Below are 109359 nucleotides of genomic sequence, written 5' to 3'. Positions count from 1 at the left end.
CCCTGGCCCGAACGCGACCCCGGCATGCTGCAAGCCGCGGCTGCCTGGGCACAGCGCCACGGCGTCACCCGCGCTGCCCAAGACGCCTGGGCCGCCGCAAGCCACGCACGCGCCGCTGCCGCGCGCGGCGCGATGGCCGGCGAGATCGTGCCCCTGAACGGGCTGGCGCATGACACCTACCCGCGCGAGCGCCTCAGCGCCGCGCGCATGCCCGCCGTGGCGGGCGGGGGGCCTGCGCCGTCGGTACCGCCGCCGTTTCGCCCAGAGCCGACGGCGCGGCCCTGCTGCTGCTGGCCACGCACGAAGCCTGTGCACGCCTGGGCCTGCGAGCGCGCGCGCTGTGGCACGGCGCCGCCAGCGTGGGCGGCGCGCCCGAAGTCCCCATGCTCTGCGCCGCCGCCGCGGCCCGCGCCGCGCAGGCGCGCAGCGGCTGGCCGCTGGCGCGGCTCGACGCACTGGAACTGCACGACGCCTTCGCCGCGCAGGGCATCGCTTTCTGCGACGAACTCGGCCTGCCGCCCGGCACCGTCAACCGCCAGGGCGGCGGACTCGCGCGCGGCCACCCCATCGGCGCCTCGGGCGCGATCGCGCTGGTGCGCGTACTGGCGCAGTTGCAGGCCACACCCAGCGCAGCGCCGCGCGGCATGGCCTGCATCGCGGGCGCGGGCGGGCTAGGCACGGCCGCATGGGTGTCCATGCCCAGGGAGGGTGCATGACCCCCTCGGCCCACGACCTGCTGGCGCGCGAACGCCACTCGGTGCGCGCCTTCCTGCCACGCGCCGTGCCGGCGGAACTTCTCGAACATCTGCTGGCCGTGGCGCGCCGCGCACCCAGCGGCGCCAACCTGCAACCCGGCCGCTTCTGGGCCGTGGAAGGCGCCGCACGCGAGCGGCTGTGCAGCGCGCTGGCCCAGGCACGGCGCGATGGCGTGCCCGAGCAGGAGGACTACGGCTACTTCCCCGGCCCATGCCGCTCGCGCTGCGCAAGCGGCAGGTGGCCGCCGCCCAGGCGCTGTACGGCGCCATCGGCGTGGCGCGGGGCGACGAGGCGGGACGTGCCGCGCAGTTCGAGCGCAACTTCCGCTTCTTCGACGCGCCCGTCGCATTGGTCGTGACCATCGACCGGGACTTCGGCGCGGGCGGTTTCATGGACCTCGGCATGTGCCTGCACGCGCTGATGCTGGCGGCGCAGGGACACGGGCTGGCCGGCTGCGCGATCGGGGCGTTGGCGAGCTATCCCGCGGTGGTACGAAGCGCACTGGGGCTCGCGGAGTCAGAGGTGGTGGTGTGCGGAATGGCGCTGGGTTGGGAAGACACGCAGGCGCCAGTGAACCGCACCCGCACGGCGCGCGAGCCGCTGGAGCGGTACTTCGCCGTGCTGCGTTGAGCTTCCAGGCCTTTTCGCGCCTGCGCACCGGCTGCCGCTGGAGCGCAGGCTTGGCTCACTGCGGCCCGATCATTCCCACTCGATCATCAATGAGCCACGTAAGTCCGCGTGGTTAAAGGGATTTGCGGTGATCGAAATAGTGCCTTACCGTCGCCTTTACCGTCTGCATCGGACACCTTTTGCTGGCGCGGGAGATGGGGCGATTGGCGGGGTGACGACGCTGGCAGCACCATCATCAATCGCCTTCTAGGATAGCGCAGATAGCTGCTTGGCGAGCAGGTCTGCCTGCTCGGCAAACTTCCTCGCATCGGCCTTCTGCAACTGCGCCAGATTGCGCAGCTTCCAGCGGATGCCCGGCAGATGTTCGAGGTGCGCAATGCCCAGCAGCGACCACTCCGGCATGCCGGCGGCCAGCGACAGCAAGAAGCGCCGCTCGTCGTCGTTCAAGCCCTGCTGGACTTCGCGCACCATGCGCTCGCGGGCAGCCAGCAGCGCATCGAGCGGCACGGGCTCGGCCGTCATGCCTTGGAAGTTGTGCTCGTAGTCGTGCCGGATGTCTCGCAGCGGCGTGAACAGCACTTCATGGATCGGCCGATTGCTGCTGGACAGATAGACCACGAAGGCACGCCGGATGCCAGGCGTGATGCCCTCATGCGCAAAGAGCTGCATCACGTCGAACAGGTCGCGCGGGTGTTGCCGATCCAGTGCCGCCACCAGCTTCCCGCCGTACACGTCCTCCAGCGACACCACCGGAATCTCCAGATCGGCCATCAACACGTCGCGGGCAACCGGCGTCAGCGAAGCGCGGCGCACCGGCTGAACCGTGCCGCGCATGACGAAGTTGACTTCGACCTTGACCTGAATCGAGCCGCGCCGCACCAGCAACTTCGTCTCTCCTGCTGCTGCCGCTGGTGCGTGTGTTTGGAATCCCCGCTTCTTCAACCGCTCGGCGGCCTGCCGAACGGCCTCGTTGATGCGCGCCAACGCCTCGTCGCGCGGCAGCGTGTGATCGGGAAAAACCAGATCGAGATCGACCGACAGACGCGGCATGTCGCGCACGAACAGATTGATCGCCGTGCCGCCCTTCAACGCGAACGTGTCGTCCACGAACACCAGCGGCGCCACCTGCGTCAGCAGGCGCGCGGTATCAAGATAGGTCTGGTTCATGGCTTGAGCACCAGCAGGCCGTCGGACGACCGGGACACCCAGGGCCGGTCGCTACCCGTCGGAAGCGTGGCCGGATCGAGCTTGGCTGCCCAAGGCAGTGACGCCTCGCGGCCGAGTTGCAGGCATAGCCGAACGGTCTTGACGTTCGTGCAGTGCTGCAACAGCTCGCGCAGCACGTCAGCGCGCAGGCTATAGGCGCTCTCCACCAGTTCACGGGCTTCCTGTAACGGCTGGCGCACGCCGACTTCGCTCAACAGTTCCAGCAAGGCGCGCTCTGGCGCCGACACCTGCGGCGCCCCGCTGCGCTGCTCGAACGGGCCGACGTGCAGCAAGGCATCCGGCTGCTCGTCGAACAGCCGCTTGCGGTGGTACTCGGCCGGGAAGCGTTCGGTGAACCAGTCCGGCAAGCGCGCAGCCTTCCAGCCATACAGGTGCAGCACTGGCTGCTGCGACACGTACTGCCGCACGCCATACCAGTCCAGCGCCGACTTGCCGCCGACGTGCAGCCCCTCGAATTGGCGCTGCAACAGCAGCAGGCTGGGATGGAGCGCCGGGGAATCGTTCGGGCGGCAGAAAACCCCCCGCGCCAAGCGCGTCAGCCACCCTGCCCGGACGTAGTGAACGGCCAGGTCGGCAGAGATGCCCAACGCCGCCAAGTCCTCCGAGGTCAGCGGCGCTCCCGGTGCCAGCCGGGTGTAGAGCGCGTTTAGCTTGCTTGAGTTAGTCGTAGTCATACTACGACTTTTACAACTTTCCCAAGCGGAAGTCAATTTGATATGGCGAACCCAGTCGTAGTTTGGATACGACAACGGCAACATATTCAAAATCTCATCCCTTCGGCGCAGCCGTGCGGGAAGACGATCGGGTGTCGTCTCCCCTGCCCCGCCGGAATCCTCGATCCCCAGCAATGAACGCCTCCAGCATGTGCGGGATCAACGTCGTTGCATCGACGGCCTCGCCATACGTCTGCGCGTGCAGTGCGGCGTAGGCGTCCAGGTCGGCTTTCAGGCTGGCCGGGCAGGTGAAAGTCAGCTTCGTGCTACCGCTGGACGGCAACGGGCCGAGGCGGAGTTTTCGGGCGGTACTCATCGCGCACCTCCAAGCTGATAGAACATGGGTTGGTAAGGACGCAACACGAGGTCGCGCGCCACGATCACCCGAACCGGCAAGCCTGGCCGTGCCGTCAACGTGGGCTGGATGTTCATGTTGCGCCGGGTGATCTCCTGGCCGACCTGATTGATGCTGTCCTGGGCGCTGTCACGCGCGGCGATGACGATGCGGTTGCCGTCCTGGCGGTTCTCCGGCGCGGCCAGTTCGGCGCCGACGCCCAGCAGCGTCGTCAGCACCGCACCGGTAAAGATGCGCTTCCAGTGCCAGTCCACGTCATCCTCCAGTCCGGCGTAGCCCGCCGGATCGGTGCCCACAAGGTTGTCCAGCGTCAGCGAGGACGTGTCGGGCAGGATGATCCGGTTCCACACCACCTGCACGCGGCTCTGCCCATAGCTGACCTGGCTGTTGTAGCGCCCGAGGATGCGCGATCCCTGCGGGATCAGCAGGAACTTGCCCGTGGCCGTGTCATAGACGGGCTCCGTGACGGTGGCGATCACATCGCCCGGAAGATCGGACTTGATGCCTGTGACCAGCGCCCCGGCGATCACCGTACCGGCCATCACCTGATACGGCGACGCCGGCAGCGCCAGGTTGCCGGAATTGCTGGTTTCCGTAGAGCCGGCTTTCAGGAATGCCTCTTTCTGGTCTTGCCGGTTCTGCGTGGCGGTCGGGTCGGCGGGCTGGGCCGCCGTCGAGGCCGGCCCGGCGGCGAGCGGGTCGAAGGCTGCGAGCGCGCTTGCAGCACCCGGCGCCGCCTGCGCCACCCTTGCGGCCTGGCCTTGGCCCTGGCCGCCGGAGCGGAAGAACACCGACGAAGCCGCAGCGGCCTCCGCTTCCTTGCGCAAGGCGTCATTCGGATCGTGGCCGGGGGCCGCGTAAGCGGCTACGACTGGCTGCTGCGAGTTCACGATGGCCGGGCCGAGGTCGCCCGGCAGCGGCGGCCCCAACTCGGGCACCTTCCGCAGCTTCGAGTAGTCGGAAGGCAGGCCATCCAGTCCCTCGGACTTCGATACGCGATCGACGTTGTACAGTTCGGTCTGCTCGCCCACGCCGCGCCGGCGCGGCTGCAATGACCAGATCGTGGCCCCGAGCACGGCGACCGACAGGCCGCCGACGAGGATGGCCAGCGTGCGCCGGTTCAGGCGCGTGACCGGGCGCGGCTGGGCGCGCAGCGCCACCGCCTCGGGCGCGACCTTGCCCGCCTGCGGCGCAAGGTCAGGGGAATCGTCCTGGCTCATGCTCAGTTCCTCCGCGTTCCGTCCGTGCGCTCGATCCGCACCACGTCGCCCTTGTCCCCGCCCAGGCGCAGTTCGGCCGCGCCGAACAGGCGATCCACGATGTAGTACGGCGAGCGGAAACGGTAGTTCACCAGTTGCCCGTCACCTTGCGCGCCGATGACGAACAGCGGCGGCAGTTCGCCCTGGGCGATGCCCGGCGGGAACTGGATATAGACCTTCTCGCCGTCATCGAAAGCGCGCAGCGGCTTCCAGGGCGGATTGCTGCCGCTGATCGCGTAGCGGAAGCGCAGGTTCTCCAGCGACAAGCCAGAGTCCACGGGTGCGGCGGCGCTGGCCGCCTGCGCCTGGCGCTGCAAGGCCAGCATCCGGTCGCGCGGGTATTCCCACGACACGGATGCCATCCACGTCTTTTCCGTAGAGGACAGTTCCAGCAGATAGGTGCGGCGGCTGGTGGTGATGACGAGATTGGTCTTGAGGCCCGAGCGAATCGGCTTGACCAGCACGTTCACGCGCAGTTCGTCACCGCTGCCGCTGGACGTGTCGCCCACGATCCAGCGCACGGTATCGCCGGCGGCCACCGTCACCAGTTCCTCGCCCGGCTGGAGCGAAACCACGGTCACGCGGCCCACGGCCGCATAGACCTGATACAGCGCCCCATCCGTGAAGGGCCACACCTGAATCGCGTTGACGTAGCCCTCGCGCGTGGGCGCGACGCGGGCCTCGGCATTGGCCCGCGCGACGCGCACCTTCTCGTCGGCCGGCTCCGGCGTGGGCTTGGCGTCCTCGGCTTCGGGCAGCGGCTTCAACTGCGCCGGCATCGGTAGCACCTCGGGCACGGCCACCACCTCTATCGGCGCCGGCGGCTCGGGCAGCGGCTGGGCCTGCACCGGCTCATCGAGCGAGATCACGGGCGGCGGTTTGCCCTGCGTGGCGCAGCCCGCAAGGGCAGCGAGCATCAACGGCAAAGCGTAAAAGCGGAAAGACAGGTTCATGGTTTTGCTCCTTCGGAAGAATCCAGTTCGCGGCTCCACGACAGGCCGTTGACGTAAATGCCGAGAGGGTTCTTCCGCTTATGTTGAGCTGGACATAGGCGGAACTATGTCCGGTGCCGAACTATGTCCTGATGTCTCCTGGTTCCGGCGAGTGCCGAAGACAGCCAGTGGACATAGAACGGACTCAGCGATCGGTCGACGCATGGCATCATTTCTAGGATCTCATTCTTGTCGCTGCACACGACCCCAGCTTTGGGCCCGAAGGGGGACATTGGTCGAATCAGCTTAAAGGTCGCTTATGCAGCGGTTGCTGACGACCGAGAAGGCCAAACGAACGTGCTTTATCGGCCGGTTAGCAGACGCTCAACTGGGGCTGGGCTACCGCCATCTAGCGTCGGTAAATTTCAGGGCAAGGTCTGTGCTAAGAACGCGAGAGCGAAGCTGCAGCCGCCTCTTCGGCCCCATACGCAGTTCCATCCAACAACCGCTCGTACAGATCCATTGCTCGGCTACGAAGCGGATCCGTGGATCTTTGGAGTGCGATGGCGATGGATACAAAGCTCTCGCCGTATGGCATCCGCACGCGCGACTCGCCTTGCACGAACATGAGTTCCGTGCAGCGTTCCGCTAGCTCAAGGACCAATTCCTCGAAGCCTGGGCTGAGAAGCAACTCCTGCAGATCGCGCGTGAAGTTCCTATTGAGACAAACACGCAGCACCGCAGGATTGCTTGCAACGGCGTCCAAAAACTCTTTGGTAAATGCGTCCGCCACCGATGGTTCCCAATGAGACACAGCGCCGGCGATTGCCGACGCCTCATGCCCAACGGCCTGTTGCGCAAACCGCATCAACACATGGTGTGCCCCTGGACGCAAAGAAGCCTCGCGCCAGGCGGCTGACGCTGTGAACAGAGCGCCTAGACGCTCTGCCGTGCCCGACCCTACCAAGATCTGCTCCAACTGCACTGATGCAATCTCGTCTTCAGGGTTAAGGAGCACTGTCGCCATCAGCAATTCGCCGGCAGCTTGCCGGTTCCCAGCATCGTCGCTAACTAGCCAACGATCTCGTATCACCTTCATCATCTCGCCGGTAACCAGATCACGGTTGTGCCAAAGGAAGTCCGAGAGATACTTGTCCGAGAATGCGTCTGGAAATCTATCCCAGATCGATTTCACGAGTCGCGTCGCACGTGGGCGATCCGCCCAAAACAATGGTGCACCACGGAACATCAACAAGGCGGTCCAGATAGCCGGATCTTCGGCACGATCGACATGCCGTTCCAAGGCCGACAACCACCCATCCCAGTCTGGCTCCGCGCGCCCCAGCAAACCAGCAGCGATCGCCGCCAGCAAAGTGAAGTTGTCTTGCGGAAGGATGCGCATGCCTCCTGGAATTCGGCGGAACACAATAGCATTCGTCTCGGCTTTGCGATTGCTATTCATTTCACGATTGCGCTGTTCCAAGTTGAGTCTTGCCGCAATCCGCTCATTGGTGCGCAGTGAGTCGTTGACGATCCACGACTCCAGTAACGCGACATCCTCGTCAATCAAACCTTCATCACGTTTCGCCAGATCCTGAAGAGCCCAAGCCACGTCCTTTCGCCACCCCTCGGTGACAAAACCTTCGCTATGCCATTTCCAGACAAGGGCACGAACACGCTGCGCATCGACGTTCGGATCCTCGGCAAGGACACGAAGCAGTTCGCCTGCGGTGACCTGCTCCCCATAGGGCGTACCAGTTGAAGGTTAGTAGAGTCCGTTTTCAGAGGAAGAACGGACATGAAGAAGAGCAGATTCACCGACGAGCAGATCATCGGATTTCTCAAGCAGGCCGAGGGCGGCATGCCGGTCAAGGAACTGTGCCGCCTGGGCGGCTTCAGCGATGCGACCTTCTACAAGTGGCGTGCCAAGTTCGGTGGCATGCAGGCCAGCGAGGCCACGCGGCTGCGCGAGATCGAGGGCGAGAACGCCAAGCTCAAGAAACTGCTGGCCGAGGCCCATCTACACATCGAAGCGCTGAAGGTGGGCTTCGGGGTAAAGCGCTGACCCCGCAGGCCAGGCGCGAGGCCGCTGCCAGGATGGTTCAAGAACTGTCCATCAGCGAGCGCCGCGCCTGTCGCTATGCGGGGTTGTCCAGAACCAGCTACCGGGAGCCGCCCAGCATGAACGAGTCCACAGCCAGCCTGAGCACGCGCATCGTCGAGTTGGCGCATGAGCGCCGGCGCTTCGGCTACCGGCGCATCCATGACCTGTTGGCCCTGGAAGGCCATCAGGTGAACCACAAGCGCGTGTGGCGCCTGTACAAGCTGGCCAACCTGTCGGTGCGCAAGCGCCGCAAGGTCAAGCGTCCCACGGGCGAGCGTCAGCCCTTGGTGAGCAGCCGCCATGTCAATGACACCTGGAGCACGGACTTCGTGATGGACGCACTGACCAATGGCCGGCGCATCAAGTGCCTGACGGTGGTCGATGACTTCAGCCGCGAGTGCGTGGACATCGCGGTGGATCACGGCATGGGCGGCGAGTACGTCGTGCGCTTGCTGGACCAGGCCGCGCAGTTCCGAGGCTATCCACTGGCCATCCGCACCGATCAGGGGCCGGAGTTCACCAGCCGGGCTTTCATTGCGTGGGCAGCGGCACGAGGCGTGCGGCACCTGCTCAACGATGCAGGCTGTCCGACCCAGAACGCCTACATCGAGAGCTTCAACGGCAAATTCAGGGATGAGTGCTTGAACGAGCAATGGTTCGAGACGCTGGTGCAGGCTCGCCAGGAGGTGGCCCGATGGCGGCGTGACTACAACGAGGTGCGGCCCCACAGTTCACTGGGGCGCATCTCGCCGGCCAGCTTTGCTGCCTTGCATCGCCAGCGCGCTGGCGATGCAAGGCAATCACCGGAGATCAAGTAGTCTCCACAACCTTGGACTCGCTAACTCGGGACTGGCACGTCTAACGGGGGCAGGTCACGCTTCCCTTGCCGGGCACGGAAGCCTACGAAGCACTGCCGCAGTTCCCGAAGCGCAGCCCCCTTCCCTTCCGGCGCACCATCCGCCGCCATGAACTGCGGCTGATCGTTCCCCTCGCCGAAACGACGATCTACGAAATGGAGCGCCGCGGCGAGTTTCCGCGCCGCTTCAACCTGACGCCGCGCTGCGTGGTGTGGGACTTGGCCGAAGTGGAGGCATGGGTCGAAGAACGAAAACAGGCACCTCGCAGCCACATCACCAAGCCGGATGTCCACCTACGAAAAACCCGCCCTGTTCGGGCGGGTTAGAGCGAAGCATGAAGCCGAGCGGCAGCTTTCAGCCAACCAGGGCTTGCAGTTCCTTGGACGCCGTGCGCGGCAAGCGCCGCCCCTCCTTCGCCACATTGACCTGCAAAGCCACCCGCGCCACCTCCAGCACGTCCTTGGCCAGCGCATAGCTGCCCTTGGCCTGCAACCAAGCCAGCACGTCCGCCAGATGCCAGATCGACGCACTGCCTTCATGCACCGGCGCCGGAAAGCTCCCCGGATGGGCCAGCATCAGCTTGCGCATGTTCTGCCGCGACACGCCCACGATGTCGGCCACGTCGGTCAGCCCGACCAGATCCGGTGCCACCTCGATCAGCTTGGCCGAAGGCGCGGCACGGCGCACGTCGGCCAGCGCGCTGCGCACCGCTTCATCCGCATCGACCGCCTCGCGCGTGAACTCCAGCGCCAGGCGCCCCGGCTGCCCGATGCCGACAAGGGCATCGTCGCACCCGGCTTCGCCCAGGCGCTCCACCAGCGCCTCCGTGTCGCGGTCGTCGTCGGCGAGCTGGTATTTCAGGGTGAAGGTGTATTCCATCGCGCTACTCCTTGGCACCATCGTCAGCCTCGTGCTGCTTGCGGTGCGTGGTGCAGTTGTCCACGACGCGCCGCAAGGCGCGAGCATGGTTGCCGGGGTTCTTCGGTGTGCTCCACACGCTGGTGATGCAGAACTCGCCGCAGCGGCATTCCTCATCGTTGTACGGGCAATAAATCCGCCCCCAGGCATGGCTGCCGCCGACTTCGACGCGCCAGCCCTGCCCTTCGGCGTGCCTGAGAGCTTCCTCGACCTCTTTCTTGGGATGAGGAGAACGAGCCATCAGTGACCTCCAGTATGAGGATGGCCGGCAAGGTTGTCAAGTGACAACCTTGCCGAGACAGGATCAGGCCACATATCGCCGATCAGCGAGAAGTTCAGATTCCCTCGTTTTCGATCACTCAAAGTGATCGCTTCCTCGAAAAAACAAACCTGGCGCAACCCTGCAAAGACCGATTCAAGGCAACCCATGATGCGGCCCTCCTACGCGATCGCGCTCAGCGCCGGCACGACCACGTTCTCCGGCATCAGCTTCGGCCCATAGGTCTGTCCACCGCCCCAGGCATCGACCAAGTTGGCCCACTCTTGCAGCATGTGGCGCCGCTGCTCGGCGTATTCGGCCTTGTTGTAGACCGAGCGCGAGGAACGCCCCTCCTCGTGCGCCAGGCACTTCTCGATCCAGTCGCGGTTGAAGCCGATTTCGTTCAGCAGCGTCGAGCCAGTGCGGCGCAGGTCGTGGACGGTGAACGGCTGTAGCGGCAGACCTTTGGCCTTGGCGCCTTCTGCCACGAGCATCGTGATGCGATTCAAGGTCGCATTGGACATGCACCGCTCTGCATCGTAGCGAGAAGGGAAAACGAACTTTGAGCCAGCCGCGCAGGCGTGCAGCGTCACGAAGATGTCGAGCGCCTGGCACGACAGATAGACCACGTGCGGATTGCGACCCTTCATCCGTTGCTTCGGAATCGTCCAGGTCTTGCGCTCGAAATCGACCTCATCCCATGTAGCCTGGATCAGTTCGCTCTTGCGCACCAGCGTCAGCAGGATCAAGCGCAGCGCCAGCTTGATGGTCGGATAGGTCGCCACGGACTCCAACTGCTGCACCATCAAACGGATTTCCAGCGGCGACAGGGCACGATCCTTCGGCACGAAGGTGGCGATCGAGGACGGCCCCACGCTGTCGGCCGGGTTGACCACCTTTTCACCGTGGGCGATGGCGTAGACGTAGACCTGCTTCACGATGTCCCGGATCTGCACCGCTGTGGCTGGCGCCCCGCGCTCCTTGACCTTGTTGCACAGAATCCGAAGGTCTTCGGCCTGGATTTCGGTCAGCAGGCGATTCTGGAAAACCGGCAGGATGTCCCTGTCGATGATGTGCTTGCGCACGGCGCGGGTGCTGTCGGCCCATCTCGTATGGGCGAGGTACGTCTCCATCGCCGCGCCGAAGGTCTTGATGGCGCGAACCCGGCGCTTGTCGCGTTGCTTCTCCAGCGCGGGCGATATGCCCTGAAGAACGGCTTTGCGCGCCTCCAGAAGCAGTTCACGCGCCATCGCCAGCGAAATGCCGCTTGCCCCGTAGCGGCCGATCGTCAAGGTCTCGCGGCGGCCGTTGAGGCGGTAGTCGTAGCGGAAGGTGACGGTATTTGCGGGCGATACCGTCACGTACATCCCGTCCCGGTCAGAAACCTTATAAGTCAACGACTTAGGCTTCAGATTGCGCAGTGCTGTGTCGGTCAGCATCGAGGTATTTTTCCTGTTTTGCGACGGCTTTTACCGTCAAGGACCAGGAGACCCACTGATGCCCGGAAAGCCGCATGAAATAAGCTTTCCCGAGAAGGCTTTTACCGTCAAAGACGGTAAAAGTCTGAATAGTGAACGAGAGTGTCTTAATTCGGCCTCAGTTCTTACCGTCAGCTCTACCGTCAACCGTTTTTGCTGGCCGGCAATAGCCACCGATAGCTGCCGCGACGTATTCCCTTCTAAATCAATACGTTACGACGGTTTTTCGGATAGCTGGCGATAGTCCCCGAAGGACGTAAATTCACTCCCACTCGATTGTCAATAGCCCCGTGGAAACCGTTGTGTAGCAAGGCTTCCAGCCCGATGAGGGGCTTCTGATACCGCCAGCGATACCGACAAATCGACGTGCCTTGGCAAGTTCATCCCGCTGCCTCTATGAAGGCTCATGTTGTCCCATCGACCTGGCCATCCCTTCATCCCCCTTCTCTCACCCTCAGTTGGGCCCCTCCAGCAGGCCTCGCAGCCTCTTGAGCCGGGGAGTTGACGGTATCAGAAGCGACTTTCGGCCCCTGCCTGACGGTATCGGCGACGGCATTTTCAGAGGGGCTGACGGTATCGGCGCCGGGGCTACCGACCGCTTCTACACGGTAGCAGGCGCTGAAGCCCCTCGAACACCGCCTCTGATACCGTCAAACCAGTCCCGTGTCGTGCCATACAGTGCCACCAAAGCCCACTGTCAAGCTACCACACGGGCGTCTAGATAGACCGTATCCGTGTGACGTCGGCACCTTGCCTGCACCGCCACGGTAGACCTGACGGTATCAGAGGCTTGGAACATCCGGTACCTCGACGGTATCGGCGCTGACGGGCCCCGGACACCTTCTTTGATACCGTCAAACCAGTCCCACGCTGTCTAATGAAGTCTCACCAAAGCCCACTGGCACACGGCACAACGGGTCACTCACCGCCACCGACCTGACGTCAAAACGCTCGATCTACAGAATCGTTGTACTTTACCCCAGCAAGGTTTCCGTGGCCATAACTGGAAAAGCCAAAACATGACCCAATCCCTCCTCTTTACTGAAGCCGAATGGAATGCCGAAATGCCACGTGTCGTCCGAGAGATGACCGCTTATCTCCGGCAATATCGAGTCGCGGTTTTTGAGGACCATGAGAGTCACGGAGCCGGCTGGGGAAGCGGTTCCTACTTGCGATTTGACGGCCAGGTTTCCATACTCACCAACCAACATGTCGCGTGCATCAGAAGCGACAACAGGATATTGGCATATCAATTCGAAGATCAAGACGATATTCGGCGGGTCGTCGGCGACCACTGCGAATATCCAGCGCCGCTCGATCTTGCACTCCTGCCTGTCTCCATGGATGCCTGGTCGACCTCTCCACACGGGTCAAAGGCCATTGAAATCGACCAAATCTCCATCTGCCATGCTCCGGTAGAAACCGAACTGCTCACGTTCACCGGTTTTTCAGGCAGCAATGTGGCCTTCCACTTCAACACGCTCCTTGCAAACGGAACTTGCTATACCGCACGGGAGGTTGAACTCCCGCAAGATAACCGCTTCTCCCCCGGTTTCATTTCGGTATCGACTACCGACCTGATCTGGCATCCACCGTAATTGGTGACAAGAACCTGCCGCTCCCCCCGGGACTCAGTGGATCAACGGTGTGGAATACAGGATTTGTCGAGGCAAGAATGCGCGGAATCGCCTGGACACCGGATTTCGCGAAAGTCACCGGCGTCGTCTGGGGCTGGCCTTCGAACCATGGCTGCCTGGTTGCCACCAGGGCAGAATACGTGCGAAGTTTTCTTCTTGGCGCCCAAGGTCAGTTAGAGGTCAAAACTTGAGCGCAAGCAACTCCAATCTTGAGGTGAAGCAACTGGATGGCTTGGGGCACCCATCATCTGCTGGTTTTGGCGAACCGATCGCACATGGGCCGTAAAGCACATCCGTGGCACGCCCGCTCCGACGAAGCGTAAGAAGGGGCGACTACACCTGCGAGAACTGCCTCTCTCCTTTCGTAGATGCGCGCGACACTTTCCGCATCCAACAGCAAAACACGGTGCGATTTGACCTTTCCAAGGCGCCCGGACTTGGGGATGGAAACGAACGCATAGGGCTCAACGACCTCTCCCGTCTGCGCCTCAATCGCAAGCCGCTGCGCCGACAGCTGGATGACGTCGGACAGGTACGGGCGATCCTGCCGCCGGATCTTCAGCTCCACCAGCACCAGCGAACCTCCCGGCAGCCGATATCCGCGATCGACCTTTGCCACCAATCGAATAGGGGCCTTAATGCGAAAGAGCTTCTCCATGTAGACCAGCTCGGCCCCGGCCAACGCCCTGGGCCTCGACGCCCGCTCGGCCGCCCCGCTCTTCCTGGCCCATCGCCAGATCAGTACCAGCAGCAACGCCACGCCCAATGCCACAAAGCTCAGGTTTTCCATGATTTACCTCCGGTCAGCGTGTTGCGGCACCCTGCGACCACGATGCGCAGCACCGCACGCACGCATGCCGCCATCACAGGGGAACGATCCAGAACCCTGCAAACAGTCGGCGAAGTCCGGTAGTACGCTGCCACCGCCCACTGTCCCCAGCGTCGTCGCGTGAGCACCACATCGCGGTAGGTGCGAAGCACCTGCGTTTCCGCTGCGTCGGGGCCGAAAACGCAGGTCGCCACGAAGCAACGGCGGTCCGCGGTGGCTGCCACACCCTCTTCGAAATACCGTTGATGCACAGCCTGCCCACGGGCCATACCCTTGCGCTGTTCGGCCGTCGTGCGTTCGCCGTACAGATGCGCGAGTTGCACCCGTTTCTCGCAGAACCCCATCTTGGCCAAATCCGTGGCGCTTACCTCGCCACGCCGGCCTGATCTACGTTGTGCCATGACCACCTCACTCGGAAAATCCAGGTTCGAAAACCGCGTTGGTCACTGCGGCCGATCCTGCCGGTGCCGTGTCAATCCGCGTCGCAATCGGTACGCCCCCTGCCCCGACCGAGGTGAAAACCCCGTACTGGGCGAGCAGCCCGTCATATGCCAGCACACGCAACCGGTTGACCCGTTTCGCCCCCTGGGGAAAGCGCACAAGTTCGTCATACAGCCGAGGGTTGTCCGCGCGCGCCAGCTCGAACACCAGCCGAATCGGCTTCGGCTCCTGTTGCGTCTTCCCGTTCATGCGACTTCCCCTGCCCCACGGTCCCGGCTGGTGGCCAGCGTGGTGGCTGCGTAGTTCTGCCCCGCGACCTGGAATCCCCGGACGTTGGCGAACATCGGCTCCTTGACCTCGTGGATACGGTGCTTCGGGAAAGCCGCCTTCACCGCCTTCTTGAACAGGAAAGCTCCGCCGCCGACCAGGATGATGTTCTGCAGGCTCTCCGGCGTCTCGATCCACTGCCGCATGGTCGAGACCGCCTGTTGGGCCACGCTCTCGGCCAACGGCAGGTGCTTCTTCATGTCGTAGGACTTCTGGAAGATCACCGGCGCCTTGCCCGTGCGCAACGCGAGGTCGATCGCATCGTAGTCGCGGTACGGGGTGCCGATGTCCTTGGATACCTCATCGGCCAGCAGCCGCAGGACGTCGGACATGCCGCGGTTGATCGAATTCGACTGCTTCTGCACCAGGCGCATGCCGCGCGTGACCAGCCAGTCGAAGGTGCGCGAGCCGGGATCGATCACCAGGCTCTGCTCGTTGCCGATGCTCGCCATCTTCTCGTGCTCGGCGGCATAGTGGACCAGCGCCCCCTGGGGCTGGGCCACGGCCATCGCCTTGGCGACCGTCACGGTCTTGCCGTTGCCGACCGGATGACTGCCCGTCATGGCCTTTTCGAGCGCCGTCTTCTTGAGGGTGAACAACGCCACCGGTAGGCCGACGATCAGCAGGTCGATGTGCGGCACCTTCATGAGGCTCAGCGCGCCGCGCAACAGCGCCATGTACTCGGGCGAGTCGATGTAGTCGTCGTGCAGCTGCTTGGCGCGAAAAGTGTCGGCCGCCAGGCCCACATCGGGGCCAACCTCGTAGAACAGCGGCCCGACCGGGATGCAGACGGTCTTGCGCCGTTCGCTGGCCGGCCAGTGCGGCGTCTCGCCGCTGGACGGATAAGCCACGGAGGGGAAGCTGGCGCAGCGGATGTCGGCCCCTGCGACGCCAGTGACGAATTTGGTGTTGCCGGATCCGACATCCACGGCTCGGACGATCAATTCCATAAGAGTGCTCCTGGTGAAGAAAGTTGTCAGCCAGCATCGGCAAACCGACGCGGCCACGCCACGCGCAATCCGCACGGAATGGACCGGGTTTCGGCATCGGCGGCTCTCGGCTGTCACTCCACAGGGATCGCGGCGACACCGCACTGACATCCACCGCCGGTTTTTTCCGCTGCAAATCGTGCGCGTGTCACCACGGTCTCACCACTTCGACACTCGTCAACCCCGCCCGCGCCGCGCCAACGCACGCCGTCGCGTTACCCCCTCCAGCGTCTTGAGACCCTCATCCGGGACCAGAGGCAGAGCATTCCCTTGTCAAGCCCGCGCGCAGACACGCTCTGCGGGCGTTTGGGACGCTAGATCGCCCCTATCACGCCGTCGCGTTGCCGCAAGCGCCAGGGCGAACCGACGTCCCATGTCGTCGCACTACCGCACGGCCGTTGACGCGCAACCCGCTTTCGTCATCCACTACAGACTCCCGAGGGCCACCCTTGGCCCGCTCCTTGATGGAGCAAAAGGCGTCGCAGTCGTTACCTGCCCTTCAAGCCCCAGCCACGAGCCGGGGTGGCCGTCGCCCCCGAGGCGACCGCCCCGAGGTTTCCTTTCGTAGTGAACAGGCCTCTGACCATCGCCAGCCATGCGGCTGGGCGCTCCCCGAAGCGCGTCAAGACCGTCGATCTCCCGGACCGGCACCCGATGCCGACTCCCGATCCCGCCATCACCGAGCACGCGTGTTTCACGCCGCCAGCAGTTGTGTTTGCCCTCATGGGCTCCCTGCTGGTCCCCGCTCAGACGCTCGACACCGCCCTGGACTTTCGGTCAGGGGTGGCCCCATGCGAGCGGATGGCGCTACGCACACCAGGACTGATCCCCCAAGCGGGCGCGAGGCCAGACCTTCGCGCCGACGCGGCAGCACGCCCTTAGAGGCGGTTGCGCGTCAACCCCCTCCGTGGTCGCAGAAATGCGCGGGCGGAGTTGGATCACGTTTTCATTTTTAAGACCGACCGAGCCGGCGCGTGCAAGCGCACCCGGCACAACCCTTGGGGAGGCGGCGCGACACCGTGGTCGCGCGTCGCCGGCAATCGCCAGACCACGCGCCGCAGCGGATGACGGAATCCGTCCGCTGCGGCGAGCCCTTCGATTCCAGCCGGCGAGCCGTTCGGGCGGTGGGCCGATCCTTTGATGGAGAACTGCTATGCCCCGCATCTCACGCCCAGGCACCGTCGACCCGGTAAGCCCTGGCCGCATCCGAGGCTCTGACCCGCCCCGCCGCCAGGACTGGGTGGGAAAGTCACCGAAGGAAGTGCTGGCACGCTACCAGCCTGGCAGGGCCGATCCGATGAAAGTGCTCGACGTGCTCATCACGCTGTTCAACAGCCAGCACACGGCCCGGGAGAAAACCGTCTCACACAAGACACGCCACGAGCGGGCACGCTTCCTGCGGCAGTTCTTCCGCGACCTCCAGCGTAAGGCCGGGTTCCGCACACCGCCCGACCCGCGCAACCTGGGCCAGAAGCATGTGCATGCGATGGTGCAGGTGTGGCAGCGCGAGCAGTTGGCACCGGCGACCATCCAGACTTACCTGAGCTTCCTGCGCGGACTCGCGTCCTGGCTCGACAAGCCCGGCTTCGTGCGTGGCCCCGCCCACTACGGCCTGAGCCTGGAGGAATACGAGCGGCACGAATACGCGCAGCGCGACAAGGGCTGGGCCGCGCAAGGGGTGGACGTAGAAGCGAAGCTGGCCGAGGTGGCCGTGTTCGACGCACGCGTGGCCGCCTCGCTGCGCCTCATGCACACCTTGGCGCTGCGTCGCAAGGAATCCGTGATGTTCCGGCCCTACGAACACGTCATGCCCTTCGAGCAGACCGGGCTACCAATGGACAAGTGCAAGGCGGATGAGTATGTGTGGGTGAAAGGAAAAGGCGGGCGCGTTCGGTGGGTGGCGTTGGAGACGCCCGAACAGCGGTCGGCGGTGGCGCTGGCGCGCTCACTGGTCACGAGCCGCGATGCACACATGGGCCACCCGGCCCACAGCCTCGAGCGCAACCTGCGCCGGTTGGACTACGCCTTGGAGAAATTCGGGATCACGCGGCGGCAGGCTGGCGTCACAGGGCATGGCCTGCGGCATGGCAACCTGAACGACTTCTACGAGAGCCAGTCAGGCAGTGCCTCGCCAGTGCGCGGCGGGGGACCGGTGCCGGCGGACGTGGATCGTGCCGCCAGACTGGCGGTGGCCGAACGAGCCGGCCATTCGAGGATGCGCGCCTCGGGCGCGTACATCGGCGCGGTCCTGCCGCGCCAGCCGAGCACGTGATGCGCCGCGAGGGCGGTGGTTCAGGCGAGCAGGTCGGCTTCGGTCTTGCCGCTGGCCAGCGCGGCAACAAGCCATTGCGGCTTGCGACCGTAGCCCGACCAGGTATGGCCTGCATCGTCCCGGTACTTGATGCGCCCCGTCCTTGTAGGCTTGGATTCGTCCTTCACGGTCGCCTTCCCGCTGGCTTTGCGCCCTCCTCGCTTGGCGGGCGCGTCAAACAGATCGACCGGCGTGATGCCGTAGACCGGGATGGCCTTCCTGATGCGGGCCACGACTTCCGCTTTCTCGGCAAGCCTGACCTCGTCGGCCTGCTGTTGCAGCTTGGCGATCTGCTGGTTGATTTCGAGGATAGTGAGTTTTCGGGCCATAGAACCTTGTCGTCACGAAGGGCAATCTGCGAGGCATAGAGAGCAGCCGTCCCATGCCTCCTACCAAGTAATAGTAACCTGCCAGCGCCAAGGCCCATTCTCGGCACGCCGCCGATACCGGCGTCCATCCCTACAGCGCGGGCGAAACCTCGAACGCCTCGTCGGGATAGATGGCCTCGCCGCGCGGCCTGACGCCACCGGCTTCGACTTCATCTTCGGAAACGCCGTAGCGCGACAGCGCGGCGCACCGCGCCAGGGCTTCCGTGGTTTCAGCTACCTGCCCGATATGCACCGCTTCGCCGCCGCGTTCCACGCGCACATTCCATTGCTTCATGCTCATGCCATTTACTCCGTCATCGCTGTTTCTTGGGGTTGTTGAGATTCCTCGGCGTCCTCGGCATGGAAGCCGAACCGAGCCCAGGTGCGGGGATCGACCTCTATCGGGCCGGTACGCTTCGAGTCCAGATTGATGACCACGCCATGCGCCGACAGCCGTCCTTTCGAGAATAGTTCGTAGAGCATCTGCGCCGCGAACCGCACGGCCACATCGTTGACGAACAGCCCCTGGGACGCCAGCGACATGCGGACCGAGCAGGACGGCTGGTTGTCCTCGGGTGTCGTGTCGTCCAGCAGTTCCGGGAACAGTTCGGTGACGCAAGGCAGGCGCGGGCACCGGCCCGCCCTGCGCTCCGCACGCCTGCCCAGCGGCTGCCCCAGGACAACCTGTGCGGTCGCCTCGGTATTGCCGAGGTCGAGCCAGTACGGACAGCCCGCGTAGGCATCAAATGTCAGTTCGTGCAGGGTGCGCCGCGCCGCCCGGCTGTCCACGCAACTAATCATCAGGTCGCAGGATTGGCGCAGGCTGCGGCTCTCCTGGTAGGCCTCGTAGCGCAGAGGCTGCGCCTGCCAGTCCAGGCCGTAGAACTGATTGAGCCGGTGGATGGTGACGATGGCCTTGTGGCGACCCACGTCAACGGCGCTGTAAAGTTGCCGCCCCACGTTGGCCTCGCTCACGCGGTCGGCGTCGAAGGCCGTGACGTGCAGGCCGTGGGGGTGGCCGAGGGCGCGCATGGCGATGTCCAGCCGTGCCAGACAGGCCGCCATCTGCGCGCCGTTGCCGCCCACACCCACCAGATGCACAGTGACGCGGCGGTCGATGAGATTGGGGTCGATCAGGTGTTCCATGGAAGTCCTCTCGTATGCCACCGTTTCAGTATCCGGTGCATCAGGCCCGGCTCAAGGCCGGGGTCGAGGTCCGCATCGACCGCTTTCCCAGGCACGGCCTGCCAAGGATGGGGCAGCGCCTTGTACCGCCCATTGAGCACCAGCCGGAACTCGGCCAGCGGCCTGGGCCGATGGAGGCATCCGAACACGCCAGCGACCTTGATGCCCTGGTCGTCGCGATCGTCGTCCGCCAACCAGAACGGCAGGCCGCACCCGTGGGTGTGCAGATCGACCGCGACCGTTTCGTCGTCCGCCATCGCGGGACGCCGGTACTCGATACGGCCCGGCGAGGCGTACAGCGGCTCGCACAGAGCCAGCCGCAGGCTGCGCGTGGACCGCTGGTAGATCAGCACACCGGCGACTTCGTCAGGCAGCCCCTTGCGGCCCGCGTCCACGAACGCCTCGATGAGCCGGATGGGCAGCACGCCGAAGGCGAACCGCAGCCGTTCATCCAGCGGGCCATAGGGCAGCGGCAGGCCGATGGCCGGTGTGAGCCGCTGAACGCAATCCAGCCAATCCAGGCGCACCTGCACGAACAGGCCATTGGCGGCAACGATCAGGCGCTGGCCGTTGGCCATCTCCGACAGTTCTCCAAAGCGGGGCGCGGTCACGACCGGGCAACTGGCCTGCAAGGCAACATCGCGCGGGTCCATCATGGTTTCTCCTTCATACCGAGTAGCGCCCCGAGGGTGCTCTTGGCGGGCACCAGCACGCGCTCCGGGAATCGCTCGAATCGGCCGTCGAGCAGTTCGCGCCAGAAGGCATAGGCGCCGCCCCGGTGTTTGACCAGCTTGGCCGGGACGTTGGGGTGGGTGAAGTAGGAACGGAAAAAGGCGTCGTTCCAGGTCTGGATCTTGTCGATGGTCGTGCCTTCGGGCCGGGGCACATTGCCCTGGCAAATCTGGCCCTGCCCGTCGACGTTGAAATACGGAGCCTGGTAGAGCGCTGTCTGCGGCGTCGGACGCTCGCGGCCCTTGACGGCCCACACCCGCCAAACGCGGGTGGATGCGGCGAAGATCAAACCCGGATGCGGCACCGATTCGCCACGCTCCCTGCCGCCGAACAGGTCGGCGTGGCTGTCGGCGACCCGGAAGGTGACATGCCGCCGCGCCGGAGGCTCCCACCAGAGAATCAAGTCACCGTCCATATAGAGCACGTTGGCAGGCAGGAAGCCGCCGTGGGCGACGCGTTTGAGCAACGCCCGCGACAGTTCGATGGCCTTGCGCGGCGTCATCGGCTGGCCCGCGCCGATGACGGCCTCGCCATCCACGTGATGCACGTCATGCAGCGTGGCCAGCGCGCCGCCGGATGCGCCTCGGTAGATCAGCACAGCGGCGTCGAGCGCCAGCACGCCGTCCGATGGCGCGTGGATATGGAATTCCGCTTCGTTCATGGTCGATGGCCTCCTGAACACAGTCTCAGCCCGCGAGTTGGTGAATCAAGCGGTCGATCAGGCCGATGGCCCGGAAGCGCGGACGCATCGCCCGCACCCATGCGCCGAGTGCGCCGGGGTCGTTCAGCGCGATGGTGAATTCGCCCATGCGCTCACAGAACTCACTCTGGTGGGCCAGTTGCAGCAAGTCGTCGTAGATGCGCGTGGTCAGGTCGCCGTCCTCCCAGGACAGGACGGCACCGAACCCCACGTACTCGCCTTCGATCTCGGGGCGGAACGTGTCATCGCATTGCAGCCGCGACAGCGACAGCGCATCGGCGGCGATCTGGCGCAGGCCGGGGTCGGTCAGGGTCTTGACGGCACGGCGCAGGCTGCAGCGGCCGGGGCGCTTCTTCGCCGTCCGCCCCATCCATTGCCGTGCCCATTCAGGATAGGTATCGTCCAATTCGGCGCGGGTCAGCATGTCGCGGCGCATGGCCTCGCGTTCTTCCTCGTCACCGCCGCAGTTCATGTCCAGGGCGATTTCCTCGTTTTCCTCGCCGCACCAGTAGATCATGCTGGCCACGTCGCAGGCGATGTCGGGCGTGAACAGCGGATACACCTGGGCGCAGCCCTCTCGCAATGCCTGCAGGACCGTGCGGCCCAGGCCCGGCAGGGCTGCCTCCAAGGCTTGCAGCCGCTGCCCGACCGGCCATGCCTGCTCGCTGGTTTCCCCCCAATAGACCTCAACGGCGGTATAGACGCGGGGTTTGTCGGAAGCCCGGCCCACGCTGTAGCCGCCGATGGGGAAGCCGTCCGCGTCGAGCACGTGCATCCCGAAACCGGGCCGCAGGCAATGCAGCGGTCCGATCTCGCAGCGGATGCGGGCGGCGATGGCCTGCTCGCACGCCCGCAGGGAATCGTCCCAGGACTCGGGAATATCCGCTTCGCCGAACACGCCCGCGTCGATCAGGAAGCGAGCGATGCGCGTGTTCGCCGCCGCCAGCACGCCCGGCACCACGGTACGCGGCACCGCGCCCGACAGGCGGGGCAGCGTCAGCGGCATGGCGGACGCTGGAGACGGCTGGTGGACGGCGTTCATGGCAGCGGCGCGAGCATGTCGCTGGTGATGGTGACGGCGGCGCGGGCATTCGCATGCCGGGCGTTGTCCAGTTCCGCGAAACCGCTCCACGCCTGTGCGCAGGCCTGGGATACCCGCCGCGTCAGGGCAAGGTCAAGCCGGGGGTCGGAACCGCTGCGGCCTTCGGCCTCGTCCTGCACGCGTTGGCGCAGCGCGGCGAGCCGCCCGCCGCTGCGCGTGGCCCCCTTGACGCCGACCGCCTTGCGGAAGGTGTAATCCTGCCGCCCGTTGACGACTTCCCCACCGTCGATTTCGGCGCTGATGAGTTCGGGGTACTGCGCGCTGTAGAGGTTGCGCACTTCGCCGGGCGCGAGGCCGGGCACGTCCGGCAGCATGATGCCTTGGTAGGTGAACGTCCGCACGATGGGACTGACTTCAATCGACATGGTGTCGCTCTCCTTGTGTCGGTGGGTAGCGGCGGTCCCCACGACCGCCTTACGGATCAGTTTCTCAGTGCGTCCGCCGCTTTCAACCCGCCATTGCGCCTTCAGCCGAACAGGTCGAAGGAGTCGCCGCTGGCCGCAGCGGGGGCGGCGACAAACCCGGATGCCGGGGTGTCGCCGCCATCGTCATCGTCATCGGTGGATGCGAGCGCAGGCGCGGGACTGGAAGCGGCGGGCGCAGGCTTGGGCGCAACCTTTGCGGCGCTGGCTTTGGCCGTCGCCTCGCTGGCCTTCTTCACGGATGCGGCCTTCGCCGCCTCGATCACTTCCTTGGTCGCCTCGACCTGCTGCGCGAGGCTCTGGCGCGTCTCGCGGTAGCCGCACAAGGCGTCGATGAAGCCGGTATCGAACTCCTGCGGCGTGGCCGTCAGGCTCAATGGCTGCGCGAGCGCCGGTTCGGCTGCGTCGGCGCGGGGCTTGGGGATGACATTGACCGTCAGCCGCCCGGACTTCTCGTCGGCGCTCACCGTCATCGTCAGCGTGGCGTTCAGCGCCAGCGCATACAGTTCCTCGAACATCGTCATCTGGGGTCTCCTTGAAGGGTTCAGGGGCATGCGTCCATGCTAGGCCCCGGTACTGCCGCGTCCAGGGCCTGCATCGTCACGCGGGTTCGGCTTCCAGCGCCTCCTGCTCGGCCTGCGCGAGGCTGGCGCGATGGCCCTCGGGCCGGGCCGCGCCGCCCAAGGACTGCCGGGGGTAGCGCATCACGGCGGGCACCGTGCCCTGGTAGGCGAAGCTGTTGACGCCGAGCAGTGCCGCGATGAACTCCGGCTTGCGCGCCGCCCGCACGACCTTGAAGCGCGAGCCCATCGCCTTCTTCAAACCGACTTCCCCGGCGAGGCTTTCCAGTTCGCTCATCGTGAACAGATCGAGAAATTCCTTGTCCCACTTGAAGTAGTCCGCCTCCTCCACTTCCAGGTAGTTCAGCAGCGCCAGCAAGTCGCGCTCGGTCACGCCGAAGGCGGCGGACGCGGCGACGGCCTGCACCAACGGGTCCAGGTGCTCGGGCGCGAGCTGGTCGGCCCGCGACAGGTGCGACGCCAGCCCCCAGCCGGATTCGCTGGTCCACCCGCCCGCAATCCGATTCATCGCCACGCCGTACTCGATCACCCGTGCATCTCCGGCATGGCCGTAGCGCGCCAGCGCGATCAGCACGCGCTGGTTGCGCTGCGGCTGCTTCATCAGCGCGCGGGCGGTCCACTTGCGCCACTCGGACAGGCGGTGCGAGACGACACGCTGCGGGGTCTGGTTGGAGGCCTTGGCGGCGGGCTTGGCGCGGGTCGGTTTGGCGGTACGGGACGTTCCGGGCTTCATGGCCGCATCGGCGGCGAGCGTGTCCTCCTGCAATGCCTCGCGCTGCGCCTTGCGCCACAGGGCGACTTTCTGGCTATTGCAGGCCGCGTCGAAACAGAGCGAAGCCGTCACCTGCCCATAGCTGCCCGGCATCGCCGAGACGGCGCAGCCGAAGGACTGGCATCCCTGGCAGGCGGCGTACTGCGATTCGCCCACCCCGAGATCGCCATCCGCTCCCACCGGCAGCGGCGCGAAGCCGTCGGACGCCTTCACGATGCGGATCACCGGGTACTCGTCGCGCAGCGCGTCGGCCCGGGCCTGAACGGCCTGCTGCGTCAGTTCCTCGAAATGGCTCGGATGCTGGCAATAGCCCTCGCCCAGGGATTCCACGAACAGGCCGGCCTGCCGGGCCGAGTTGTGCGGGCAAGACACGCAGGGCGCGGTGTCGAAAATCGCGTCGGCCAGCTTGCGGGCGAATTTCCCGAGTTGGGCCTTTAGCACCGCGACCGTCACCTTGTGCGTGACGATGCCGGCAAGCACGCTGTCCTGCTTGTCGGGCGCGATGCCCGCCAGCAGTTCGGCGTGGCCGATCTGGATGCGCCGCTCGGTCAGCGCCTTGAGCACCTCGGGGGTGCAGGTCAGCAGCGCCAGCCGGCGATCCAGCACATCGGGCGACCAGCCCATGGCGCGGGCGGTTTCCTCGCGGTCGCCGTGGTTGCGGTGTAGCTGGCGCTGCGCGGCGCGGGCTTCCTCGGCCGCCGACATCGAGGCGCGGTGGTAGTTTTCGCTGACCGCCATCGCCTCGGCATCGGCATCGCCAACCGCCTTGAAGGTGATCGGCATGTCGTAGTCGTCACCGAACACGTTCTTGGCGGCGCGCCAGCGGCGCTCGCCAGCGATGATCTCGTAGAGATCGCTACCGGGAATGGGCCGAACCACGATGGGCTCGATCACGCCGAGGGCACGGATGCTTTCCTCGAGTTCGGCCATTTCGGCCGGGTCGAAGTATTCGCGGGGGTTCTTGCCTTGAACGATCTGGCGGATCTTCAAGGTGGGCTGAATGGGCAGTGTCATGGTTTCTCCTGGCTGGCTGCATCGGTTGCGATGCAGTCATAGTCCCGCCGCACCGCACGCTTTCAAGGGCGTTACGCAGCGGGACAAGCTCTCGGAAACATCGGTCAGTCCGGCGAGCGAACCGCCGCCGTCCAAGCCTCCAGCGCCAGCACTTGCTCTGCACGCGCCGCATCGTCGCGCGAGCGGAAGATCACGTCGCCTTGCTCATTCAAGCCCTGTCTTCGCCTGTCGCAGACGATCCGCCATTTCTTGTCGGGATAGTTATTGCTCACGCAACCGCAGGCCCCGTTAGGATAGCGGACCCCCACCACGTACCAGCCGCCGTGCCGCCACCGCGTATAGGCGAACAAGCTCTTGGCGTCCAAAAGGTGCAGCACCTGCACAAAGGCGTCGGCTGCTGTGCATTCGCTTTGCGCCTGAATGGCCTGGGCGATGCCTTGGAACACGTCATCCGCACACGGCAGCAAGGCCGCCGTGTCCCGCGTCACCCGCTCCACGATGGCATCGAGGATGAGACTGTCGAGGGGGCGATTGTTGTCGATCTGCCGCTGGCAGAGGTCGCGCATGGCCAGGGCCGAGGCCATCGCGGTCAGGTAGGTCGTCATCGTCGGGTCTCCTTGAAACGATGCGGCCATGCTTTCATGCGGCATGCGGGCTTCAAGGCTATCGACTCAGCGGGCGGGCCGCACCGTTGCGCACCAGCGCGCCCAGTCCTCCATCAGGGCGCGGCAGTCCTCGAAGCGGTCGGGATGGGCGTAGTTGGCGATCGGCGCTTCCTGCCCTGCGGTCTTGTGCCCCAGGCACCGGGCCACGGCCGCCCTGGTTTCAAGGTACTGCGTCCGGGCCTGCGCCCAGTCCCGGAAGGCCGTGCGTGCCCCATATAGCGCAGTGACGGGCCACTCGAGGCGGTCGAGCAGTTTCTTGAACGCCAGATGCCGGCCCCTCTCCTTCCCGATACCCGGAAACACCCAGGTCGGATCGCAGCCGCGAACCTGTTCGAGCACCGCGATGGCCGCGTCGCCCAGGGGCACGTGATGCACCTTGCCGCTCTTGAACCTTTCGGCCGGAATCGTCCAGACCCGCGCCTGGAAATCGAACTCGCACCATGCGGCCTGGCAGGCTTCTTCCAGACGACTGACGGTGAGCACCATGAATTCCAACACTCGCGCGACGACGCCCTGCTCCTGCCGCACGCCGAGCACGAAAGCGCCGATTTCCTGATAAGGCAGATCGTTGGCCCGCAACGTCGGCCTGATCCGCAAGCGCCGGAGCGCGGCGTAACGCCGGGGCGTTTGCAGGTGGGAGCCGCCACCGGCGGCACCATCACATCCCGTTCTGGTCACCATCTTCAACTCCTTCCCGATGCGTCGGACGCGACCGGCCCGAACTCGCGGTTTCATGAAAACACGCGTGACGCGGCGCTCAACCCCGTGCGTCCCGGTGAGACACCTCGGACACGGACAGCGGCGATACGAACGCGCTCCCCAGCATCTCCCGATCCACGCACGGCCGCCACGCGCAATGGCGGCTGATTGGGTGGGATTTCGCCTGCGGCCCCCTCGATACCTCGCTCCACCCTGCGCCTTGGGGACAATGGGGGGGCCTGTCCTGCCTCCCGGTTTTCTCCTGCCCATGTCCGTCCACCACACCATCCTCCAGCTGCTCGACGCCGCCCACGGCAGCCTCGCCGAGATCGAGCTGGCGCGGCCCGACCTGCCCCCGGAGCAAGAGAGCCGATGGCTCTGGATCGAGGGCAACACGGTCACGTCGCTGGAAGTGGTCAGCAGCGGCCAGCCGTCGAAACGCATCTTCGATCGCGCCGTACTGACGGTCGATGGCACCCGCGGCGAACTGCTATGGCCCAGCGGGCGGTGCGAGGTGTTGGCGGTCGATCCAAGCCGTACGCTGCGCCCCCCGTTCCGGCAGCTGACCCACCAGCACCTAAACTGAACGCAGGTGAAAGTCCGCGGCGGCATCCGCGCTGCGGGATGCCGGGGTAATGGGAGAGCGATGGCGACCGGCCTCAGCCGGTCATTCGGAAGCGGCGCGGAAAGCAGCCTGAACCGCGCGGACCAAAGAGGGGTGCAGCACACCCAGCTTGGGCGTCTGCCCGTGGGGGGCGGCGGGTGGCACCGAGAACCATTCGGCGCTATAGGGCAGATCCAGGGCGCGCTTGAGGTTGAACTTGGTGTCGTAGCTCAACCCTGCGGCCGCATATGCGGCCGGGTTGCGCTCGCGCAGGATGGAAAACTCGCCCTGATACAGCGTCGTCGTGCGCTGGCTGGTGCCATAAGCGACCCGCACCGTGAACTGCGACGCGTCGTCGTCGAACACAGCCAGAATCAACGCGGGCCGAGGCTTCGGCCGGGGATGAACGTCATCGGGGAAATGACACCAGACGATCTCGCCAGCGGTGGGTTCGCCCCACCACGGATGGATCACGCCGTCTCCATGTCGAACAGGCTCGACCGTACCGAACGCTTTTCTCCCTGCGGAACCCGCTTCTTGATCTGGCGGATTTGGGCGACCGTCAGCGGACCGTCGTCGGCCTCGTACTGCGGCAGCACCCGCACGGCCAGTTCATGCAGCGCGCGGTGGATCGCCTGCGTCTCGTCGACGCCGAGGTGCTCGGCCAGACGCTTGGCGGTCTCCCGCGTGACGCCGGTGGCGCTGTCCACCGAGCGGTAGCGGAAGGCGATCTGGTTCACAGTGTTGCGGGAAGGCATGGGAGACTCCTTTTGGATATCAATAAGATATCCAGTTTGCGGGCGGACGTCAAGCCGGCCTGACGGCTTGCGGTGGCTCATGCCGACCGTCGTTGCACGCGCTCCTGCATCAGCGCGGCATAGCGGGCCTGGACCGCTTCACCGTCCAGGCAGTCAGCGGCGATCCCGACCACTTGCGCGATGCGCCGGCGCACCGACGCGAGATGCCGCGCCTCCGCGAGTGTCGGCAGGCACGTCGGCCAACCCGCCTCGTAGAGCAGATGCGCGGGAATCTCCATTTCGACGGCCTGCCGCTGCGCGGCCCGCTCCTTCGCTTCGACAAGCTGCGACCCCAGTTCGGCGGTGAGCAGTTCCGGCGCGACATCGCCCAGCCAGTGGCCCGGCTGGACCGAAAAGGTGCTGCCCGCTTCGAGTTCGACCAGTTCGCGGTAGACCGCCGCATTGTCCTCGCAGCGCGCCGACGCCCGCAGGTCGCCACGTGAGGCGAGCACGCAGAAGGCGCAGGACACGCGGGTGCTGCCGTAGATCCGGTACGCCTCGTGCAGTACCCCGCCGCACCGGGCGATGTAGTCGAGCACGTCCTGTCGCGGCCAGTGGAGGATGGCGTTCCAGGCGAGCCCCACAACCCGCACTCGCGTCAGCCCGGCGTCCTGCTTGGCCACCGGCCGGCGTGCCCGCGCCGCGCTCTCGTCCCGACGCAACCCGACCGCCGAAACCACCGGCCCGCCGGGGTGGCGTGCACGGATCGCGCGGGCGATGATTTGGGACTTCATCTCACTGGTGCAAAACCTCTGAGCCGCCGAACTCCAGGGCATGATCAGTTTCACGCACGACAGGGTTCGATAGCGTTCGACGTTGGCCGCCCAGCGCGACAGCCAACGGTCCACCATGTCGCCTGCCGGGCGGCGCACCGTCACGAGTTCCCAGCCGAGACGCTCGGCCAGCCGCTCGCACACCGGCGCCGAGTCGCGCCACTCGATGCGCCCGAGATCTGCGTGGATCAGCGCGCGCACGCCGGTATGGCCGATGGCGTCTAGATGCTCCCTGACACGGTAGGCCAGGGCCTGGCTGTCCTTGCCGCCGCTCACGCCCACGTAGACCGGCGCATGGCCCGCCAGCGCCAGATCGATCATCGGGTCGAGCGCGATGCCGAAGCGCGCCGGCACCGCGACACCGGACAAGGCCGGCGCCTTCGGCACTGCCAGCGCCAGCCCGGGCAGTTCGATCTGCTGCACGATCAAGCCCCTGCCGACTGCGCGCAAAGCGTGGCGGCGAGCGCCGACCGACTGCGGCCGACGAAGCGCTGCAGGGACTGCCGCAGCCGCTTTTCTTCCTCGGGGAAGCGCGTCAGGTTCGGGTCCAGCGCTTCGCCGCCCCACCAGATGGCGGCGTATTCCGAGGCGACGCCGTTGTAGCCGCAGTCCGGGCCGTCCTCGTCGAACGCAGCGCACAGCCGGCGGATCGCCTCACGGTGTGACAGCCTGCGCACCGACACCAGGACGGCCGGGTTCCAGACCACCCAGACGTTGCCGCCGAAGCTGCGCACCGCATCGTGGCGCGTGCACGCAAAGAACCAATCCCAGGCTTCGCCGGTGGTGCATCGGCCGTCCTCGCCGTCGATCCGGTCAGTCCAGCACGCCATCGGTGCCAGCCGGGCCTCCAGCACGCAGCCGCCCGTCTCGTACATGCCGTACTCGTAGGCCACGGTGATCGCCTCGCTGAGGCAGACACCCGTGCCGGTGTAGCTGCGCGAAGCCGAGCGCCGGAATCCATCGCGCAGGATGCTACGTGCGCTCGCGGCGCGGGTGCCGTGGTACAGCGGCCCGATTGGGGAAGATGTCGGGGTGTTCATGTGTCCAGGTTCCCATCGAACCCCGCATGCACAAGAGCAGGTTTTTCAGCTACTCTGCTCCCAGAACGTACACGCGCATGTGGGAAGCCTGCCCTCCGCCTCCACGGCAGCGTGGAACGCCGACGCCAGGACACCCGCCCCGGCCCAGTCGGCGACGCACTTGATCAATGCGCCCTTCCACCTGGGCACCCTGGGCCACAATGCGAACATGTGCAATGTCCACCTCGTCGAAATGTCCCGCCTCCTGCGTCCGGCTGGCCCAGGCTTGCGCTGCTGCTACTGCGAGACCGTCATTCAAGGCGAAGCGGTTCATGTGGAAGGGAACCTGGACGACGGATCGCCGGGGCTCTACCACTTCGCCTACCATCCGGACTGCGCCTGGGACATGGAACACGACGCCGAGGTGATCGACGCCCGCGATGGCTGCTTCGACTACGGCGCACCGCTCAGTGTCAGTGCCACTGACGATGCCGTGCAGCCGTGCCTGAGCCAGGAAGGCGTGCGGTGACCGACTGGAAGCTCAAGCGGACCGCGCAATGTCGCAAGTGCCCGTGGCGTGTGGACGTCGATCCCCACGACATTCCGAATGGCTACTGCGCCACCAAGCACGCGGCGTTGGCATCGACTATCGCCACACCTGGCGAGTTGCCGACGCCGGGCGCACCACTGCGCGTCATGGCCTGCCACGAAACTGAGGACGCGCATTGCATCGGGTGGCTGAACCACCAGTTGGGGCGGGGCAACAACATCGCGCTGCGTCTGAGCATGCGGTCCTGCGCCAACGCCGATCAACTGCGGCTGCACGGCGCGCAGCACGAGACGTTCGAGGCCACGCTACCGCACGACGCAGACGTCACGCCCTGAGACCGGCTCCGATCACAGCGCGCACGCGCGCCTTGGCGGCATCCTTGCGCTCCCAGTAGCACGTCGGCAGCAAGTCCCACTCTTCCAGCACGCCGGCGAGAACGGCGACCAGCGAACGGTTGTTGATCTGCTCCAGGTCGGCGAGCATCAGCACGATGGCGTCCAGCGATGGTTCGGCCGGCAGACGGGTTTCCTCGACCAAGCTCGCGTCATCGGGCAGCGCGTCGATCCAGGCATAGTCGTTGTCCGCATAGGCATCGCGGTAGCAGCGCTGGTAGTCGATGCCCAGCATGCCGCACAGCGTCAGCGCCACGAGATGCACGTTGCGGTCGGTTGTGCCGTCGCAACCGTAGCCCTGGACGAAAGGACGAACTGTCCACTGAACGAAACCCCAGGCGTGTTCGGGATAGCCGTCTTCCTCGCCCCATACGATCTTCTTGACGTAGCCGCCGGGCAGCGAGGCTGCTTCGCGCTGTAGCCACTGCAGCCACTCGACGTCTCGATCCACCACGCCTCCCGCCCCTCCCCTGCGTCGGCGGGCGATGATCTCTTGCCGCACCAGCGGCGGCGTCAGCTTGAACTCGGCCATTCATGCTCTCCCGTCTCAGCGGATCCACCGCAAGCATCGGCCGCCGGCGGCTGCGCTTCCCGCCTGCCGGCGAAAGGCCGCTGCCTGGCGCCCACCGACGCCGCCGCCCGTGCATCCATCACCTCCCGCGCGCGGAAGCCCACCGGCAACCGCACCTTCGGATCGGCGAACACCCACAGGTGGAACTGGTTCGTGGAGTCCACCAACCGCGACTCGGCGGGATAGACCTCGAAGCCTTCGTGCTCGTCGCCGACGATCTGGTTCTTGATCGCCTGCAGCTCGCGCCAGTCGTGGATCGCCTCGAGGTCGCAGCGCTTGATGGACAGCCAGACCATGTCGCCGGCGTCCGGTCCGAAGGGTGCGGGGATCATCTGCACGTTGACCTGGTAGCGCTCGTTCACGTAGACCGTCTGGCTGTGCAGTTGCTCCACCTGCTCCCGTGCGGCCTCGTGCGTGATGCCGAAGCGTGCCGCCCGGGCGTCTGCATCGAAGGCGCTGTCGGGCAGGTGTGCCGCGAAGAACGGGCCCATCGCCGGAAGCGGCAAGGCTCCGGCTGGGGGCGGCGGGATCGTGCCTTCGGCGAGCCGATGTGCCAGGGCGGCGGCCCAGGCCTCCCATTCGCTCCCCTGCGCGGGATCGTGCTCGGCGTTGGCCCAGCCCGGCCTCGTCAAGGTGAACCCGTGCTTGCCGGCGTGCTCCTCGCTTCGGGCCTCACTGCCTTGACGGACCTCGTAACCGTCGGCGCGCAATTGGCGGCGGACTTCCTCGGAGAATTCGATGGAGTTCATGGTAGTGTCGGTACGGTTGATCGCTTGACCTTGGCGGTCTCGACCAGCATCTCGCGCCGCGCGCAGGGTTCAAGCCCGTCGCCCGGCGACTGGCAAGCCCACCCACGCCACAGTCCCGTCCGTCATTCCTCGAACAGACTGAGCTGCTGCACCACGCTCAGCGGCACGGACGGCCTGCGGTGTGTCTGCCGCGCCGGATCGGTGGCCGGTACCGGTGCCAGGGCTGGCGCGGGCGCATCTTCGACCACGACCGGCGCTGGATCGCGCAGGCGCCGGGCATGAAGACGGGCACGCCAGCCGCCCAGCATGTGCGCCGGCGTGTACCAGCGGCTCCAGACCTCGCCCGACAGCGAATTGCCGTGCAGCACGGTCGCTGGGATGTGCAGTAACGATGCCTGCAGGTAGGTCATGTGAACGCAGCGGGCGTCGATATCGATGCAAGAGGCATGCATCGCATTCTGGTAGTTGAGCCCCGCCTGCCGCAACGCGTCGGCCATCGCAATGACCATCCCACCCGCGCCGCAGGCGGGCTCCATGACGTCGATGAATCCCTTTTCGCGCGCCTGCGCGCCGTCGCCGATCAGCAGCATCGCCATCATCCGGGAGACGTGGTAAGGCGTGAAAACCTGCCCAGCCCGCTCATTGCCCAGTTCGAGCTGCATGTAGATGCGACCGAGCACGTCGTCCAGTTGACCGACGATGCCGCACGCCTCCATGGCCAGGGTCAGATGGCCCAGCATCTGCGGGAAGCGCTCGAAATCCGGCGTCGAGTACTTCTTGGCGATCTCCAGGTAGCGTGCCTCCCGGGGCTCGGCCTGCCGGCGGTCCACGGCGTTGCTGATGGACAGGGCCGCCAGCTCCACGAAGTCCGAAAACACCTCGTGCTGACCCCAGCGGTGCGCGGTGGTCTGGATCAGTTTCACCAGCGCCTGCGCCTGGTCGGCACCGAACGGTCCGCGCGGCGCCGAAATTGTCTTATGTGCCACAGGCGTTCCCTTGCACTCGCCCCTGCGAGTCGTCAGGAACAGCTTCGCGCCGGATCGGGCCGGGTCAACGGCGCCGAGCCGGCGCCCATCGCCGCGCCGGCTCGGCTACGGGGCGACCTCCGCCGACTCCCGCGCGCGCTGCTCCATTGCCAGCCAGGCCGGCGGCTTCGCCCGGTGAAAGCGCACCTGAACCCAGTAGCGACGCGCACGGGCACGCACCGCCTCGCGGTGGTAGCGGTGGCCGCCGGTGGCTTCGCGTCGTTCGAGTTCGCCCTCGTTTGCCCAGCGCTGGATCGTCGCCGCCGACACACCGGCTTCCAGCGCAGCGTCGCCGAGCCGGAGCCAGTCGCCGGACGGCGTGCTGGCCTGCGGGGCCGGGCGGCGCAGCGCCTCGCGCAGGCGCTCCAGCATCGGCGCGCTGAGGTACTGGCGCTGCCGATCCCAGCGGGCCTGCGACACCCGCACCGTCCCGTCGCGCTTGCGCGCCTTCACCCAGGCCAGCGGCACGCCGAGCAGTTCGGCGGCTTCCTCCACCGTGTACCCCTCTTGGGAGTCCCGGCGCTTAATCGCCGCCTGCACCGTCGCCAGCGGGATGCCTTCGGCCCGGCGCCAGACCAACCCGTCGAGCAGCGCGCGCAGCCGCTCCACGCTCACGCCGACGCGCCGAGCGGCCTCCTCCTCGGTGAAGCCGAGCGTCTCGCGCAACTGCGCGCACTGCTGGCGCGGCACGTATGCGATGCCGCGCATCGCGCCCTCGGTGCCCACCTTGGAGCGCAACCGGCCGCCGGCGATGTGTTGGCGCAGCTCCCGCTCGGTGAACAGGTACTGGCGACAGGCCGTGCTGACCGCGATCCAGGACTTCTCGCCATCGCCGCTCGGGCAGTGGCGCGCTATCCAGCGCGTGGCGTCGGTGCGTGTCACGCGCAGCACCCCCGCGACCGGAGAAGCCGCCAGCACCCCGTTGGCGATGGCCCGCCGCACATGCTGCGGGCCGCGCCCGGCATGGGCCGCCGTCTCGGCCACCGTCAGCCCCGGCGACCAGGGCATCGTCAGGTGGCGCTTGGCACCCTGGGTCAGCGCGGGGTAGCGCGCGAGGTAGTCGTCGAAGTCCGCGGGCGCGCCCTGCTCGCCCCAGATCTCCGCGCAGGCGCGGCAGCCGGGCGGATGCCGACGCTGCTGCCAGAGCCGGTAGGTGATGCGCAGGTTGTCAAGCAAGGGCTTGCCGTGCCAAGGCATCGGGCGCCCAGCGCGGCGGTCGGCCACGAGCCGGTCCGCCACCTGCGGGTCGATGTACCAGGTGCCGTACTGCGTCGACGGCCCCCTGGCGCCGAAGGGGTTGCAGCGCACCGCACCGGGCACGTAGCCCATGCGGGCGAACTCGGACAGCTTGTCGCTGCGGATGCCCAGCGGCTGGCGCAGTGTGGTCAGCCGCACATGGCCCGCGGGCGGCACGGACCGCTGCGCCTTCCAGGCCGCCCAGGCGTCGTGCGGGATGACCAGCAGCCGACCGGTCTTGTGCGCGGCCAGCGTGCCCTTGCGGATCGCCTGATGGATGACGGCAGTGGAGCCGGCCTCGCGGCCCGCGTCGGCGACCGTGATGCCGCCGAGCACGTCGCTACTCTGCAGCCCGATCAGGTTCGTGCGGACCTGCACCGCCGTGGCGCTGCGTTGGGCCCTGGTGTCCCCGGTGCGTTCGCGCAGCCGGGCAGTAAGCACCTGGGCGATCTCGGGGATACCGATCTGGCCCACGAGGCTGGCCAGCAGCGCGAGTTCTGGCGCCTGCCATTCGTAGCCGCCCTGTCCGCCCTTGCGCGGCGCCGGCCAGTCGTCTTCCATGGGCGGGCGGCCATGCCAGAGCGCGAACAAGGTCGGGAAGTCGTGGGGCTGCGCCAGCCGCGCACAAGCGCCAGTGCGCCGCAGCGCCTCGACCGCGTCGGCCGGCACGCCGAGCACCGCGGCCAGTTCGTGCCGCGCCGCGCGCCAGCCGTGTGCCAGCACGAAATCCTGCCAGCGGGGCGCGGCCCTGGTGTCGTCGTTCGCGGCCATCACCGCGTCTCCAGTTCGTCCTGCAGCGCGCTGGCGCCGGCCATCATCTGCTGGCTCGACAGCCCGGCGATGGCCCCGAGCAGGCCCACGAGCGGGTCGGACAGCGCGCGCAGGCGTTCGGTAGGGATCGCGCGCATCGCCCGGTCCCACTGGCTGAAGGTGGCCGGCAGCGTGCGGCGCACCGGCCGGGCCTTGGGCGCGACCTGGCGCAGGGCGTCGGCCATCGGCATCCTGACCTTCTCGACGCCGCGTCGCGAGAAACAGAAGAACTCGCCCGGTGCCAGCGCGTTGAGGTCGTTGAACTCGATGCGCGAGGCGCGGAACTGGGGCGCGAGCGCCGCCCAGGCGGTCGGGTCCTCCTGGCAGCCGATCAGCGTCAGGTTCTTGTTGCTGAAGATGGAGCGGTGCAGCGTGCCGGTGTAGCGCAAGGCGGTGATGAACAGGTCCAGTGCGCGCTTGCGGCCCCGGCCCGCGAACTCGTTGATGATCTCGGCGGCCTCGCCCACGTCCTCCCGGCGCTTCTTGGTGGCGCTGAACAACTGGCCTTCGTCGATCATCACGAACAGCGGCTTGCGCCAGCGCTCGGCGGCGTCGAGGATGGCGCGGCCGTGGGGCAGGAACTCGGTGGCGTCGCGCGCGCAAACCACCACGATGGGCTGCTCCCGGGTCTCCAGCAGCGTGCCCAGGTGGGCGGCGTCGCGCACGGCGGCGCCATAGAGGGACTCCATTTCGCTCTCGGGGTCGATCAGCACGCTGACCCAGCCCTGGGCCGCGAGCTGCTCGGCCATGAGCAGGCCGGCGTTGGTCTTGCCCATGCCGCGCGGACCGACCGCGACGGCCAGCAGACCGGTGGTGGCGTATTCGGCGAGGTCGATGGGCGCGCCGCCGAGTTCGAGCTGGGCGGTGAGCATTTCGTCGCGTTGGATGACGGCGTGTTGCATCAGGCATCCTCCTGGGGTTGCAGCAGGGTGTCGCGCAGCACGAGCACCTGCTTGGGGTTGAGGGAAAACACGACCGCGAAATCGTCGATGAGCTGTTCGGTGACGGTGGCCAATAGGCCGGCCCTGCGCGCCTGGGCGATCAGCTTGCGCTGCGCGGCCCAGCCGTGGCCGCCGGCCGGCGCCGGTGATGCGAGGCCGCCGATCGCGGTGTGCAGCTGCTCCATGCTGTAGGGCGTGGCGTCGGGGCCGAGGTCGCAGGCCAATCGCTCGTTGAGCAGGGCCAGCAGTTGCTGCGCCGGCATGAAGCCGTGGATCTTGCGGATCAGCGCGCGCTCGGCCTCGGTGAAGTCGCGCGCGGGCTTGGCCACGGCAGCAGCCCGCTCGGCGGCTGGCGGCACGGGCAAGCCCAGGCGGCGTGCCTCGGGGCGGCGCCGGCACGAGCCGCACAGTTCAAGTGCCGAATCGTCGTCGTCCTCTGCGCCGAGCAGGCAGGTGCACAGGCGGCAGCGGACGGCGGTTGCGGGAGGTGCCGGTGAGACTGGGGCCACGCCGGTCGGAATGCCGGAAACGCGGTGGCGAGCCGTGGCGAAACCGTTGTGTGCGGTATGGAGGGCTGTAGCAGAAGGCATGGGTGGGCTCCTTTGGGAACACCTTACGGGCCGCTTCGGCGTCATCAAGGACTGACACGGGGGACCGCCCTTTAGGTGCTGTGGCAGCGCGGCCACGCGCAAGGGACAATTCCCCTTAAACCCGACGACGCCCCTACCGATGGATGCCCTCCGGCAGGGCCGGCGTCACATCAAGGTAGGCCAAGGCAATCGGCCAGGGAGGCGAGGAGTTCGATGAAATACCCAGAGAAGGCAGCGAATGGCGATGCGGGAGAGTTCTTCTTCGCCTACAAGGTGGCAAGCGTGCTCAAGTGGCCGTGCCGATTGCTGGACATCGACATCGGCATCGACGCCCAGGTCGAGATCCTCAACGAGGATGGAACGAGCACAGGCAGCTTCGTCGCCTTCCAGGTGAAGGCCACCAACGTGGAAGAGCAAAGCTGCCGGTATGTCAGCGAAAGACAACTGGCCTACTGGCGCGAGTTGGACCTGCCCGTCTTCGTGGTGCTCGTGGATCTGTCGAAGGAACGGATGTACCTGCACCATGTCCGTCTGGACAAGGCCTATCCCCCTACGAAAAAGGGGGCGGTCCGGATCGATTTCGACGTTGCCAAGGACCGTTTCGACAAGAAAAGCGCGAAACTCATCACGGCCGCAGCGAACGAGGCGGCACTTGCCCACATCGAAAAATATCTGAGCGAAGTCCGCGAAGGCATCCAGTCCATACGCGGCGAGATAGCTCGGACCGAAGCGTACGGGAACCCCAGCGAGCTGATCGAAACCATGCAGGAGCGAACATCCCTGCAAGAGAAGTTGGCACAAGCCCAAGCGCTGGCCGGCGCGCTTGGCATCGGTTCGGACCGATGCAAGGACGCCGAGCAGGAGCTTGACGAAGCCTTGCAGTCGCTCAGGGACCACATGGTCGAGTGCAACATGCACAGGGACTGGGATGACGATGGAGAAATCGCCAGGTTCGTTGCCGAAGGGCGCTAGCGGTGGCGGCCCAACGCCCGACGTTCTCTCGCTACACGACCAATGCCGGGTTGAGCAGATCGATGCCCGCACCTTTGCACTTGATCCAAGGACCGCCCGGATGTTCGAGGCCGTCCCAGGCTGCCAGGGCCGACCGCGCGTCCTTCTGATACTCGTAGCAGTAGCGCCGCTCGTAGCCTTCGAACGTCAAACCTACCACCAGCCCCGTGGTGAAGTTGAACCTGCGCAAGCCGCAGACCACGGCGCCGACAAACCGGAGTTCACGGCAGCCGTGGGCCAGCAGGAATGCCTTTAGGTCCTGCGGTATCGTACGCACCGGCCTCCGGTCGCGTACCTTGAGATTTACCGAAGACGTCATCCGCGTTGTTCGCTCGTACCGTCCCGGGCCGCCGCGGTGACCGTATGCCTGTCCCCCAGTTCGCGGTCGTGCTCGCGCCAATCGGGGTCGATCTTGGATATCTCCCCGTCCAGCACATAGCCGAGGGCATCGACTGCCTGCGAGCTGTCATAGATCAGCGCCACCGCATCGATGAGGCCTCGCCCGTACCCTTTTAGCAGCAACACGGCGGATTGGCGTGTCTCTGCGCCGCGGGCAACATCCTTGCCCAGCCCCTTGGCGTAGTCCTTGACCTGCCGTGCCAGTTGCTCAAGCGCCTGTTTCTCGTCCATGTACTTTCCTTCCTGCGACCGGCTACCGGATACCGGATACCGGATACCTGCTCGGCAAATTCCCCGTAACCGCAGTCTATTTTTCACCCGCCTCGGGTAACCTCACCAATGCATGCCGTGCCACGGCTTATGCAAACCTTGCACCCACCCCGACCAGCCCATGTACCTCGCACGGAGATGTCATCCGTGCAAGTCCGTCCCGTCCCGGACCACTACGTCGGCTGGACGCCCTCCCCAGCGCTCACGGTCGTGCCCGCGCCAGTCGGGATCGATCCTGGCCGTTTCCTCGTCCAGCATACGATTGATGGCGTCTGCCGCGCGAGGACTGTCGTAGATCGTCGCCACCGCGTCGGCGACGCCGCGCCCATACTTCTGCAGCAACAACGCCGCCAGCCGTGGCGTCTCCGCGCCACGGGCGACGTCCTTCGCCCTCCCCTCAGCGTACGCCTTGACCTGTCGTGCCAGCTGCCGGGCGGCTTGTTCCTCATCCATGATTCGTCCTTTCTCTGCATGCCGTGTGTGCCATACAGACTAGCATGTCGGCCCTCTCTATCTCCGAGGTGAATGGCACCGCCGACATACTGCCTCAGGCTGCCTCTCGCACAGGTACTGCCCTCTTCCCCTGCACGAGCCGGAACGGGGGCAGTCCGGCCAGCAGCCGCCGCCCCCAGGCCGTAGTGCCCAGCCGCGGATCCAGGACGGTCACCGTGCCGTGATCCTGCGGCGTGCGCAGTAGCCGGCCCACGGCCTGGGCGAGCCGGATGCCCGCCTCGGGCAGGCTGCGTTCGTCGAAGGCCGAACGCCCCTGGTCCTCGATCCACTCCCTCCGCGCCTGTTCGACCGGATCGTCGGGCACCCCGAAGGCCAACTTGGCGATGATCACATGGGTGCAGTACCGGCCCGGCAGATCGACGCCCTCGGACAGGCTCGCGAGGCCGAACAGCACCGAACGCAGACCCTGGTCGATCCGGGCCTTGTGCCGCTCGAGCAGCTGCCGCTTGGACAGGCTGCCTTGGACCAGGATCTCCGAGCGCAGCGCCTCGGGCAGGGCCTGCGCCACCTGGTGCATCTGGCGGGCGGACGCGAACAGCACCAGTGCGCCCGGCTGGGCCGCAAGCAGGGTGGGCAACTGCCTCGCCACCTCCTCAGTATGTGCTGCCGCGTCGCGCGGGTGCGTGCGCATGGCCGGCAGGTGCAGCTCGGCCTGGGTCTCGTAGGAAAAAGGCGACAGCAGCGCCAGCAGGTGCACGCCGGGCAAGGCGTTCAGACCGGACTCCTCCAGGAACATGTCGAAGCTGCCGCAACCACGCAAGGTCGCCGAGGTCAGCACCGCCGCGCCGGCCCGGTCCCACAGCAGCCGGCGCAGGCGCGGGCCGGCGCCGATGGGCGACGCGCACACCCGCAAATCGGCATCCCTCGCACCACGCCCGAGGCGTTCGACCCAGCGGGCCGTCGGCGGCTCCGCATCGCCGCAGGGCCGCAGCATCCCATCCCAGGTGGCGATGAGCTGCTCCACGTGGCCCAGGTAGCTGCCGAGCGCCGCGACGTGCGGCTGCGCGGCGCCCGCATCCCGCTGCGCCCGCGCCAGCGCGGCGTCGCGCGCGGCGGCCAGGGCATCGTGCAGGCCGGCGGCCGCCTCGCGCAGGGCCGCCCCCTGGTCCGCCACCCCGGGCGGCAGCGTACCATGCGCGAAACGGTGGACAGTCTCGTCTCCCTGGAAACGGCAATGCCTAACCAGTTCCTCATGCAACGCGGCCAGGGCGGCGCAGACGCGTTCGCCCTGCCCGCCCACGGCCGCCGCCAGGCCGCGATCGAGCCGCAGGCCATGCCCGGCATCTTCGGCCACGGCCGCGGCGTCCTCGACCCAGCGTCCCGCCGCGCGCACCGCATGCCGCGAGGCGTCCCGGCCCGCGGCCTTGGCGGGCAGCCCGTGGACTTCGTCCAGCACGAACAGCGTCTCGGCGGGATCGGGCAGCAGCACGCCCGGCTCCATGTCCAGCGCGGACAGCACGAGGTCGTGATTGGCGACCAGCACCTCGGCCTCCTGCAGGTGCTGCCGCGCCGTCTGGAAGGGACAGCGCGCGTACTCCGGGCAGCGGGAGCCCAGGCAGCCCTGGCGATCGGTGCTCAGCCGCTGCCACAGGCCGTCGGGGATGGCGGCGGGCCAGTCGTCGCGGTCGCCCGACCAGGTGCCGCGCTGGAACGCCTGGGCCAAGCGGCCCTCCAGGCGCACCGGGTGGTCCTCCGTGGAATGCGGCCCCTCCACGCCATCACCGACCACGGTCCGCTGCGCCTCCGGCGCGAGCAGCTTGGCCGGGCAGACGTAGCGACGGCGCCCCTTGGCCAGCGCGCAGCGGAAGCCGATCGGCAGGTGCGCCTGCAGCGCCGGCAGATCCTTGGCCATGAGCTGGTCCTGCAAGGCGACGGTCGAGGATGACACGACGAGCTTGCGCCCGCGCGCGTGCGCCAGCGCGATCGCGGGCAACAGGTAGCCCACGGTCTTACCGATGCCGGTGCCGGCCTCGATCACGGCGATGCGCTGGCCGGCATCCGCCGGGGCCGGCTCCTGGCCGATCAAGGCCAGCGTGTGCGCCACCTCGGCCATCATCGCCAACTGCACCCGCCGCGTGGCGAAGCCGGGCATGTGCTCGCGCAGGGCGCGCAGGCAGTGCTGCATGAGGGATTTTTCGTCGTCGCTGAGCATGCACCCAGCTTCTCGCGGCGCGCGACGCCTTCAAGGGGAGGCTCCCGGCGCAATCTCCCCGCCCGCCTACGATGGCCGGGACTCCCCGTGGAGGGAGAACGAGAAATGACTCACACGGTCTCGAAGTAGGCGGTCATTTCGTTGGAAAGCCTTCACCCGGCCACAGTCATATGGCTGCCATCCGCGAAGCACATGACAAATAACGTACCGGAACTCCCAACTAGGCCGTCCCCGCTGAACGCTCACTGGGATCCTTTGCTTTTGCCGCGTTGGCCATTGCTGCATCAAGATCGCGTTTGCACTGGTCTATCGCGTCACGCAGCGACTGTTGGTGTTCTTCTCGACGGCGCTCCTGAGCACCGCTTCCTTCACTACGCTCGGCGTCACGCTCTAACTCGCTCAAGTATTCAGCTTCGGCGGACGCCAGTGCGGCTTTCGCTTGTTCAACAGTTTGCACCATGGCTATTCCTATAGGTGTTTTGCGCTATCTATTAAAACCCATTCGGGATTTTGCATAACTCTGAAAAAAAGTCGTTAGTACACGGTGGAAGCTACCAGTAGCTAGAGCTTTGCTGCCCCGGACCGAACGGCGGTCTCCAAGACTGCCGCAGTCTGCACCTGTCCATCCTTGCTCAACCGCTCGATCAGAACGTCCGATTGCGGCCGGGAACGCAGGTCCGCACGAAAATCAAGGAACGCCGTACTGAAGGCCTGCTGCTGGCTCTGGAATAGCGTCGCTAGAAACTCGTCCGGCTTTCTCAGCCCAATGCCCAGCTTCGTGAGTTCCCTCTTACGAGAATCCTTGGTGCTGCGCGTCACCAGCGCAACCACCTGAGGTTGCGCGTAGGCGCCAGCCGCAATCAAGTGGTATGCGCAAGCCGCGACGTGAATGTCCTTGGCCGAGCGTACCGCATGCGCGACCCCCAACCGCCTAGAGGAGGTGTGGCCTCAAGGGGAGCATCAACGTCATCGGGTGTATCGGAGACTCCCGGAAGCCGTAGTGCTCATAGAACTGCTTCGCCCGATTGTTCAACGCATGCACGAGCAGCGCCCGGACGCCGGCGTTTTCCGCGACAGACTGCACGCGGGAGACGGCGTCTTGAAGCAAGGCTGCGCCAAGTTGGATACCCTGGGCGCGAACGTCCACCGCGAGTCTTGCGAGCACCATCACCGGCACCGGATCGGGCATATTGCGCCGGACTGCACTCGTCGCGTCCTGGTGCGAGACCGCCCCTGCCGCCAAAGCGTAGTAGCCGAGCACGCACTGTTCATCATCCGCCACGACGAACGTGCGGCTCGCCCCGCTCTGGTGGTTGGCCAGCGCGCGCCGTTTGAGCCAATCGTCCAGCGAGGACTCGCCGCAGTTGAAGGCATCGAGCCGATGCGTGGCGCTGAGCGACTGTGGTGCAGAAAGTCGCATGCTCACGCTTTGTCCGTACTCCACGGGGCCTTGACGGCCAGCAGGCGCTCAAGACCCGAATTGCTGCCTTGCGGCGCATCGAGCTGCGCGGTGAACTGCCGGAATTTGTCGTCGTCCAGACTGAAAAAAACCTGGTCCAGCACGACAGTTTTCGCCCGCTCGCATGCCGCTTCCAACATGAAATCCGAACGATTCTTGCCCAGCAGGTGTGCAGCATGGTCGATCAAGTCGCGCTGCTCGGGCAGGGCTCGCAGATTGATAGAGGCGTCACGCATGGGCTTTTCCTTTAACGTATGTACAACAGATACACATCATAAATCGCCGTGTTGCTGTTGTCAACACAGAGCGGGATCGCCGACCGAGCGAGGCCCTTCTGCCTGTAGCAGCAACGCCGGCGCTTGTGGCCTGCAGCGAGGGGCCGAACAGATCGTCCTGTGCGGAACAAGGTGGTGTTATCGGGCTGGGGCATTTGCAAAAACTCCCAGAAATCAGACTCTGAGCTCTAATCTCGCAAGATTGGTCACCCGCTCGATACGGGCGCAAACCCAGTGTTCATGCGAGATGGCGGGGTTTTGCAGGGCCGACTAAATAACGCCGCCTGCCCGCGGCCACTCCCCCCTTCATATCGACTAGGAAGCCCATGGCCGCCCGCCGCACCCCACTATCGACCGCTGCGGACCGCCCCCCCCCCCTGGGCTCCCCCCCAAAAAATGGCGTCCTCAAGTCGGAACGATACCCGCCTCCGAGGCTATGTGCCGGAACTTGGCGATTTCCTGCTGTATATAGATATCAAACTGATTACCCGGAAGTGTTGAGATCTCGGCTCCAATCACGTTAAAACGGGTTCGTAGATCGGGAGAATTCAACCCTTCAATTGACATTGCAATCAGCCGGTCCAGCGCCTGGGCAGGAACTGCCGCCTGCGTGAGAACACCAAACCACGGATCGAACTCATATTGGGATACGCCAGCTTCGGCGACCGTCGGGATGCTCGGGAAGGCCTGTGCACGCGTGCCCGTGCTTGTCGCAAGCACCTGTAATCTGCCACTTTCCACAAGCGCAAGCGCATTCGGCGCCGGGATGAATGAAAAATGACAATCGCCCGCGACAATTGCCGACGCCGCTTCCGGCACCCCTCTATACGGTATATGTGTGGCTTTGGCTTTCACCAGTGCGAGCAAGTGCTCCGCGGCAAAATGATTTGCGCTACCAGTGCCGGGCGAGGAGAAATTCAGTGCACCTGGCTCCTTTTTCAACCTGTCTAGCAGCATCTGCAACGTTGAAACACCTAGCTTCGGACTCACCACTAGGAGACTTGGCACGTTAGCGATACGAGTGATGGCTGCGAGATCACGTGCTGGATCAAAGCCCAGATTGCGGGTCACAGCCGGCGCAGCGGCATGGGATGCAGACACCACGAGCAAGCTGTGCCCGTCGGCCGGTGCTTGTAGCAAGCTCTTGACAGCAAGCAAACCTCCTGCTCCAGGCTTGTTGTCGACTATGCAAGTCTGCCCCGATGCCTTGGAGAGTTTGTCAGCCAGGCCTCGAGCCAAAACATCGGAAGGACTACCCGGAGTAAATCCGACGAATATACGTATCGGACCAGATGGAAAACCCTTGGCCCATGACAGTATTGGCGTCATGCTTATCGCGGCCATCCCTCCTATAAATCGTCGCCGTGTACACCCTGCTTTGGTGGAATTAAGATATGACATTTATTACCTCTATTAAAATTGTGTTTTTGGTAAGTCATACTGTTCAGATAAGGGGAAATCCTTTCTCTGATTGTCATTGCTTTTTTTGAGACGATTTCTTGAAAGACACTATATAGGTTGCAACATCAAAAGCAGTTGTTCTCCATTTTGCGTGTTTGCTACATTTTTAAGGCGTGTAGTAGTTGCCTGAGGTTCTCCTTCCCTTCTGCGGGAAGCGGGGCCTGCGGCGGCAGTGGATCTCCAACCTCATATCCTTGAATTGAAAGACCCGCTTTAACGCAAGCTGCCAAGTTGAATCGATTGAACGACTCATTTAGCGCCCATAATTTCTTCTGAAGCGTAATGGCCCGACGCCAATCTTGCTCCTTACAGTACTCATACAGCTGTACGCATTGTTCTGGCAGCAGGCAGGCAGGCCCCGCCATCCACCCACGGCCACCAATCAGCATCACAGCAGCCGGTATATGCGACGACGCAGCGAACACCTCAATATTGCCTTTGCAGTGCTCCATTATGGATAACAGACGTCCCGTATTCGAGGAAGCGTCCTTGATATAACGTATCCGATCGTGTGTCGCGAGGCGCCCAATCAAATCGAGCGATAAGTCGGTTTTTTGAAAATTTGGGTTGGTATAGATGACGATGGGCAGATCTACTGCCTCAGCGATTGCCAGAAAGTAACCTTCGACCTCTTTGACTGTTAGCGGGAAATAAGAATCGATTGTCGCGATAAGGCCGTCGACACCCAGTTTTTGATAGGCACGAGCTTGGTCGACAGCACTTGCCGTGGTTGTCGAAGACACGCCCGCAATGACAGGCACACGCTTGTGTGAGGCCTGAACGACCGTCTGAACAACTGCTTCCTTCTGTGTCTGACTGAGGTAAGCGAACTCACCGGTTGATCCAAGAGCGGCGAGACCATGCACACCTTTGTGGATCAGATCATCACAGAGCGTCGTCAATACCTCAGTGCGTACTGTCCCGTCCGTATTCATGGGAGAGACTATGTATGGGAAAACGCCTTCAAACTGTGGCACGGACATGGGCCGCTCCTCCTTTGTGGTTGATCAGGTCGGCGAGCCGCACGTTCATATCTGCCACCATCTCTGGTGACACCTTTGTTCCGGTGCTAATCAGTTTTCGTGCCAACATGTGATCTGTCGCTTGATTTACCGATTCGACAGCAAACAACTGGCCGCCGCGGAAGCTGAATACCGAGAATCTCTTTTGCTCTGGCGAGCCGCGCAAGACGCGCTGATCCGCTACCCCGGGAAGACCGGCAATTTGCAGTTTGTCGTCGCCCTGATCGCTCCAGAACCAAGGCAGTACCGTATAAGGCTGAGCGTCGCCCGTAAGCCGTTTGGCAAGGTTGCGTGCGTGATCGTGCGCATTCTGTATGCTCTCCAGGCGAATAGGGCAGGAAGCATGAGGCGTCGGAAACCGTGCACAGTCGCCGATCGCGGAAATATAGGGATCGTTCGATGCCAAGTACTCATCGACCACAATCCCATTGTCGACTGCTAACCCCGCGGCCTGTGCCATAGCGGTGTGGGGAATGACGCCGAGACCCGCCACCACCAGATCTGCTTCGATCGTCTCGCCTGTACTGAGGGACACCCCCGATACCATGCTGCCATTCCGAACCACATCAATGATCCTGGCACCTAGGTGGAAAAGAACCCCGGCTTCTTGATGGCGACGTTGGAAGTAGCCTGAGATCTCCTCGGAAGCCGTTCGAGCCATGACACGATCCGCAAGATCGATGACATGCACCACCTTTGCTTCGCTTGCCGCTAACGCCGCTACCTCGAGTCCTATGAATCCAGCCCCGATGATCACCACTGTGTTTGCGTCTATTAGACGAGCGCGGAGCGTTTCTGCGTCAGCAAGGCTCTTCAGATATACCACCCCTTTGTCGCCCCCTGGTATGTCGAGCGAGCGATTGAGCGTTCCAAGCGCCAGTGCAAGGTGGTCATATGGCAGCAATGCACCGGACTCCAGCTGCACTTCGCGGCTGGCAGGCCGGATTTCTCGGGCAACGTCGACGACCAAACTAATCCCATGGTCTGCGAAAGCGTTCTCACCGCGTAACAGCAGTCCATCTCTCCTGCCATTTTTCAGAAAACCTTTTGATAGTGGCGGCCTATGATATGGGAGCGCGTTTTCCCCATTCACCAGCGTGAGATTCCCTTGAAAGCCATTTTCTCGCAATGCAAATGCCAACTGACATCCGGCGTGCCCTGCCCCAAGTATCACAATATTTTTCATGATGACAGCCTATCTATTTTGATTCTTCTGCTGTTAGTACTGCGTGTCAGGCACCTGCAGCACCAAACTCTGTATCCCGCTGTCCAGATGAATCTGGCAGCATAGCCGGCTGGTGGGCTTGCGCTCCGCGGCCACGAGGTCCAGCATTTCCAGCTCTTGGTCCGAAGGTGCTGGTAGCTTGGCTATGTCTGCGTCCTCGACGTAGACATGGCAAGTGCCGCAAGAAAGAGCACCTGCACACTCGGCTTCAATGCCGGCCACCCCGTTCAGTCGAGCGACTTGCATTGCAGTAGTGCACTCCTGGACGGCAAATTCGCGTATCTCGCCAGTGGGCAAGATAAAGGTGAGGCTTGTCATGTCGATCTCCACTTAGCTAAAGCTAAGAATGCTCTTCTTGCTCCATGAATTCTCCTTGCAGCGGCTTCGCTGCTAGCTGGTCAGCAAGGAGAATATCGCGGGCCTCATCAATATCCAGGTTATGCTCAGCGATGAGTTCCCGGCATCCGTCGATCATGTGATTTATGTCGTCCATCATTTTGATGCGCTTATAGATGTCTTCTGCATGCAAGCCCATACTCTCCCCGATGATTTCCATCACGTTGATGATCTCGAAGGAAACGTCCTTCTCGTAATGACAGAGTTCCCGATGGCAAGCATGGAACACCGTCGCCAAGGTGGTTACGCCAGCATCTGCTGCAGCCCGAAACTCTTTCTCGCGAAGTTGGTCTTTAAATTTGGGCGTGACTGTCAAATAATTGACCATCAGCCCTACTCGCGGCACGTCCAATTCAACGAGTTTGATACCAGGAATGGCCTGCAAGATGTTCTTCACCGCCCGAGTCACGCCCGGCAGGCCCGGACGTTCGTTCAAGGCAACCGTCTTATTGACTGTTTTCTTGAAGTGAGGACGTAGCAACTCCAGGCGCTCTTCGAGATACTCATAGAACGGCTGCAGATGAAATGAGGTGTCCTGTGTCATCTTCTCGTAGTTCGGGATGATGATCTCGTCGAACTGCGATTGGCAACTTGGACACCAGGAGACCTTCCTCTGCGCACCAATAGCCTGAATCTGGGTGAGTGTGCTGAGACCAGCCCGACCAGAGGTTTCACCATCACCGGCGCGGAACTGATTAACTCCGCAACATGCAGAGGTACCGCCAATGACCTGGTAAGTCACGCCAATACGCTCCAGAACATCAAGACACAAAACCAGAATGTGAGGAGTCTTGTGAATGTTGCATCCGGTGTACAGGGCGACATCTGGTGTACTGGTCATGACGCGTACACCGGTTGCAGGCTGGAGCCGGTCAATCTCGGCTTTCGGCAGTTGCAACCTGGACACGATTCTCACGGTTTTCGCCATTGCCCGGAAAGATTTCATGGCGTTTGATTTAACTGCAGCTCCTCCAATGCGCTGCAATCGGGCATAATTGGCAAGGCGAACCAGCATGCGCGGATCCACGCCGTAATCACATGCTTCGACACATAAACCACTGCTCGAACAGGCGGCACCCCATCGGACTGCTTCATCCGTACCTTCGCCCCCGCGAAGCAGATCAATCATTCCATGGAGCACGCCGGTTGGTTCTGCCGAAGCGATACCGACTGGCTCAGTCATGGGACAAGCGGTGAAACATTTTCCACACGCAGTACACGCGCTCGCGATCTCATCCATGCGCTCTTTAAGAGCTTCAACGAAATCCATTGCAATGGTCCTTTTAGTCCGGTGTACAACGCATTTTCCAACCACCATCCTCGGCAGAATGAAGTCTGCGCAGAATGACAACTCGTTACTCTCGAGTAAAGCAAGCCTATAGCGAGTTTTCTTGATCGGGTGAATTCATGCGAGATCTGGCGCCGTTCAAGTTGTATTGGCGCGAGTAGTCTCTGCCCCATGGTCGACGACCATGGTTATAATCAGGGCGTCGATCCCTGTTATTGACGTTGGTTAAAATCTTGGAGCAGATATAACGGGACTGGCATAACGCCAGCCCTTCTTCGCCAGGAAGACGGCTAAGAAACGCATAGTACGCGTGCAGTCCTACAGACCGGACTAATTGCCCAGAATCGCACGCTCGGTAGTATGAATGTGTTTGCGAATAGCGGCCTTCAAAGCGGCCACATCGCGCTTGCCCAGTGCGGATAGGATTGCCTGATGCTCCCCATGCCGCATCTGGATTGCTTCGGGGTTGGCACCGCGCTCCGCCAAATATGGGACGACGAGCAACTGGATTTGCAACTGGGCATAGAACCTGCTTAGCGTCGGATTGCCGGCAAGATCGACTAGCGCCGAGTGAAATTCGGTATTGAACCGCACGAATTCCGCAGTTGTCCCCGCCTCTCCAAGTCTGCTGACTAGGTGCGTCAGTTCCTTGAGTGAATCGTCCGCCAAATTGGCCACCGCATATTCCGTCGCGAAGATCTCCAAGGAGAGACGCAGGGCAAAAAGTTGGCGCGCTTGCGCGGGGTCGACACTGTTGACGACGGTCCCGCTGCGTCCGGCAACGGAGAGAAACCCTTCGTGCTGCAGCCGGTTGATCGCCTCCCGAACCGGAGTGCGGCCAAGCTGTAATGTCTCGGCCAGCAGATAAACTGAAGTCCGCTCCCCAGGCCTCAGGTTGCGGTTCAACACCAAGTCGATAATGCCGTTGTAGGCCAATTCGACGGCGGATCTCTCCTTGACTGCAGTTTTCGACATGCGGACCGTGTTTGACAAGCACCTCATCCAACGCGCATTCAGTAGTCACCGCGAAAGTGGCTACACGACTTGAGCGTTGGTACCCCTCAACCGGAAGCAGGGTTGGGCCGAAATGTGCCCTGGTCGCTGACCGTAATTCTTCTCGCGCCGCGCTGAGGATGAACGGCGTGACTCTGGGGATTTTATCACTGCGGCTGAACGGCCAACCAGCCACGCTCGTGCCCGCGATGCTCCGAGCCAGGGAGTGAATTGTGCTGAAGGTCGAGGTGTCGATGATGGACTTCAAGTTCATGCCTAACTCTCCAATGCGTTCTATGCTAAATCGCAAAAACTGACATGTCAATCTTATGTGTCAATCTCTCATGTCAGTTATTGAGTGAGAGCGAACAGAGGCTTGGCAGTTAGATTTCCCTTGACATTTCCCCGTCCGCGGACTCTTGGTGCCGAGAGCTCCTGGCCGCCGCGCCTCCTAGCCATCCGGTGCAGCTACGACTTATGTGGTGATCGCGCGATGCGTCCCGTCGACGGCGCCATGCGGGTGAGGCAGCACATCGCCAAGCCCGAGTCATACTTGGGCCGTGGCGCGCAGCCTGTGCAGTCCGTGCAGGGGGACGAGGAGCTCGAGCAGGACTTCCTGGCGCTGAGCCCCGCCGACATCGGCCTGTGCGACGCGGTGATCGCCAACTCGCCCTTCACGCGCGGTCAGTACATCGCCCACGTTAGGCACATGTGGCGCTCCCTGCGGCCCGGTGGCATGCTGGTGAGCCCGATGCCGCCCGTCTGGCGCACGGGCCGCACGCGGGCGCAGCGCGCGTTCTGGGATTTCGTCGAGCGCCTCGGCACCCACGTCGAGGCGTTGTTGCCTGGAGCGTTTAGTGCGTCTGGCACGGATGCGGCCACTGTGCGCATCCGCGTGGTCAAGCCAGCCTAGGAGTTGGGCGACCGCAGCCGGGCATCGCGGCGCACGGTGGCGATGGGCTTTTCACCCGGTGCTGCGATTCCCGCGTCGGTGCAGCGCCACGAAAGATACGCCGCTAAAGGTCCTGTGCGATATGCCGCCTCTCGTGTCGTTCGGGGAGTTCCCCAAAACTCCTGAAAGCACCGAAAGAATAGGAAGACCATGAGCCGAAGAAGCCAGCATGTTGGTCATCCGGCCCCGCCGGAAGGGAGGCAGGCACCGCATGCCACGGAGATGCAGTGCCTGCTACTGTGTCGGCGATGCTGAGCGCTATTGGCGTAGGTCGCGATTGCGCGTCTCCGGCAGGAGGAACGCGCCAATGACGGCTGTCAGACCCGCAAAGGCCACCGTATACCAGAGCCCCCCAAAAATATTGCCGGTGGCGATGACCACTGCAGTGGCAACGAAAGGCGCGAAGCCGCCAATCCAACCATTGCCCAGTTGCAAGGCCAGCGAGACGCCGCTGTAGCGGATGTGCACGGGAAACAGTTCGACCAGCAAGGCTCCCAGCGGCCCGTAGACCATTGTGGCCAGGAAGATCAGTGCGAACAGCACGGCCACCACCATGGGGCCGTTGGGCTGCACCGGCGCCTTGGCGGGCGGCAGCCCCTTCTCCGCCAGAGCGGCCAGCAACCTGGCTTCGGTGGGGTCTTGCAGGTTCTCACCATTGATCTGGATGCTCAACGGGTCCGTGCTCGCCTGGACGGTGTATGGCACGGCCTGGGCCGTCAGCACCGCCTTCGTTCGCGTGCAGGGCGTCGTGGCCTGCGGCTTGAACAACTGTCCGATCACCGACTGGTCCTCGCGGCAGTCGTTGCCGCTGATCGTCACCATCGTCGTGGTACGAAACTCGGCAAGCGCCGGATTTCCGTAGGTGGCCAGCGCTTGGAACAGCGGCATGAAGCACACGGCAGAGAGCGCGCACCCGGTGAGAACGATCCACTTGCGCCCAATCTTGTCGGACAGCCAGCCGAAGAACAGGAAGAACGGCGTGCCCAGTATGAGCGCGCTGAGCAGGTAGAGATCGGCCTGTGCGTGCGTCATCTTCAGCGTTGTCGTCATGAAGTACAGGCTGTAGAAATGGCCCGTGTACCAGATGACGGCCTGCCCTGCGACGATGCCGAAGATGGCCACCAGCACGATGCGCAGGTTCTTGCCGTTGCCCAGCGTCTCTGCAATGGGATTCTTGGACGTGCGCCCCTGTTTCTTCATCTCTTCGAAGACCGGCGACTCGTGCAGCTTCAGGCGGATGTAGAGCGACAGCAGCAAGAGCGCGATCGAGCCAATGAATGGCACCCGCCAGCCCCAGCTAGCGAACGCCTCTTCCGACATGGACGTCTTGCACAGGACGATCACGATCAGGGAGAGGAACAGCCCCAGCGTTCCGGTGATCTGGATCCAGCTCGTCGTGAAGCCTCGCTTGTTCGGGCTGGAATGCTCGGCGACATAGGTGACCGCGCCTCCGAACTCGCCGCCCACGGCCAGCCCCTGCAGCAAGCGCAGCGTCACCAGCAGCGCCGGCGCAATCCAGCCCACGGCGGCGTAGGTCGGCAGCAAGCCAATGCCCGCCGTGGCAAAGCCCATCACCAGCATCGTGATAAGGAAGGTCTTCTTGCGCCCGACCACGTCGCCAAGGCGGCCGAAGACGATGGCGCCGAAGGGGCGCAACACGAAGCCCGCACCGAAGGTGGCCAGGGCCGCGAGCAAGGCAGCGGTCTCATTGCCCTTCGGGAAGAACAGCGTGCTGAAAAACGCGGCGAGCGAGCCGTAGATGAAGAAGTCATACCACTCGAACACCGTGCCGAGCGCCGCGGCAAAGACGACGCGCTTGGTCCCCTGTTGATGGGCGCGGTCCGAGGGGAGGTTGGATGCCAGAGATTGAGCTTGCATGGCGGCCTCCGATCAGATGGTCGGCTGAGCCAGGAAGTCGGCCAGCACACGGTTGAAGGCCTGGGGCTGCTCCAGCATCGGAAAATGCCCCGCGTCAGCAATGATCTCCAGCCGACTGTTGGGGATGCCCTTTGCCAGCACCTCGGATTCGCACGGCGGCGTAATGATGTCTTCGTTGCCCACCAGGATCAGCGTGGGCACCTGAATCTCGCCCAGGCGTGCGCGGCTGTCCGTGGCGTTGAGCGAGACGATGGCCTGCCGCGCGACGAAGGCCGGAGTCTGGGCTACTTGCGCCTTGGCAAAGGCCAGCAGTTGCGCGCTCGTGGCACTGCCGAAGGAGCGGTCGATGACGTTCTGGCTGGCGGCCACCACACCCAGTTCCTCGATCGCCTTGAGCACGTTGTCCACGTTGACGTCTTCACCCAGTCCGTGCGGGGTGGTGTCGACCAGCACCAGCGCGCGCACACTGTTGGGGTGGGTGAGTGCGAATTGCTGGGCGATGGCGCCACCCATCGACAGGCCGACAAGCACGGCATCCTGGATGTCCAGGGCCTGGTAGACCTTCAGGACGTCATCGGCGAATGCCTCGATGGTGTAGGCGCGTCCCTCGGGTCGAGGCGAAACGCCGTGTCCGGGCAGATTGATGCGGATCACGCGATGGCTGGCCGAGAACGGCTCGACCTGCTCGCGCCAGAACTCGGCTGTGGTCGTGAAGCCATGGACGAACACCAGTGGTGCTCCCCGGCCCGACACCTGGACCACGGTGTCTCCAATACTCAGCGTCTCGATACTTGTCATTTGTCTCACTCCACCTTTGGTTTGGTTTTGGTAAAGACTGGAGGTCCTCTGAAGGCTTCTTCTGCAGTCCCTTTGAGCCTGGCGAATGTCCGGGCCCATGCCTTTAAAGCAAACCCTGTGCCAAGACCGTTCATTCAGGGAGATGGATTCATAACCTGTTGTTTTATTTGGGAGTCCTCTTACCCCTACGCAAACGGACTGCGATGAGGAGCCCGTATCAACAAGAAAGCGTCTCTATTAAGAGACCGCATGGTCTATGATAAGAGACACTTTAGATTCGTTGCCCGACTGGCAGCGGCAACTCAGAAAGGGACTTCAATGGCACTTTCAGAACGGCTTCTCGATCCATTCGAAGAAGCAGAGTTTTTGAAACTGGTGCTCGACCACGTTTCAGATAGCCTGGTCGTTGTGGATACAACAGGGATCATCATCCTTATCAATGAACCCTATTGCCGGGTTCTTGGCGGGGGTCCCGAGGAGTTCGTGGGACGCCACATCGTCGACGTGATCGGCCCGGCCACAAAACTGCATTTGGTGGCCCAAGGAAAGCAAACCCAGGTCGGCTACCCGCTGGAAGTGCGAGGACACAAGCTGGTGACAAAACAGGTGCCGGTGCGGCGCAATGGAGAAATCATTGGCGCCGTTGGTTTTGCGCTTTTTTCGGATGTAAGCCTGCTCAAGTCAACTTACGGGCGCGTTTTCAAGACTGAACTCTCGTTGCCCCACGGTGGCAAGCTGTGGCGATCCCGGTTCACGTTGAACGATGTCATCGGCCATGGGGAACGCATGGATGCCTATCGCGCCTCCCTTGAACTGGTTGCGCAGTACGAGTTGCCAGTGCTCGTTTCCGGCGAGACAGGTACTGGGAAAGAGCTGGCGGCGCATGTGGTTCACGCCTTGTCAGACCGTTCCACTGGCCCCTTTGTATGGGTCAACTGCGCATCCATCCCCAGCGGACTGATCGAGGCCGAATTATTTGGCTACGACGGTGGCGCATTCACGGGTGCCCGTCAGCATGGCAAACCTGGAAAATTCGAGCTGGCAACGGATGGCGTCCTGTTCCTGGACGAAATCGGCGATATGCCGCTGTCGCTCCAGGCCAGCCTGCTGCGTGTACTGCAGACCAATGAGATTGTCCGAGTGGGGGGGACAGCCCCGGTGACCATCAATGCGAGAGTCATTTGTGCAACCAACCGGTCGCTTCCGCAGCAGATCAAAGAAGGCCGCTTCCGCGAAGACCTGTATCACCGTTTGAACGTTCTGACAGTCGATGTGCCCGCGTTGCGTGAACGGAGCGACATCACGCCTCTTGCCGACCAATTACTGGAACGCATTGCCTCCCGTCTCGGGAAACCCCGTCCAAAGCTGACGGCAAGCGACCGCGAACGCTTGGCCCACTATTCGTGGCCCGGCAACGTCAGAGAACTGGAGAATGTCCTAACGCGGCTGCTCGTGACCGGCAAGCTTCTCCTTGTTGAAAATGAAACCTACGTGGATCGAGCAAATTCTGGAGCCGCCGCTTCATCATTGAAGCGACGCATTCAACATCTAGCCAGATCGGAGATCCAGTCCGCACTGGTGCAGGCCAAAGGGAACAAGCGCCGGGCGGCGGAACTGCTGGGTATCAGTCGAGCGCACCTGTATCGCATGATAGATGCTCATGGAATCACGAACGATATTCGCCCCTGCACATCGCGTAAGTAAAGCTTGGGGATATAGCTCCAGCACCACGGAAAAGGTCCTGTCAAGCCGGGCGTCCTCGTGAGCAAGCGAGCAGCCTTTCACAGCGCTGGGCCCCGCTGACCTACCATGGAGGGGCTTGACGCTTCCATCGTGGAAGCCCCTCCTGGCCGTGGCCAGGCGCCGCAGGCGTTACCTGCCTCGCACCGAGTGCATCCGCGCTCGCTCATCCCCCCGGGAACACCGTTCCCCAGGGGGCGGTGTTCCCGTTTTCTTGGAGAACACCATGCAATCACCCAGCACCACCGGCGCGCAGGACGCGCCGGCCCAGGACGCCGTCGATCTCGAAAGACTGCTCGGCGACCGCGATGCGCAGTTCGTGATCGAAGGCCTGTACCGGCTACGCGAGACCAAGGTCGAAGCGCTGAACGTCGTCCGGGCCGAGGGAATTGGCCCCAACGGCCGCAGCTTCGAGCCCTGGGACTTCGGCATTCCACAGATCGACAGGCTCCTGGCCCGCTTCGGCGCGGAGCCCGTCGAGGCCTTGACGGGCACACCGGAGGAACGCTGACATGGGACCAACCCCGTACCAGTACCTGCCGCTGTGGGCCAGGGTCACGATCGAGCGCCTGGACTCCTGCGCCGATCTGCGCACCGAACCCATGCTCGACGAACTGCTGGAAGCCTACGCGAAGACCTACGGCGAGACCGTCGATGGGCAGACGCGCGAGTCGGCCCGCCACATCTGCCGCCGCCGGTTCGCTGGCTCCTACACCGAGCCGGTCCGACCTGACGAGATCCCGCCGGGCGCTCTGCGCTTGGTCCGACTCGCCCGCGAGGGCGTCCTGTGCGCCGGCGATCTGGTCGCCACGCGCCGGCTGGGTGCCTGCGAGGTCACGCGCGTCCACACGCAGCAGTCGATCGAGGTCAAGTCCCAATCCTCGGGCCAGCACTACCTGCTCAGCGGGCTCGACTTCGGGCCCGACGCGCGCATCGCCACGGAGCAGCCCGTGAGCGATGCTCCGTAGCCCAGCCATCCGGCCGCGATGCCACCCCTTCGCGGGCAGGCGTCGCCTTCATCCCGCCATCCGGCCCCTTCCGTCTGCTTCGACGGTATCGAGCAAGCGGCGATCCTCGCCGCCGTTCGGACGCTGCGCCTGCCGCGTGCCAGGACAGCCTGGGGGACGGCGCCAGCCGCTGGATCCGGCAGTACCCGTCTTCGGGGCCGCCCACAGCGGCCCCGATTCCGCACAGCACGCCCTGCCCCGCGGTCGCATCCTGGCCAATCAATCTTCGGAGATTCCATCATGTCGATAGAGAACACACCGGCGGCCGTCAAGCCGCCCTTGAACGAACTCGCCCGTGCGGTCGTCGCGCTTCCCTTGGACGCCACGTTCTATGAGAGCCCGCATTTCGTGGCGATCGTATGGGATGGCGACGGGCACGCCGCCATCCCTTCCATCCTGGACACCGGAAGCGCCGGACTACCCTACCTTCCGGCCTACCGGCTCATCGACCACCTGTGCGGCGACCGCGCGATGCGCACGGTGGACGGCACCCTGCGGGTGCGGCAGCGCATCGTCACGCCCGAGTCCTACCTGGGTCTGTGGCGCACCGCCATGCAGTGCGCGCTCGCGCCAGAGGAACTGGCCACGCAGCACGGGCTGAAGATCGTGATCACGCTGGGCGCTGCCCTCGCCCCCGCCCGGCTCGCCTCACGCGTCTGGAGCAGCTCGCCATTCAAGGACTTCCACGACTTGGAAGCCACCTACGAGGCGCGCTTCGTGCTCGGCCCCACGGCAAGCGGCGCATCGGGATTCGAACTCGCGCTGGACCTGCGCGAGCTCCAGGCCGCCCGCGACGCGTTCTACGGCCAAGCCATGGTCATGGACCGCCGCGACGCCGAAGGCCGTGTCTCGGCATCCCTGCTGCCTATTAGAGGAACCGGGCCTAGCATCCTGCCCGATGCCAGCCGCCAACCCGCACTGTTCGAGGAGAACGCAGCATGAGCTACCGCATCGAATACCAGTGGGTGGCGTTCCGCGTGGCAGGTCTGCCGCTCGGGCTGTCCGAGGACCGTTTCATCGTCGCCGTCGAAGGCGGCGACAACAACCTGTACGAAGCGAATAGCGGCCGCCGGGCACGCTCGTGGGAAGCCTGCATGGCTGGCACCCGCGCACAGGTGATGAAGCAAGCAGTGTACTTTGCCGGCACCTGCGAAGGCGGGGACCTCAAGCCACACGGACGTGATTGCACGCCTGAGAGTTACATCCGCCGCATCCGCCGCCTGCTTGACGACACGAAGGACACGGCACGGGAGGGCCGCTGGAGCCCCCGGCTGCGCGTCCCACGCGACCATCCCGCGGTGGCCGAGTTGTGCGAGCGCGGCCTGAAGCCGCGCGAGGAACAGCGGTACGGCACCACCTGCGCCGTGCTCGACGATGTGCCGGCCGAGCATCTGGGGGCCTACTTCGAGCTGGTCGAAAGGTATGCCGGCACCCTGCATGCCTGGAGCTGGTTCGAGGTGTACGGCCTGCGCGCCTCCTGAACATCGGATCGTCCCGTACGAGCCCGCCTCACACCCGTGGGCAGGCCAGCAACTCAACCCGTGTCGGTGCCGTCAGGCGCGGTCGGTCGCACGCCACACACAAGGCCCGTCCGAACTCGGCGCTTGCACGGGCGAGGGACCGTGCCGTCGCAGCAAACCCGCGCCGACGGTGCACAATGGATCTGTCTTCGCTTCCATCGGGAAGCTCCCCGGCTCCTGCCGGGCGCCGCAGGCGTTACCTGCCCACTGTCCATCGCGCGCACCGCGCGCCTGTCCCGCCGGGAACATCGGTTCCCGCTGGGGGCCGGTGCTCCCTGCTTCCATGCAAGGAGAACCCCATGAAATCCCCCATTCGTGGCCACATGCTGGCCCGCCCGCGCTGACGGGAGGTAGGCATACCCGATACCTCCACACCTGCCTGCCCTGTCTGCCAGGGCGAAGGCATCCTGCTCGGATCGCTGGGCGCGAGCACCTGGTTCCGCTGCCGCCAATGCGGCATCGAATTCCACCACACCCAGCCATACCGTCGACGTCCCTCAGCGCACGAGACCCCAAGGAGCACGCCATGGAACGTCCCCCTGACCCATCCCTGCAATCGCACATGGAACCGTTGGTGGCGATCTCGATCGCCCACCTGCGTCCCTCGACACGCCAGCGGCTGGCCGACGACGGATTGTCCGTCACTGCCTATCCGAACGACTACGGCGGTTTCGTCTACGTCGATCCGAGGGGAGAACACACGCCGCAGGAGACCGAACTGGCCGCCCTCATCGCCATCGCCCGGCGCGCCGGCATCGTATGGATCAATTTCGACTGCGACGCGCTCGCCGTGGACGGCGTCCCAGTCTTCGACGACAAGGAGCCCTCATGAGCCGCCACATCGCCCGACTGCAACACGAGGGTCAACCAGCGATCGTGGTCGCCGGCTACGACCATCCCCTGGGCAGGCTATTCCTGTACGTCGTCCGCGGCGACAGCGAAATGCCCAGCGAGGAACACCCGCTCATCTACGATAGCTTGCTTGAACTCAGGTTGGATTGGACGGACATCAACACCGTCACCGACAAGCTCGCCGCCCTCGGCATCGAGGTACCCGCCAGCATGATCGAGCAGGTTTACTTGGATCAGTGTTTCAATGCCGGCAACCGGCTCGTCGAACACCACGCCGACCGGCCACCGACGGTGTTGTACGCCGGGTAACACAGGATCCACTGGCGGTTCGCCAGCGGCCCACCAAGGCGTCGCGATACCGCGGCGCCACCACAGCGGCCCGCCGTCCACCGGTGAGCCTTTTCATGACCCGAGGGGCACATGTCCCTTGGGGCGCGTGTGCCCTCTTTCACCAGAGAGTAAGCACATGAACGATGTGACAGTCCAGGAAGGTAGCTTGCCTTCCCATGAACATCTGCGCGCCGAGACCCGCTCGGCGCTGTTCGAGCTTCTGGCGGCGGCCGGTCTGCACCGCGCCACCGTCAGCTACTGCGGTACGGGAGATTCCGGTGGTCCCGAGGGCGTCTCCTTCGAGCGGCCCGATGGGACGGCGCTGGAGCCCATGCCCTGCCTGTTGTTGCGGCAGTTTGCCGACAACTACGTGGATGGCCAGTGGCGCCAGCACCTCATCGAGGCCGAGCACCGCCTGGACGATGCGCTCACCGACCTGGCGATGGCGCTGGTCGAAGAATTGCACGGTGGCTGGGAAGATGGCGACGGCGCTTCCGGCGAGGTGATTTTCGACGTGCAGGACGCGCAGGTGATCGTCCAGCACCACGCATACTTCACCGATTCGGAAAGCACGGTGACCGTCCTATGAAGGCCCGCGTCTCTCTCGGCTGCTGGCCGGGCCTGCGCCATGAAGCGGCAGCCGCACGGTTGCATCAGCCGCCGACCGAACCGCTATTCGGCTTACTGCGTACCGACCACGTCCAGTTGGTGCCGCAAAACCTCGGCCGCCTGGACGAAGACCTCGCCGACGCCTTGCTCACGGCCCACCCTGGCACCCGCTTCCGGTTACACGCGAACGTGCATGTGCTGGATAAGCGTCGCATCTCCGACCTCAGCGGCTTCGATCGGCATGCGGACTGGTTCGCACGGGCTGCCCGTGTGAGCCGGCATTTGCGGGCGCCGGCCTACACCGCGCATGCGGGACGGCGCGCGGAATCGAGCCTTCTGGATATGCTCGACAACACTCGGCGCTGCGCCGACCTGTTTGGCTGCCCCGTGGGTGTCGAGGGTCACTACCCGTCACGAGGCGATACCTGGCTGGTGTCGAATTGGCAAGAGTACCGCGCCGTGTTTGAGTCCGGGGTGCCGTATGCGCTCGACCTGTCACATCTGAACATCGTGGCGCATCACAGCCGATGCCTGGAGCGCGCGCTTGTGACCGAGATGCTGGCGTGCGAGCGTTGCCTGGAGGTGCACGTCAGCGCCAATGACGGCATGGGCGACCAGCACGCGATCTGCGATACACCGCCCTGATGGCTGTCCCTGCTCCAGCACACGCATCAGGACGCGATCGTGTTTTCCGAGGGGAACCACCGGCTGGTGCAAAGGAGGCGGCATGGCTGATACCGAAGCTGACTATCTGCTGCACCAGGACGGCCACATCCATCCCAACGCGCTATGCGAGAGCATGGAACAGCGCTACCGCGCGGTGAAGGCCGAGCGTGGGCGGATGTGGCGCGGCCATGCCGCGCTCCTCCTCGCCCGGGCGTTCCGCATGCATCCGTGGCTGGCCGAGTTCCGCCTGTGCATCACGGTGTCGTACGAGTACGACGACAGCGGCGGGTACTACCGCACGATGTCCCTGCGGGCCGAGGCGGCCGAACGATTGCCATCGGTTCCGCTACCCAGGGAAGCGTTCCCTGGCGGTGAGTGGGATGGCGACATGGCACAGGCTCACGTCGAGTCGATGCTCGATGACGACAGCTACAACCTCTACGAAGCGCTGGCGTCCGATCCTGCGAGCAACGATGACCTGGCGCTGCACCTGGAGCGTGCGCGCATCGCGCCCTTGCTGGAGCGGGAATGCATCGGCGGCGCCACCCTCCTTGCGGCGCTCCTGCCGGAATTCGATCCGGTTTCGCAACAGGCACCGTCAGTCTGACGCTGATCGCCTGATCCACACCGGTCCGCTGCCTCGGATCGGTGCTTCTTTTTCCGATACCGAATCTTTCATTCGAGAGGTCTTTGCGATGAACCCTGTTTATACGCACCTGTCTGCCTGCCTGCATGTGACGGCCGCCATCTTTGTTGCCGGCATCCTGCGCGAGGGGCTGCAGCCCAGGATCGGGCCGCTTTCAGCTCAGATTGAAACCGTGGCGGCGGTCTTCATGTTCCCGTCCTGGACGGCCATGCACGACAGCCACTGGCTCTACGGAGAGGCGTGGCCCCACCCCGGCGAGGCTGCGCTACTGTGCGTCGACGTGCGCGGGCTTGCCCTGCACCAAGATGCCGGATACGAGGTTTCCAGCCTTGAGGCCATAGCGCCGCACCGCATCTCCGTGCTGGCGTCCGGCGATCTGGGCTGGGATCTGGGCCGGCCCTTGTTCCTGCAGCGCGGGGGCAGGCTCTGACGTCGCCACCGCAAATCGCCCGCCAGGGTGGACCTTTGCGCGGGCGGAACATGATCTCCGCGGCACGGACTTCGCTGGTTCGGGCAGACTGGCCCTGCATTCCGGGCCTTGGCCCGCACTCGCCATCCGGCGATCCCGAGTCCGCTCGGGCGTAGCGGTCGTTACCCGCTCAGCGCAGCTCCGCTGCACCGTCTTGCGCCGCCACCTGGCGGACCGTTTCTCAACCCGTAAAGGACACCTTCCAGAAGCTGGACCACTTGGTGTGGACGACAGTGTGGCAATGGGCCAAGCGCAGGCATCCGAAGAAGTCATCGCCCTGGGTGTACGACAAGTACTACCGGATCATCGATGGCCGACGCTGGATGTTCACCTACGACACCGGGGCAGTGTTCCCGGATGGCAACCTGCCGATGACGATCGAGGCGGTCGAGCGCCGCGTCGCGTTGCATGCGCAAGACCAGCGGCGGCGGGAGGATCTGCAGCTGGAGTTGGCCCGGCCGTTCGAGCATAAGCGCAAGCTCACCGAACTGCTGGTGCGCCAGCGCGAACTGCTCAAGCAGTTGGAGCTCGACAAGGACGAGGTCGGCACCAGCCGCACCGACACCGACGCGGGACGCTAAGCCGCGTAATGTTCGCCCCTACCGCCGCAAGGTGGTAGGGGTTTTTCGCTCCCATCCGCAGTCGCCCGAACAAGCACGAGCAGACGAAGCCGTGCCAAGCTAAGTGCTAGTCGATCTAGAGCACCATCAATATTTACGATGAGCGATCGTCCGGCAGCATGACGTCTGACAGGCAGTCGATTAAGCGATAGGCTGAACAGTCGCGAGGCATGTCTGGTTTCCAGAAGATGCCGATTCTGCGCCTGCTCCAGGTCTCCTGGATTGGCGTAAGTGCGATGGCTAATGTACGGCGCAAGGAAGCCACCAGGCTGTAGGGAGCAACACCGACCCCGACACCAGCTTCCACCATTCGGCAAAGGGTCGAAAGGTTATTTACAGCAATCCTGCCTTTAAGGTCACGGCCAAGCTCCAAAGCTTTCGAGTCTAAATAGCTTTGCAATGCAGAGCTGGCGCTGAATGGCAGAAAGTCGTAGTTCAGCAGCTCTGCGAACTGCACTTCCTTTCGTGTGGTGACTAAATGAGTTCGTGTCGTCACGGCGACCAGCTGGTCGATGAACATTTGACGGCATGCAAGGTCAGCGTGCGCATCGCTCAGTGCCGCTACGCCTAGATCAGCCTTTCCTTGTTGGATCATCTTCAAAGCATCGGCACTCGACGCCTCCTCCAACACGACATTGATGCGTGGATTGGTTTTCAGAAAGGCAATCAATGCCGTATCTAGCAAGCGAGCCCTGGCCACGAAGTTCGTCACGACGCGAACCTCCCCCTGAAGCCCCTGTTTTAGATGCGATAGCTCGAGTTGCAGCACGTCGACCTGAGCTAGCAATGCATGCGCATGGCGGACGAGCACAGAGCCGGCTGCTGTCAGAGTGACCCCCCGCGGTTCCCGATGAAACATGGCGGCTCCAAGGCTGGTCTCAAGAACCTTGAGCCGCTCGCTTGCTGAGGCGGTCGCCAAATGACTGGCGGCAGCGCCCGCGGTGATGCTGCCCGACTGTGCTATCGCGGCAACCAGCTTAAGGTCCTGCAAATCTAGTTTCATGGCGCTCTTCTATCGCTTTCGGGAAATCCGATGGCCTTGAAAGAAATTTCCAGATTGTGGATCTACCGTCCCGAGTACACCATAACGCAAATCAACCGTGACAACTAGAACTCCATAAGGGGAGGTTTTATGCCGAAGAAAGCGTCACTTTATTTGACAGCCTGTTTCTTAATTTTTGGAAGCGGCTTCGCCCCTTGGGTAGCAGCGCAGGAATATCCGGCCAAGCCGGTACGCCTTGTCGTTCCGTTTCCGCCTGGCGGTGGAGCGGACACAACGTCTCGGTTGATAGGGCAACGGCTTTCTACGGAGCTGGGTCAGCCGGTCATCATCGAAAACAGGCCAGGCGCTGGCGGCGTGATCGGGTCAGACTATGCTGGCAGGTCGGCCGCTGACGGCTACACCTTGTTGGTTGGTCCTGCAAACCACGTGATCGCGCCGAACTTCTACAGAACGAACGTCGATCCAATCGAAGGCTTCGAAGCGATCACGCAAATGATCAGCGCGCTGATCGTGTTGGCGGCTTCTGGCGACCGCGCCGAATCTTCGTTTGCGGATTTCGCCGAGACGGTGCGCAAAGATCCTGCCGTAGGAGTCATCGCCAGTTCGGGCGTGGGGACCGTGTTCCATCTGTCTGGTGCGAGGCTAGCAAGCGCTTCCGGCATTCCTCTTCAGCACATCGCATACAAAGGTGGCGGGCCGGCCGTAACCGACCTGGTCGCTGGGCATGTGCCGATCATGATCGACACCTATTTCACGTTTCAGCCTTTTGTGAAGTCGAGAAAGGTGAAACTCTGGGCGACCTTGGGCGCTCAGCGATCGCCGCTTCTGCCCGATGTACCGACGTTGACCGAACTGGGTTATCCCGGCGTGGTAGCCGAGAACTGGTATGGCCTGTTCGCGCCCGCAGGTACGCCCAAGACCATCGTTGATCTGCTGGCATTCAAAGTTCGGCGTGTTTTGCAAGATCCGCAGATCGTGAAACGCTTGGCGGACCAGGGAGCCGTTCCGGTTGCGAGTACGCCTGCCGAGTTCAGGCAATTCATAAAGTCAGAAAGTGCCAAGTGGTCCGAGGTCATCAAGGCCAATGGAATTAAAGGGGAGTGATCAGATGGATACGTCGATGAAGAACACCTGCGAGCTTTCCAAGGATGAGCTGGCCGAGAAAGCGCTTGCGCAAATGGAAAAGCATTTTTCGGATGGGCCGCAATGGACCCTACGCCAGCGTCTTGCTTTGCTCTGTCGCATGGTTCACGCCGCGGGACACGACTCTGGCATGTCTGGGCAGATTTCCGTTCGAGGTCCTCAAGCTAACACCTACTACACACAGCGATTCGGCATCGGCATGGACGAGGCAACGGCCAGCAATCTGTTGCTGATCGACGATGATCTCAACGTTCTCGAAGGCGACGGAATGGCCAATGCGGCCAATAGGTTCCATATCTGGATATACAAACAGAAGCCGAATGTGAATTGCATTGTGCACACCCACCCCTTTCACATCGTAGCGCTATCAACGCTCGAAGTCCCGCTCGAGGTAACCTGCATGGATTCGGCCGTACTCTATGACAACTGCGCGTTCCTTCCACATTGGCCAGGGATTCCTGTAGGCAACGAAGAGGGGGAACTCATTGCAGAAGCGCTGGGGGATAAAAAGGCGATACTTTTGGCGCACCATGGTCAGCTGGTTGCGACATCGTCCATGGATGAAGCCTATGTACTGGCACATCACATCGAGAGGACCGCGAGACTTCAGCTCGCGGCAATGGCGTCGGGGACCATCAAGCCTATTGATCCAGAGTTGGGCAGGCAAGCCCGGGATTGGATCCTGACTCCCAAGCGATCCAAACGGACGTTCGAATACTACGCACGAAAGGCTCTCGCCATCGATCCGCACTGCATTGATTGACAGCAAGGGGGACACGCGGTGGGCATGCGTTTGACCATTTCGCTGGGAATCAGCTCGCTCGCGGTGTGGCTGCTGGGCCCGATGATCAAGGCTTCGAGCTTTACGACCCTTTTTCTGGCCATGGCCGACATAGCGATCTGCACCGCATCCGTCGTTCTGCTGCTGCCTGCGGAGCCGGCCAACCCGCAGGAAGGTCAGGCCCCAAGCAGCGCGTAAGCACAAAGCGCCGCTCAGTCCAGGCCATACCGTAGCGACAATCACCGCGAAGGCGGGCGCTGGCTTGTCGGTCGGCGCAGCCGGCCTATGCAGAATCATGGCACCGAACGGCACGCGACCTCCCCGGACGAAATCACGCTCTGCGGGACTCAGCACACGGTCACAGTGGATCAACGGCACACCCTGCACGGTGACGTTGCGCCGGTGCTCCTGTGGCAGAAGCTCGATCATCGCATCCCGGGCCAGCACCTCCATCGTTTTGATCTCGAACAGGGTGATCTGCCGTCCTTTCTCCGGCTTGTGCGAATAGAAGCCGGCCTCCCGGCCGATCATGTATCTGTCGCCCACGATTCCCTTTCCAGCGACGAGGGTGATTTCGTCGAACGACTCCATAGGAAGGAAGGCGCGGGGAGTGATGTGCAAGAAGCGCACGACGCCCTTCCATGCCGGCGCGACATCGTGATCGCCGGGCAGGATATGCGGAGAGGTCGAATGGAGCATAGGAATCCTTTTGCGAACCGGCCGAAAGGCAGGTCAAGCCCCGACAAAGACACTTGTGTCCTATAGGAGTCATATCGAGCGGCACGGGCGTTGACAAGCAGGGGCGCAGTGGCCGCAGCACAAAAGCCTCGCGAACTCGCGAGCGGCGAGCTCGTGCTCGCGATACCGAAACCGCTTGTGGCCCAGCTTGAGCAGGCTCTCTGCGGATCCGCGGGCCGTGTTTCCGGTCTGGAGCAACCACTACCTGGCCGCGGTGCTCCCGCCCTTTGTCGCCGCAACCATGCTGCTGCACCAAGTGTTCCCCCTGGCGCTGGACCCGTCGTGGCTTGTGCTGGACGAGCACGGCAGGCCGGCCTGCGTTTACCATCGAGCGCCAGTGCGGACCGGGTCTCGGGTAGGCGATTGCCGGCGGTGCCAAAGATTGAGAGTGCTTCAGCGCACAATATGCAATCGGGAGTGCACCGAGCGCTTCCCTGCCCGCTCCGTCGTATTCACCCTGCGAATCCTATAGAATGCGGTTAATTCTCATTTGCCCTTGAGCCCAACTTCCTGTCGGCCATCCGGGCGCAGGAAGGGTATCGTGGGCACCGCAGAGTTCGCGCTTCAGCAACAACACGTCGAAAATCTCTATAGTGACCATCACAGTTGGCTGCAGGGTTGGTTGCGCCGCAGGCTGGGCGACGCCAGCGATGCGGCAGACCTCGCCCAGGACACCTTTGTTCGATTGATCGTTCGCCCCCGGTCCTTCGACAGCGACCCGGAAGCGCGAGCCTACCTGCGCACCATCGCCAACGGACTGTGCATCGACCTCTGGCGGCATCGCGAGCTTGAACGTGCTTGGCTGGAAACCCTTGCTATCCGGCCCGAGGCGTTTGCGCCCTCGGCCGAAGAGCAGGTCGCGGTGCTGCAGGCACTGTACGAGGTAGACCGCATGCTGTGCCATCTGCCATCCAAGGCCGCCCGCGCCTTCGTCCTGGCCACGGCCTGCGGCATGACGCATCAGGAAGTCGCGCGCGAACTTGGCGTGTCCTCGCGCATGGTAGGTCACTACATCACCCGGGCCATGCTGCACTGCATGCAGCTCGAAGCGCGCAGCCTGGCGCAGGGCGCCACCGCCTTGCCATGAGCGCCTCTCCCTTCGATCTGCCGCAACAGGCCAACTTCGCCGTGCCCTCGCACGAGGCCATGAAACAGGCCGCCGCATGGTTCTCGCTGCTGCAATCCGGCAGCGCCACCGACGCCGACAAGGCGTGCTGGCGGGACTGGCTGGCTGCCAACGAGGAAAGCCGTACCGCCTGGGCCTTAGTTGAGCATGTCAGCCACCGCTTTCAGCCTCTGCAGGGTGACGCCTCGTCGCGGCTGGCCGCCGACACTCTGCAGACGGTCGGCGCCCGACTGTCCAGACGTCGCGTCATTCTGAGCGTGGCCGCTATGGCTGGTACTGGTGCGATGCTCGGCTGGACGATGTGGGGTCAGCCTGGCGTCATGGGCACCCTGTTGGCCTGGGGCGCGGACTATCGCACCGCCACCGGCAAACGGCGCGAAGTTCGCCTTGCCGATGGCACGCAATTGTGGATCGGCAGCGCCACCGCGCTCGACCAGGACTACCGCGCCGGCCTACGCCGGCTGCACCTTCGCAGCGGCGAAATCCTCGTACAGACCGCCATCGACACGACGGGCCGCCCTTTTGTCGTCGATACCGCGCACGGGCGCATGCGCGCCTTGGGCACCCGATTCAACGTGCGGCTAGGCGAAGACGGCCGCACCCAACTGGCAGTGTACGAAGGTGCGGTCCAGGTCGCCCTGGCCGCCGGTACCGAAAGCGGCACCGTCAGCGCCGGCCAGCAGGTCAGCTTCACCGCCGAAAACCTGGACGCACTGGCGGCAGCCGACCCGGCGCGCGAAGCCTGGTCTCGCGGCGTCCTGCTGGCGCAGGACATCCCGCTGGGCGAGGTGATCGCTGAACTCGCCCGCTACCGTCGCGGGCACATGGCCGTGGCGCCCGAGGTAGCCCAGCTTGCCGTGCTCGGCAGCTACCCGCTGGACGACGTGGACCGCACGCTCGCCATGCTCCAGCGCACGCTGCCCATTCAGGTGCGCCGCCCGCTGCCTTGGTGGACCACCATCGAGGCGCGCCCCGAGTAGCGGCTTCTATTCGGCACGGATCGGCCAGGTCAGAGCCCGCGGCGTTTCTTTCGGTCGATAGTGAGCAACAGATCTTGGACGGAAGTGGTTGGCTGCCCAATGCAAAGGCGCGTACTCTTACCAAAAATCTATTGATGAAACAAGGGTGCGAAAATGACCGTTACCGCCACCTTGTCGAGCAAGTTCCAGATATCCATCCCCAAAGCCGTGTGCAAAGAAAAGCACTGCCGAGCCGGGCAGGAATTCCTGTTCACTCCCAAGGGCAAGGGCGTGCTGGTCATGCCGGTGCCCGAACTGGATGAACTGGCCAGCATCGCACCGACGGCTATCGCGACCGCAAGGACCGCTACTGATGGCGCCGCCGCTGCGGGTGGTCGACACCTCGGCCTGGATCGAATGGTTCACCGGCGGCGTGCTGGGCAAGCAACTGGGCCAGCAGTTCCCGGAAAAAGCGCAGTGCATCATGCCGACCATCGTGTAGCTCGAACTGTCGAAGTGGCTGGTGCGTGAACTCGGCGAAGAACAGGCCGACCAGGTGATCGCGTATACCCAGAAGTGCGTCGTCGTGCCCCTGGATACTGCCATCTCCCTTCTGGCGTCAGACTTGCATCGCAAATACAAGCTGGCCACCGCCGATGCCATCGTCTACGCGACGGCGCGCCACCAGGGGGCGGAATTGCTCACTTGCGATGCCCACTTCAAGAGGCTGCCGGCGGTGGCGCTGTTTGCCAAGACGGCTTGAAGTCGGAGATGCGCGTCGAACATGGCCATTGCATCCTATGCGCGTCTGTTGCTCGAACACTGAAGTGTCACCGTTGACGACATTCCGACATCCAGCAAGGAAAAGTCGGGTTTCCTCGCGTCATTCGGTGCGACCAAGGTCCTGAGCGAGAAAAAAGAAGCTCGATGACGCCGCGTATCTTGAGCAACGCGCCCAGGTTCTCGGCAGGGGAGAGATTCACGATACCTCGCTGCCGTTGGTGCGCAACAACCGCCTTTCAGGGATTGTGTCGAAGGCGGCCCGACAGCTTCAGTCATCGGCAAGTCAGCCCCACGATTTCCGGCTGATCTGGTTCACTGCCATGGGTATGCAGGCCGAAGCGAAGTACCAGCAGTTCATCGACCCTGTACGGCACAACGAAAATCTTCGAGATGAACCAGTCCTTCCACAGGACGTGCTACTTCTTCAGGAATAGTGGCTTTCATCGCCATGCTGCGGTCCTCGACGAAGCTGTGGCCGCCCACCTCTCGGGAACGTCGATCACCGCGATGCTGTGCCTGAACCCCCTTGTCACCCAACCATGCGGGGCTCAAGTCGTCGGCCGTGGTAAGTACATTTGGAAATGGCATCGAAGACCCTGTGGCACGGGAGCCGAGGGGGAGGCGTTCGTCCTGGACGCCGATATCGACCGCAATGACGAATCCGCTCTGCTGGCCTACTTGCAGCAGAAGTACGCCACGGCACCGTTGATGAAGTTCGACATGGGCTACCTCTCCGTGGCGGCCCGGTCGCCGGACTGAAGATGTTGCCGCTCCGCAGCGGCCAGGCGTAGATGCACTTTTTACGGAAATCTGCCAAAGCCATTTCCACTTTTTTCCGCCTCATCCGGTTTACTGGATAAGGATTGACGCGTCGCCATGGCGCCGCCTGCTGTCAAAGCAGGCGGTGCTCATGCAGCCACTGCCGCATGCCCCCTTGCACCGGCCCACCAGGCTGAGCACAGAGAGGCGTTTGCCATGCACAAGCTACGCCCAGCTCGCAGCACATCTGGTCGGCCATAGGCCAAGTCGGGATGCAAAGCGTGGGTGGTGATGAGTCCCGGTCCACCGCTTGAATCAATCAATCGAACCGAGGAAAAAGAGGGTCAGCATGTCTCGTCACCAAACTCATCATCGTTCCACATCCGCGCAGCCACTGCGGTTCGTCCTGCGCCTCATGGTGCTGGCCGTACATCTGGCCATGGTCGGCGGGATTGTTTTCGGTGCTGGCTGGGCCGACCAGGCGCACGCGCAACAGGCGGCGCCTGCTGCGGGCGGCCAAGCCGGCGCAACAACCGGCCAGCGTACTTACGACATCCCGGCCGGACCATTGAACACGGTGCTGGTGCGCTTCCTCGCCGAATCCGGCGTGTTGCTTTCCGGCAGCACCGAACTCGCGCGAGGCAAGAACAGTCCGGGCGTTAAAGGCCGCTATACCCCCCGCACCGCGCTCGCAGCCCTACTGGCTGGCACCGGTCTTGAGGCAAAGGCGGATGCGCAAGGGTACTATGAGCTACGTACTGCAGCAGTGGTCAGTGCGCCGTCCACCAGCGCCGACCCACCCACGCTCCCCCCATCTGGGTCATCGGCGAAGCCGAGTCGGGTGAGGGTCCAGTCAAGGGCTACGCAGCGGAACGCAGCACGGCAGGCACAAAAACCGACACGCCCATCCTTGAAACCCCGCAGTCGGTGACCGTGATCGGCGCCGAAGAAATGGAAACCCGCAACACGCGCGACCTCTCCGAGGTGCTGAACTATACGGCGGGTGTGATCCCTCGCACCGAGGCGGCCGACCGCACGGGCGACGGCTTCATCATCCGCGGCTTCGAAGCCGCCGCCGGCAGCATCTACCGCGACGGCATGCCGCTGACCGTCAATTTCTACGACGGCCAGCAGGAGCCCTACGGCCTGGAGCGCGTCGAAGTGCTCAAGGGGGCCGCCTCGCTGCTCTACGGCGCCACGGCGCCGGGCGGCATCGTCAATCTGGTCACCAAGCGCCCCACGCGCACGCCCCTGCGCGAGCTCAATGTCGAGTACGGCTCCTTCGATCGCAAGCAGGTGTCGGGCGACTTCGGCGGACCCATCGGCGGCAGCGACACCGAGCCTTCGGCCTGGTCCTATCGCGCCACCTTCCTCAAGCGCGAGAGCGACGCGTTCGTCGACCATGTGCCCGACGACCGCGACTTCTTTGCCGGCGCGTTGCGCTGGCAGCCTTCCGCCGCCACGTCCCTGACGATCCGGGCGGAGTACCTGAACCGCGACACGATCTACGTCAACGGCCTGCCCGCCGAAGGCACCGTGTGGCCGAACCCCAACGGCAAGATCGCGCGCAGCTATTTCCCCGGCATCCCGGGCTGGAACCGCTACGACAGCACCAGCCGGTCGGTGGGCTACGACTTCGAGCATGCCTTTAACGCCACGCTCAAGCTTCGGCACGTGGGCAACTACACGAAGACCAAGACCGCCATGTACGACGGCGGCCCCACCGGCCTGTCCGCCGACCAGTCCAGCGGCCAGCGCAACTTCGCCCTGAGCCGCGACGACGCTTCGCGCCGGCTCACCACCAGCACCTACCTGGAGGCGAAGTTCGATACCGGGCCGGCCGCGCACACGCTGCTCGCCGGCGTGGACACGAGCAATTCGAGATGGGGCACCGACTTCTTCAACTACGACGTGACGGGCGGCGCGCCGCAGAGCTATTTCGATCCCGCCTACGATCTCTCGGTCGACCGCTCGACGGCTCGTCGCAATTACTACTACGACGACACCCGGCAGGAGAGCGTGGGCATGTATCTCCAGGACCAGGTCAAGATCAACGACCGTCTGGTGCTGCTCGGCGGCCTGCGCCACGAGCGCTTCCGCACGCGCACGACGCCGCAGGACGGCGTCACGCCGCCGACGCGTGAAAGCGTGTCGGCCAACACCGGCCGCCTCGGCGTGGTCTACCTGTTCGACAACGGCGTGGCGCCCTTTGCCAGCTACAGCCAGTCCTACCAGCCCGAGGCCGGCAAGGACAGGCTGGGCAATTCCTTCAAGCCCACCGAAGGCGAACAGTTCGAGGTCGGCGTGCGCTGGCAGCCCAAGGGCAGCGACACCCTGCTTTCGGCCGCCCTCTACCAATTGACCCGCACCAACATCACCGTCCCCGACCCGCTCGACTGGACGGCCTACGCCCAGATCGGCGAAGTCCGAGCGCGCGGTCTCGAGCTCGAGGCGCGCGCGGCGGTCACGCGCAACACACGGGTCATCGCCAACTACACCTACACCAGCGCCGAAACCACCAAGACCAGCCCCTGGACCCCCGAACTGGCCGGCCAGCGCAACGGCGGCGTGCCCAAGCATGCGGCCTCCCTCTGGGTCGATCATGACTTCGGCAGCCTCGGCCTGCCCGAGCTGCGCGTCGGCGCGGGGGTGCGCTACATCGGCGAGACCCCGGCGCTGTTCCGCAACGACCTGACCGTGGCAAGCTATACGCTGGTCGACGCGATGGCGAGCTACACGTACGGGCCGTGGCGCTTCGCCGTGAACGCGAACAACCTGTTCGACAAGAACTACGCAACGTGCACGTACAACTGCTTCTACGGCGAAGAGCGGCGCATCGTGGGCTCGGTATCCTACCGCTGGTAAAGACAGCCCGCCCGGCCTTTCTCCCGGCCCGTGCCGGCCAGCCGGGCAAGTCGACGAACAACGCTGCCCAGTGTCCGCGCATGGCGGAGCGCGCCAGCCAGGCCTCCCGGATCGTCTGGACGCGCTGCCGCTACTTGTGTGTCAGACGGATCGGCGCGCGGTCCGGGCGCGCCATCACATCGATGAGGCCCACCTACGCCACGTTCCTGTCCGGCGCCAATTGCCGGGCTTTCTCCAGCGCGATCTCGCCGCCCCAGGACCAGCCGGCCACGATGCAGCGGCCGTGCGGCGCATGCTCGCGGACGTGTACGCGGCGTAGCGGAAAGCCAGCGCCGGCCCATTATCGCATGGCTGATGAAGGCGTGCGCCTTGGAACGCGTCGCCCAGGCTGGCGACGATTGCCTCGTACTTGCCAGCCACCTGCCGCTCGGGCACGGAGACGACTTCCGATACCAAGGTTCATGGACTTTGTCGCATTGCATATCTAGGTGTGAATCGTCAAGAGGTTGTATCCATCGAGATTGAGTCTGGAGATGGGTACAGCGCAGCCGATGCCTTGGTGCGGGCGATGCCAGTTGTAGTGGTGTAGCCAGGATTTCATGGCATCGGCTCGTTGCTGTGAGTTCTGGTAGGTGTAGGCGTAGGCCCACTCGCGCAAGGCCGACTGGATGAATCGTTCTGCCTTGCCGTTGGTCTGTGGCCGATAGGGCCGGGTGAAGCGATGCTTGATGCTCAGTTCACGGCAGGCGGCAGAGAAGGCCCGGCTACGGAAGGCCGAACCGTTGTCGGTCAGCAGTCTGCGCACGGTCACGCCCAGGCGTTGGTAGTAGGCCACCGCGTTCTTGAGGAACTGGACTGCGCTGGGGAAACGTTCGTCGGGATGGATGTCGGTAAAGGCCACGCGGGCGTGGTCATCGATGGCGACGAACACGAAGTCCCAGCCGGCGCCGTCCACGCCATCGCGGCGGTTACCTGTGACCCGGTGGCTGGGTCGCACGATGCGCCCGAGCTTCTTGATGTCGAGGTGTAGCAGCTCACCCGGGGCAGGATGCTCGTAGCGCACGACCGGCTCGGCCGGATCCAGATCGGCCAGACGCGAGAGCCCGGCACGGGCCAGCACGCGACTGACGGTGCTGGCTGACACGCCCAGGGCTTGGGCGATACGGGATTGGGTCAGGCGTTTGCGACGCAACTCGATGACGGCCAACGCCTTGGCCGGCGCAATCGCCCTGGGCGAGACCGCGGGACGCGAGGACGCATCGGCCAGCCCTGGCTCGCCCTGGGCCAGGAACCGCCCCAGCCACTTGCGCACCGTGGGCGCAGTTACCCCATAGGCCTGAGCCGCTTGAGAGACGCTGAACTGCTTGGCAATCAGCTGATGGACCATTTCGAGTCGACGCAGGAAAGTCAATCGGGCATGCTTATGCGTGTTCATCCGGCTGGGCTCCTGAGAATCCTGGGTGTTGTGGTGACTTCCAGTTTCTCAAACCCAGTTCGGATGAACCATGCATACAACCTATTGAATCTTCACATCTAGGCGCACAGGCGAAGGCCTGATGACTGCCCTCTCCCTCGTGCGCCGCACGAAGCATGCACAACCTGCCTACCCATCAGAACGAAACCATCTCGGCCGGATTGATCAGACTCTTCAGGCCAAGCGCGCCCTTGACCATCGGGATCGCCACCGCTCCCAGGTAATGACCGAGAGGAATGTTGTCATGCTCGATGCGCGTGAGCATGGCGAAGTCGTCGTTGCGGCCAGTGATGTCTTCGTTGCCCACCAAGATCAGCGTGGGCATCGACCTCGAGATACTGCTCGGCGGCCGCGATGCACAGTTCGTGATCGAAGGCCTGTACCGGCTACGCGAGACCAAGGTCGAAGCGCTGAACGTCGTCCGGGCCGAGGGAATTGGCCCCAACGGCCGCAGCTTCGAGCCCTGGGACTTCGGCATTCCACAGATCGACAGCCTCCTGGCCCACCTCGGCGCGGAGCCCGTCGAGGCCTTGCCGGGCACACCGGAGGAACGCTGACATGGGACCAACCCCGTACCAGTACCTGCCGCCGTGGGCCAGGGTCACGATCGAGCGCTTGGACTCCTACACCGAGCCGGTCCGACCCGACGAGATCCCGCCAGGCACGCTGCGCCTGATCCGGCTCGCCCGCGAGGGGCGTCCTGTGCGCCGCCCCAGCGGCGGCAACGTCACCGAACTGGCACGCGTGCTGGGCGTCAGCCGCTCCACCCCGCATCGGCGCATCCAGAAGCTGGCACTGGGGCGGCGCAACAGCCGCTGGATGGGCGCCTGAAGCCGGTTCAGCATGCCTTTTCTCAGGTGCTGACCGCATCCATGCTGTGCGCCAGCGCGGTGTAGATCGCCGGCACCAGGCTTTGCGAGGCATTGAAGCGCATGAAGCAGCCAGCGCCTTGCGAGAGGGAAAATGCATTGCCGGGCGCCAGCACCATGCGATGTATCTGCAGCGCATGTTGCGACAAGATAGCGGCATCGACCCCGTCCGGCAACTGGCACCACAGGAACATCCCGGCCTGCGGCTGGTGCCAGGGCTGGATGCCCAGACGCCGCAGACGCTCGATGGTCAGCCCCATCGCATCGGCCAGCCTTGCACGCAAGGCATTCATGTGGCGCTGGTAGGTGCCGCCAGCCAGCAGCGTGTGCAGCAACTCGGCCGAAAAGTGGCCGGATTCAAATGCCGTGGCCAACTTCAGGTCCACCAGTTGCCCGATCCAGTCCGCCCGCGTGGCGATGTGGCCTACCCGCACCGAGGCCGACAGCGTCTTCGAGAAACTGCCAACGTACACCACCCGCTGCAGGCCATCCAGCGCCGCCAGGCGCGGCGCCGGATGGTGCTCGAAATCGGCGAGCACATCGTCCTCAATGATGGTCAGTTCGTGCTGCGCCGCCAGCACCAGCACCTGGTGTGCCACCGCGGCGCTGAGGCTGGCGCCGGTCGGGTTGTGCAGCGCGGCATTGGTCAGGTACAGGCGCGGGCGGTGCTGCGCCAGGCATTGCGCCAGCGCCGCCACGTCCGGGCCCTGCGGGGTGTAGGGCACGCTGACGACCTCGGCGCGGTGCGCGCGCAGCATCGCCTGGAAGCTGAAGTAGCACGGATCGTCCACCAGCACGGTATCGCCCGGCTGCAGCAGAAAACGGCACAACAGGTCGACCGCCTGCGTGCCGGATTCGGTCAGCATCAACTGCGCCGGCGCGGCGCGGATGCCGCGCTCGGCCAGCCGGTGCGAGAGCAACTGGCGCAATTGTGGCGAGCCCTGTGGTGTACCGTAGCCGGTCAACGGCGCCAGCGCGCGGCGCGAGAGCGTGCGCAGGGCGCGGCGGATGTCCTGCTCGGGCATCCACGTCTCGGGCAGCCAGCCGCACCCGGGCTTGAGGCTGGCGGCATCGGCCAGCAGCGACTGGCGCGTCACCCACACCGGATCGCTGTGCGGCGCCAGGCCTGGCTGCACTTCGGCCACGCTGAACGGCGTGAGCTGGCGCCCGACGTAGAAGCCCGAGCCGGGCCGCGACTCAATCAGCCCTTGCGCCACCAATCGGGCATAGGCCTCCACCACCGTTGAGCGCGCCACCCCCAACGCCTCGGCCTGCGCCCGAACCGACGGCAGGCGCTTGCCCGCGCACAGGCTGCGGCTTTCGATGCGCTGGCGCACATCGCGCATAACCTGCTCGACGCGGGTGGGCACGGTAGTCCCCTCGGCAGCAGGCGGAGTCTCGGCAGGTGATGGCGCTTGGGACATGGAAAATAGATGGCGAAAAGGATGGCATCGTGCACACAACAACCGTACCGATCGTTGAGCAGTACGGTTTTGTTGAATTGTACTGAAATCGTACCTTCCACTCACGCATGGCGATTCCTATCATGAGGCGTTTTCCACCTTTGACGGACAAGCCGCATGTCTAGCGCCACTGTATCCACCACCTCTTCTGCAACCGCCCCCACCACGCCGCTCAGCGACTCCCAATGCCTGAAGATCGGCCTGGCCGAAATGCTCAAGGGTGGCGTCATCATGGACGTCTGCACCGCCGAGCAGGCCCGCATCGCCGAGGTTGCCGGCGCCTGCGCGGTGATGGCGCTGGAGCGTGTGCCGGCGCAGATCCGGGCGCAAGGCGGCGTGGCGCGCATGGCCAATCCGCGCCTGATCCAGGACATCATGGCCACCGTCTCCATCCCCGTGATGGCCAAGGCCCGCATCGGCCACTTCGCCGAAGCGCAGGTGCTGCAGCAGCTCGGCGTGGATTTCATCGACGAAAGTGAAGTGCTCACGCCTGCCGACGAAGTCCACCACATCGACAAGCAGGCGTTCGAGACGGCTTTCGTCTGCGGCGCGCGCAACCTGGGCGAGGCGCTGCGCCGCATCGCCGAAGGTGCGGCGATGATCCGCACAAAGGGCGAAGCTGGCACCGGCGACGTTGTACACGCCGTCAAGCACATGCGCCAGATCTTGGCCGACATCCGCGCCCTCACCGCACTGCGCGGCGATGAGCTGTACGTCGCCGCGCGGGACTTGCGTGTGCCGCTGGAACTGGTGCGCCAGGTGGCCGAGAGCGGCTCGCTGCCGGTGCCCAACTTCTCGGCCGGAGGCATCGCTACGCCGGCCGATGCCGCGCTGCTGCGTCAACTCGGCGCGCAGGCCATATTCGTGGGCTCCGGCATCTTCATGAACAACGGGCAAGAATTCGCCACGCCGGCGCAGGCCGAGCAACGCGCTCGCGCCATCGTGCGCGCCTGCACGCATTACGAAGAAGCCGCGATCCTGACTGAATGTAGCGCCGATTGCGACAGCACCATGCAGGGGCTGGCCGTCTCCACGCTGGAGCCCACCGCCCTGCTGCAAGCGCGCGGCGACTGAGACAATCGATGGCATCCCCCACCATCGGTGTACTGGCACTGCAAGGCGCCTACGCCGCCCACCAACGGATGCTGCATGGCATGGGCGTGGCCACGCGCGAGGTGCGCCAGCCGCAGGATTTGGCCGGCCTGGATGGCCTGGTCCTGCCGGGCGGCGAATCGACCACGCAGTTGCACTTCCTGCAGCAAGGCGATTTCTGGCCCGCGTTGCAGCAGTTTCTTACCACGCGCCCCTGCCTAGGCACCTGCGCCGGCCTGATCCTGCTGGCGTGCAGCGTGCAACCAACCCAACCCAGCCTGGGCGTGCTGGACGTCACCGTGCAACGCAACGCCTACGGCCGCCAACGCGATTCGCGCATCCGCCAGGCCGACACCACCCTGCCCGGCGGCCCGATGGAACTGGTGCTGATCCGCGCCCCGCGCATCGTGGACGCCGGCGCAGCCGTGCAAGTGCTGGCGCAGTGCGATGGCGACCCGGTGCTGGTGCGCCAGGGCCACGCCATCGGCTGCAGCTTCCATACCGAACTGTGCAACGACACGCGAGTGCACCAATTGCTGGTGAATGCTTGCCGCAACGAACTGTAGCAAAGCCAAGGAGAGCATGGCAGGCAGACGGTGCAGATTAAATGCGTTGCCCAGGTCGAACGCGGCGATGTTGAGGTTGGACGCCAGGTTGGCCCTTTGTGGGCCGGCCTGCTGCAGCACCTGCATCTGCATCGGTGCGACTGTCAGGAAAGGCCCTGGGAGATCCCACCGACTTCGGCGAGTGATCCCGGCGACCCAGTAACACCCTCAGCACCCGACGCCATCCCGCGCCGGGTGTTTCCCCTGCGGATGCCATGTCCGCACGGACTGGCTCCGCACTATTCGACCTGGAGCCAGTACATACCAAACAACTACTACGACGCCACTGACGCCCTGACCGGCGCGCCGAACGTCAGTGCATTGGCCAGTCTGCTTAACGGCACAATCGTCTTCGAGACCAATCGCCACCGGTCTAACTTGCGGTAGCCAGCCTATGCCGCTATGCCATCGCTACCAGCGATGGCACCAGCTACGGAGACGCTTGTCGTATCGCAGCTGGATAGCGTGGCGTTCGGCTTGGGCCGTTCCGATCTTGATGGAAGCGCTGGCTGGATTCGAACCAGTCTGTACGGAGTCGCAATCCGCTGCACAGCCTCTCTGCCGCCTCAGTTATGTCCTATGCCAATATAGTATATTGTCCTATCATTGACTGCACAAGACCACCCGTCGGCTAGCTCATTGGTGACCTGGCTTGAATCCCGGCGTCCGGCCAGGCTGGTGCGTTCCCAATTCCGCGTGCTCAACGGCAAACGGTGTGTGGTCGGTGACAGGTGGTGATTTTCGATGAACGATGGACAGGAGAAACGGATGAAGAAGTATCGGCTTGCAGTCGATGTGGACGAAGTGCTTGCGGACACCCATGCCGCTCTGGCGGCCTGGTATCGGGACACCCATGGCTATTGCTGGTCGGCTGAACAGTTGGCGAGGACACCGCTGCCGTCACTGGTGAGCGCCGAACATGCGCGGGGACTGGAAGAAATGCTGCATGAAGGCGAAATCTTCCGGCATCTCAACGTCATGCCCGGCAGCCAACTTGCGCTGGATCGGCTGATGGGCAGATTCGAAATCTTCATCGTCACGGCGGCGATGGAGTATCCAGCCTCGTGCGCCGCCAAGTATGCTTGGCTGCAGGAGCACTTTCCGTTCATCCACCCATTGAACATCGTTTTCTGTGGGGACAAGAGCATCGTGTCCGCCGACCTGCTGGTCGACGACTGCGCTCGTCATTTCACCCATTTCGGCGGCCAGGGGGTTCTGTTCGACGCGTCCCACAATCGTACGGTGAATTGGCCGATACGGGTCGAAGGGTGGACCCAGGCGCTCAGCTTCCTGGAGGCGTGGGGGCGCCCGTCGTCTAATGACCCGGGTGGGGACGACTGGCGGCCGATCTAGGCAGGTTTCCCGCCCCCGCCCCGGGAACGTCAATTTTTTTAGGGTCAAAAGCTAATATGGGAACGGCAAGTGTCCGTCGACGGACATGAGCGTCTGGATCGAACCGCCCTGTCCGCTGCGTCACCCGTGAGCTTCGAGGGGCTGTGCCGGGACGATCGCCTGTCAGCGTACGTGGCCAATGCCGACGGGCTTGTGGCAACTCGTGCTTGTCCGCCGAAGCATGACTGAACGCATTCAGACCTACGCGAGACCAAGGTCGAAGCGCTACACGTCGTCCGGGCCGAGGGCATTGGCCTCAACGGCCGCAGCTTCGAGCCATGGGACTTCGGCATTCCACAGATCGACGGTCTCCTGGCCCGCTTCGGCGCGGATCCCGTCAAGGCCTTGCCGGACGCACCGGAGGAACGCTGACATGGGACCAACCCCGTACCACTACCTGCCGCTGTGGGCCAGGGTCACGATCGAGCGCCTGGACTCCTACACCGAGCCGGTCCGACCCGACGAGATCCCGCCAGGCACGCTGCGCCTGGTCCGGCTCACCCGCGAGGGCGTCCTGTGCGCCGGCGACCTAGTCGCCACGCGCCGGCTGGGTGCCTGCGAAGTCATGCGCGTCCACACGCAGCAGTCGATGGAGGTCAAGTCCCAATCCTCGGGCCAGCACTACCTGCTCAGCGAGCTCGACTTCGGGGCCGACGCGCGCATCGCCACGGAACAGCCCGTGAGCGATGCTCCGTAGCCCAGCCATCCAGCCGCGATCCGCCCCCTTGGGGCTGGCTGGCGGGCCGCACATCACGGCAAGCCGAGAGCTTGGTGTGGTGGCCCGGCCCTTGGCCGGACGCTCACCCATGCTGACGACTTACCTGCTGCGGCGCGAGGGCGAAGTGTCGGAAGTGCTGTCGCGATTCATGGAACGGGTGCAGGCCATCGACCTGCCCGAAGGCACAAGGCCCGCGCTGCCGCTAGAACCCGATCCCCAGGAGGAAATCGAGTTATGAAGGGAATGACACCTTTGCTGTTGGCAGCGGTTCTCACGGCCTGTGGTCAATCCGAAACACCGACGCAGGCCAACGTGCCGACTGTTGACGAACTGGCCGCCGACCCGGTGCGCTTGAAGGAACTACGCCAGCAATGCAAGACCGACCACGCAACGCTGGGCGACGTGTTGTGCAACCGTGTGACCGAGACCACGCGACAGCGATTCTACGGCGATGGCAAGACGCCCCACACGCCATCAGAGACACTGCAGAAGTTCTGAAAAGCCCCGACGCTACACGATAGGCTCGATGACGGCATGGGGGGCCCTGTCTGGTGCCGTGGCGGCCCGTGATTGAGCAACGGCTGGGGCACCCTGTCGCCGCGACAATGCGTGGCGACAGGGTGCTGTGGGAGATCGGACGGCATCGCGGGATCTCTCGCTGATCGCTTCCGTAGGCGGTATCGATATCAGGGCCGCTCCAGAATCCTCGGCCCAGGCCCCTGCTCGCCCAGTACGTCCAGCGGATTGCGCAGCGGACACTCATCGAGCGACAGGCAGCCGCAGCCAATGCAACTGTCCAGCTCGTCGCGCAGGCGCGTGAGTTTCTGGATGCGCTCGTCGAGACTCGTGCGCCAACGTGACGACAGCTCCTGCCACTGCACGGCGCTGAGTTTGCTGCCCGGCGGGTAGCGCCCCAGCGCTTCCTTGATTTCCTCCAAGGGAATGCCGGTGCGCTGCGCCACTTTGATAACGGCGATGTGGCGCAGCACCACCGACGGAAAGCGGCGCTGGTTGCCGGCGTTGCGGGTGCTGGCGATCAGGCCTTTCGATTCGTAGAAATGGATGGTGGAGACCGGCACGCCCGCGCGATGGGCCACTTCGCCCACCGTCATCAGCCTTGAAAAATCCATTGGTTTCTTCGCGTTCATGTGCTTGACCTAAACTTAACTTGAGGTTTTATAGTTCACAGCGTTTCATTTGGCAACCGCGGTTGCCGATCTCCCTGCAACCCATGCGGTCGTCGTGCCTTTGCGCGTGTGTGGCCGCTTCTTTCATCAGGAGTGAACGCGCATGCGCCCCTTCATCGACAACGCTTTGGACAGCCGCTGGCTGTGGATCACCGCCCGCATCCTGCTGGCGGTGGTGTTTCTTTCATCCGGCCTGGCCAAGCTGATCGACTTCCAGGGCGGGCTCGCGGAAATGCGCGCGGCGGGGCTGGAGCCGGACTGGCTGTTCAACATCGCCACCATCGTGGTGCTGCTTGGCGGCTCGGTGCTGCTGTTGCTCGATCGCGCGCTTGGGTTGGGGGCCGGCGCGCTGGCGCTATTCCTGCTGCTGACCATCGTAGTGGTGCATCGTTTCTGGGCACTGCCGGAGGCGCACGCCAAGGAGGCGATGTTCTGGGCGCTGGAGCACACCACGGTGATCGGCGGCCTGATCGCAGCGGCGATTGCCAGCCGCCTGCGTCGCCGGCTGGAGGGGCGGGCATGAGCGCGCGCATGATTTCACGCAGTCTGGTGTTGGTGTGCACCGTGTGGCTGGCGGCCTGCACGTCGGGCGCGGACGAAGGGGGCGGCTGGCCGGCCACCAAGGTGGCGCTGGCCACGGTCGAGCGTGCCGAGGCGCCGCGCGCCTTCCACGGCGTCGGCGAACTGGAGGCGGCGCAGCAGGTGGAACTGGCGGCGGAAACCGCCGGGCGCATCACCCGCATCGCCTTCGCATCCGGGCAGCGGGTCAAGCAGGGCGAATTGCTGGTGCAGCTCAACGATGCGCCCGAGCAGGCCGAGCGCCTGCGGCTGCGCGCGCAGTTGCGCAATGCCGAGAGCGTGCTGGCGCGCACCCGTCAGTTGCGCGCCGACCAGGTGACCACGCAGGAGCAGCTCGACAACGCCCAGGCGGCACATGACATGGCGCAGGGCGAACTGCGCAGGATCGAGGCGGTGATCGCGCAGAAGGCGATCCGCGCGCCGTTCACCGGGACGATGGGTATTCGTCGTGTGCACGAGGGGCAGACCCTCCAGGCCGGCGATGCCATCGCCAGCCTGGTCGATGCCGGCACGATCAACGTGAACTTCGCATTGGACGAGCAGACGGTCGCGCAACTGCAGCCGGGCCAGCCGGTCGAGGTCCGCGTCGATGCCTGGCCGCAGCGCCGCTTTGCTGCACAGGTCACGGCGGTCGATCCGCTGATCGCCAGCTCGCGCACGGTGCAGGTGCAGGCCGCCCTTCCGAACGCGGAAGGACTGTTGCAGGCCGGCATGTTCGCCAACGTGCGCGTGCTGCCCCGGCAGCCCACGCCGGTGCTGGCTGTGCCGGAAACCGCGGTGAGCTACAGCGCCTACGGACAGACGGTGTTCGTGGCCGAGCCGAACGAGTACCAGGGCCTGAGCGTGCGCCGTGTCGCGGTGACGACCGGCGAGCGCTGGGAGGGCCGGGTGGAGATCGTCTCCGGTTTGAAGGAAGGCGATCAAGTGGTGGTGTCCGGCCAGCTCAAGCTCAGTGACGGCATGCCCGTCGAGCCGGTGGCGCACGACACGCTGCATGGCGGAGGCGCTGCGCCCGAACCTGAGGCGGATGCGGCGCAGGGCCAGACGCAGGAGCAGGCATCATGACCTTCACCGACGTGTTCGTGCGCCGTCCGGTGCTGGCGCTGGTGGTCAGCAGCCTGATCGTGCTGCTGGGCCTGTTCGCGCTGGGCAAGCTGCCGATCCGGCAGTATCCGACGCTGGAAACCTCAACCATCACGGTCAGTACCGAATACCCCGGCGCCTCCGCCGAGCTGATGCAGGGCTTCGTGACCCAGCCGATCGCGCAGGCGGTGTCCTCGGTCGAGGGCATCGACTACCTGTCGTCCTCGTCCGTGCAGGGCCGCAGCACGGTCACGTTGCGGATGGAACTGAACCGCGACTCGACCCAGGCGCTGACCGAGACCATGGCGAAGGTCAACCAGGTTCGCTACCGCCTGCCCGAACGGGCTTACGACCCGGTGATCGAGCTGTCGGCCGGCGATTCGACGGCAGTGGCCTACGTTGGCTTTTCCACTGGAAGCCTGTCCACGCCAGAACTGACCGACTACCTGTCGCGCGTGGTCGAGCCGCTGTTTTCCGGTATCCCCGGTGTGGCCAAGGTGCAGACCTTCGGCGGCCAGCGGCTGGCGATGCGCCTGTGGCTGGATGCCGACCGTCTGGCCGGGCGCGGCCTGACCGCCACGGATGTGGCCGAGGCGGTACGCCGCAACAACTACCAGGCCGCGCCGGGCCAGGTGCGCGGGCAGTACGTGATCTCCAATGTGCGGGTCAACTCCGACCTGACCAGCGTGGAGGAATTCCGCGATCTGGTGATTCGCAACGACGGCAATGGTCTGGTGCGCCTGCGCGACGTGGGCACGGTGGAGCTGGGCGCAGCGGCCACCGACACCAGCGCCACGATGGATGGCGAGCCCGCCGTCCACCTGGGGTTGTTCCCGACGCCCGCGGGCAATCCGCTGGTCATCGTCGATGGCATCCGCCAGTTGCTCCCGGAGATCGAGAAGACGCTGCCGCCGGGTGTCAGGATGGATCTGGCCTACGAGACGGCCCGCTTCATCGAGGCCTCGATCGACGAAGTGCTGCGCACGCTGCTGGAGGCCGTGCTGATCGTGGTGCTGGTGATCTGGCTGTGCCTGGGGTCGCTGCGCAGCGTCATCATCCCGGTGGTCACGATTCCGTTGTCGATGCTGGGTGCCGCCGGGCTGATGCTGGCCTTCGGCTTCAGCATCAACCTGCTGACCTTGCTGGCGATGGTGCTGGCGATCGGGCTGGTCGTGGACGACGCCATCGTGGTGGTGGAAAACGTGCATCGCCATATCGAGGAAGGCAAGACACCCGTGGCGGCGGCGCTGATCGGTGCGCGCGAGATTGCTGGGCCGGTGATCGCGATGACACTGACGCTGGCGGCCGTCTACGCGCCGATCGGTCTGATGAGTGGACTGACCGGTGCGCTGTTCCGCGAGTTCGCGCTGACGCTGGCCGGAGCCGTGATTGTCTCGGGCGTGGTGGCGCTGACGCTTTCGCCGGTGATGAGTTCTCTGCTGCTGAAATCCAGTCATCAGGACGGCGGACAGGGACGCATGGCACGGCTGGCCGAGGCGGTCTTTGGCGGTCTGGCGCGTCGCTACGGCAAAGTGCTGCGCTTCTCGCTGCGGCAGCGTTGGCTGAGCGGCGGCTTCGCTCTGCTGGTCTGCCTGAGCCTGCCTTTTCTCTACCAGATGCCGCAGCGAGAACTGGCTCCCCCGGAAGACCAGGCGGCGGTGCTGGCGGCCATCAAATCGCCGCAGCACACCAGCCTGGACTATGCCGAACGATTTGGCGAGGAATTGCACCGGGTGATGGCATCCATCCCTGAGACGACCGGCACCTGGATCATCAATGGCACCGATGGCCCCGCCGCCAGTTTCGGGGGGATCAACCTGTCCGAGTGGGGAGTGCGCGAGCGCAAGGAGCCGGAGATCGTCGCCGAGCTGCAGGGTGCCGCGGGCGGCATCGCGGGCAGCAGCATCTTCGCCTTCCAGGTCGCGCCGTTGCCGGGCGGCAGTGGTGGCCTGCCGGTGCAACTAGTGCTGCGCAGCGTGCAGGACTACCCGATACTGTACGAAGCGATGGAGGGCCTGAAGCAGCGTGCCCGCGAAAGTGGCCTGTTCGTCGTGGTCGACAGCGACCTGGAGTACGACAGCCCCGTGGTGCAGGTCACGATCGACCGGGCCAAGGCCGGCAGCCTGGGCATCGCCCTGCAGGACATTGGCGACTCGCTTGGCGTACTGGTCGGCGAGAACTACATCAACCGTTTCGCACTGTTCGGCCGTTCCTACGATGTCATCCCGCAGAGCGTGCGCGACCAGCGGTTGACGCCGCAGGCGCTGGCCCGCCAGTTCGTGCGTACCGGCGATGGCACCCTGGTGCCGCTGTCCACGGTGGTGCGGCTGGACCTGGGCGTGGAGCCCAACCGGCTCAACCAGTTCGACCAGCAGAATGCCGCCACCCTGCAGGCCATACCCGCACCTGGCGTATCGCTGGGCCAGGCCGTGGGATTTCTGGAACAGGCGGTGGCCGACCTGCCGCCCGGCTTCAGCCATGACTGGCAGTCCGAATCGCGCCAGTATGTGCAGGAAGGAAGCGCGCTGGTCTTCGCTTTCCTCGCGGCCCTGGTGGTGATCTACCTGGTGCTGGCCGCACAGTACGAGAGCCTGATCGACCCATTGATCATCCTGATCGCTGTGCCGCTGTCGATCTGCGGCGCGCTGCTGCCGCTGGCGCTGGGCTGGGCCACGCTCAACATCTACACGCAGATCGGATTGGTGACCTTGATTGGCCTCATCAGCAAGCACGGCATCCTGATGGTGGAATTCGCCAATGAGCTGCAAGTGAAGGAGCGCCTGGGCCGGACCGAGGCCATCGTCCGCGCCGCGCAGATCCGCCTGCGCCCGGTTCTGATGACCACCGGCGCGATGGCCTTCGGCGTGGTGCCGCTGCTGTTCGCCAGCGGGGCTGGCGCCAACAGCCGCTTCGGCCTGGGCGTGGTGATCGTCTGCGGCATGCTGGTGGGTACGCTGTTCACCCTGTTCGTGCTGCCGACGATCTACACCTGGCTGGCGCGAGACCACCGGGTTCAAAGCGCCCGTAGCCGCCAACTGGCCGAGATCGAACAAGCCGAAGGAGCGGCGGCATGAGGACAAGCCATATGAAAGTTCGCCTTATGGGGGCAACAGCGCTGGCTGTAGCGCTGTCGGGTTGCGCAGTGGGACCGAAGTACGTCAAACCCGATACGCCAGCCATCGCGCTGGCCAGCCCGCAAGCAGCGGAATTTGCGGTGGGCACGGCCGAGGCCATGCTCACCGACTGGTGGACCTTTTTCGAGGACGATGGCCTCAACCACTGGATCGACGCCGCGCTGGCGCACAACCACGACATCCGCCAGGCCCGGGCCAACCTGCTGGCCGCGCGTGCGATCTTCAACGAGCGCCGGCTGGACCGCCTGCCGGGCGTGACCAGCAGTGCAGGTTATGCTCGTGGCATCCAGCAGCAGGCCAGCAATAGCGGCGCGCGCACCCTGTCCGAATCTTGGCAGGCCGGCTTCGATGTGCAGTGGGAGATCGACTTGTTCGGTCGCCTGGACCGGCTGCAGCAGGCCGCCGTGGCACGCGCCGAGGCCAGCGAGGCCGAACTGGCACTGACCCGCCTGAGCATCGCCGCCGAGGTCGCGCGCACCTGGTTCGAGGCGCAGGCCCAGCGGCGCCAACTGGATGTTGCGCGGCAGGAAGTGGACAACTGGCGCGAGACGGTCAGGCTTGCGCAAGCCAGCCAGAACGCTGGTGCCGGGCTGCCAGAAGACGTGGAAAACGCCCGCGCCAACCTTCTGCGCAGCGAGGCGGCGCTCCCGCCGCTGACCGCCGCGCTGCAACAGGCGCGCCACCGCCTTGCGGTGCTGGCCGGCCAGCGCCCTGGCGAGGCCGGCTTGCCCGACCCCACCGACGCCCGCTTCGCGCCACTGGCCCGGCAATTGCCGCTGGGCGACGTCAACCGCCTGATCCTGGTGCGGCCGGACGTGGTGCAGGCCGAGCGCCTGCTGGCAGCCAGCGTCGCCGACGCCGGCGCCGCCACTGCCGAGCTGTATCCGCGCATCGACCTGGGCGGCTTCCTCGGCTTCTTCGCTCTGCGCGACGGCGATCTCGGCAGCGCCGCCTCGCGCGCCTTCCAGATCGCGCCGACAGTGTCGTGGCCCGCGCTGCGGCTGGGGAACGCTCGCGCCCGCCTGCGCGGCGCCGAGGCCGCGTCGGAAGGCGCGCTGGCCCGCTACGAACAGGCACTGCTGACCGCGCAGGAGGACGTCGAGAACGCCGTGACCGCGTTCGCCGAGCAGCAGCGCCAGCTCGCCGCGCTGTTGCAGTCGGCCAGCCACGCTCAGGCCGCGTTCGCCATTGCCGACACGCGCTACCGCGCCGGTTCCGGCAGCTACCAGGCCGTGCTGGAAAACCAGCGCACGCTGTTCCAGTTGCGCCGGCAGATCGCGCAGGAAGAAGCGGCCTCGCAGATGCAGGTGGTGGCGCTGTACAAGGCGCTGGGATGGGGGACGGGCGTTACCAATCAGGCCGTTGAGGTGGATGACCGCTGAGGCAGGCATGTCGCGTAGCACCTTCGTCGCCGTCCACACGGTTCGGCAGTGTTTCAGCGAACCCCACTTCCTGCATCGAAGGAGTATTCCGCGATGCAGGTCATGCGCAACGGCCACGCCTGTTCAGCCGTGCTCGGCCAGCGCCTGCCGCCATTGCCGCAACTGCTGCACCGTCGCGGTGACGCCGCCGCAGACGACCACCAGCACGTCCTCGGCATCGCCCAGCGCGGCATGGTTGGCGTAGGCCAGCGCCAGGCTGGCGCCGCAGGCTGGCTCGACCAGCAGGCGGTGGTCGTCCAGGAAACGCGCGCAGGCAGTGACGGCGGCAAGATCGGTGACGGTGGCGCTGCGGGTGGGGTGCTGCCGGGCCAGCGCGAATGCCTGTTCGCAGACCTGTCTGGCGGCCAGCGAGGTGGCGATGCTGGTGACTGCCTCCAGCGCGATGCGTTCGCCCTGCGCCAGCGATTGCGCGAAGGCATCCGCGCCATGCGTTTCCGCCGCGATGACGGGCACGTCGCCCCAGCCGTTGCGGCGCAGCCCTTCGACCACGCCCGCATACAGGCCGCCGCCGCCGACCGACAGCACCACCGCGCCCGGCGTCAGTCCGTTCTGCGCCACCTCATCGACCAGGCTGGCATGGCCTTGCCATAGAAGCGGGTCGTCGAACGGGTGCAGGAAGGCGTCGTCCTTCCCCAGCAGCGACTGCGCCAGCGCGTTGGCCTCGTGCCAGGCCTTGCCGTGCACGATGAGGTCGGCGTGTTCCGCGCGGATCAGGGCGCGGGCGCGCTCGGTGGTGGTTTCGGGCACCACCACGGTCACCGGAATGCCGAGGCGGCGCCCGGCATAGGCCACGGCGATGCCCGCATTGCCGCCGGACGAGGACACGAAGCGCCGTTTGCCGCGTTGGGCATGCGCCTCGCAGGCCAGGCCGATGCCGCGGATCTTGAACGAGCCAGGCGGCTGCAGGTTCTCCAGCTTGAGCCAGACGCGGCGGCCCGCGGCCTGGCTGAGGGGGTGGGATTCGATGCAGGGGGTGGCGATGTGCAGAGGCATGTGGCGGCATTCAATGGCGGGTGTTGGTGTCGTGTGTCATTCGCCGAATTCCCGGCGGGTGCGTGGCGCGTCTGGCAGTTGCGTATCCAGCGAGGCGCGGTAGCGGACGCAGCCGCGCATGAACTGCGGCCAGTCGGGCACTTCGGGTTGGCGCCCGGCCTGCTCGGGCAGCAAGGCCCACAGGTGCGGGTGGTACCAACACAGGTCGTGGCCGGAGCAGTCGCGATGGGCTCGGATGCCGGCGCGCAGTTGCTTCACCTCGGCGATCAACTGCTCGTGGCTCATGTGTTCGAGGTCGGCATCGGGCGTTGTCGTCATGTTGTGCGCCTCGTTCAGGGCTGGACGGCCAAGCCCTGCCAGTAGCGGTAGAGGCCGGCGATGTCGGACGAGCACAGCAGTGGCATGGCATGCTGGATCTGTGCGAGCGGCCAGTCCCACCACTGCATCTCCAGCAGCATGGCGATCGTGTCGTCGTCGAAACGCTTGCGGATCGCCTTGGCTGGATTGCCGACGACGATGTCGTAGGGTTCAACATCGCGCGTGACCACTGCCCGGCTGCCGACCACGGCGCCATGGCCGATGCGTACGCCAGGCATGACCATGGCCTCCGCGCCGATCCAGACGTCGCTGCCGACGACGGTATCGCCCGCCTTCTGAAAGGCGTCGCGCGCCGTGGCGAAGGCCGACTCCTCCTGCATGTAGAAGAAGGGGAACGAGGATGCCCAGTCGTACCGGTGGCCCTGGTTGCCGGCCATGATGAAGGATACGCCTGTGCCGATCGAACAGAAGCTGCCTATGACCAGACGGTCGACGTCGTCACGGTCGGGCAGCAGGTAGCGCGCGCAATCGTCGAACGCGTGGCCATGGTAGTAGCCGGAGTAGTAGCTGTAGCGGCCCACCTGGATGTTGCGGTTGGTCACCTGCTCGGTCAGCATCTTGCCCTTGAAAGGGCTGTCGAAAGCGTTGTTCATGGAAGTCTCGTTGAAAAGGTGGTGCAGCCCAGGGGTCCCTTGGCCACGTGTGCAGCATGCGGCATCGCCGTGCCGAACAGCCGCGACCGATCAGGCCCAAGGGGTGAATCGGAGTCAACGTTCATGCCTGCCCCTTACGCCACGCCCGCAGCCGGTTGCGCACGTTGGCGTAGGGCGAGGCGGTGTTGAACTGGATCATGCGGCCCTGGGTCCACTTGCCGTACCAGGGGCGCCCATACAGCGCGGCGTCGTCGCTGGCTTCGATGCGGGCGACGATGGCGGCCTTGGCGGCGGTCAGCCGGTCCAGCAACTGCGGCCAGGGCAGGACCTCGTAGTCGCGGTAGAACTTCTGCGCCAGCCTGCCCAGTTCGTTCCATTTGAAGCCGGTCTCCGGGAAGTCGATGGACTGGCCGTCGGCATCGCGCTGTAGCCATTTGAGCACCAACTCGTTCCAGCCCAGTAGGTAGGCGACGAGGTTAGCGGGGCTCATCTGGGTGCCCTTGGCGTGGCCTTCCATGCCGGGCGTGTACACCTGCTCCGGTGGGATGGCGTGCAGCGCCTCCTTCAACTTGCCGAACTGCGTGTCGATGGTGTGCAGCAGTTCAGCCTTGCTCTGTGGGACTGCCATGTGTGGCCTCCTGGGTGGGGTGCGTGGCAAACGTGTTCTCCGCGACGGTGATGACCCGTTCACAGGCGATGAGCACGTTCAGCGAATCGGCGATGAAGCAAAGGCGGTGAGATTTCTTACGGGATGCAGGCATGGTACGGGCATATCGGCGGCTGCTTGTGCATCAGCGCGTGGCAGCAAGCGCGGTACGGTTCTGGTCTGCCGCATCCCTGTCCTGTGCCGTCACTGAAGTCAGCCGAGTCAGTCGCGGCGCACACCATTGGTGCAAGTCGTCCATCAAAGAATAGACCACCGGCACGAATACCAGGCTGAGCGGGGTCGAGGTGACCAAGCCGCCGATCACCGCAATGGCCATCGGCGCGCGAAAGCCCGCATCGGCACCGCTGGCGAACACGGCGGGCACCATGCCCGCGGCCATGGCGATGGTGGTCATGACGATGGGCCGGGCACGCTCGGCGCCCGATTGCAGCAGCGCCTGCGCACGCGGCATGCCGTGGCGGTGCTTGTCGATCACGAAGTCCACCAGCAGGATCGAGTTCTTGGTGACGATGCCCATCAGCATCAGGATGCCGATCACGGCAGGCAGGTCGAGCGCGGCGCCGTACAACAACAATCCGCCGATGGCACCGCCCAGCGACAGCGGCAAGGCCGTGAGGATGGTGATCGGCTGCAGAAAGTCGCGGAACAGCAGCACCAGCACCGCGAACACCATCAGCACGCCAAAGCCCATGGCGGTGGCGAACTTGTCGAACATCTCGGCCATGTATTTGGCATCGCCGTACGCGACCTGGCGCACCCCGGCCGGCAGATCGCGCAGGGCGGGCAGGGCTTCGATGGCCGCCAGGGCCTCCCCCAGTGTGGTGCCGGCCACCAGATCGGCATCCACCGACACGCGGCGCTGGCGGTCGAAGCGTTCGATGCGCGAGGGGCCATCGGCGTATCGCAGGTCGGCCACGGCATGCAGCGGCACGGTGCCGCCGTCTTCGGTGGCGACGCGCAGCCGGCGCAGGGTGTGGAGATCGTCGCGGGCCGATTCGGCCAGCGCCACGCGCACCGGCACCTGCCGGTCGGCGAAGTTGAAGCGGGTCGAGTTCGCGTCGAGGTCGCCGACGGTGGCAATGCGCAGGGTGTCGCCGATGGCCAGCGGCGCGACGTTGGCGCGGGCGGCCTCATCCACGCGCGGCTCGACGCGCAGCTCCGGGCGCGGCAACGGCTCATTGACCTGCACGTTGGCGATACCGGGGACATCGCGCATCTGGCGGCGCAGTGCATGGGCGGCCTCGGCCAGCGTATCCGGGTCATCGCCCACCAGGATCACGGAAAGCTCGCGCGCGGCGGTTTCACCCCGCACGGCCACACGCAGGTCGGCAACGTCCGCCAGTTGCTGGCGCAAGGTCTGCTCGAAGGCCTTCTGGTCCAGCTTGCGTTCGCCAGGCGGCACCAGCTTGATCAGCAGCGAGCCTTGCGCCACATCGTCACCGCCTGCAGTGGCAAAGATCGCGGCCACTTCCGGGCGCTGTGCGATGCGGTCGGCCAGCATTTGCAGGCGGGCATCGGTCTCGGCCAGCGGCGTGCCAGGTGGCAGGGTGACGTCGAGCTGCGCCAGGCTGCGGTCATTGACGGGGAGAAAGCCCGAAGGCAGCAGTGGCACCAGTGCCAGCGATGCTGCCAGGAACGCCGCACCGGCCAGCAACGTGGCGCGGCGATGATGCAAGGCCCAGTCCAGCAGACGAAGGTAGCGGGCCATGAGGCCGCCGGACGCAGCGGCCTGATGCACCGCCTCTCCGGCTTTGGGGGAAAGAAGATAGGCCGCCAGCAACGGCGTGCCCAGTCGCGCCACCAGCATCGAAGCCAGCACCGCGACCGACACGGTGACGCCGAACTGACTGAAATACTGGCCGATGGTGCCACCGATGAAGCTGACCGGCAGAAACACCGCGACGATGGTGGCGGTGATCGCGATCACCGCGAAGCCGATGGAGTCGGCCCCGTCGATGGCGGCCTGGAACGGACGCTTGCCCTTGTCCAGGTGGCGCTCGATGTTCTCGATCTCGACGATGGCATCGTCCACCAGGATGCCGATCACCAGGGTCAATCCCAGCAAGGTGATGCTGTTGAGGGTGTAGCCCAGCCAAGCCATGACCACGAAGGTCGGCAGGATCGACAGCGGCAAGGCGATGGCGGCCACCAGCGTGGCGCGCCAACTGCGCAGGAACAGGAACACCACCAGCACGGTCAGCAGTGCGCCTTCGATCAGCGTAGTCATCGCGGCGCGATAGCTGGAGCGGGTGTAGTCCACGGTGTTGGACACCTGCTCGATGCGCACATCGGGGTGTGAGCGTTGCAGCGCACTGATCGCCGCTTCCACGCCTGCTGCGACCACGGTATCACTGGAGCCCCGCGTGCGGAACACCGCAAAGCCAACCACTTCTTCACCATCGAGGCGGGCGCGGGTACGGGGTTCGGCGCCACCGTCGCTGACCTGCGCCAAATCCGACAGCCGCGCCCAGCGTCCATCCGGCAATGCAATCGGGCGTTCGGCTAGGGTTTCCACGCTGAGCGCGCTGCCCAGGGCACGGATGGCGCGCTCGCGCCCATCGAGCGTGGCGCGGCCACCGGGCACGTCGATGTTGGACTGCGCCAGTTGCGTATTGACCTGTCCTGCCGTGATGCCCAGCGCGTCCAGCCGGTCCGGCAACAGTTCGACGCGCACCTCGCGCCCGATGCCGCCCAGGCGCTGCACCTGTTGCACGCCCGGTGCGGCCAGCAAGGCGCGACTGACGGTGTCGTCGATGAACCAGGACAGTTCCGGCAGGCTCTTGGCCGGGGCGCGCACCGCGTAGTGGAACAGCGCGCCGCCTTCGACATCCACGCGCGCGATCACCGGCTCCAGGATGCCTTGCGGCAGGTCGGAACGTATCTGTGCTACCGCATCGCGCACGTCGTTGGTGGCGCGGTCCGGGTCGATGCCGAGCTGGAACTCCACCGTCGTCAGCGACAGCCCGTCGCTCATCGAGGAACTGAGGTGGCGGATGCCAGCCAGCCCGGCCACGACGGCCTCGACCCGGCGCGTGATCGCGTTTTCCAGTTCGCTGGGTGCGGCGCCCGGCTGCGCGATGGACACGGTGACGATCGGAAACGTCACCTGCGGGTTGGCATTGACCGGCAGCTTGACGAAGGCCATCCATCCGGCGATGGACAACACCAGGAACAGTACGATGGTCGGGATCGGGCGGCGGATCGCCCAGGAAGACACCTGGAGGCTCATGGCGTGTTTCCATCCTCGCGGTCATTCGCAACAGTGACCACATCGCCATCACGCACGAAGGCGATGGCCTCCTGCACCACACGCTCGCCCGGCTTGAGCCCGGCGACGATTTCAAGCAGATCGCCATGGCGGCGGCCTGGCGTGACGGCGCGCTGCGACACGCGCCCTTGCGCATCCACCAGCATCACGCTGGACTGGCGTTCTGCATTGGTCGTCACGGCGCGTGCGGGGACGGCCACCGGCAGAGTCTGCGCAGGCAGGGTAAAGCGGGCCTCGGCGTGACTGCCTGCACGCCATCTTTCCTGCCGGGCGTTGGTCGCGTCGAGCATCACGCGCACCCGACCCAGACGCGTGCGTGGATCGAGTTCGGGTGTGATCAAGCGCACCGTGCCGTCGAGGTCATCCTCACCATCGGCCAGGCGCACCGTCGCCGCCATGCCGATGGCAAGCTGAGCGAGATCGGTAGCGGTCGCTTCGGCATCGAGTTCGATTTCACCCTCGCCAATCAACCGGAACAACGGCTCGGCGCCAGCCAGTGCCCCCACGCGGGCCGTGCGCATGGACACCACGCCATCGACGGGCGCAAGGATGTCGGCCCTGGCGCGCTGGCTGCGTTGCTCGGCCACCTGCGCCTGGGCCTGCTGTACGTCGGCACGGGCGGCTTGCAGACTGGCGGCGGCAGAAGCGGCACGCGCACGTTGCTCGTCACCCTGTTGTGCGCTGACCGCGCCCGAGCGCGTCAAGGGCTCTATGCGTGCCAAGGTGGCACGGGCTTCTGCGTCCAGTGCTTGCTGCTCGCGCAATGCCGCCTGCGCTCGCGACAAAGCGGCCTCGGCCTGCTGCAGTTGTGCTTGCACGTTGGTGGTCTCCAGACGTGCCAGCAATTGGCCTCGACGTACACGCTCACCCACGTCAACATGCACCTGCGCCACGCGCTGGTCCTGCAACGCCGTGCCGATTGCGATGTCTTCCCGCGCCACCAGCGTGCCGCTCAGGCGCAGCGTGGGTGTGACCGTGGCCGGGCCTGCCACGCCCGCGGTGACGCGCATGGGTGGATCGTCCGCTGGTGCGTCGGAAGCGTCGGGCCACGCCCACATGACGGTCAGTGCGAGCGCCACCAGCGCGGCCGACACGATCAGCCATGCACGTAGTGGCAAGCGAAAAGAAGTGAAAGATGCAGCGGTGTGGCGATTCATCAGCGTTGTCCGGCGGTAGGAAGTTCGGAAGCGGACGAATGGACCGGGCTGTCCAGTCCACGCAGGCCCGGCAGCCAAGTGGCGGTAGCGAGCAGGATCACGGCGACCACCGCCATCGCGGCGAGCACCGGGCGGCTGCCAGTCAGGTCGATGGCGCCACCGGCCAGCAACACCGCCAAGGGCGTCGCGACCAGTGCCGCAGCGGTGGATGCACCCAGTACCCGACTGCGGATGGCCACGGGCGCACGCCGCAGCAGCACAGTGGTCAGCAAGGGGTTGAGCGGGCCGGAGCCCAGTCCGGCCAAGACACCGGCCACCAGCCGCAGGCCTTCGCCATGAGCCAAGGTGAGCAGGAAGAACGCCAGCACCTCCAGCGTCAGGCAAGCAAGCACGATGCGGCGCAATCCCAGACGCGCACCAAAGCGGGCAAAGGCCAGTGCGCCGACAATTGCACCGCTACCAGCTGCGGCCAGGAACCAGCCCAGTGAGCTGGCCGCCAACCCGGCCTCGCGGATGCGCACCGGCATCACGACCGCATCGAGCGCACCGAACAGGCCGACCACGGTGGTGCCGAGCAGCAGCAAGCTGCGCAGCGAGGGATCGCCCAGCAGGAAACGCGCGCCAGCCAGCACGTCGGCGGATCGGCTGGTGTCCTGGCTGATGCGGCGCACGCGTCGGCCCGGCAGGGACAACCGATCCAGCACCGCTGCCATCAGCGAGCATCCGGCCGTCAGAAGCAAGGTCCGTTCCGGTCCGAACAGCGCAATGCCCAGGCCCGCCGCAGCCGGGGCCACGATGTTGGCCAGGCTGCCGACCAGCTTGTTCAACGCCGTTGCGCGCTCCAGCGGCATGCGGGCCAGCCGCGCCAACTCGGGGTAACGCGACTCCTGCGCGGTCATCCCCGGCCCATCGAACAGCGCGCCCAAGGCGATCAGGGCCAGCAAGGTCGCCAGGCCCAGCCGTTCGTGGCCTGCCAGCCAAACGATCAGCGCCATGCTGGCAGCGCTGGCCAGATCCGCACTGACCGCCACCGGCCGTGCGCCGAAGCGGTCGATCAGCGTGCCGCCGAAGAACGAACCAAGAATGAGCGGCAGCATGCCGGCAGCAGCGGCCACCCCGGTCCAGGCGGCACTGCCGGTCATGCCCAGCACCAGCCAGGGCAGCGCGACCGCCGCCACGCTGTTGCCGAACAGCGAACTGCCGCTGGCGGCGATCACGCCCAAGATCGGCGCGCGACGACGCTTGGGGAGCAGGCTCATGGCGCAGACTCTTTGCGGGCTTCTGGCGTCAGAAGCTGTAGTTCAGCATCACGGTGCCGGTGACGCCGGTTTTCTCTTCGACCAGCGGACTGTCCTTGGCACGATCACTGAACTGCATGACGTTGACGGCGGCAAACAGCGACCAGTGCTTATTGAAGTCGTGCGTCCAGTCGGCCGTCAGCGAATAGGCGTAGATGCCGGATTTGGGCGTGAACTCCGCGAAGCGGCTGCGCTGGCTTTGGGCCTGAGAGACGCCGAAGTAGGTCTGGTTGTAGTCGCGGTCGGCCGCATGCACGTTCATGCCCACGGTGACTGTGTCCTGGGCACCATCGAAAACGGTGCTTTCCAGCCCCAGCCGGTAACGGTTGCCGCGCTTGTCTTGCCCCGCCACGCGGAACTCGGCCTCGGCATTGACGGCCAGCCAAGACGTGAGCTGCTGCGCCGCCAGCACGTTGATGACTGCGCTGCTCTTGATTTCGCCCATACCCGCGAGCGTCTTCGAGCCGGGTCGCCTGTCGCTGTCCTTCTCGGTGCGGCCGAAGTCATAGCTCAGTGCCGAACTGACGTAAAAGCCGGATTCGGTCATGTATTCGGCACCCAAACCGCGCACGCTGTCGGCAAAGAAGATGCCGCGATACACCGCCACTGTCGGCACCGGCAGCACCTTGGTGTCCTTGGCTCCCAGGTAGCGCGGCATCACGCCTGCACCCAGGCCGACGATGACCTCGGTTTTTTCGCCGAACAGGCTTGGCGTGGCAGGAACATCCTGCGCGTGGGCGGCCATGGTTGCCATGCAGCCCGCCGTTGCCAGCGCGGTCGCCAGCAGTTTGCGGATGCGTGTGGGACGTAGAGAGAAAGAGAAAAACGAGCTCATGGAGGGTTCCTTCGGTTTTGACAGACAAAGCGGGGCCTACGGCCGCCTGTCAGTCAGGTGCCGGAGGAAGAATCGAGCAGTCGAGGGAAAGCGCCGGGAGGCGATTCAGTCGCTTAACCGGCAGGCGGCTCCAGGAAGCGGCGCACCATGCGCAGCAGCACAGGGGTATGTGTGCTGGCCTTGAAGTCCGGGTCCATCAGCGCACGGCCGACAGCGCCATCGGCCAAGGCAATCAGCCAGGTGGCCGCAAGCTCCGGTTGGATTGCGGAGTCGATCTGGCCCTTGGCGATCCCGCGCTGCAACAGCGCCGCCAAGTCGGCCTTGATCCGGGCTTCGTTCTCGGCAAACAGGCTGCCGATTTCTGAATTGCTCATCGTCTCGGCCGCGATCTCGACGCTGATGCGGGCATAGACTGGATCGGCCGATTGTTCCAGCAACTCAATCGCCAAGTTTTCGATGGCGGTGATTGCATCATCTTCATCGGCCAGGCGAGCGAAGCGCGCATTCATTTCGTTGCGATCGTCCTCGGCAATGGCGGCGATCAAGGCCGACTTGTTCGGGTAGTAGTGGAACAGGTTGCCTGGGCTCATCCCGGCGGCAGCGCAAATCTCGTTGGTCGAGGTGCCATGGAAACCCTTGCGGGCGAAGCAGGCCACGGCGGCATCGAGGATGTGGCGGCGCTTGGCCTCCTGTTTTTCGGGGTCGATCTTGCGCATTGCATTACTCCTTGGTGTTCGGGACCAGTACTGACTTTGCCCGTCTCTGGCCGACCAGTCGGCCGCCGACATAGGTCATGCTCGCAGCGAGGATCAACACATAGCCCAGTAGCTCGGCACTTTCTTCTATCGCGTTCTTGAACAGCTTCATGTACTGCGCGTCGAGCAGTCCTTGCCAGAGCAGTCCCATTCCCAGCAGGCGTGAATAGACCAGCACGACGACCAGTCCGGTCAGCATGCCGACACCGGCCCGCGAGACCAGCAGCCTCGCCATGCCGCACAAAGTGCCGCGCCAATCATGCATGGCATGCACCAGGCAGGCACTGGCCACGCCCGCGACCATTCCCTGCCACACCCCGTCGCCGATGCCATCCAGCAAGGCATCGTTCTCGCGGATCAACATGCAGGCAAACAGACCCGCGGCGAGCACGGCAAAGCGCCGGTCGGATGGCGAACGCCACCCCAGCCAGACAAAGGCAAAGACGATGGTTGCAAGCAATACGGATTGCGTCAGTTCCAACAGAGAACGCTCACCGACCTCATTGCCCAGCCAACGCAGGTCCGCGAGCAACAGCATTGGGGGCAGGCTGACCAATGCGGCGTACAGGGTGGCGCATGCCAGTGCGGCCAGGACGATCCGTCCCGGCGTCGGTGCATGCGCTGACAGAATCGAACGCCATCCCGGCAACGTTGTCGGCGACCGCGCCATCCCGACCAGAAGATCGACCGCCGTCTGACTGGCGTGGATCGGCTGCAACGCGTCGGGGGTCGTCCTTCGGGCGGAATCACTCATCACTGCAAAGGCCCTGCATTTGGTTTTCATTTGTTAGACTAAGTAGTCTATCTATTATTAAGGGCAGCCCAGAACGTGTCAAGCGATTCCGTCATCAAGGATTTCCTCATGCACTACTCCCTCCCTTTTTCGTCGCGTGGCATGTTTCGCCGCACCGCTGTCTTCATCGCTGTGACGCTGTTGAGCGGCTGCGTTACCTTGGGGCCAATACCCGATGCTGCGCAGCCCTTGGCGGCCGATTGGCGTCATCGCGGTGTGCTGACCACCACACCAGGCGCAGCCCCGGCGACGTGGTGGAGTGCCTTCAACGATCCGGTGCTCGATGCGCTGGTGGCGCAGACGCTGGTGTCGAATCTGAACTTGGCGCAAGCCGGACATCGTTTTCGCGCGGCTCGCGCCCTGGTCCGACCTGCCGCCGCACAGCAACGCCCTCAGATCGTGGCCGGTGCCAGCAGACAACGGCAGCAACGGCTTTCGGGCCCGGGCAACATCGATCTCCAACGTAGCGAGCTATCTCCAGACGGCCTGTTGCTGCGCGAGGAAGGACGCAGCAGTGGAGATTGGCAGGCTGGGTTCGATGCGGCGTGGGAAATCAATCTGTTCGGACGGGCCTCTGCCGGGGTGGCGGCGGCACGGGCGGCGGCAGAAGGTGCCGAAGCCGAAGCAGAGATGGCGCGTGTATCGGTGGTCGCCGAGGTGGTACGCAGCTATGTCGAACTGCGAGCTGCAAGCTGCGCAGCAATCCGAACCCGGATTGGCCGCCGAACCCTGCCGTGACCCTACAGGCCCGGCTTTACAGCCCCAGGCTTTATGGCGAACCGACTGTCAATCCAGGACTGAAAGACTATGTCCGCAAGTGGTTCGGTGCAGACTGCCCGACGCCCTTCGAGGTGGATCTGACCCAAGGCGCGGTTGGTACCATCGAACGCGTGCTCGGCTCCTACTTGGTGGCTGGCGACAAGGTGGCGGTCGAGAATCCATGCTTTCTGAGCAGCATCAATCTGCTGCGTACGGCCGGGCTGCAGCCACTTGGAGTTTCCGTCGACGCCGAAGGCATGTGCCCCGATGCGCTGGAGGCGGCACTCGCGAAGGGAGCCAGTGCCGTGATCCTGACGCTGCGGGCGCACAACCTTACGGGGTACAGCATGAGCGAGAAGCGCGCACGCGTGCTAATGCGCCTACTGGCCAAACACCCGCACTTGCTGTTGATTGTGGACGACCATTTTGCATTGCTTTCTAACACGGCCTATTACTCGGTTGCGAGCGCTGCGCGAGTTGCGTGTACCTGAAGCCGCACGCCCGGCCCTGAACGCGCTCAGCCAGCCGGACGGCGCGCTGCGACGCGAAGGTGTCGGCGTTCTAGGCTACCTCCGGTATGGACCAGCATCTCCACAACTTGCGGCACTCGCCACGGGCGACCCACAGGATGAAGTGCGTCGCGCTGCCCTCGCCGCCACACTTGACGAGCGAACCGCTACAGGCTGCCGTACGAATGCAAGCCCGACAGGAACATATTCACGCCCAGGAAGGCAAAACTCGTCACGATCAGGCCAGCGAGCGCCCAGTAGGCGGCCGCATCTCCCCTGAGCCCCTTAATCAGGCGCATATGCAGCCAGGCGGCGTAGTTCAACCACACGATCAAGGCCCAGGTTTCCTTGGGATCCCATTGCCAGTATGCGCCCCAGGCATCGGCCGCCCATAACGCGCCCAGGACGGTGGCCACGGTAAAAAAGGCGAACCCGAGCGCGATAGCGCGGTACATGATGTCTTCCAGCACCTCTAGCGAGGGCAGCCGGCGCGAGATGGGCCCGCGCAGCGTCAGCACGGCCCCGACGAGCAAGGCGCCGACCCCGAAGTACAGCATCCAGACAGGCGAGAAGCCCCGCGAGCCGAAGATCAGCGGTTCGGCGCAAAGCACCGCGCCCAGGCCGAAGACCGGAATCAGGGGCTTGCGCGAACGGGTCTGCCCGTGCCGCTTAACCAGGTAGGCGAACGCCACCGTGCCCGCCAGCGAGAACGTGCCGTAGCCGACGAAATTGGCCGGCACGTGCAGCTTCATCCACCAGCTCTGGAGCGCGGGCACCAGCGGCTGGATCTGATGGGCGTCGCGCGTGAGCGAATACCAGAGCAGGAACACGACCATGGAGGCGACCGCCAGCATCGCGAATCCGCCCAGCGCCCGCGTCGCGTAGCGGAACTCGTAGTAAAGATAGAGCAACGCCGTGACCAGCGCGAAGAAGACGAAGACTTCGTACAGATTGCTGACCGGAATGTGCCCTACGTCCGGCCCCAGCAGATGCCCCTCGCGCCAGCGGACCAACAGGCCGGTCAGGCCCGCCCACACGCCGCCCCACGTCAGCGCGGTGCCCAGCCAGGCGAGCGCGGGCCGCGCCAGGCCGGCCCAATAGCAGATGGTGCCCAGCACGAACAGGCAGCTCATCCAGAGAATCGCCGATTGTGATGCCAGCAGGTACCTGAGCAGGAATACGCTCTCGGCCTGGCCGAGATCGCCCTGCTCCAGCCCCCCACCTCCCGAGTACAGCCAGACGGCCAGCAACGCGCTGGCCCCGCAGGCCAGCGCAAGCCGACGCAAGGGGCGCCACAACCATCCCAGCCAGGCCAGCGCCGGGACGGCGCCCACCAGCATCGCCTTTTCGTAGCCGTTGAGCGCCTGCCCATAGGCCACCAGCGCATACACGGCGAACGTCGCGCAAACGATGAAGAACCCCGCATCGGCGAGGGTCAGCCGCCTGAGGGGGCGGACGTCACCGACCAGGGCGCCGGGTGCGGACAGGTCGGGATGCGGCGAGACGGACCCTGCTGCGAGTAGAGACATCGGACGATCTCCAGGAAAACATCCGCCCGCGGGCAGCCCGCCAGGCTGGACGACACAAGGAATTTGTCATAGGACAAACAATTCTACGGGCATCGACACTGCGACGTACAGGGATGCGGCGATGCGCCGCCGCGCCCGGCCATCCCTACCAGATTCGGGAGAACTGTGCTAGGCGCTGCCGCAGGGCAGCGGCAGCGCGCCGGCCTCCATCGGCTCGGGACGCGCCCGTTCCATCTGCCTGCAGGCCACGTTCACCCTGGACATGGCCTGGGCGATTTCATCGATGTCCAGGGCTGCGTACCCGAACAGCAGATGGCGGGGATTGGCGTCGTCGACCTCGCTGGACGCAGTATGGGACAGCGGATACAACCTCACGCCATACCCCAGCGCAGCGGTGGAGATCAGGTTGGCGTCCGGGCTGTCCGCGGGCAGCTCGAAGGCAAGGTGCATGCCCGAGTTCTGGCCGCTTACCGTGCCCTCCCCGCCCCACACGGCCCCGATCCCGCGCAGCAATTCGTCTCGCTGTTCTTGGTAGCGCCGCCGCAGGTACTGCAGATGACGCGCGAAACAGCACTCATCGAAGTAGCGGGCCAGGACGGCCTGGGTCAGCCAGGGGCTGCCGTTGTTGAGCAAGGCCTTGCGCTCGACGAAAGCGTCCACCAACGCGGGCGGACAGACCATGTAGCCCAGCCGCAGGCCGGGCCCCAGCGTCTTGGAAAACGTGCCCAGGTAGATGACCTGCGCCGGGCTTATCGCGGCCAGGGGTAGCGGCAGGACGGAGTCGTAGCAGAAATCCCCGTCGTAGTCGTCCTCGATGACCAGCGCACCGCTGCGACCAGCCCATTCGAGCAATTGGCGGCGCCTAGCCATCGACATGGTGTAGCCCAGGGGATACTGGTGCGACGGCGTGACGTAGGCGAGCCGGACCGGCCCCTCGGGCAGCAGCGACGTGCGCAGGCCCTCCTCGTCGACCGGGATGGGGACGGCCACGGCGCCGTGCCGCCGCACCAGGTTCCTGAAGCCGGTGTAACAGGGGGACTCGAACACCGCCGCGCCATCGCGGTCCAGGAAGTGCGAGGCGATCAGGCTCAGCGCCTCCTGGCTGCCGGCCGTGATCAGCACCTGTTCCGGTTCGACCTTCAGCGCCTTGGAGGCCGATAGGTAGTCGGCGATCTGGACCCGCAGGCCCCACAGCCCCGCGGGCGGTGCGTATTCCGCCATCGCACAGCTGACGTGGCGCAGCAGTTGGTTCGACAGCGTGATGAACTGGCGTCGGGGAAACGCGTGGAGTGAGGGCCTGCCGACCTTGAAGTCATAGCGCGGGGGAATCGCCGGCGTCTCTCCCCAGACCCCGCTCGATAGCGCGGAATTGGCGGCGGCCGCGTACACGGCCGGGCGGTCGAGCACGAAATCCGGGGTCTTCGGATTGACCAGCAGGGCTCGGTCCAAGGTAACGAAGTACCCCCGGCTGGGCCTGCTCTCGATGAGGTTGGAATCGATCAGAAGCTCATAAGCCCCGAGCACCGTGTTTTTCGATACCTGCAGTAGCGAGGACAGGCGATTAATCGCCGGCAACCGGTCTCCCTCCTGCAATCGTCCGGCGCGGATCAAGGATGCAATCTGGTCCGCAATCTGCTGCTTGACAGGTTTCGCGTTCAACCTGGATAGGGAAAGCGGTAGTGACATGATGGGCAACCACCGGATGAAAACGATATCGCCCCTCGGGGCGACGAGGACCAAACCCGTTCCTCGCACTATCACGGTAGTCTCCCGCGCGCGAACCAACTTTGTCCTAGGTCAAACAGAAACAATGAAACCGTAACCATCACATGCCCGGGACCCATACCTTATCCACCGGCAACGATGGTGACACAGTGCATAGGCCGGCGTTCCGGCAAGAATCTTTAGGGAGAGATCGATATGCACACCAAGCTATTGAGCGCGACTTTGCTACTCGTCTCGGCCGGCACCGCCTGGGGTGCGCCGAGCGAGGAACACCTCATCAAGGCAAACCAGCTTTTCCAACAGAACTGCGCCGTCTGTCACGGCGCCGATCGCGGCGGCTACATCGCACCCGGCCTGACCAGCAACCGGCTGGTGCAGAGCGAAGCGGCGCTGCGCGGCACCATCATGACCGGCATACCCGACACCCTGATGCCGCCCTTCGTGGGCCGGCTCTCGGACGAGGAAATCCGGTCCATCGCCCATCTCATCAAAACGCAGGGCGCCTCCGACCCAAAATGGGGGCTGGAGCAGATCCGCGCCAGCGTGGAAGTGCTGGTGGACGAATCCACCCTCCCCAACAAGCCGACCTACGCCATCGACACGGTGTACGACCTGATGGTGGTGATGGCGCGCGGGCGCTATGGCCGCGGCGACGAGGGTAACAACGCGCGCACCGTCTTCCTGGACGGCAAGACCAACAAGATAGTCGGCGAAATCGCCACGCCAGTCGCGCCCCACATCATGGACTTCAGCCCGGTCGCCGAGCGCTGGGCATGGCTCAAGAGCGACGATGGCACGGTCTACAAGATCGACCTGTACACCCTGCAGATCGTGCGCAAGGCCAAGGTCGGCCTGACTGGCCCCGGCATCGCGCTGTCCAACGACGGCAAGTGGCTGGCCATCAGTTCGTTCGTGCCCAAGAGCGTGGCCATCCTGAAGGCCGACACCCTGGAGCCCGTGAAATACATGGACCTTGAAGGCGAGGATCCGGACGGGAAATTCGTGAAGTCGGCGGGCGGCCCGGTCATTGGCAGCCGCATCAACAACAAGTTCGCGCTCACGCTGCGCCAGGCCGGCCAGATCTGGATCATCGACCCGGACAAGCCCGACATGCCCGTGACCAAGCTGACCAAGGTCGGCCGAATGCTGCACGACACCTTCCTGACGCCGGACGGCCGCTACTCCATGGTCGCGTCCTATGACGACAACAAGATCATCGCGATCGACCTCAAGGACGACAAGGTCGTGCGCGACATTCCGACCGGCTGCCAGCCCCACGTCGGTTCAGGCGCAGTGACGGAGGTCAACGGCCGGTTCCTCGCGTTCGGCACCAATATCGGCACTTGCGACAAGGGTTCGGTAGTCACGGTGTGGGACACCAAGGACTTCTCGGTCGTCAAGCAGATCCCGGTCGCCGGCGCCACCGAATCGCCCGCCGCCCATCCCAACGCACCGTATGTCGCAGTTGACATCGTGGACAAGGACAAGCGCGCCGCCTGGATACAGCTGATCGACAAGAACACGCTGGAAGTCACGAAAACGCTGGACGTTGGTGGACATGCCTTCTTCCCTGACTACAACCGCACCGGCAACTACCTCTACGTGAGCTCGGGCTACTGGGGCGATCGGCTCAAGATCTACGACAGCAAGACGCTCAAGCTGGTGGCCGAACACAAGATGGAAAGCCCGTCGGGCATCTTCTCGCGTGCACGCACCCGCTGGCTGACCATCGGCCTGTCCGAAACCCGCAAATTCTGACTGGAGGACCACGGACATGAAATCGCTTCTCAGCATACTCGTGGCGTTGATGCTCTCGCAGGCCGCGGCGCTGGCGCTGGCCGCCGACGGCAAGCCCGCGGTCATCGACGGCGGCAATCCCGACACGCTCTCGCCCCACGTCTCCACCATGCTACCCCTATGCGCGTCATGCCATGGCGCCGACGGGATCAGCGCGGTGGGCCTGTATCCCAACCTGGCCGGGCAGAAAGTGGAATACCTGGTCAAGCAGCTGCAGGCCTTCAAGTCCCGCGAGCGCAACGACCCGGTCATGAGTTCCATGGCCGAGCCCCTGAGCCCTGAGGCCATCCAGGAACTGGCCCAGTACTTCTCCAGCCGCAAATGAAAGCCGGGGCAGCCGCCCCCGCGAGGAACCCCAAAACGGAGATCCGCCGCTCGGCACGAGCCCTCACGAACCCCAAGCCAATTTTTCAGGAACGACGATGACAACGATCTCTCTGCTTGTCCATGATGGTTTCGCGGACCTCGATGTGTTCATTCCCCTGGACGTCCTTAACCGCGTCAATGCAAAAGACTGGAATGTCAACATCGTCGGGACCGCCCCGGTACATCGCTCGAAGCTCGGCGTGGCGGTGGAAACCAATGCCGGCCTGGATGCGATCGCCTCCTCGGATGTGGTGTTGATAGCCGGTGGCCTGGGCTCGCGCAACTGCCTGCAGTCACCGGAGTTCATGAATGCCCTGCGATTCGCGCCAGACCGCCAGCTCATCGGTTCTCAGTGTTCTGGTGTCCTGATTCTGGCCAAGACTGGCATGTTGCAGGGACATAGCGCGACGACGACGAAATCGGCTAAGGGCGAGCTGCAAAGCATGGGCATCGAGGTCCTTGACCAGCCCTTCGTTTCACATGGAAACGTCGCGACAGCAGGGGGTTGCCTCGCTGCGCTCTACCTTGCATCGTGGGTTCTGTACCGGCTGGCCGGAGTCAGCGAAGCGCGCCGTGCGCTGGATCAGATGCTGCCAGACGGCGAAAGCGACTTCTTCCTCGACAAGATCGAGGCCGTGGTGCTTCGGGAAGGATGCGACCCGGAACTTTAGCGCCGTGGCCCATGTGGTGTGCTCACCAGCTAACGGCGGGTGCCGTTGGAGGTAGCAGAACTCCTGTCATCGAAACCAGCAGCCGCAGTTCGGACCGGCCACCCAACCAATGGAGTTGAGTATGAAAGATCTTGGCGTGCGTGTATTGATGCTCCTACTTTCCATTTCTGGGGCAGTCGCCAACGTAGCGTTCGCGGCGGGCTACCCTGAAAGACCGATTACCCTGATCGTGGGTTTTCCCGCAGGAACGGCATCGGATGTCGCCGCGCGCGTCGTAGCGCAAAGTATGGCAACGCATTTGCGAACGGCCATCGTTGTGGAGAACAAGCCAGGCGTGTCGGGCAGCCTCGCGATGTCGCAGTTCTTGAAGGCCAAGCCAGATGGCTACTCGATCATCCTCTCCGCGAGTGCACCCGTGGCGATCAATCCTCATCTGTACAAAAGCCTGGGCTACACGTCCCCGGACAGCTTTGTTCATGTCGGGCAATGCGCCTGGGTGCCGCTCGTTCTTTTGAGCGGTCAAAAACGTGACCTCCGGTCCGTGCAAGACTTCGTGCGTACTGTGAAGTCGGAACCCGGAACACTGATGTATGCCTCAAGTGGCTCCGGCACGTTGAGCCACTTGCTCATGATGTTGCTAGCCCACAGGATCGGGGCGACGACCCTTGAGCACATCCCCTATAGCGGCAACCACAAAGGTCTGATCGATCTGATGGCCGGAAACGTGGACGTCATGTTCGAGACACTGTCAGCTGCGCGGCCGCACATCGAATCAGGAAAACTCAGGGCTTTAGGCGTCAGTGCCCCAGAGAGGGTTTCGTTCGCGCCCTCCATCCCGACCATTGAGGAACAAGGAATACCTAACCTGCGCCAAGGTGCGTGGCTGGGAATTTCCGCACCGAAGGGGACCCCCCAGGCCGTCATTGAGAAACTGCACATGGCATTGAATGCCGCCCTCTCCGACCCCAAGGTGCTCAAGAGCCTGGAGGCACAAGGGCTGGTTGCCGTGAAGAGCCGCAGTCCGGAAGACTTCTCTCGTATGGTCTCGAACGACTACAGACAGTGGGGCGAGGTTGTCCAAGCCGCCGGGGTCAAAGTCGAGTGAGTGTCGAGCAGCAGTTGCACACCATGTGACGCAGCTTCCTGTGCGAGGTTACACATCTCGAGGCATGCGATAAGGAGAATGAATGATGCCGAAAACCATTGTCGAACGCTTGGCCGACTTCACTGTTAGCAGCCACTTCGAAAACCTGCCTGGTGAGGTGACCCGGGAGTGCAAGCGCATCGTGCTTGATTCCATCGGCTGCGCGGTCGCAGCTACCGGACTTGATCACGGACGCATGGGGATTGCCTTTGCTCGCCGCGTTGGTGCTGGCACCCAAGAGTCCACCGTCATCGGTACCTCAGATCGCCTGTCCGTGTTTGGCGCGGCTTTTGCCAATGCCGAACTCATCACGACGTTGGATATGGACTGCGTGGTGCCGCCGGGGCACGTAACCCCCTACGTCCTGCCTGGCATACTGGCAGTCGGCGAATCCCTTGGGGCTTCCGGGAAGGAGGTGATCACGGCAGTGGCGATCTCCCACGAAATGAGTCTGCGCTTCGGCAAGGCCATGGACACTCTGCGCGATACCAAGGACGGCAAAGCCAATCCACCGAAGGTATTCGGCTTCACGAGCAGCATCTTCGGCGGAACCGCGGCGATCGGGAGGCTGATGAAGAGCAGCAGGGAGATCATCGCAAACTCCCTCGGTATCGCCGGCAGCATTTCGCCGGTGAACTCACAGGTCGCGTGGTCCCAGCACGCACCGAGTTCCACGATAAAGGGAACAGCCGCCGGCGTGCTGGCACACCAAATCCTGACCGCAGCGCAGCTCGGCGAACTGGGACATCGGGGAGACCTACGGGTGCTCGATGATTCCGAGTTCGGCTACGCCCGATTCATCGGCACGTCCAAGTGGGAACCGGAGCATCTCGTTAACGGACTGGGCCAGGAATGGCTGTTTCCTTCCATGACTTCGTACAAGTCGTATGCGCATTGCCGCGTCATGCACGGATCTATGGACTGCGTGATCGAGATCGTCGATCAACATGACATCAGGCCCGAGGAAATCGAGGCGATCAAAGTCTACGTCGAAGGCTTCACGGAACAGCCGGTGTGGCTCAATCGCAAGATCGAGCGTGTGCACGACGCCGTGTTCAGCATGGCGCACGGTATTGCAATGAGTGCTCATCGACCAGCGCACGGGCGTGCGTGGCTTGACTCGCAGCTCGTATTTAGCCGGTCTGTCATGGCCCTGATGGACAAAGTGACTACGGAGGTACATCCGGACTACGCCCAGTTACTTGCCGCGAGTGGAAGCAGCCGCCCGGCATGGGTGGAATTGCGCGCACGTGGACAGACGTTCGTTCGCCGAAAGCTTTATCCGAAGGGCAGCCGGTCGCCAGAGCCGGGAACTTACATGACCGATGATGAGCTGATAGGAAAATTCCGCCGCAACACGGAAGGCGTGTTGTCACCTTCCAGTATCGACGGCCTGATTGACGCGATCCTGAACTTGGACGGCGTGGCAGATGTGGCAAGAACCCTTCCCATGGCAGGCGATGTATGTGCACCTTTACAGATTGCGGCACATGTGCCCTAAACAGCGAGGAGACTGCCCCGTGCAAGCGCGCGGCTGTCGGCTGTGAAGGTCTCAGTCGTTAGCCAGCAAGGGACACTCAGTGTTTACCCTGTATTGTCATTGACTCAGACAAATTATCATGAGAGGAAGCGCATCCACAAATCTATGGGACCAGCATGGCTTACAAGTGCGATCTGGTCGACTTGCAGCTGATCGTTCATATCGTTGAATCGAGGAGCCTAACGGCTGGCGCCGAACGCACTTTCTTATCCCCGCCGGCCGCCAGTGCACGTCTAAAAAAATCCAAGATGCTTTCGGCATCCAGTTGTTCAGACGTTGCAGCGATGGGCTGGCGCCAACCGCCTCCGCCTTCTCCTTCCTTGAACATGCCCGTGCCATCCTTGCGGCTTACGATCGACTAGTCCAAGAAATTGACATTGGTAGAAATCAGCCGATGCAGTCCATCAAGGTTTGGGCTTCAACGATCAGCGTCAACGAATTGTCAACCTTTGTCGAACGGTTCATTCTTCAGCATCCCGGCCTCGATTGTACTTTGGCGGAATCCTCCGCGCGTGAAATCACTAATGCGATTAAAACCGCGAAAGCCGATATTGGTGTTCTCAGCGGCCCAATTCGCGAAGATGCCTTGGTTTACATCCCTCTCAAGTTGGAACATCTGGTCTTATTAGTCCCACCTCAACATCCGCTGATGGATTACTCTTCAGTGGCTTTTGAGCGAGCTTTGCAATACGAATTTGTTGGGCTCGGCGAGCGAAATCCGTTGCAGCAGTTCATCACGCGAACCGCCGAAGCTTCCCATCAGCGGCTCAAGGTGCGCGCACACACACACAATTTTGATGCCCTGTGCAGCCTCGTCCATTCAGGGGCTGGAATAGCCGTTCTTCCCCTCGATGAGGCAGAGCCCCGCGCTGCTCGAGGCTACGGAAGCGTCATCAAAGTTACAGACGGTTGGGCGGTGCGCGAGCTGCAGGCAGTTGTCCAGCGCGACCGAGATACGGAGCCTCTCATTGCAGAGTTCCTGAGCGCGCTCACAGCCGGATACAGATGCATGCAAGTGGCTACGGATGGTCCAACAGAAAACGAACTCCGCGATGCCGGGCCTTTGCCGACAAGCCAGCGCTCAGCCGCTTCGCAGGCAGCCTACGATGGGCAGGCTGACCAAGGAGCCCGATAACCCCCCGATAAGGCGGCGCTTTCGGGTGGCGACCACGCACAACATCATCCATCTGGCTCCTGCAGCCGCATACTGGCGTGGCTTCCCGTGGACATCGTGTCCGCAAAGCCTTCATCGGCAGCTTCGGCTGCCCTGAAGTCCAGCCTCGCTGGCGTCGCAGTCGTCACCTGCCCTCGAGTTCCTCGGCTTCGGCTGGGGCGGCCGCCTTGTCGGTCGTGAGTTCCTGTCGGCGCGTGCGCCGGCGCTAGACGCATGGTATGCAGCTTCGCGCTGTCTGCCATCGAGCGAAGGCTTGCACCGCAAGGTCGCAGGCCTTCACCCATTGCGGGCCATCCTGGCCTGCGCTGAACCGCTCCGCCATCGGCGGAGCATTCCCGAACGGGGACCCCAAGTCCCCGCCAGGGTTGGGCGTTCCCCTTTCTTTCCGAAGGAGAACCCCATGTTCGCTGTCCCTGTGACGAGAGAGTCGCGCCGCGTGCCGGTGCTGTTGGGCGGGTCCGGGCTTGCCCGACCCATGCCCGCGCCGCGCCGCGTGCTGCCGGCGCTGCTTCTGCCGAAGCGCTACCCCTGCGGGTGCGACGGCCGTTCGTGCGCAGCATGCGCCACCGAAGGTTGACCGCCATGACGGTCGATCTCTACCGGCGGCGCATCGCCGCGACCGTTGTCGACCTGGCCCGGAGCGATCCGGTCCTGGTCAAGGAGGTGATCGCCCGTCTGCGCATGACAGGCGAGATCGAGTCCGACGATTTGGTCTACCTCGACCGGATCGCCGACCGCTGGATTGCAATTTCCAAGGCCAACGCCCAGCGAAGCGCCTCAGCGCTCGCGCGTCAGACGCGCGGGTAGCAAGGCTCCCTTCTCCTGGGCCAACGCCTCGGCGATCCGGTCCAGCAGATCCGGACGTTCCTCGGCCAGCGTGTCGGCCCATCGGGCCAGCGCCTGGTCAAGATCGTCCTGTGTTCGCGCCCCACCGACGTCGATGCCGATTCGTCGGAGTTCATCGATTTCGGTGGACGTGAACCGGAGAGAAAGGCCTGCACGAAGCATGTGTGGGTCTCCAAGGCGTGTGGGTAGCCAGCTTAGCAAAGTGACGCACCGCCACAACCCCTGGGAGTCTGACGTCTCCCCATGGGGATGGCGCGTGCTTCCCGCAACCAAGGAGAAAGACCATGACCGCGAATGCGTCCCGTGCCCGGCCACGGCGCACGGCTATCAGCGTCGAGGAAGAACGCGCCTGGGTATCGTTCTACCAGCGCGCCCGCAAAGACCCGGCGATTGCCGCCGAAGTGCTGCAGCAGTTGGATGCCGACGGTGAGATGAAGCGCGAGCACCTCGCGCTGTATCTGTGCTGCCGCGAATCGCTGCGCCTGCACAAGGCCCGC

122 protein-coding genes, 1 tRNA gene and 6 pseudogenes (2 of these 129 only partly in view) are annotated in these 109359 nt (G+C 64.4%); 58 read left to right on the top strand and 71 right to left on the bottom strand.

Features of this window, described 5'->3' with window-relative positions; translation table 11 throughout:
• Both AAG689_RS07535 and AAG689_RS07530 read left to right on the top strand, forming a co-directional pair.
• Nucleotides 1–716: pseudogene (locus tag AAG689_RS07535) on the top strand (acetyl-CoA C-acyltransferase); it begins 432 nt to the left of the window's first position.
• A pseudogene (locus tag AAG689_RS07530) lies at nucleotides 713–1386 on the top strand (nitroreductase). Before AAG689_RS07535 ends, AAG689_RS07530 begins: the two co-directional pseudogenes overlap by 4 nt.
• A 246-nt stretch (nucleotides 1387–1632) precedes the next feature.
• On the opposite strand, the gene AAG689_RS07525 reads toward AAG689_RS07530, so the two are convergent.
• From AAG689_RS07525 to AAG689_RS07495, 7 genes and pseudogenes are all read right to left on the bottom strand, one after another.
• Nucleotides 1633–2553 (bottom strand): nucleotidyl transferase AbiEii/AbiGii toxin family protein, encoded by a 921-nt coding sequence (locus AAG689_RS07525; RefSeq protein WP_406625422.1) that lies wholly within the window; start codon nucleotides 2551–2553, stop codon nucleotides 1633–1635.
• Complete coding sequence (locus AAG689_RS07520) at nucleotides 2550–3287, bottom strand: type IV toxin-antitoxin system AbiEi family antitoxin domain-containing protein (RefSeq protein WP_406625421.1); 738 nt, start codon at nucleotides 3285–3287, stop codon at nucleotides 2550–2552. The genes AAG689_RS07525 and AAG689_RS07520 overlap by 4 nt, the downstream gene beginning before the upstream one ends.
• Nucleotides 3288–3381: 94 nt before the next feature.
• Nucleotides 3382–3642, bottom strand: coding sequence for a DUF2274 domain-containing protein (locus AAG689_RS07515; protein ID WP_406625420.1), 261 nt, complete (start codon nucleotides 3640–3642; stop codon nucleotides 3382–3384).
• Entirely contained in the window at nucleotides 3639–4901 is a 1263-nt protein-coding gene (locus AAG689_RS07510) for a TrbI/VirB10 family protein (RefSeq protein WP_406625419.1), read from the bottom strand. The genes AAG689_RS07515 and AAG689_RS07510 overlap by 4 nt, the downstream gene beginning before the upstream one ends.
• A 2-nt stretch (nucleotides 4902–4903) precedes the next feature.
• Nucleotides 4904–5893: a P-type conjugative transfer protein TrbG gene (gene trbG / locus AAG689_RS07505; protein WP_406625418.1), complete on the bottom strand. Its 990-nt coding sequence runs from the start codon at nucleotides 5891–5893 to the stop codon at nucleotides 4904–4906.
• Nucleotides 5890–5970: pseudogene (locus tag AAG689_RS07500) on the bottom strand (conjugal transfer protein TrbF); the annotation flags it as partial. The pseudogene AAG689_RS07500 and the gene trbG, both read right to left, overlap by 4 nt.
• Before the next feature lie 344 nt (nucleotides 5971–6314).
• The gene (locus AAG689_RS07495) at nucleotides 6315–7484 is read right to left on the bottom strand and encodes a hypothetical protein (protein WP_406625417.1); all 1170 of its coding nucleotides are present in this window, start codon (nucleotides 7482–7484) and stop codon (nucleotides 6315–6317) included.
• Between the two features lie 186 nt (nucleotides 7485–7670).
• Between AAG689_RS07495 and AAG689_RS07490 the strand changes: the two genes are divergently transcribed.
• A protein-coding gene (locus AAG689_RS07490) for an IS3 family transposase (protein WP_406622737.1) occupies nucleotides 7671–8794 on the top strand; the annotation gives its coding sequence in 2 pieces (ribosomal slippage) (nucleotides 7671–7926 and nucleotides 7926–8794; 1125 coding nt in all).
• Nucleotides 8795–8859: 65 nt separating this feature from the next.
• Entirely contained in the window at nucleotides 8860–9159 is a 300-nt protein-coding gene (locus AAG689_RS07485) for a helix-turn-helix transcriptional regulator (RefSeq protein WP_406625416.1), read from the top strand.
• A gap of 28 nt (nucleotides 9160–9187) precedes the next feature.
• Here AAG689_RS07485 and AAG689_RS07480 read toward each other — a convergent pair whose 3' ends face one another.
• The 4 genes from AAG689_RS07480 to AAG689_RS07465 are packed head-to-tail and all read right to left on the bottom strand — an operon-like array spanning nucleotide 9188 to nucleotide 11449.
• Complete coding sequence (locus AAG689_RS07480; RefSeq protein ID WP_406625415.1) at nucleotides 9188–9712, bottom strand: helix-turn-helix transcriptional regulator; 525 nt, start codon at nucleotides 9710–9712, stop codon at nucleotides 9188–9190.
• A 4-nt stretch (nucleotides 9713–9716) separates the two neighbouring features.
• A complete protein-coding gene (locus tag AAG689_RS07475; protein ID WP_406625414.1) occupies nucleotides 9717–9992 on the bottom strand; it encodes a hypothetical protein in 276 nt (91 codons plus the stop codon).
• Complete coding sequence (locus AAG689_RS07470) at nucleotides 9992–10180, bottom strand: hypothetical protein (RefSeq protein ID WP_406625413.1); 189 nt, start codon at nucleotides 10178–10180, stop codon at nucleotides 9992–9994. Before AAG689_RS07470 ends, AAG689_RS07475 begins: the two co-directional genes overlap by 1 nt.
• 12 nt (nucleotides 10181–10192) lie before the next feature.
• Complete coding sequence (locus AAG689_RS07465; RefSeq protein ID WP_406625412.1) at nucleotides 10193–11449, bottom strand: tyrosine-type recombinase/integrase; 1257 nt, start codon at nucleotides 11447–11449, stop codon at nucleotides 10193–10195.
• A 1058-nt stretch (nucleotides 11450–12507) separates the two neighbouring features.
• Between AAG689_RS07465 and AAG689_RS07460 the strand changes: the two genes are divergently transcribed.
• A complete protein-coding gene (locus AAG689_RS07460; RefSeq protein WP_406625411.1) occupies nucleotides 12508–13086 on the top strand; it encodes a hypothetical protein in 579 nt (192 codons plus the stop codon).
• Nucleotides 13087–13369: 283 nt separating this feature from the next.
• On the opposite strand, the gene AAG689_RS07455 is transcribed toward AAG689_RS07460, so the two are convergent.
• Genes AAG689_RS07455 through AAG689_RS07440 form a run of 4 tightly spaced genes read right to left on the bottom strand, consistent with a single transcriptional unit; the run spans nucleotide 13370 to nucleotide 15672 of the window.
• Nucleotides 13370–13915, bottom strand: a complete 546-nt coding sequence (locus AAG689_RS07455) for a PD-(D/E)XK nuclease family protein (protein ID WP_406625410.1) — start codon at nucleotides 13913–13915, stop codon at nucleotides 13370–13372.
• Nucleotides 13903–14355 carry a CFI-box-CTERM domain-containing protein gene (locus AAG689_RS07450; RefSeq protein ID WP_406625409.1) on the bottom strand — a complete coding sequence of 151 codons (453 nt, stop codon included), beginning with the start codon at nucleotides 14353–14355 and terminating at the stop codon, nucleotides 13903–13905. Before AAG689_RS07450 ends, AAG689_RS07455 begins: the two co-directional genes overlap by 13 nt.
• Before the next feature lie 7 nt (nucleotides 14356–14362).
• A complete protein-coding gene (locus AAG689_RS07445) occupies nucleotides 14363–14644 on the bottom strand; it encodes a hypothetical protein (protein ID WP_406625408.1) in 282 nt (93 codons plus the stop codon).
• Nucleotides 14641–15672 carry a PRTRC system protein D gene (locus tag AAG689_RS07440; protein ID WP_406625407.1) on the bottom strand — a complete coding sequence of 344 codons (1032 nt, stop codon included), beginning with the start codon at nucleotides 15670–15672 and terminating at the stop codon, nucleotides 14641–14643. The genes AAG689_RS07445 and AAG689_RS07440 overlap by 4 nt, the downstream gene beginning before the upstream one ends.
• Nucleotides 15673–17008: 1336 nt before the next feature.
• Between AAG689_RS07440 and AAG689_RS07435 the strand changes: the two genes are divergently transcribed.
• Nucleotides 17009–17983 carry a phage integrase N-terminal domain-containing protein gene (locus AAG689_RS07435; RefSeq protein ID WP_406625406.1) on the top strand — a complete coding sequence of 325 codons (975 nt, stop codon included), beginning with the start codon at nucleotides 17009–17011 and terminating at the stop codon, nucleotides 17981–17983.
• A 20-nt stretch (nucleotides 17984–18003) separates the two neighbouring features.
• Here AAG689_RS07435 and AAG689_RS07430 read toward each other — a convergent pair whose 3' ends face one another.
• From AAG689_RS07430 to AAG689_RS07380, 11 genes are all read right to left on the bottom strand, one after another.
• The gene (locus AAG689_RS07430) at nucleotides 18004–18351 is read right to left on the bottom strand and encodes an H-NS family nucleoid-associated regulatory protein (protein ID WP_406625405.1); all 348 of its coding nucleotides are present in this window, start codon (nucleotides 18349–18351) and stop codon (nucleotides 18004–18006) included.
• 130 nt (nucleotides 18352–18481) lie between these two features.
• A complete protein-coding gene (locus tag AAG689_RS07425) occupies nucleotides 18482–18691 on the bottom strand; it encodes a hypothetical protein (protein WP_406625404.1) in 210 nt (69 codons plus the stop codon).
• Between the two features lie 5 nt (nucleotides 18692–18696).
• Nucleotides 18697–19536 carry a PRTRC system ThiF family protein gene (locus AAG689_RS07420; RefSeq protein WP_406625403.1) on the bottom strand — a complete coding sequence of 280 codons (840 nt, stop codon included), beginning with the start codon at nucleotides 19534–19536 and terminating at the stop codon, nucleotides 18697–18699.
• A complete protein-coding gene (locus AAG689_RS07415) occupies nucleotides 19524–20231 on the bottom strand; it encodes a PRTRC system protein A (protein WP_406625402.1) in 708 nt (235 codons plus the stop codon). The genes AAG689_RS07420 and AAG689_RS07415 overlap by 13 nt, the downstream gene beginning before the upstream one ends.
• The gene (locus AAG689_RS07410) at nucleotides 20228–20968 is read right to left on the bottom strand and encodes a PRTRC system protein B (RefSeq protein WP_406625401.1); all 741 of its coding nucleotides are present in this window, start codon (nucleotides 20966–20968) and stop codon (nucleotides 20228–20230) included. The genes AAG689_RS07415 and AAG689_RS07410 overlap by 4 nt, the downstream gene beginning before the upstream one ends.
• Before the next feature lie 25 nt (nucleotides 20969–20993).
• Nucleotides 20994–22049 (bottom strand): PRTRC system protein F, encoded by a 1056-nt coding sequence (locus tag AAG689_RS07405; protein ID WP_406625400.1) that lies wholly within the window; start codon nucleotides 22047–22049, stop codon nucleotides 20994–20996.
• Entirely contained in the window at nucleotides 22046–22474 is a 429-nt protein-coding gene (locus tag AAG689_RS07400) for a PRTRC system protein C (protein ID WP_406625399.1), read from the bottom strand. Before AAG689_RS07400 ends, AAG689_RS07405 begins: the two co-directional genes overlap by 4 nt.
• A gap of 101 nt (nucleotides 22475–22575) precedes the next feature.
• Nucleotides 22576–23055: a PRTRC system protein E gene (locus AAG689_RS07395; protein WP_406625398.1), complete on the bottom strand. Its 480-nt coding sequence runs from the start codon at nucleotides 23053–23055 to the stop codon at nucleotides 22576–22578.
• Between the two features lie 76 nt (nucleotides 23056–23131).
• The gene (locus AAG689_RS07390) at nucleotides 23132–24898 is read right to left on the bottom strand and encodes a PRTRC system ParB family protein (RefSeq protein WP_406625397.1); all 1767 of its coding nucleotides are present in this window, start codon (nucleotides 24896–24898) and stop codon (nucleotides 23132–23134) included.
• 104 nt (nucleotides 24899–25002) lie between these two features.
• Nucleotides 25003–25503 (bottom strand): hypothetical protein, encoded by a 501-nt coding sequence (locus tag AAG689_RS07385; protein ID WP_406625396.1) that lies wholly within the window; start codon nucleotides 25501–25503, stop codon nucleotides 25003–25005.
• Between the two features lie 66 nt (nucleotides 25504–25569).
• Nucleotides 25570–26244 carry a tyrosine-type recombinase/integrase gene (locus AAG689_RS07380; protein WP_406625395.1) on the bottom strand — a complete coding sequence of 225 codons (675 nt, stop codon included), beginning with the start codon at nucleotides 26242–26244 and terminating at the stop codon, nucleotides 25570–25572.
• Nucleotides 26245–26530: 286 nt separating this feature from the next.
• Here AAG689_RS07380 and AAG689_RS07375 point away from each other — a divergent pair, with 286 nt between their 5' ends.
• A complete protein-coding gene (locus AAG689_RS07375) occupies nucleotides 26531–26848 on the top strand; it encodes a hypothetical protein (protein ID WP_406625394.1) in 318 nt (105 codons plus the stop codon).
• A gap of 81 nt (nucleotides 26849–26929) precedes the next feature.
• Here the strand turns inward: AAG689_RS07375 and AAG689_RS07370 are convergent, their stop codons facing one another.
• The 4 genes from AAG689_RS07370 to AAG689_RS07355 form a co-directional block, all read right to left on the bottom strand.
• Complete coding sequence (locus AAG689_RS07370) at nucleotides 26930–27340, bottom strand: hypothetical protein (RefSeq protein ID WP_406625393.1); 411 nt, start codon at nucleotides 27338–27340, stop codon at nucleotides 26930–26932.
• Nucleotides 27337–27624, bottom strand: a complete 288-nt coding sequence (locus AAG689_RS07365) for a hypothetical protein (protein ID WP_406625392.1) — start codon at nucleotides 27622–27624, stop codon at nucleotides 27337–27339. The genes AAG689_RS07370 and AAG689_RS07365 overlap by 4 nt, the downstream gene beginning before the upstream one ends.
• A gap of 77 nt (nucleotides 27625–27701) precedes the next feature.
• Complete coding sequence (locus tag AAG689_RS07360) at nucleotides 27702–28859, bottom strand: phosphoadenosine phosphosulfate reductase family protein (protein ID WP_406625391.1); 1158 nt, start codon at nucleotides 28857–28859, stop codon at nucleotides 27702–27704.
• Between the two features lie 2 nt (nucleotides 28860–28861).
• A complete protein-coding gene (locus AAG689_RS07355; protein WP_406625390.1) occupies nucleotides 28862–29476 on the bottom strand; it encodes a hypothetical protein in 615 nt (204 codons plus the stop codon).
• Between the two features lie 160 nt (nucleotides 29477–29636).
• Between AAG689_RS07355 and AAG689_RS07350 the strand changes: the two genes are divergently transcribed.
• Nucleotides 29637–29984 (top strand): hypothetical protein, encoded by a 348-nt coding sequence (locus AAG689_RS07350; RefSeq protein WP_406625389.1) that lies wholly within the window; start codon nucleotides 29637–29639, stop codon nucleotides 29982–29984.
• Nucleotides 29981–30340: a DUF6283 family protein gene (locus tag AAG689_RS07345; RefSeq protein WP_406625388.1), complete on the top strand. Its 360-nt coding sequence runs from the start codon at nucleotides 29981–29983 to the stop codon at nucleotides 30338–30340. Before AAG689_RS07350 ends, AAG689_RS07345 begins: the two co-directional genes overlap by 4 nt.
• Here AAG689_RS07345 and AAG689_RS07340 read toward each other — a convergent pair.
• From AAG689_RS07340 to AAG689_RS07315, 6 genes are all read right to left on the bottom strand, one after another.
• Nucleotides 30330–30929 carry a hypothetical protein gene (locus AAG689_RS07340; protein WP_406625387.1) on the bottom strand — a complete coding sequence of 200 codons (600 nt, stop codon included), beginning with the start codon at nucleotides 30927–30929 and terminating at the stop codon, nucleotides 30330–30332. The two genes, AAG689_RS07345 and AAG689_RS07340, sit on opposite strands and share 11 nt — an antisense overlap.
• Nucleotides 30911–31717, bottom strand: coding sequence for a hypothetical protein (locus AAG689_RS07335; RefSeq protein WP_406625386.1), 807 nt, complete (start codon nucleotides 31715–31717; stop codon nucleotides 30911–30913). The genes AAG689_RS07340 and AAG689_RS07335 overlap by 19 nt, the downstream gene beginning before the upstream one ends.
• 122 nt (nucleotides 31718–31839) lie before the next feature.
• On the bottom strand, nucleotides 31840–32703 hold the full coding sequence (locus AAG689_RS07330; protein ID WP_406625385.1) for an N-6 DNA methylase: 864 nt from the start codon (nucleotides 32701–32703) through the stop codon (nucleotides 31840–31842).
• Nucleotides 32704–32808: 105 nt separating this feature from the next.
• The gene (locus AAG689_RS07325) at nucleotides 32809–34749 is read right to left on the bottom strand and encodes a hypothetical protein (protein WP_406625384.1); all 1941 of its coding nucleotides are present in this window, start codon (nucleotides 34747–34749) and stop codon (nucleotides 32809–32811) included.
• Entirely contained in the window at nucleotides 34749–35690 is a 942-nt protein-coding gene (locus AAG689_RS07320; RefSeq protein WP_406625383.1) for a hypothetical protein, read from the bottom strand. The genes AAG689_RS07325 and AAG689_RS07320 overlap by 1 nt, the downstream gene beginning before the upstream one ends.
• The gene (locus AAG689_RS07315) at nucleotides 35690–36319 is read right to left on the bottom strand and encodes a hypothetical protein (protein WP_406625382.1); all 630 of its coding nucleotides are present in this window, start codon (nucleotides 36317–36319) and stop codon (nucleotides 35690–35692) included. The genes AAG689_RS07320 and AAG689_RS07315 overlap by 1 nt, the downstream gene beginning before the upstream one ends.
• 213 nt (nucleotides 36320–36532) lie before the next feature.
• Here AAG689_RS07315 and AAG689_RS07310 point away from each other — a divergent pair, with 213 nt between their 5' ends.
• A complete protein-coding gene (locus AAG689_RS07310) occupies nucleotides 36533–37291 on the top strand; it encodes a DUF4365 domain-containing protein (protein ID WP_406625381.1) in 759 nt (252 codons plus the stop codon).
• A gap of 31 nt (nucleotides 37292–37322) precedes the next feature.
• On the opposite strand, the gene AAG689_RS07305 is transcribed toward AAG689_RS07310, so the two are convergent.
• From AAG689_RS07305 to AAG689_RS07240, 14 genes are all read right to left on the bottom strand, one after another.
• Entirely contained in the window at nucleotides 37323–37649 is a 327-nt protein-coding gene (locus tag AAG689_RS07305) for a hypothetical protein (RefSeq protein WP_406625380.1), read from the bottom strand.
• Entirely contained in the window at nucleotides 37646–37960 is a 315-nt protein-coding gene (locus AAG689_RS07300; protein ID WP_406625379.1) for a hypothetical protein, read from the bottom strand. The genes AAG689_RS07305 and AAG689_RS07300 overlap by 4 nt, the downstream gene beginning before the upstream one ends.
• Nucleotides 37961–38140: 180 nt before the next feature.
• Complete coding sequence (locus tag AAG689_RS07295; RefSeq protein WP_406625378.1) at nucleotides 38141–38452, bottom strand: hypothetical protein; 312 nt, start codon at nucleotides 38450–38452, stop codon at nucleotides 38141–38143.
• A 94-nt stretch (nucleotides 38453–38546) separates the two neighbouring features.
• Nucleotides 38547–40664 (bottom strand): ATP-dependent DNA helicase DinG, encoded by a 2118-nt coding sequence (gene dinG, locus AAG689_RS07290; RefSeq protein ID WP_406625377.1) that lies wholly within the window; start codon nucleotides 40662–40664, stop codon nucleotides 38547–38549.
• Between the two features lie 220 nt (nucleotides 40665–40884).
• On the bottom strand, nucleotides 40885–41124 hold the full coding sequence (locus AAG689_RS07285) for a hypothetical protein (protein WP_406625376.1): 240 nt from the start codon (nucleotides 41122–41124) through the stop codon (nucleotides 40885–40887).
• Nucleotides 41125–41225: 101 nt separating this feature from the next.
• Nucleotides 41226–41483 carry a hypothetical protein gene (locus AAG689_RS07280; protein WP_406625375.1) on the bottom strand — a complete coding sequence of 86 codons (258 nt, stop codon included), beginning with the start codon at nucleotides 41481–41483 and terminating at the stop codon, nucleotides 41226–41228.
• A gap of 112 nt (nucleotides 41484–41595) precedes the next feature.
• Entirely contained in the window at nucleotides 41596–42090 is a 495-nt protein-coding gene (locus AAG689_RS07275; protein WP_406625374.1) for a GNAT family N-acetyltransferase, read from the bottom strand.
• The gene (locus tag AAG689_RS07270) at nucleotides 42087–42359 is read right to left on the bottom strand and encodes a DUF1778 domain-containing protein (RefSeq protein WP_406625373.1); all 273 of its coding nucleotides are present in this window, start codon (nucleotides 42357–42359) and stop codon (nucleotides 42087–42089) included. The genes AAG689_RS07275 and AAG689_RS07270 overlap by 4 nt, the downstream gene beginning before the upstream one ends.
• Nucleotides 42360–42803: 444 nt before the next feature.
• Nucleotides 42804–43727: a tripartite tricarboxylate transporter substrate-binding protein gene (locus AAG689_RS07265; protein ID WP_406625372.1), complete on the bottom strand. Its 924-nt coding sequence runs from the start codon at nucleotides 43725–43727 to the stop codon at nucleotides 42804–42806.
• Between the two features lie 230 nt (nucleotides 43728–43957).
• Nucleotides 43958–44842, bottom strand: a complete 885-nt coding sequence (locus tag AAG689_RS07260; protein WP_406625371.1) for a dihydrodipicolinate synthase family protein — start codon at nucleotides 44840–44842, stop codon at nucleotides 43958–43960.
• Nucleotides 44823–46067 (bottom strand): NAD(P)/FAD-dependent oxidoreductase, encoded by a 1245-nt coding sequence (locus AAG689_RS07255; protein ID WP_406625370.1) that lies wholly within the window; start codon nucleotides 46065–46067, stop codon nucleotides 44823–44825. The genes AAG689_RS07260 and AAG689_RS07255 overlap by 20 nt, the downstream gene beginning before the upstream one ends.
• A gap of 33 nt (nucleotides 46068–46100) precedes the next feature.
• Nucleotides 46101–46424 carry a 2Fe-2S iron-sulfur cluster-binding protein gene (locus AAG689_RS07250; protein ID WP_406625369.1) on the bottom strand — a complete coding sequence of 108 codons (324 nt, stop codon included), beginning with the start codon at nucleotides 46422–46424 and terminating at the stop codon, nucleotides 46101–46103.
• Nucleotides 46425–46446: 22 nt separating this feature from the next.
• The gene (locus AAG689_RS07245; protein WP_406625368.1) at nucleotides 46447–47772 is read right to left on the bottom strand and encodes a heterodisulfide reductase-related iron-sulfur binding cluster; all 1326 of its coding nucleotides are present in this window, start codon (nucleotides 47770–47772) and stop codon (nucleotides 46447–46449) included.
• 348 nt (nucleotides 47773–48120) lie between these two features.
• Complete coding sequence (locus AAG689_RS07240) at nucleotides 48121–48726, bottom strand: GntR family transcriptional regulator (protein WP_406625367.1); 606 nt, start codon at nucleotides 48724–48726, stop codon at nucleotides 48121–48123.
• A 550-nt stretch (nucleotides 48727–49276) separates the two neighbouring features.
• On the opposite strand from AAG689_RS07240, the gene AAG689_RS07235 reads away from it, so the two are divergent.
• Entirely contained in the window at nucleotides 49277–49696 is a 420-nt protein-coding gene (locus AAG689_RS07235; protein WP_406625366.1) for a hypothetical protein, read from the top strand.
• Nucleotides 49697–49993: 297 nt separating this feature from the next.
• On the opposite strand, the gene AAG689_RS07230 is transcribed toward AAG689_RS07235, so the two are convergent.
• Nucleotides 49994–51613 (bottom strand): MFS transporter, encoded by a 1620-nt coding sequence (locus AAG689_RS07230; RefSeq protein ID WP_406625365.1) that lies wholly within the window; start codon nucleotides 51611–51613, stop codon nucleotides 49994–49996.
• A gap of 12 nt (nucleotides 51614–51625) precedes the next feature.
• Nucleotides 51626–52411, bottom strand: coding sequence for an alpha/beta fold hydrolase (locus AAG689_RS07225; RefSeq protein WP_406625364.1), 786 nt, complete (start codon nucleotides 52409–52411; stop codon nucleotides 51626–51628).
• A 318-nt stretch (nucleotides 52412–52729) separates the two neighbouring features.
• Here AAG689_RS07225 and AAG689_RS07220 point away from each other — a divergent pair, with 318 nt between their 5' ends.
• The 12 genes and pseudogenes from AAG689_RS07220 to AAG689_RS07165 all read left to right on the top strand — a co-directional run.
• Entirely contained in the window at nucleotides 52730–54115 is a 1386-nt protein-coding gene (locus AAG689_RS07220) for a sigma-54 interaction domain-containing protein (protein WP_406625363.1), read from the top strand.
• 262 nt (nucleotides 54116–54377) lie between these two features.
• Nucleotides 54378–54662, top strand: a complete 285-nt coding sequence (locus AAG689_RS07215) for a hypothetical protein (RefSeq protein ID WP_406625362.1) — start codon at nucleotides 54378–54380, stop codon at nucleotides 54660–54662.
• Nucleotide 54663: 1 nt separating this feature from the next.
• Nucleotides 54664–55119: a hypothetical protein gene (locus tag AAG689_RS07210; protein ID WP_406625361.1), complete on the top strand. Its 456-nt coding sequence runs from the start codon at nucleotides 54664–54666 to the stop codon at nucleotides 55117–55119.
• A gap of 279 nt (nucleotides 55120–55398) precedes the next feature.
• Nucleotides 55399–56100 (top strand): hypothetical protein, encoded by a 702-nt coding sequence (locus tag AAG689_RS07205; RefSeq protein ID WP_406625360.1) that lies wholly within the window; start codon nucleotides 55399–55401, stop codon nucleotides 56098–56100.
• Nucleotides 56097–56639, top strand: a complete 543-nt coding sequence (locus tag AAG689_RS07200; RefSeq protein WP_406625359.1) for a hypothetical protein — start codon at nucleotides 56097–56099, stop codon at nucleotides 56637–56639. Before AAG689_RS07205 ends, AAG689_RS07200 begins: the two co-directional genes overlap by 4 nt.
• A gap of 565 nt (nucleotides 56640–57204) precedes the next feature.
• Complete coding sequence (locus AAG689_RS07195; protein WP_406625358.1) at nucleotides 57205–57510, top strand: hypothetical protein; 306 nt, start codon at nucleotides 57205–57207, stop codon at nucleotides 57508–57510.
• Nucleotides 57507–57839 (top strand): hypothetical protein, encoded by a 333-nt coding sequence (locus AAG689_RS07190; protein WP_406625357.1) that lies wholly within the window; start codon nucleotides 57507–57509, stop codon nucleotides 57837–57839. The genes AAG689_RS07195 and AAG689_RS07190 overlap by 4 nt, the downstream gene beginning before the upstream one ends.
• Before the next feature lie 187 nt (nucleotides 57840–58026).
• A complete protein-coding gene (locus AAG689_RS07185; protein ID WP_406625356.1) occupies nucleotides 58027–58449 on the top strand; it encodes a DUF6878 family protein in 423 nt (140 codons plus the stop codon).
• Entirely contained in the window at nucleotides 58446–59114 is a 669-nt protein-coding gene (locus AAG689_RS07180) for a hypothetical protein (RefSeq protein ID WP_406625355.1), read from the top strand. The genes AAG689_RS07185 and AAG689_RS07180 overlap by 4 nt, the downstream gene beginning before the upstream one ends.
• Before the next feature lie 82 nt (nucleotides 59115–59196).
• Nucleotides 59197–59742 (top strand): hypothetical protein, encoded by a 546-nt coding sequence (locus tag AAG689_RS07175; RefSeq protein WP_406625354.1) that lies wholly within the window; start codon nucleotides 59197–59199, stop codon nucleotides 59740–59742.
• A gap of 88 nt (nucleotides 59743–59830) precedes the next feature.
• Nucleotides 59831–60211 (top strand): hypothetical protein, encoded by a 381-nt coding sequence (locus AAG689_RS07170; RefSeq protein ID WP_406625353.1) that lies wholly within the window; start codon nucleotides 59831–59833, stop codon nucleotides 60209–60211.
• 239 nt (nucleotides 60212–60450) lie between these two features.
• Nucleotides 60451–60831: pseudogene (locus AAG689_RS07165) on the top strand (group II intron maturase-specific domain-containing protein); the annotation flags it as partial.
• A 133-nt stretch (nucleotides 60832–60964) separates the two neighbouring features.
• Here AAG689_RS07165 and AAG689_RS07160 read toward each other — a convergent pair.
• A complete protein-coding gene (locus AAG689_RS07160; RefSeq protein WP_406625352.1) occupies nucleotides 60965–61873 on the bottom strand; it encodes a LysR family transcriptional regulator in 909 nt (302 codons plus the stop codon).
• Between the two features lie 129 nt (nucleotides 61874–62002).
• On the opposite strand from AAG689_RS07160, the gene AAG689_RS07155 reads away from it, so the two are divergent.
• From AAG689_RS07155 to AAG689_RS07105, 11 genes are all read left to right on the top strand, one after another.
• Entirely contained in the window at nucleotides 62003–62977 is a 975-nt protein-coding gene (locus tag AAG689_RS07155) for a Bug family tripartite tricarboxylate transporter substrate binding protein (protein ID WP_406625351.1), read from the top strand.
• A gap of 16 nt (nucleotides 62978–62993) precedes the next feature.
• On the top strand, nucleotides 62994–63779 hold the full coding sequence (locus AAG689_RS07150; RefSeq protein ID WP_406625350.1) for an aldolase: 786 nt from the start codon (nucleotides 62994–62996) through the stop codon (nucleotides 63777–63779).
• A 24-nt stretch (nucleotides 63780–63803) separates the two neighbouring features.
• Nucleotides 63804–63995: a hypothetical protein gene (locus AAG689_RS07145; protein ID WP_406625349.1), complete on the top strand. Its 192-nt coding sequence runs from the start codon at nucleotides 63804–63806 to the stop codon at nucleotides 63993–63995.
• Nucleotides 63996–64713: 718 nt separating this feature from the next.
• Nucleotides 64714–65007, top strand: a complete 294-nt coding sequence (locus AAG689_RS07140) for an IucA/IucC family C-terminal-domain containing protein (protein ID WP_406625348.1) — start codon at nucleotides 64714–64716, stop codon at nucleotides 65005–65007.
• A gap of 69 nt (nucleotides 65008–65076) precedes the next feature.
• Entirely contained in the window at nucleotides 65077–65622 is a 546-nt protein-coding gene (locus AAG689_RS07135; RefSeq protein WP_406625347.1) for a sigma-70 family RNA polymerase sigma factor, read from the top strand.
• Nucleotides 65619–66641, top strand: a complete 1023-nt coding sequence (locus AAG689_RS07130) for a FecR domain-containing protein (protein WP_406625346.1) — start codon at nucleotides 65619–65621, stop codon at nucleotides 66639–66641. Before AAG689_RS07135 ends, AAG689_RS07130 begins: the two co-directional genes overlap by 4 nt.
• Before the next feature lie 352 nt (nucleotides 66642–66993).
• Complete coding sequence (locus AAG689_RS07125; RefSeq protein ID WP_406625345.1) at nucleotides 66994–67122, top strand: hypothetical protein; 129 nt, start codon at nucleotides 66994–66996, stop codon at nucleotides 67120–67122.
• Nucleotides 67123–67143: 21 nt separating this feature from the next.
• Nucleotides 67144–67383 carry a type II toxin-antitoxin system VapC family toxin gene (locus AAG689_RS07120; protein WP_406625344.1) on the top strand — a complete coding sequence of 80 codons (240 nt, stop codon included), beginning with the start codon at nucleotides 67144–67146 and terminating at the stop codon, nucleotides 67381–67383.
• A 410-nt stretch (nucleotides 67384–67793) separates the two neighbouring features.
• Nucleotides 67794–68162, top strand: a complete 369-nt coding sequence (locus AAG689_RS07115; protein WP_406625343.1) for a hypothetical protein — start codon at nucleotides 67794–67796, stop codon at nucleotides 68160–68162.
• Nucleotides 68163–68511: 349 nt separating this feature from the next.
• Nucleotides 68512–69093 (top strand): STN domain-containing protein, encoded by a 582-nt coding sequence (locus tag AAG689_RS07110; protein WP_406625342.1) that lies wholly within the window; start codon nucleotides 68512–68514, stop codon nucleotides 69091–69093.
• Entirely contained in the window at nucleotides 69090–71027 is a 1938-nt protein-coding gene (locus AAG689_RS07105) for a TonB-dependent siderophore receptor (protein WP_406625341.1), read from the top strand. The genes AAG689_RS07110 and AAG689_RS07105 overlap by 4 nt, the downstream gene beginning before the upstream one ends.
• A 484-nt stretch (nucleotides 71028–71511) precedes the next feature.
• Here AAG689_RS07105 and AAG689_RS07100 read toward each other — a convergent pair whose 3' ends face one another.
• Together AAG689_RS07100 and AAG689_RS07095 are read right to left on the bottom strand one after the other, a co-directional pair.
• Nucleotides 71512–72462, bottom strand: a complete 951-nt coding sequence (locus AAG689_RS07100) for an IS481 family transposase (protein WP_406625340.1) — start codon at nucleotides 72460–72462, stop codon at nucleotides 71512–71514.
• Nucleotides 72463–72637: 175 nt separating this feature from the next.
• The gene (locus tag AAG689_RS07095) at nucleotides 72638–72826 is read right to left on the bottom strand and encodes a hypothetical protein (RefSeq protein WP_406625339.1); all 189 of its coding nucleotides are present in this window, start codon (nucleotides 72824–72826) and stop codon (nucleotides 72638–72640) included.
• Between AAG689_RS07095 and AAG689_RS07090 the strand changes: the two genes are divergently transcribed.
• Together AAG689_RS07090 and AAG689_RS07085 are read left to right on the top strand one after the other, a co-directional pair.
• On the top strand, nucleotides 72819–73058 hold the full coding sequence (locus AAG689_RS07090; RefSeq protein ID WP_406625338.1) for a hypothetical protein: 240 nt from the start codon (nucleotides 72819–72821) through the stop codon (nucleotides 73056–73058). The two genes, AAG689_RS07095 and AAG689_RS07090, sit on opposite strands and share 8 nt — an antisense overlap.
• A gap of 1 nt (nucleotide 73059) precedes the next feature.
• Nucleotides 73060–73332, top strand: coding sequence for a helix-turn-helix domain-containing protein (locus AAG689_RS07085; protein ID WP_406625337.1), 273 nt, complete (start codon nucleotides 73060–73062; stop codon nucleotides 73330–73332).
• Nucleotides 73333–73354: 22 nt separating this feature from the next.
• Here AAG689_RS07085 and AAG689_RS07080 read toward each other — a convergent pair whose 3' ends face one another.
• Nucleotides 73355–74740, bottom strand: coding sequence for a PLP-dependent aminotransferase family protein (locus AAG689_RS07080; RefSeq protein ID WP_406625336.1), 1386 nt, complete (start codon nucleotides 74738–74740; stop codon nucleotides 73355–73357).
• A gap of 210 nt (nucleotides 74741–74950) precedes the next feature.
• On the opposite strand from AAG689_RS07080, the gene pdxS reads away from it, so the two are divergent.
• Both pdxS and pdxT read left to right on the top strand, forming a co-directional pair.
• Nucleotides 74951–75907: a pyridoxal 5'-phosphate synthase lyase subunit PdxS gene (gene pdxS / locus AAG689_RS07075; protein ID WP_406625335.1), complete on the top strand. Its 957-nt coding sequence runs from the start codon at nucleotides 74951–74953 to the stop codon at nucleotides 75905–75907.
• An 8-nt stretch (nucleotides 75908–75915) separates the two neighbouring features.
• Nucleotides 75916–76491, top strand: a complete 576-nt coding sequence (gene pdxT / locus AAG689_RS07070) for a pyridoxal 5'-phosphate synthase glutaminase subunit PdxT (protein ID WP_406625334.1) — start codon at nucleotides 75916–75918, stop codon at nucleotides 76489–76491.
• A gap of 536 nt (nucleotides 76492–77027) precedes the next feature.
• Here the strand turns inward: pdxT and AAG689_RS07065 are convergent.
• Nucleotides 77028–77096: transfer RNA gene (locus tag AAG689_RS07065), tRNA-Arg, on the bottom strand.
• 202 nt (nucleotides 77097–77298) lie between these two features.
• Between AAG689_RS07065 and AAG689_RS07060 the strand changes: the two genes are divergently transcribed.
• From AAG689_RS07060 to AAG689_RS07040, 5 genes and pseudogenes are all read left to right on the top strand, one after another.
• The gene (locus tag AAG689_RS07060; RefSeq protein WP_406625333.1) at nucleotides 77299–77883 is read left to right on the top strand and encodes a 5' nucleotidase, NT5C type; all 585 of its coding nucleotides are present in this window, start codon (nucleotides 77299–77301) and stop codon (nucleotides 77881–77883) included.
• 412 nt (nucleotides 77884–78295) lie between these two features.
• On the top strand, nucleotides 78296–78619 hold the full coding sequence (locus AAG689_RS07055; protein WP_406625332.1) for a hypothetical protein: 324 nt from the start codon (nucleotides 78296–78298) through the stop codon (nucleotides 78617–78619).
• Between the two features lie 28 nt (nucleotides 78620–78647).
• Nucleotides 78648–78878: pseudogene (locus tag AAG689_RS07050) on the top strand (LysR family transcriptional regulator); the annotation flags it as partial.
• On the top strand, nucleotides 78875–79138 hold the full coding sequence (locus AAG689_RS07045; protein WP_406625331.1) for an entry exclusion lipoprotein TrbK: 264 nt from the start codon (nucleotides 78875–78877) through the stop codon (nucleotides 79136–79138). The pseudogene AAG689_RS07050 and the gene AAG689_RS07045, both read left to right, overlap by 4 nt.
• 24 nt (nucleotides 79139–79162) lie before the next feature.
• Nucleotides 79163–79302: pseudogene (locus AAG689_RS07040) on the top strand (DUF3363 domain-containing protein); the annotation flags it as partial.
• Nucleotides 79303–79326: 24 nt separating this feature from the next.
• On the opposite strand, the gene soxR reads toward AAG689_RS07040, so the two are convergent.
• Nucleotides 79327–79788, bottom strand: a complete 462-nt coding sequence (soxR, locus tag AAG689_RS07035) for a redox-sensitive transcriptional activator SoxR (protein ID WP_406625330.1) — start codon at nucleotides 79786–79788, stop codon at nucleotides 79327–79329.
• 142 nt (nucleotides 79789–79930) lie between these two features.
• On the opposite strand from soxR, the gene AAG689_RS07030 reads away from it, so the two are divergent.
• Genes AAG689_RS07030 through AAG689_RS07015 form a run of 4 tightly spaced genes read left to right on the top strand, consistent with a single transcriptional unit; the run spans nucleotide 79931 to nucleotide 86005 of the window.
• A complete protein-coding gene (locus tag AAG689_RS07030) occupies nucleotides 79931–80350 on the top strand; it encodes a DoxX family membrane protein (protein WP_406625329.1) in 420 nt (139 codons plus the stop codon).
• Between the two features lie 8 nt (nucleotides 80351–80358).
• Nucleotides 80359–81471, top strand: a complete 1113-nt coding sequence (locus AAG689_RS07025; RefSeq protein ID WP_406625328.1) for an efflux RND transporter periplasmic adaptor subunit — start codon at nucleotides 80359–80361, stop codon at nucleotides 81469–81471.
• A complete protein-coding gene (locus AAG689_RS07020) occupies nucleotides 81468–84563 on the top strand; it encodes a MexW/MexI family multidrug efflux RND transporter permease subunit (protein ID WP_406625327.1) in 3096 nt (1031 codons plus the stop codon). The genes AAG689_RS07025 and AAG689_RS07020 overlap by 4 nt, the downstream gene beginning before the upstream one ends.
• Nucleotides 84564–84574: 11 nt before the next feature.
• A complete protein-coding gene (locus tag AAG689_RS07015; RefSeq protein WP_406625326.1) occupies nucleotides 84575–86005 on the top strand; it encodes an efflux transporter outer membrane subunit in 1431 nt (476 codons plus the stop codon).
• 123 nt (nucleotides 86006–86128) lie between these two features.
• Here the strand turns inward: AAG689_RS07015 and AAG689_RS07010 are convergent, their stop codons facing one another.
• The 10 genes from AAG689_RS07010 to AAG689_RS06965 form a co-directional block, all read right to left on the bottom strand.
• Nucleotides 86129–87058 carry a pyridoxal-phosphate dependent enzyme gene (locus AAG689_RS07010; RefSeq protein WP_406625325.1) on the bottom strand — a complete coding sequence of 310 codons (930 nt, stop codon included), beginning with the start codon at nucleotides 87056–87058 and terminating at the stop codon, nucleotides 86129–86131.
• Nucleotides 87059–87094: 36 nt separating this feature from the next.
• The gene (locus tag AAG689_RS07005) at nucleotides 87095–87376 is read right to left on the bottom strand and encodes a hypothetical protein (RefSeq protein ID WP_406625324.1); all 282 of its coding nucleotides are present in this window, start codon (nucleotides 87374–87376) and stop codon (nucleotides 87095–87097) included.
• Between the two features lie 14 nt (nucleotides 87377–87390).
• Nucleotides 87391–88029, bottom strand: coding sequence for a type B chloramphenicol O-acetyltransferase (gene catB / locus AAG689_RS07000; RefSeq protein ID WP_406625323.1), 639 nt, complete (start codon nucleotides 88027–88029; stop codon nucleotides 87391–87393).
• A gap of 121 nt (nucleotides 88030–88150) precedes the next feature.
• Complete coding sequence (locus tag AAG689_RS06995) at nucleotides 88151–88657, bottom strand: ClbS/DfsB family four-helix bundle protein (protein ID WP_406625322.1); 507 nt, start codon at nucleotides 88655–88657, stop codon at nucleotides 88151–88153.
• A gap of 163 nt (nucleotides 88658–88820) precedes the next feature.
• Nucleotides 88821–91925 carry an efflux RND transporter permease subunit gene (locus tag AAG689_RS06990; protein ID WP_406625321.1) on the bottom strand — a complete coding sequence of 1035 codons (3105 nt, stop codon included), beginning with the start codon at nucleotides 91923–91925 and terminating at the stop codon, nucleotides 88821–88823.
• The gene (locus tag AAG689_RS06985; protein ID WP_406625320.1) at nucleotides 91922–93121 is read right to left on the bottom strand and encodes an efflux RND transporter periplasmic adaptor subunit; all 1200 of its coding nucleotides are present in this window, start codon (nucleotides 93119–93121) and stop codon (nucleotides 91922–91924) included. Before AAG689_RS06985 ends, AAG689_RS06990 begins: the two co-directional genes overlap by 4 nt.
• Nucleotides 93121–94380 (bottom strand): MFS transporter, encoded by a 1260-nt coding sequence (locus tag AAG689_RS06980; RefSeq protein ID WP_406625319.1) that lies wholly within the window; start codon nucleotides 94378–94380, stop codon nucleotides 93121–93123. The genes AAG689_RS06985 and AAG689_RS06980 overlap by 1 nt, the downstream gene beginning before the upstream one ends.
• Nucleotides 94381–94408: 28 nt before the next feature.
• Nucleotides 94409–95254, bottom strand: a complete 846-nt coding sequence (locus AAG689_RS06975; protein WP_406625318.1) for a MipA/OmpV family protein — start codon at nucleotides 95252–95254, stop codon at nucleotides 94409–94411.
• 113 nt (nucleotides 95255–95367) lie between these two features.
• On the bottom strand, nucleotides 95368–95970 hold the full coding sequence (locus tag AAG689_RS06970; RefSeq protein WP_406625317.1) for a TetR/AcrR family transcriptional regulator: 603 nt from the start codon (nucleotides 95968–95970) through the stop codon (nucleotides 95368–95370).
• 4 nt (nucleotides 95971–95974) lie between these two features.
• Entirely contained in the window at nucleotides 95975–96763 is a 789-nt protein-coding gene (locus AAG689_RS06965; RefSeq protein ID WP_406625316.1) for a hypothetical protein, read from the bottom strand.
• A 108-nt stretch (nucleotides 96764–96871) separates the two neighbouring features.
• On the opposite strand from AAG689_RS06965, the gene AAG689_RS06960 reads away from it, so the two are divergent.
• Together AAG689_RS06960 and AAG689_RS06955 are read left to right on the top strand one after the other, a co-directional pair.
• A complete protein-coding gene (locus tag AAG689_RS06960; protein WP_406625315.1) occupies nucleotides 96872–97540 on the top strand; it encodes a TolC family protein in 669 nt (222 codons plus the stop codon).
• Nucleotides 97537–98052 carry an aminotransferase class I/II-fold pyridoxal phosphate-dependent enzyme gene (locus tag AAG689_RS06955; RefSeq protein ID WP_406625314.1) on the top strand — a complete coding sequence of 172 codons (516 nt, stop codon included), beginning with the start codon at nucleotides 97537–97539 and terminating at the stop codon, nucleotides 98050–98052. Before AAG689_RS06960 ends, AAG689_RS06955 begins: the two co-directional genes overlap by 4 nt.
• 185 nt (nucleotides 98053–98237) lie before the next feature.
• Here AAG689_RS06955 and ccsB read toward each other — a convergent pair whose 3' ends face one another.
• The gene (ccsB, locus tag AAG689_RS06950; RefSeq protein WP_406625313.1) at nucleotides 98238–99599 is read right to left on the bottom strand and encodes a c-type cytochrome biogenesis protein CcsB; all 1362 of its coding nucleotides are present in this window, start codon (nucleotides 99597–99599) and stop codon (nucleotides 98238–98240) included.
• A 168-nt stretch (nucleotides 99600–99767) separates the two neighbouring features.
• On the bottom strand, nucleotides 99768–101258 hold the full coding sequence (locus tag AAG689_RS06945) for a PLP-dependent aminotransferase family protein (RefSeq protein ID WP_406625312.1): 1491 nt from the start codon (nucleotides 101256–101258) through the stop codon (nucleotides 99768–99770).
• A gap of 261 nt (nucleotides 101259–101519) precedes the next feature.
• Here AAG689_RS06945 and AAG689_RS06940 point away from each other — a divergent pair, with 261 nt between their 5' ends.
• The 8 genes from AAG689_RS06940 to AAG689_RS06905 all read left to right on the top strand — a co-directional run bounded on the left by AAG689_RS06940 (nucleotide 101520) and on the right by AAG689_RS06905 (nucleotide 108823).
• Nucleotides 101520–103082, top strand: coding sequence for a cytochrome D1 domain-containing protein (locus AAG689_RS06940; RefSeq protein WP_406625311.1), 1563 nt, complete (start codon nucleotides 101520–101522; stop codon nucleotides 103080–103082).
• Between the two features lie 16 nt (nucleotides 103083–103098).
• On the top strand, nucleotides 103099–103446 hold the full coding sequence (locus AAG689_RS06935; protein ID WP_406625310.1) for a c-type cytochrome: 348 nt from the start codon (nucleotides 103099–103101) through the stop codon (nucleotides 103444–103446).
• A gap of 97 nt (nucleotides 103447–103543) precedes the next feature.
• A complete protein-coding gene (locus AAG689_RS06930; protein WP_406625309.1) occupies nucleotides 103544–104158 on the top strand; it encodes a DJ-1/PfpI family protein in 615 nt (204 codons plus the stop codon).
• A gap of 121 nt (nucleotides 104159–104279) precedes the next feature.
• Nucleotides 104280–105263 carry a Bug family tripartite tricarboxylate transporter substrate binding protein gene (locus AAG689_RS06925; protein ID WP_406625308.1) on the top strand — a complete coding sequence of 328 codons (984 nt, stop codon included), beginning with the start codon at nucleotides 104280–104282 and terminating at the stop codon, nucleotides 105261–105263.
• Nucleotides 105264–105345: 82 nt separating this feature from the next.
• Nucleotides 105346–106803 (top strand): MmgE/PrpD family protein, encoded by a 1458-nt coding sequence (locus AAG689_RS06920; protein ID WP_406625307.1) that lies wholly within the window; start codon nucleotides 105346–105348, stop codon nucleotides 106801–106803.
• A 155-nt stretch (nucleotides 106804–106958) separates the two neighbouring features.
• Nucleotides 106959–107204, top strand: coding sequence for a LysR family transcriptional regulator (locus tag AAG689_RS06915; protein ID WP_406625306.1), 246 nt, complete (start codon nucleotides 106959–106961; stop codon nucleotides 107202–107204).
• Nucleotides 107205–107236: 32 nt separating this feature from the next.
• On the top strand, nucleotides 107237–107977 hold the full coding sequence (locus AAG689_RS06910; RefSeq protein ID WP_406625305.1) for a LysR substrate-binding domain-containing protein: 741 nt from the start codon (nucleotides 107237–107239) through the stop codon (nucleotides 107975–107977).
• 621 nt (nucleotides 107978–108598) lie between these two features.
• Nucleotides 108599–108823 (top strand): hypothetical protein, encoded by a 225-nt coding sequence (locus tag AAG689_RS06905; protein ID WP_406625304.1) that lies wholly within the window; start codon nucleotides 108599–108601, stop codon nucleotides 108821–108823.
• Here AAG689_RS06905 and AAG689_RS06900 read toward each other — a convergent pair.
• Nucleotides 108794–109024, bottom strand: coding sequence for a hypothetical protein (locus AAG689_RS06900; RefSeq protein WP_406625303.1), 231 nt, complete (start codon nucleotides 109022–109024; stop codon nucleotides 108794–108796). The genes AAG689_RS06905 and AAG689_RS06900 overlap by 30 nt on opposite strands.
• A gap of 122 nt (nucleotides 109025–109146) precedes the next feature.
• Between AAG689_RS06900 and AAG689_RS06895 the strand changes: the two genes are divergently transcribed.
• A protein-coding gene (locus tag AAG689_RS06895) for a hypothetical protein (RefSeq protein WP_406625302.1) crosses the window boundary here: on the top strand, nucleotides 109147–109359 show its 5' end (the start). The gene runs 291 nt beyond the window's last position; only the first 213 of its 504 coding nucleotides appear in the window; its start codon is at nucleotides 109147–109149; its stop codon lies beyond the right edge, outside the window.

Source organism: Acidovorax sp. SDU_ACID1 (genome assembly GCF_045291395.1).
Classification (GTDB): Bacteria; Pseudomonadota; Gammaproteobacteria; order Burkholderiales; family Burkholderiaceae_C; genus MR-S7.
Note: the sequence above shows the minus strand (reverse complement) of the source record. Positions and strands in the feature narration are given on the sequence as shown.

Coding starts and splice junctions, on each gene's coding strand:
- AAG689_RS07015 (WP_406625326.1), top strand. CDS start 84,575: ATGAAAGTTCGCCTTATGGGGGCAACAGCGCTGGCTGTAGCGCTGTCG.
- AAG689_RS07260 (WP_406625371.1), bottom strand. CDS start 44,842: ATGTCCGTGCCACAGTTTGAAGGCGTTTTCCCATACATAGTCTCTCCC.
- AAG689_RS07110 (WP_406625342.1), top strand. CDS start 68,512: ATGTCTCGTCACCAAACTCATCATCGTTCCACATCCGCGCAGCCACTG.
- AAG689_RS07450 (WP_406625409.1), bottom strand. CDS start 14,355: ATGGCACAACGTAGATCAGGCCGGCGTGGCGAGGTAAGCGCCACGGAT.
- AAG689_RS06930 (WP_406625309.1), top strand. CDS start 103,544: ATGACAACGATCTCTCTGCTTGTCCATGATGGTTTCGCGGACCTCGAT.
- AAG689_RS07440 (WP_406625407.1), bottom strand. CDS start 15,672: ATGGAATTGATCGTCCGAGCCGTGGATGTCGGATCCGGCAACACCAAA.
- AAG689_RS07205 (WP_406625360.1), top strand. CDS start 55,399: ATGTCGATAGAGAACACACCGGCGGCCGTCAAGCCGCCCTTGAACGAA.
- AAG689_RS07420 (WP_406625403.1), bottom strand. CDS start 19,536: ATGGAACACCTGATCGACCCCAATCTCATCGACCGCCGCGTCACTGTG.
- AAG689_RS07335 (WP_406625386.1), bottom strand. CDS start 31,717: ATGAACTCCATCGAATTCTCCGAGGAAGTCCGCCGCCAATTGCGCGCC.
- AAG689_RS07445 (WP_406625408.1), bottom strand. CDS start 14,644: ATGAACGGGAAGACGCAACAGGAGCCGAAGCCGATTCGGCTGGTGTTC.
- AAG689_RS07465 (WP_406625412.1), bottom strand. CDS start 11,449: ATGCTGACCGACACAGCACTGCGCAATCTGAAGCCTAAGTCGTTGACT.
- AAG689_RS06900 (WP_406625303.1), bottom strand. CDS start 109,024: ATGCTTCGTGCAGGCCTTTCTCTCCGGTTCACGTCCACCGAAATCGAT.
- AAG689_RS07325 (WP_406625384.1), bottom strand. CDS start 34,749: ATGGCCGCGAACGACGACACCAGGGCCGCGCCCCGCTGGCAGGATTTC.
- AAG689_RS06915 (WP_406625306.1), top strand. CDS start 106,959: ATGGCTTACAAGTGCGATCTGGTCGACTTGCAGCTGATCGTTCATATC.
- AAG689_RS07190 (WP_406625357.1), top strand. CDS start 57,507: ATGAGCCGCCACATCGCCCGACTGCAACACGAGGGTCAACCAGCGATC.
- AAG689_RS07435 (WP_406625406.1), top strand. CDS start 17,009: ATGAAAGTGCTCGACGTGCTCATCACGCTGTTCAACAGCCAGCACACG.
- AAG689_RS07410 (WP_406625401.1), bottom strand. CDS start 20,968: ATGAACGAAGCGGAATTCCATATCCACGCGCCATCGGACGGCGTGCTG.
- AAG689_RS07160 (WP_406625352.1), bottom strand. CDS start 61,873: ATGAAACTAGATTTGCAGGACCTTAAGCTGGTTGCCGCGATAGCACAG.
- AAG689_RS07390 (WP_406625397.1), bottom strand. CDS start 24,898: ATGACACTGCCCATTCAGCCCACCTTGAAGATCCGCCAGATCGTTCAA.
- AAG689_RS06970 (WP_406625317.1), bottom strand. CDS start 95,970: ATGCGCAAGATCGACCCCGAAAAACAGGAGGCCAAGCGCCGCCACATC.
- AAG689_RS07365 (WP_406625392.1), bottom strand. CDS start 27,624: ATGCCTTCCCGCAACACTGTGAACCAGATCGCCTTCCGCTACCGCTCG.
- AAG689_RS07100 (WP_406625340.1), bottom strand. CDS start 72,462: ATGAACACGCATAAGCATGCCCGATTGACTTTCCTGCGTCGACTCGAA.
- AAG689_RS07430 (WP_406625405.1), bottom strand. CDS start 18,351: ATGGCCCGAAAACTCACTATCCTCGAAATCAACCAGCAGATCGCCAAG.
- trbG (WP_406625418.1), bottom strand. CDS start 5,893: ATGAACCTGTCTTTCCGCTTTTACGCTTTGCCGTTGATGCTCGCTGCC.
- AAG689_RS07250 (WP_406625369.1), bottom strand. CDS start 46,424: ATGACAAGCCTCACCTTTATCTTGCCCACTGGCGAGATACGCGAATTT.
- AAG689_RS07340 (WP_406625387.1), bottom strand. CDS start 30,929: ATGGCCGAGTTCAAGCTGACGCCGCCGCTGGTGCGGCAAGAGATCATC.
- AAG689_RS07200 (WP_406625359.1), top strand. CDS start 56,097: ATGAGCTACCGCATCGAATACCAGTGGGTGGCGTTCCGCGTGGCAGGT.
- AAG689_RS07460 (WP_406625411.1), top strand. CDS start 12,508: ATGACCCAATCCCTCCTCTTTACTGAAGCCGAATGGAATGCCGAAATG.
- AAG689_RS07150 (WP_406625350.1), top strand. CDS start 62,994: ATGAAGAACACCTGCGAGCTTTCCAAGGATGAGCTGGCCGAGAAAGCG.
- AAG689_RS06985 (WP_406625320.1), bottom strand. CDS start 93,121: ATGAATCGCCACACCGCTGCATCTTTCACTTCTTTTCGCTTGCCACTA.
- AAG689_RS07175 (WP_406625354.1), top strand. CDS start 59,197: ATGGCTGATACCGAAGCTGACTATCTGCTGCACCAGGACGGCCACATC.
- AAG689_RS07115 (WP_406625343.1), top strand. CDS start 67,794: ATGAACCAGTCCTTCCACAGGACGTGCTACTTCTTCAGGAATAGTGGC.
- AAG689_RS07305 (WP_406625380.1), bottom strand. CDS start 37,649: ATGACGTCTTCGGTAAATCTCAAGGTACGCGACCGGAGGCCGGTGCGT.
- AAG689_RS07225 (WP_406625364.1), bottom strand. CDS start 52,411: ATGACAAGTATCGAGACGCTGAGTATTGGAGACACCGTGGTCCAGGTG.
- AAG689_RS07285 (WP_406625376.1), bottom strand. CDS start 41,124: ATGGTGCAAACTGTTGAACAAGCGAAAGCCGCACTGGCGTCCGCCGAA.
- AAG689_RS06990 (WP_406625321.1), bottom strand. CDS start 91,925: ATGAGCCTCCAGGTGTCTTCCTGGGCGATCCGCCGCCCGATCCCGACC.
- AAG689_RS07030 (WP_406625329.1), top strand. CDS start 79,931: ATGCGCCCCTTCATCGACAACGCTTTGGACAGCCGCTGGCTGTGGATC.
- dinG (WP_406625377.1), bottom strand. CDS start 40,664: ATGCTCAGCGACGACGAAAAATCCCTCATGCAGCACTGCCTGCGCGCC.
- AAG689_RS07145 (WP_406625349.1), top strand. CDS start 63,804: ATGCGTTTGACCATTTCGCTGGGAATCAGCTCGCTCGCGGTGTGGCTG.
- AAG689_RS07455 (WP_406625410.1), bottom strand. CDS start 13,915: ATGGAAAACCTGAGCTTTGTGGCATTGGGCGTGGCGTTGCTGCTGGTA.
- AAG689_RS06905 (WP_406625304.1), top strand. CDS start 108,599: ATGACGGTCGATCTCTACCGGCGGCGCATCGCCGCGACCGTTGTCGAC.
- AAG689_RS07220 (WP_406625363.1), top strand. CDS start 52,730: ATGGCACTTTCAGAACGGCTTCTCGATCCATTCGAAGAAGCAGAGTTT.
- AAG689_RS07515 (WP_406625420.1), bottom strand. CDS start 3,642: ATGAGTACCGCCCGAAAACTCCGCCTCGGCCCGTTGCCGTCCAGCGGT.
- AAG689_RS07025 (WP_406625328.1), top strand. CDS start 80,359: ATGATTTCACGCAGTCTGGTGTTGGTGTGCACCGTGTGGCTGGCGGCC.
- AAG689_RS06940 (WP_406625311.1), top strand. CDS start 101,520: ATGCACACCAAGCTATTGAGCGCGACTTTGCTACTCGTCTCGGCCGGC.
- AAG689_RS07395 (WP_406625398.1), bottom strand. CDS start 23,055: ATGACGATGTTCGAGGAACTGTATGCGCTGGCGCTGAACGCCACGCTG.
- AAG689_RS07310 (WP_406625381.1), top strand. CDS start 36,533: ATGAAATACCCAGAGAAGGCAGCGAATGGCGATGCGGGAGAGTTCTTC.
- AAG689_RS07245 (WP_406625368.1), bottom strand. CDS start 47,772: ATGGATTTCGTTGAAGCTCTTAAAGAGCGCATGGATGAGATCGCGAGC.
- AAG689_RS06910 (WP_406625305.1), top strand. CDS start 107,237: ATGCAGTCCATCAAGGTTTGGGCTTCAACGATCAGCGTCAACGAATTG.
- AAG689_RS06935 (WP_406625310.1), top strand. CDS start 103,099: ATGAAATCGCTTCTCAGCATACTCGTGGCGTTGATGCTCTCGCAGGCC.
- AAG689_RS06925 (WP_406625308.1), top strand. CDS start 104,280: ATGAAAGATCTTGGCGTGCGTGTATTGATGCTCCTACTTTCCATTTCT.
- AAG689_RS06920 (WP_406625307.1), top strand. CDS start 105,346: ATGATGCCGAAAACCATTGTCGAACGCTTGGCCGACTTCACTGTTAGC.
- AAG689_RS07180 (WP_406625355.1), top strand. CDS start 58,446: ATGAAGGCCCGCGTCTCTCTCGGCTGCTGGCCGGGCCTGCGCCATGAA.
- AAG689_RS07315 (WP_406625382.1), bottom strand. CDS start 36,319: ATGCCTTCTGCTACAGCCCTCCATACCGCACACAACGGTTTCGCCACG.
- AAG689_RS07085 (WP_406625337.1), top strand. CDS start 73,060: ATGGGACCAACCCCGTACCAGTACCTGCCGCCGTGGGCCAGGGTCACG.
- AAG689_RS07470 (WP_406625413.1), bottom strand. CDS start 10,180: ATGGGTTGCCTTGAATCGGTCTTTGCAGGGTTGCGCCAGGTTTGTTTT.
- AAG689_RS06980 (WP_406625319.1), bottom strand. CDS start 94,380: ATGAGCCTGCTCCCCAAGCGTCGTCGCGCGCCGATCTTGGGCGTGATC.
- AAG689_RS07230 (WP_406625365.1), bottom strand. CDS start 51,613: ATGCAAGCTCAATCTCTGGCATCCAACCTCCCCTCGGACCGCGCCCAT.
- AAG689_RS07130 (WP_406625346.1), top strand. CDS start 65,619: ATGAGCGCCTCTCCCTTCGATCTGCCGCAACAGGCCAACTTCGCCGTG.
- AAG689_RS07210 (WP_406625361.1), top strand. CDS start 54,664: ATGGGACCAACCCCGTACCAGTACCTGCCGCTGTGGGCCAGGGTCACG.
- AAG689_RS07055 (WP_406625332.1), top strand. CDS start 78,296: ATGGGACCAACCCCGTACCACTACCTGCCGCTGTGGGCCAGGGTCACG.
- AAG689_RS07525 (WP_406625422.1), bottom strand. CDS start 2,553: ATGAACCAGACCTATCTTGATACCGCGCGCCTGCTGACGCAGGTGGCG.
- AAG689_RS07255 (WP_406625370.1), bottom strand. CDS start 46,067: ATGAAAAATATTGTGATACTTGGGGCAGGGCACGCCGGATGTCAGTTG.
- AAG689_RS07125 (WP_406625345.1), top strand. CDS start 66,994: ATGGCGCCGCCGCTGCGGGTGGTCGACACCTCGGCCTGGATCGAATGG.
- AAG689_RS06975 (WP_406625318.1), bottom strand. CDS start 95,254: ATGAGCTCGTTTTTCTCTTTCTCTCTACGTCCCACACGCATCCGCAAA.
- AAG689_RS07375 (WP_406625394.1), top strand. CDS start 26,531: ATGTCCGTCCACCACACCATCCTCCAGCTGCTCGACGCCGCCCACGGC.
- AAG689_RS07475 (WP_406625414.1), bottom strand. CDS start 9,992: ATGGCTCGTTCTCCTCATCCCAAGAAAGAGGTCGAGGAAGCTCTCAGG.
- AAG689_RS07415 (WP_406625402.1), bottom strand. CDS start 20,231: ATGATGGACCCGCGCGATGTTGCCTTGCAGGCCAGTTGCCCGGTCGTG.
- AAG689_RS06960 (WP_406625315.1), top strand. CDS start 96,872: ATGCACTACTCCCTCCCTTTTTCGTCGCGTGGCATGTTTCGCCGCACC.
- pdxS (WP_406625335.1), top strand. CDS start 74,951: ATGTCTAGCGCCACTGTATCCACCACCTCTTCTGCAACCGCCCCCACC.
- AAG689_RS07510 (WP_406625419.1), bottom strand. CDS start 4,901: ATGAGCCAGGACGATTCCCCTGACCTTGCGCCGCAGGCGGGCAAGGTC.
- AAG689_RS07170 (WP_406625353.1), top strand. CDS start 59,831: ATGAACCCTGTTTATACGCACCTGTCTGCCTGCCTGCATGTGACGGCC.
- AAG689_RS07095 (WP_406625339.1), bottom strand. CDS start 72,826: ATGCCCACGCTGATCTTGGTGGGCAACGAAGACATCACTGGCCGCAAC.
- AAG689_RS07400 (WP_406625399.1), bottom strand. CDS start 22,474: ATGTCGATTGAAGTCAGTCCCATCGTGCGGACGTTCACCTACCAAGGC.
- AAG689_RS06965 (WP_406625316.1), bottom strand. CDS start 96,763: ATGAGTGATTCCGCCCGAAGGACGACCCCCGACGCGTTGCAGCCGATC.
- AAG689_RS07005 (WP_406625324.1), bottom strand. CDS start 87,376: ATGACGACAACGCCCGATGCCGACCTCGAACACATGAGCCACGAGCAG.
- pdxT (WP_406625334.1), top strand. CDS start 75,916: ATGGCATCCCCCACCATCGGTGTACTGGCACTGCAAGGCGCCTACGCC.
- AAG689_RS07020 (WP_406625327.1), top strand. CDS start 81,468: ATGACCTTCACCGACGTGTTCGTGCGCCGTCCGGTGCTGGCGCTGGTG.
- AAG689_RS07045 (WP_406625331.1), top strand. CDS start 78,875: ATGAAGGGAATGACACCTTTGCTGTTGGCAGCGGTTCTCACGGCCTGT.
- AAG689_RS07060 (WP_406625333.1), top strand. CDS start 77,299: ATGAAGAAGTATCGGCTTGCAGTCGATGTGGACGAAGTGCTTGCGGAC.
- ccsB (WP_406625313.1), bottom strand. CDS start 99,599: ATGTCTCTACTCGCAGCAGGGTCCGTCTCGCCGCATCCCGACCTGTCC.
- AAG689_RS07235 (WP_406625366.1), top strand. CDS start 49,277: ATGCGTCCCGTCGACGGCGCCATGCGGGTGAGGCAGCACATCGCCAAG.
- AAG689_RS06995 (WP_406625322.1), bottom strand. CDS start 88,657: ATGGCAGTCCCACAGAGCAAGGCTGAACTGCTGCACACCATCGACACG.
- AAG689_RS07355 (WP_406625390.1), bottom strand. CDS start 29,476: ATGAACACCCCGACATCTTCCCCAATCGGGCCGCTGTACCACGGCACC.
- soxR (WP_406625330.1), bottom strand. CDS start 79,788: ATGAACGCGAAGAAACCAATGGATTTTTCAAGGCTGATGACGGTGGGC.
- AAG689_RS07010 (WP_406625325.1), bottom strand. CDS start 87,058: ATGCCTCTGCACATCGCCACCCCCTGCATCGAATCCCACCCCCTCAGC.
- AAG689_RS07405 (WP_406625400.1), bottom strand. CDS start 22,049: ATGAACGCCGTCCACCAGCCGTCTCCAGCGTCCGCCATGCCGCTGACG.
- AAG689_RS07385 (WP_406625396.1), bottom strand. CDS start 25,503: ATGACGACCTACCTGACCGCGATGGCCTCGGCCCTGGCCATGCGCGAC.
- catB (WP_406625323.1), bottom strand. CDS start 88,029: ATGAACAACGCTTTCGACAGCCCTTTCAAGGGCAAGATGCTGACCGAG.
- AAG689_RS07300 (WP_406625379.1), bottom strand. CDS start 37,960: ATGGACGAGAAACAGGCGCTTGAGCAACTGGCACGGCAGGTCAAGGAC.
- AAG689_RS07320 (WP_406625383.1), bottom strand. CDS start 35,690: ATGCAACACGCCGTCATCCAACGCGACGAAATGCTCACCGCCCAGCTC.
- AAG689_RS07155 (WP_406625351.1), top strand. CDS start 62,003: ATGCCGAAGAAAGCGTCACTTTATTTGACAGCCTGTTTCTTAATTTTT.
- AAG689_RS07270 (WP_406625373.1), bottom strand. CDS start 42,359: ATGCGTGACGCCTCTATCAATCTGCGAGCCCTGCCCGAGCAGCGCGAC.
- AAG689_RS07215 (WP_406625362.1), top strand. CDS start 54,378: ATGCAATCACCCAGCACCACCGGCGCGCAGGACGCGCCGGCCCAGGAC.
- AAG689_RS07480 (WP_406625415.1), bottom strand. CDS start 9,712: ATGGAATACACCTTCACCCTGAAATACCAGCTCGCCGACGACGACCGC.
- AAG689_RS07195 (WP_406625358.1), top strand. CDS start 57,205: ATGGAACGTCCCCCTGACCCATCCCTGCAATCGCACATGGAACCGTTG.
- AAG689_RS07295 (WP_406625378.1), bottom strand. CDS start 38,452: ATGGATGAGGAACAAGCCGCCCGGCAGCTGGCACGACAGGTCAAGGCG.
- AAG689_RS07520 (WP_406625421.1), bottom strand. CDS start 3,287: ATGACTACGACTAACTCAAGCAAGCTAAACGCGCTCTACACCCGGCTG.
- AAG689_RS07425 (WP_406625404.1), bottom strand. CDS start 18,691: ATGAGCATGAAGCAATGGAATGTGCGCGTGGAACGCGGCGGCGAAGCG.
- AAG689_RS07265 (WP_406625372.1), bottom strand. CDS start 43,727: ATGACGCCAATACTGTCATGGGCCAAGGGTTTTCCATCTGGTCCGATA.
- AAG689_RS07380 (WP_406625395.1), bottom strand. CDS start 26,244: ATGGTGACCAGAACGGGATGTGATGGTGCCGCCGGTGGCGGCTCCCAC.